This is a genomic window from Brevibacillus porteri, from assembly GCF_003013475.1.
Lineage (GTDB): Bacteria > Bacillota > Bacilli > Brevibacillales > Brevibacillaceae > Brevibacillus > Brevibacillus porteri.
This window is the reverse complement of the sequence record NZ_PXZO01000017.1, coordinates 1-115,343: the sequence shown is the minus strand read 5'-3', so window position 1 is coordinate 115,343 and position 115,343 is coordinate 1. Positions and strand designations below refer to the sequence as shown.

The 115,343-nt window shown below is 47.7% G+C and carries 104 protein-coding genes, 2 tRNA genes, 1 pseudogene and 1 riboswitch (1 of these 108 running past the window's edge); of the genes and pseudogenes, 80 read left to right on the top strand and 27 right to left on the bottom strand.

The window, feature by feature from the left end; all coding sequences use genetic code 11:
• Both C7R92_RS10145 and C7R92_RS10140 read left to right on the top strand, forming a co-directional pair.
• A pseudogene (locus C7R92_RS10145) lies at positions 1-185 on the top strand (MFS transporter) (it extends 956 nt beyond the left edge of the window).
• A 118-nt stretch (positions 186-303) separates the two neighbouring features.
• Positions 304-2,442 carry an ATP-dependent Clp protease ATP-binding subunit gene (locus tag C7R92_RS10140; RefSeq protein WP_106834157.1) on the top strand — a complete coding sequence of 713 codons (2,139 nt, stop codon included), beginning with the start codon at positions 304-306 and terminating at the stop codon, positions 2,440-2,442.
• A 46-nt stretch (positions 2,443-2,488) separates the two neighbouring features.
• Here C7R92_RS10140 and C7R92_RS10135 read toward each other — a convergent pair whose 3' ends face one another.
• Positions 2,489-3,112, bottom strand: a complete 624-nt coding sequence (locus C7R92_RS10135; RefSeq protein WP_069847995.1) for a YqaA family protein — start codon at positions 3,110-3,112, stop codon at positions 2,489-2,491.
• A gap of 436 nt (positions 3,113-3,548) precedes the next feature.
• Positions 3,549-4,898: an aminotransferase-like domain-containing protein gene (locus tag C7R92_RS10130; RefSeq protein ID WP_106834271.1), complete on the bottom strand. Its 1,350-nt coding sequence runs from the start codon at positions 4,896-4,898 to the stop codon at positions 3,549-3,551.
• A gap of 138 nt (positions 4,899-5,036) precedes the next feature.
• Between C7R92_RS10130 and C7R92_RS10125 the strand changes: the two genes are divergently transcribed.
• From C7R92_RS10125 to C7R92_RS10030, 19 genes are all read left to right on the top strand, one after another.
• Entirely contained in the window at positions 5,037-5,987 is a 951-nt protein-coding gene (locus C7R92_RS10125; protein ID WP_106834156.1) for a DMT family transporter, read from the top strand.
• A gap of 189 nt (positions 5,988-6,176) precedes the next feature.
• Positions 6,177-7,163 (top strand): ABC transporter ATP-binding protein, encoded by a 987-nt coding sequence (locus C7R92_RS10120; protein ID WP_106834155.1) that lies wholly within the window; start codon positions 6,177-6,179, stop codon positions 7,161-7,163.
• 44 nt (positions 7,164-7,207) lie between these two features.
• Positions 7,208-8,011 carry an ABC transporter permease gene (locus C7R92_RS10115; RefSeq protein WP_052168366.1) on the top strand — a complete coding sequence of 268 codons (804 nt, stop codon included), beginning with the start codon at positions 7,208-7,210 and terminating at the stop codon, positions 8,009-8,011.
• The gene (locus C7R92_RS10110) at positions 8,008-8,805 is read left to right on the top strand and encodes an ABC transporter permease (RefSeq protein ID WP_017252039.1); all 798 of its coding nucleotides are present in this window, start codon (positions 8,008-8,010) and stop codon (positions 8,803-8,805) included. The genes C7R92_RS10115 and C7R92_RS10110 overlap by 4 nt, the downstream gene beginning before the upstream one ends.
• A 61-nt stretch (positions 8,806-8,866) precedes the next feature.
• Complete coding sequence (locus tag C7R92_RS10105) at positions 8,867-9,922, top strand: ABC transporter substrate-binding protein (protein WP_069847987.1); 1,056 nt, start codon at positions 8,867-8,869, stop codon at positions 9,920-9,922.
• A gap of 151 nt (positions 9,923-10,073) precedes the next feature.
• On the top strand, positions 10,074-11,549 hold the full coding sequence (locus tag C7R92_RS10100) for a spore germination protein (protein WP_106834154.1): 1,476 nt from the start codon (positions 10,074-10,076) through the stop codon (positions 11,547-11,549).
• A gap of 17 nt (positions 11,550-11,566) precedes the next feature.
• Positions 11,567-12,670, top strand: coding sequence for a GerAB/ArcD/ProY family transporter (locus tag C7R92_RS10095; protein ID WP_069847983.1), 1,104 nt, complete (start codon positions 11,567-11,569; stop codon positions 12,668-12,670).
• Entirely contained in the window at positions 12,667-13,770 is a 1,104-nt protein-coding gene (locus C7R92_RS10090) for a Ger(x)C family spore germination protein (RefSeq protein ID WP_106834153.1), read from the top strand. Before C7R92_RS10095 ends, C7R92_RS10090 begins: the two co-directional genes overlap by 4 nt.
• A 65-nt stretch (positions 13,771-13,835) precedes the next feature.
• The gene (locus C7R92_RS10085; RefSeq protein WP_106834152.1) at positions 13,836-14,669 is read left to right on the top strand and encodes an alpha/beta fold hydrolase; all 834 of its coding nucleotides are present in this window, start codon (positions 13,836-13,838) and stop codon (positions 14,667-14,669) included.
• Positions 14,670-14,820: 151 nt separating this feature from the next.
• Positions 14,821-16,107, top strand: coding sequence for a copper resistance CopC/CopD family protein (locus C7R92_RS10080; RefSeq protein WP_106834151.1), 1,287 nt, complete (start codon positions 14,821-14,823; stop codon positions 16,105-16,107).
• A 15-nt stretch (positions 16,108-16,122) separates the two neighbouring features.
• Complete coding sequence (locus tag C7R92_RS10075; protein WP_069847975.1) at positions 16,123-16,746, top strand: YcnI family copper-binding membrane protein; 624 nt, start codon at positions 16,123-16,125, stop codon at positions 16,744-16,746.
• Positions 16,747-17,022: 276 nt separating this feature from the next.
• Positions 17,023-18,264, top strand: a complete 1,242-nt coding sequence (locus tag C7R92_RS10070) for an MFS transporter (RefSeq protein ID WP_167403200.1) — start codon at positions 17,023-17,025, stop codon at positions 18,262-18,264.
• Positions 18,265-18,418: 154 nt separating this feature from the next.
• Complete coding sequence (locus C7R92_RS10065) at positions 18,419-18,643, top strand: WYL domain-containing protein (RefSeq protein WP_244195713.1); 225 nt, start codon at positions 18,419-18,421, stop codon at positions 18,641-18,643.
• Between the two features lie 98 nt (positions 18,644-18,741).
• A complete protein-coding gene (locus tag C7R92_RS10060) occupies positions 18,742-19,002 on the top strand; it encodes a hypothetical protein (RefSeq protein WP_106834149.1) in 261 nt (86 codons plus the stop codon).
• A gap of 243 nt (positions 19,003-19,245) precedes the next feature.
• A complete protein-coding gene (rsgA, locus tag C7R92_RS10055) occupies positions 19,246-20,331 on the top strand; it encodes a ribosome small subunit-dependent GTPase A (protein WP_017252029.1) in 1,086 nt (361 codons plus the stop codon).
• 138 nt (positions 20,332-20,469) lie between these two features.
• A riboswitch (purine riboswitch) is annotated at positions 20,470-20,571 on the top strand.
• A gap of 226 nt (positions 20,572-20,797) precedes the next feature.
• Entirely contained in the window at positions 20,798-21,388 is a 591-nt protein-coding gene (locus C7R92_RS10050; protein ID WP_017252028.1) for a xanthine phosphoribosyltransferase, read from the top strand.
• 32 nt (positions 21,389-21,420) lie between these two features.
• A complete protein-coding gene (locus C7R92_RS10045) occupies positions 21,421-22,731 on the top strand; it encodes a nucleobase:cation symporter-2 family protein (RefSeq protein ID WP_106834148.1) in 1,311 nt (436 codons plus the stop codon).
• 596 nt (positions 22,732-23,327) lie between these two features.
• Complete coding sequence (locus C7R92_RS10040; protein ID WP_106834147.1) at positions 23,328-24,464, top strand: VanZ family protein; 1,137 nt, start codon at positions 23,328-23,330, stop codon at positions 24,462-24,464.
• A gap of 334 nt (positions 24,465-24,798) precedes the next feature.
• On the top strand, positions 24,799-25,902 hold the full coding sequence (locus C7R92_RS10030; RefSeq protein ID WP_106834145.1) for a chymotrypsin family serine protease: 1,104 nt from the start codon (positions 24,799-24,801) through the stop codon (positions 25,900-25,902).
• 5 nt (positions 25,903-25,907) lie between these two features.
• Here the strand turns inward: C7R92_RS10030 and C7R92_RS10025 are convergent, their stop codons facing one another.
• The 3 genes from C7R92_RS10025 to C7R92_RS10015 form a co-directional block, all read right to left on the bottom strand.
• Positions 25,908-27,629: a protoglobin domain-containing protein gene (locus C7R92_RS10025; protein WP_069847960.1), complete on the bottom strand. Its 1,722-nt coding sequence runs from the start codon at positions 27,627-27,629 to the stop codon at positions 25,908-25,910.
• Positions 27,630-27,784: 155 nt separating this feature from the next.
• Positions 27,785-28,210 carry a metallothiol transferase FosB gene (fosB, locus tag C7R92_RS10020; RefSeq protein ID WP_069847958.1) on the bottom strand — a complete coding sequence of 142 codons (426 nt, stop codon included), beginning with the start codon at positions 28,208-28,210 and terminating at the stop codon, positions 27,785-27,787.
• 100 nt (positions 28,211-28,310) lie between these two features.
• Entirely contained in the window at positions 28,311-28,535 is a 225-nt protein-coding gene (locus C7R92_RS10015) for a hypothetical protein (protein WP_007722024.1), read from the bottom strand.
• 135 nt (positions 28,536-28,670) lie between these two features.
• Between C7R92_RS10015 and C7R92_RS10010 the strand changes: the two genes are divergently transcribed.
• The 8 genes from C7R92_RS10010 to C7R92_RS09975 all read left to right on the top strand — a co-directional run bounded on the left by C7R92_RS10010 (position 28,671) and on the right by C7R92_RS09975 (position 35,588).
• Positions 28,671-29,177: a hypothetical protein gene (locus C7R92_RS10010; protein WP_106834144.1), complete on the top strand. Its 507-nt coding sequence runs from the start codon at positions 28,671-28,673 to the stop codon at positions 29,175-29,177.
• A gap of 116 nt (positions 29,178-29,293) precedes the next feature.
• A tRNA-Pro gene (locus tag C7R92_RS10005) sits at positions 29,294-29,370 on the top strand.
• A gap of 17 nt (positions 29,371-29,387) precedes the next feature.
• Positions 29,388-29,470 (top strand) — tRNA-Leu (locus C7R92_RS10000).
• 165 nt (positions 29,471-29,635) lie between these two features.
• Entirely contained in the window at positions 29,636-30,751 is a 1,116-nt protein-coding gene (locus C7R92_RS09995) for a response regulator (RefSeq protein WP_106834143.1), read from the top strand.
• A 141-nt stretch (positions 30,752-30,892) separates the two neighbouring features.
• A complete protein-coding gene (locus C7R92_RS09990) occupies positions 30,893-31,183 on the top strand; it encodes a 23S rRNA (pseudouridine(1915)-N(3))-methyltransferase RlmH (RefSeq protein ID WP_106834142.1) in 291 nt (96 codons plus the stop codon).
• Positions 31,184-31,309: 126 nt separating this feature from the next.
• Positions 31,310-31,798, top strand: a complete 489-nt coding sequence (locus tag C7R92_RS09985) for a GNAT family N-acetyltransferase (RefSeq protein WP_106834141.1) — start codon at positions 31,310-31,312, stop codon at positions 31,796-31,798.
• Between the two features lie 143 nt (positions 31,799-31,941).
• Complete coding sequence (locus C7R92_RS09980; RefSeq protein ID WP_328138398.1) at positions 31,942-35,037, top strand: hybrid sensor histidine kinase/response regulator; 3,096 nt, start codon at positions 31,942-31,944, stop codon at positions 35,035-35,037.
• Between the two features lie 26 nt (positions 35,038-35,063).
• Complete coding sequence (locus tag C7R92_RS09975) at positions 35,064-35,588, top strand: type 1 glutamine amidotransferase domain-containing protein (protein WP_017250689.1); 525 nt, start codon at positions 35,064-35,066, stop codon at positions 35,586-35,588.
• A gap of 69 nt (positions 35,589-35,657) precedes the next feature.
• Here C7R92_RS09975 and C7R92_RS32300 read toward each other — a convergent pair whose 3' ends face one another.
• From C7R92_RS32300 to C7R92_RS09960, 4 genes are read right to left on the bottom strand one after another with little or no spacing between them, the layout of a single operon-like run.
• Entirely contained in the window at positions 35,658-35,810 is a 153-nt protein-coding gene (locus tag C7R92_RS32300; RefSeq protein WP_167403199.1) for a hypothetical protein, read from the bottom strand.
• Between the two features lie 4 nt (positions 35,811-35,814).
• A complete protein-coding gene (locus C7R92_RS09970) occupies positions 35,815-37,047 on the bottom strand; it encodes a Ger(x)C family spore germination protein (protein WP_106834139.1) in 1,233 nt (410 codons plus the stop codon).
• Positions 37,040-38,146 (bottom strand): GerAB/ArcD/ProY family transporter, encoded by a 1,107-nt coding sequence (locus tag C7R92_RS09965; RefSeq protein ID WP_106834138.1) that lies wholly within the window; start codon positions 38,144-38,146, stop codon positions 37,040-37,042. Before C7R92_RS09965 ends, C7R92_RS09970 begins: the two co-directional genes overlap by 8 nt.
• On the bottom strand, positions 38,147-39,721 hold the full coding sequence (locus C7R92_RS09960; RefSeq protein WP_106834137.1) for a spore germination protein: 1,575 nt from the start codon (positions 39,719-39,721) through the stop codon (positions 38,147-38,149).
• Positions 39,722-39,931: 210 nt separating this feature from the next.
• Between C7R92_RS09960 and C7R92_RS09955 the strand changes: the two genes are divergently transcribed.
• Together C7R92_RS09955 and C7R92_RS09950 are read left to right on the top strand one after the other, a co-directional pair.
• Positions 39,932-41,602: a dynamin family protein gene (locus C7R92_RS09955; protein WP_106834136.1), complete on the top strand. Its 1,671-nt coding sequence runs from the start codon at positions 39,932-39,934 to the stop codon at positions 41,600-41,602.
• Positions 41,599-43,566, top strand: a complete 1,968-nt coding sequence (locus tag C7R92_RS09950) for a dynamin family protein (protein WP_106834135.1) — start codon at positions 41,599-41,601, stop codon at positions 43,564-43,566. The genes C7R92_RS09955 and C7R92_RS09950 overlap by 4 nt, the downstream gene beginning before the upstream one ends.
• A 109-nt stretch (positions 43,567-43,675) precedes the next feature.
• Here C7R92_RS09950 and C7R92_RS09945 read toward each other — a convergent pair whose 3' ends face one another.
• A complete protein-coding gene (locus C7R92_RS09945) occupies positions 43,676-44,539 on the bottom strand; it encodes a hypothetical protein (protein WP_106834134.1) in 864 nt (287 codons plus the stop codon).
• A gap of 89 nt (positions 44,540-44,628) precedes the next feature.
• On the bottom strand, positions 44,629-45,693 hold the full coding sequence (locus C7R92_RS09940; protein ID WP_106834133.1) for a hypothetical protein: 1,065 nt from the start codon (positions 45,691-45,693) through the stop codon (positions 44,629-44,631).
• Between the two features lie 198 nt (positions 45,694-45,891).
• On the opposite strand from C7R92_RS09940, the gene C7R92_RS32005 reads away from it, so the two are divergent.
• Positions 45,892-46,029 (top strand): hypothetical protein, encoded by a 138-nt coding sequence (locus C7R92_RS32005; RefSeq protein ID WP_158265743.1) that lies wholly within the window; start codon positions 45,892-45,894, stop codon positions 46,027-46,029.
• Positions 46,030-46,093: 64 nt separating this feature from the next.
• Here C7R92_RS32005 and C7R92_RS09935 read toward each other — a convergent pair whose 3' ends face one another.
• Complete coding sequence (locus C7R92_RS09935; protein ID WP_106834132.1) at positions 46,094-46,663, bottom strand: GNAT family N-acetyltransferase; 570 nt, start codon at positions 46,661-46,663, stop codon at positions 46,094-46,096.
• A 114-nt stretch (positions 46,664-46,777) separates the two neighbouring features.
• Between C7R92_RS09935 and pdxR (C7R92_RS09930) the strand changes: the two genes are divergently transcribed.
• Positions 46,778-48,199, top strand: coding sequence for a MocR-like pyridoxine biosynthesis transcription factor PdxR (gene pdxR, locus C7R92_RS09930; protein WP_069847935.1), 1,422 nt, complete (start codon positions 46,778-46,780; stop codon positions 48,197-48,199).
• 257 nt (positions 48,200-48,456) lie between these two features.
• Here pdxR (C7R92_RS09930) and putP read toward each other — a convergent pair whose 3' ends face one another.
• The gene (gene putP, locus C7R92_RS09920) at positions 48,457-49,920 is read right to left on the bottom strand and encodes a sodium/proline symporter PutP (protein ID WP_170831593.1); all 1,464 of its coding nucleotides are present in this window, start codon (positions 49,918-49,920) and stop codon (positions 48,457-48,459) included.
• Positions 49,921-50,106: 186 nt separating this feature from the next.
• Positions 50,107-50,586 (bottom strand): outer membrane protein assembly factor BamD, encoded by a 480-nt coding sequence (locus C7R92_RS09915; protein ID WP_017250677.1) that lies wholly within the window; start codon positions 50,584-50,586, stop codon positions 50,107-50,109.
• A gap of 124 nt (positions 50,587-50,710) precedes the next feature.
• Between C7R92_RS09915 and C7R92_RS09910 the strand changes: the two genes are divergently transcribed.
• Positions 50,711-50,917: a cold-shock protein gene (locus C7R92_RS09910; RefSeq protein ID WP_069847928.1), complete on the top strand. Its 207-nt coding sequence runs from the start codon at positions 50,711-50,713 to the stop codon at positions 50,915-50,917.
• Between the two features lie 116 nt (positions 50,918-51,033).
• On the opposite strand, the gene C7R92_RS09905 is transcribed toward C7R92_RS09910, so the two are convergent.
• A complete protein-coding gene (locus tag C7R92_RS09905) occupies positions 51,034-51,234 on the bottom strand; it encodes a hypothetical protein (protein WP_007728714.1) in 201 nt (66 codons plus the stop codon).
• Positions 51,235-51,351: 117 nt separating this feature from the next.
• The gene (gene pdxR, locus C7R92_RS09900) at positions 51,352-52,791 is read right to left on the bottom strand and encodes a MocR-like pyridoxine biosynthesis transcription factor PdxR (RefSeq protein WP_106834129.1); all 1,440 of its coding nucleotides are present in this window, start codon (positions 52,789-52,791) and stop codon (positions 51,352-51,354) included.
• A 107-nt stretch (positions 52,792-52,898) separates the two neighbouring features.
• Between pdxR (C7R92_RS09900) and C7R92_RS09895 the strand changes: the two genes are divergently transcribed.
• The 7 genes from C7R92_RS09895 to cimA all read left to right on the top strand — a co-directional run bounded on the left by C7R92_RS09895 (position 52,899) and on the right by cimA (position 60,480).
• A complete protein-coding gene (locus tag C7R92_RS09895) occupies positions 52,899-53,693 on the top strand; it encodes a thymidylate synthase (protein ID WP_106834128.1) in 795 nt (264 codons plus the stop codon).
• Positions 53,690-54,166, top strand: a complete 477-nt coding sequence (locus tag C7R92_RS09890) for a dihydrofolate reductase (protein ID WP_106834127.1) — start codon at positions 53,690-53,692, stop codon at positions 54,164-54,166. Before C7R92_RS09895 ends, C7R92_RS09890 begins: the two co-directional genes overlap by 4 nt.
• Before the next feature lie 153 nt (positions 54,167-54,319).
• Positions 54,320-55,318, top strand: a complete 999-nt coding sequence (locus C7R92_RS09885) for a histidinol phosphate phosphatase domain-containing protein (RefSeq protein WP_106834126.1) — start codon at positions 54,320-54,322, stop codon at positions 55,316-55,318.
• Positions 55,319-55,393: 75 nt separating this feature from the next.
• On the top strand, positions 55,394-56,581 hold the full coding sequence (locus C7R92_RS09880) for a M20 metallopeptidase family protein (protein WP_069847918.1): 1,188 nt from the start codon (positions 55,394-55,396) through the stop codon (positions 56,579-56,581).
• A gap of 123 nt (positions 56,582-56,704) precedes the next feature.
• Positions 56,705-57,811 carry a YheC/YheD family endospore coat-associated protein gene (locus C7R92_RS09875; RefSeq protein ID WP_106834125.1) on the top strand — a complete coding sequence of 369 codons (1,107 nt, stop codon included), beginning with the start codon at positions 56,705-56,707 and terminating at the stop codon, positions 57,809-57,811.
• A gap of 88 nt (positions 57,812-57,899) precedes the next feature.
• On the top strand, positions 57,900-58,739 hold the full coding sequence (locus C7R92_RS09870) for an alpha/beta hydrolase (RefSeq protein WP_106834124.1): 840 nt from the start codon (positions 57,900-57,902) through the stop codon (positions 58,737-58,739).
• 118 nt (positions 58,740-58,857) lie between these two features.
• Entirely contained in the window at positions 58,858-60,480 is a 1,623-nt protein-coding gene (gene cimA, locus C7R92_RS09865; protein ID WP_106834123.1) for a citramalate synthase, read from the top strand.
• Positions 60,481-60,820: 340 nt separating this feature from the next.
• Here cimA and C7R92_RS09855 read toward each other — a convergent pair whose 3' ends face one another.
• Positions 60,821-61,684: a helix-turn-helix transcriptional regulator gene (locus tag C7R92_RS09855; protein WP_106834121.1), complete on the bottom strand. Its 864-nt coding sequence runs from the start codon at positions 61,682-61,684 to the stop codon at positions 60,821-60,823.
• Positions 61,685-61,819: 135 nt separating this feature from the next.
• Here C7R92_RS09855 and fabF point away from each other — a divergent pair, with 135 nt between their 5' ends.
• The 3 genes from fabF (at position 61,820) to C7R92_RS09840 (ending at position 64,774) form a co-directional block, all read left to right on the top strand.
• The gene (gene fabF, locus C7R92_RS09850) at positions 61,820-63,052 is read left to right on the top strand and encodes a beta-ketoacyl-ACP synthase II (protein ID WP_069847909.1); all 1,233 of its coding nucleotides are present in this window, start codon (positions 61,820-61,822) and stop codon (positions 63,050-63,052) included.
• A gap of 125 nt (positions 63,053-63,177) precedes the next feature.
• Entirely contained in the window at positions 63,178-63,726 is a 549-nt protein-coding gene (locus C7R92_RS09845; RefSeq protein ID WP_069847907.1) for a sigma-70 family RNA polymerase sigma factor, read from the top strand.
• Positions 63,701-64,774, top strand: a complete 1,074-nt coding sequence (locus tag C7R92_RS09840; protein ID WP_106834120.1) for a DUF4179 domain-containing protein — start codon at positions 63,701-63,703, stop codon at positions 64,772-64,774. Before C7R92_RS09845 ends, C7R92_RS09840 begins: the two co-directional genes overlap by 26 nt.
• 65 nt (positions 64,775-64,839) lie before the next feature.
• On the opposite strand, the gene C7R92_RS09835 is transcribed toward C7R92_RS09840, so the two are convergent.
• Positions 64,840-65,070 (bottom strand): DUF1128 domain-containing protein, encoded by a 231-nt coding sequence (locus tag C7R92_RS09835; protein WP_007722824.1) that lies wholly within the window; start codon positions 65,068-65,070, stop codon positions 64,840-64,842.
• Between the two features lie 31 nt (positions 65,071-65,101).
• A complete protein-coding gene (locus C7R92_RS09830) occupies positions 65,102-67,594 on the bottom strand; it encodes a U32 family peptidase (protein WP_106834119.1) in 2,493 nt (830 codons plus the stop codon).
• Positions 67,595-67,776: 182 nt separating this feature from the next.
• Here C7R92_RS09830 and C7R92_RS09825 point away from each other — a divergent pair, with 182 nt between their 5' ends.
• From C7R92_RS09825 to C7R92_RS09820, 3 genes are read left to right on the top strand one after another with little or no spacing between them, the layout of a single operon-like run.
• Positions 67,777-69,105 carry an ATP-binding protein gene (locus C7R92_RS09825; RefSeq protein ID WP_106834118.1) on the top strand — a complete coding sequence of 443 codons (1,329 nt, stop codon included), beginning with the start codon at positions 67,777-67,779 and terminating at the stop codon, positions 69,103-69,105.
• Positions 69,065-69,238 (top strand): hypothetical protein, encoded by a 174-nt coding sequence (locus C7R92_RS32295; RefSeq protein WP_017250660.1) that lies wholly within the window; start codon positions 69,065-69,067, stop codon positions 69,236-69,238. The genes C7R92_RS09825 and C7R92_RS32295 overlap by 41 nt, the downstream gene beginning before the upstream one ends.
• 3 nt (positions 69,239-69,241) lie before the next feature.
• Complete coding sequence (locus tag C7R92_RS09820) at positions 69,242-70,918, top strand: peptide ABC transporter substrate-binding protein (RefSeq protein ID WP_106834117.1); 1,677 nt, start codon at positions 69,242-69,244, stop codon at positions 70,916-70,918.
• Between the two features lie 39 nt (positions 70,919-70,957).
• On the opposite strand, the gene C7R92_RS09815 is transcribed toward C7R92_RS09820, so the two are convergent.
• Positions 70,958-71,551, bottom strand: a complete 594-nt coding sequence (locus C7R92_RS09815; RefSeq protein ID WP_106834116.1) for a TetR/AcrR family transcriptional regulator — start codon at positions 71,549-71,551, stop codon at positions 70,958-70,960.
• Positions 71,552-71,751: 200 nt separating this feature from the next.
• Here C7R92_RS09815 and C7R92_RS09810 point away from each other — a divergent pair, with 200 nt between their 5' ends.
• From C7R92_RS09810 to C7R92_RS09740, 13 genes are all read left to right on the top strand, one after another.
• The gene (locus C7R92_RS09810; protein WP_007722846.1) at positions 71,752-72,225 is read left to right on the top strand and encodes an N-acetyltransferase; all 474 of its coding nucleotides are present in this window, start codon (positions 71,752-71,754) and stop codon (positions 72,223-72,225) included.
• A 121-nt stretch (positions 72,226-72,346) separates the two neighbouring features.
• The gene (locus C7R92_RS09805) at positions 72,347-74,428 is read left to right on the top strand and encodes a methyl-accepting chemotaxis protein (RefSeq protein ID WP_106834115.1); all 2,082 of its coding nucleotides are present in this window, start codon (positions 72,347-72,349) and stop codon (positions 74,426-74,428) included.
• Between the two features lie 133 nt (positions 74,429-74,561).
• Entirely contained in the window at positions 74,562-75,293 is a 732-nt protein-coding gene (locus C7R92_RS09800) for a GTP pyrophosphokinase (RefSeq protein WP_106834114.1), read from the top strand.
• The gene (pepV, locus tag C7R92_RS09795) at positions 75,280-76,716 is read left to right on the top strand and encodes a dipeptidase PepV (protein ID WP_106834113.1); all 1,437 of its coding nucleotides are present in this window, start codon (positions 75,280-75,282) and stop codon (positions 76,714-76,716) included. The genes C7R92_RS09800 and pepV overlap by 14 nt, the downstream gene beginning before the upstream one ends.
• Before the next feature lie 150 nt (positions 76,717-76,866).
• A complete protein-coding gene (locus C7R92_RS09790) occupies positions 76,867-77,469 on the top strand; it encodes a TetR/AcrR family transcriptional regulator (protein ID WP_017250654.1) in 603 nt (200 codons plus the stop codon).
• Positions 77,470-77,543: 74 nt separating this feature from the next.
• Positions 77,544-78,845 carry an MFS transporter gene (locus tag C7R92_RS09785; protein ID WP_106834112.1) on the top strand — a complete coding sequence of 434 codons (1,302 nt, stop codon included), beginning with the start codon at positions 77,544-77,546 and terminating at the stop codon, positions 78,843-78,845.
• A gap of 141 nt (positions 78,846-78,986) precedes the next feature.
• Complete coding sequence (locus C7R92_RS09780) at positions 78,987-80,063, top strand: M42 family metallopeptidase (RefSeq protein ID WP_106834111.1); 1,077 nt, start codon at positions 78,987-78,989, stop codon at positions 80,061-80,063.
• A gap of 283 nt (positions 80,064-80,346) precedes the next feature.
• Positions 80,347-81,837, top strand: a complete 1,491-nt coding sequence (locus tag C7R92_RS09775; protein ID WP_069847892.1) for a DEAD/DEAH box helicase — start codon at positions 80,347-80,349, stop codon at positions 81,835-81,837.
• 461 nt (positions 81,838-82,298) lie between these two features.
• Entirely contained in the window at positions 82,299-82,640 is a 342-nt protein-coding gene (locus tag C7R92_RS09760) for an SDR family NAD(P)-dependent oxidoreductase (RefSeq protein WP_106834108.1), read from the top strand.
• A gap of 182 nt (positions 82,641-82,822) precedes the next feature.
• A complete protein-coding gene (locus C7R92_RS09755; protein ID WP_106834107.1) occupies positions 82,823-83,992 on the top strand; it encodes a hypothetical protein in 1,170 nt (389 codons plus the stop codon).
• A gap of 232 nt (positions 83,993-84,224) precedes the next feature.
• Entirely contained in the window at positions 84,225-84,659 is a 435-nt protein-coding gene (locus C7R92_RS09750; protein ID WP_106834106.1) for an Lrp/AsnC family transcriptional regulator, read from the top strand.
• Positions 84,660-84,664: 5 nt separating this feature from the next.
• Complete coding sequence (locus C7R92_RS09745) at positions 84,665-85,303, top strand: LysE family translocator (protein ID WP_106834105.1); 639 nt, start codon at positions 84,665-84,667, stop codon at positions 85,301-85,303.
• A 153-nt stretch (positions 85,304-85,456) separates the two neighbouring features.
• Positions 85,457-85,702: a hypothetical protein gene (locus C7R92_RS09740; RefSeq protein WP_017250648.1), complete on the top strand. Its 246-nt coding sequence runs from the start codon at positions 85,457-85,459 to the stop codon at positions 85,700-85,702.
• Positions 85,703-85,779: 77 nt separating this feature from the next.
• Here the strand turns inward: C7R92_RS09740 and C7R92_RS09735 are convergent, their stop codons facing one another.
• Positions 85,780-87,192: an RsmF rRNA methyltransferase first C-terminal domain-containing protein gene (locus C7R92_RS09735; protein ID WP_106834104.1), complete on the bottom strand. Its 1,413-nt coding sequence runs from the start codon at positions 87,190-87,192 to the stop codon at positions 85,780-85,782.
• Positions 87,193-87,276: 84 nt separating this feature from the next.
• Here C7R92_RS09735 and C7R92_RS09730 point away from each other — a divergent pair, with 84 nt between their 5' ends.
• Both C7R92_RS09730 and C7R92_RS33115 read left to right on the top strand, forming a co-directional pair.
• A complete protein-coding gene (locus tag C7R92_RS09730) occupies positions 87,277-88,032 on the top strand; it encodes a hypothetical protein (RefSeq protein WP_069847878.1) in 756 nt (251 codons plus the stop codon).
• A gap of 24 nt (positions 88,033-88,056) precedes the next feature.
• Positions 88,057-89,001: a methyl-accepting chemotaxis protein gene (locus C7R92_RS33115; RefSeq protein WP_106834103.1), complete on the top strand. Its 945-nt coding sequence runs from the start codon at positions 88,057-88,059 to the stop codon at positions 88,999-89,001.
• Positions 89,002-89,222: 221 nt separating this feature from the next.
• Here the strand turns inward: C7R92_RS33115 and C7R92_RS09720 are convergent, their stop codons facing one another.
• Positions 89,223-90,896 (bottom strand): M14 family metallopeptidase, encoded by a 1,674-nt coding sequence (locus C7R92_RS09720; protein WP_106834102.1) that lies wholly within the window; start codon positions 90,894-90,896, stop codon positions 89,223-89,225.
• A gap of 133 nt (positions 90,897-91,029) precedes the next feature.
• On the opposite strand from C7R92_RS09720, the gene C7R92_RS09715 reads away from it, so the two are divergent.
• The 6 genes from C7R92_RS09715 to C7R92_RS09690 all read left to right on the top strand — a co-directional run bounded on the left by C7R92_RS09715 (position 91,030) and on the right by C7R92_RS09690 (position 97,924).
• On the top strand, positions 91,030-92,448 hold the full coding sequence (locus C7R92_RS09715; RefSeq protein WP_017250643.1) for a hypothetical protein: 1,419 nt from the start codon (positions 91,030-91,032) through the stop codon (positions 92,446-92,448).
• Between the two features lie 156 nt (positions 92,449-92,604).
• The gene (locus C7R92_RS09710) at positions 92,605-93,264 is read left to right on the top strand and encodes a response regulator transcription factor (RefSeq protein WP_106834101.1); all 660 of its coding nucleotides are present in this window, start codon (positions 92,605-92,607) and stop codon (positions 93,262-93,264) included.
• A gap of 1 nt (position 93,265) precedes the next feature.
• Positions 93,266-94,708, top strand: coding sequence for a sensor histidine kinase (locus C7R92_RS09705; protein WP_106834100.1), 1,443 nt, complete (start codon positions 93,266-93,268; stop codon positions 94,706-94,708).
• Positions 94,709-94,723: 15 nt separating this feature from the next.
• The gene (locus C7R92_RS09700; RefSeq protein WP_106834099.1) at positions 94,724-95,260 is read left to right on the top strand and encodes a hypothetical protein; all 537 of its coding nucleotides are present in this window, start codon (positions 94,724-94,726) and stop codon (positions 95,258-95,260) included.
• A gap of 28 nt (positions 95,261-95,288) precedes the next feature.
• Positions 95,289-96,479, top strand: coding sequence for a hypothetical protein (locus C7R92_RS09695; RefSeq protein ID WP_106834098.1), 1,191 nt, complete (start codon positions 95,289-95,291; stop codon positions 96,477-96,479).
• Positions 96,480-96,649: 170 nt separating this feature from the next.
• Positions 96,650-97,924 carry a hypothetical protein gene (locus C7R92_RS09690; RefSeq protein ID WP_106834097.1) on the top strand — a complete coding sequence of 425 codons (1,275 nt, stop codon included), beginning with the start codon at positions 96,650-96,652 and terminating at the stop codon, positions 97,922-97,924.
• 60 nt (positions 97,925-97,984) lie between these two features.
• On the opposite strand, the gene C7R92_RS09685 is transcribed toward C7R92_RS09690, so the two are convergent.
• Together C7R92_RS09685 and C7R92_RS09680 are read right to left on the bottom strand one after the other, a co-directional pair.
• Positions 97,985-98,665 carry a class I SAM-dependent methyltransferase gene (locus C7R92_RS09685; protein WP_208636197.1) on the bottom strand — a complete coding sequence of 227 codons (681 nt, stop codon included), beginning with the start codon at positions 98,663-98,665 and terminating at the stop codon, positions 97,985-97,987.
• An 89-nt stretch (positions 98,666-98,754) separates the two neighbouring features.
• Positions 98,755-99,171, bottom strand: coding sequence for an RrF2 family transcriptional regulator (locus C7R92_RS09680; protein WP_069847860.1), 417 nt, complete (start codon positions 99,169-99,171; stop codon positions 98,755-98,757).
• A 290-nt stretch (positions 99,172-99,461) separates the two neighbouring features.
• Between C7R92_RS09680 and trxA the strand changes: the two genes are divergently transcribed.
• The 6 genes from trxA to C7R92_RS09650 all read left to right on the top strand — a co-directional run bounded on the left by trxA (position 99,462) and on the right by C7R92_RS09650 (position 105,384).
• Positions 99,462-99,779: a thioredoxin gene (gene trxA, locus C7R92_RS09675; protein ID WP_069847856.1), complete on the top strand. Its 318-nt coding sequence runs from the start codon at positions 99,462-99,464 to the stop codon at positions 99,777-99,779.
• A gap of 225 nt (positions 99,780-100,004) precedes the next feature.
• Entirely contained in the window at positions 100,005-101,096 is a 1,092-nt protein-coding gene (gene hppD, locus C7R92_RS09670; RefSeq protein ID WP_017250633.1) for a 4-hydroxyphenylpyruvate dioxygenase, read from the top strand.
• A 170-nt stretch (positions 101,097-101,266) separates the two neighbouring features.
• Positions 101,267-101,869, top strand: coding sequence for an RNA polymerase sigma factor (locus C7R92_RS09665; protein ID WP_106834095.1), 603 nt, complete (start codon positions 101,267-101,269; stop codon positions 101,867-101,869).
• Between the two features lie 42 nt (positions 101,870-101,911).
• Entirely contained in the window at positions 101,912-102,739 is an 828-nt protein-coding gene (locus C7R92_RS09660; protein WP_106834094.1) for a GNAT family N-acetyltransferase, read from the top strand.
• Between the two features lie 160 nt (positions 102,740-102,899).
• Positions 102,900-104,627 carry a sensor histidine kinase gene (locus tag C7R92_RS09655; protein ID WP_106834093.1) on the top strand — a complete coding sequence of 576 codons (1,728 nt, stop codon included), beginning with the start codon at positions 102,900-102,902 and terminating at the stop codon, positions 104,625-104,627.
• Positions 104,602-105,384 (top strand): LytR/AlgR family response regulator transcription factor, encoded by a 783-nt coding sequence (locus C7R92_RS09650; protein ID WP_069847848.1) that lies wholly within the window; start codon positions 104,602-104,604, stop codon positions 105,382-105,384. Before C7R92_RS09655 ends, C7R92_RS09650 begins: the two co-directional genes overlap by 26 nt.
• A gap of 63 nt (positions 105,385-105,447) precedes the next feature.
• Here C7R92_RS09650 and C7R92_RS09645 read toward each other — a convergent pair whose 3' ends face one another.
• Positions 105,448-105,933: an LPXTG cell wall anchor domain-containing protein gene (locus tag C7R92_RS09645; protein ID WP_069847846.1), complete on the bottom strand. Its 486-nt coding sequence runs from the start codon at positions 105,931-105,933 to the stop codon at positions 105,448-105,450.
• A gap of 257 nt (positions 105,934-106,190) precedes the next feature.
• Between C7R92_RS09645 and C7R92_RS09640 the strand changes: the two genes are divergently transcribed.
• The 4 genes from C7R92_RS09640 to C7R92_RS09625 all read left to right on the top strand — a co-directional run bounded on the left by C7R92_RS09640 (position 106,191) and on the right by C7R92_RS09625 (position 110,833).
• Complete coding sequence (locus C7R92_RS09640) at positions 106,191-108,281, top strand: carbon starvation CstA family protein (protein ID WP_106834092.1); 2,091 nt, start codon at positions 106,191-106,193, stop codon at positions 108,279-108,281.
• A complete protein-coding gene (locus C7R92_RS09635; protein WP_017250626.1) occupies positions 108,278-108,490 on the top strand; it encodes a CstA-like transporter-associated (seleno)protein in 213 nt (70 codons plus the stop codon). Before C7R92_RS09640 ends, C7R92_RS09635 begins: the two co-directional genes overlap by 4 nt.
• Before the next feature lie 268 nt (positions 108,491-108,758).
• Complete coding sequence (locus C7R92_RS09630) at positions 108,759-109,583, top strand: inositol monophosphatase family protein (RefSeq protein WP_106834091.1); 825 nt, start codon at positions 108,759-108,761, stop codon at positions 109,581-109,583.
• A 167-nt stretch (positions 109,584-109,750) separates the two neighbouring features.
• A complete protein-coding gene (locus C7R92_RS09625; protein ID WP_106834090.1) occupies positions 109,751-110,833 on the top strand; it encodes a glycoside hydrolase family 15 protein in 1,083 nt (360 codons plus the stop codon).
• A gap of 102 nt (positions 110,834-110,935) precedes the next feature.
• On the opposite strand, the gene C7R92_RS09620 is transcribed toward C7R92_RS09625, so the two are convergent.
• Positions 110,936-111,838, bottom strand: coding sequence for a DMT family transporter (locus C7R92_RS09620; protein WP_106834089.1), 903 nt, complete (start codon positions 111,836-111,838; stop codon positions 110,936-110,938).
• Positions 111,839-112,002: 164 nt separating this feature from the next.
• On the opposite strand from C7R92_RS09620, the gene C7R92_RS09615 reads away from it, so the two are divergent.
• Entirely contained in the window at positions 112,003-113,448 is a 1,446-nt protein-coding gene (locus tag C7R92_RS09615) for an aminotransferase-like domain-containing protein (protein ID WP_106834088.1), read from the top strand.
• Positions 113,449-113,496: 48 nt separating this feature from the next.
• Here C7R92_RS09615 and C7R92_RS09610 read toward each other — a convergent pair whose 3' ends face one another.
• Positions 113,497-114,378, bottom strand: a complete 882-nt coding sequence (locus C7R92_RS09610) for a LysR family transcriptional regulator (RefSeq protein WP_106834087.1) — start codon at positions 114,376-114,378, stop codon at positions 113,497-113,499.
• Positions 114,379-114,503: 125 nt separating this feature from the next.
• On the opposite strand from C7R92_RS09610, the gene C7R92_RS09605 reads away from it, so the two are divergent.
• On the top strand, positions 114,504-115,286 hold the full coding sequence (locus C7R92_RS09605; protein ID WP_069847832.1) for a SagB/ThcOx family dehydrogenase: 783 nt from the start codon (positions 114,504-114,506) through the stop codon (positions 115,284-115,286).
• Positions 115,287-115,343: the final 57 nt, after the last annotated feature.

Below are 115,343 nucleotides of genomic sequence, written 5' to 3'. Positions count from 1 at the left end.
GTGGGACAATGGTAAACACTATGCATACTTCCTTTATTACATTGGGTGTTGCCATTGGTTCTTCCTTAGGCGGGATCGGGATCAGCAGTGGCTATGGGCTTGTTTCACCATTGTGGATAGGCGCTTGTTTAGCTGTTATTGGGTTACTTTCAATTGTTCCCTATCTGCAAAAGGGCAAAGTGTAAAAAACCAAACAATCCCTCTTGAAAGTCAAAAAAGGTCAAACTATAATAAAGTCAACGAAGGTCAGGAAAGGTCAAAGATCTTCTGAATTCCAAAACAACGCTTTTGGGGGGATTGAATATGCATTGTGAAATCTGCAAACAACGAGAAGCAACTGTGACTGTTCATATACGCGTGCAAAATCAGCAACAAAAATACGATCTGTGCAAAGACTGCCAGACAAAGCTGACCAACAAAATGGGAGTGGGTATGGGCTTTAGTCCTTTCTCCTCCTTCTCTGGACTGGATGAGTTCCTGCAAGGCTTTGCCCAAGGCCCGATGAATCCGGGCAAATCTTCCAGCCAACCGCAGCCACAAGCACCAGAGCGTGGTGGAGGCATCCTCGATGACCTGGGGCGTAATCTAAACGATGCGGCACGTGCCGGACTGATTGACCCTGTGATTGGACGAGAACAGGAAATTGAGCGTGTTATTGAGATTTTGAACCGACGCAATAAGAACAATCCGGTTCTGATCGGGGAGCCAGGGGTCGGGAAGACGGCGATTGCGGAAGGCCTCGCCCTGCGTATTACGGAAGGGCAAGTACCGACCAAGCTGAAAAACAAGCAGGTGTACATTTTAGATGTCGCCTCTCTGGTTGCAGGGACGGGAATTCGCGGACAGTTTGAGGAAAAAGTGAAGCAAGTGATTGCCGAGCTGCAAAAGCGCAAAAACGTTATCCTGTTTGTGGATGAGATTCATCTACTGGTGGGAGCAGGCTCTGCGGAAGGATCAATGGATGCAGGGAACATCCTGAAGCCTGCACTGGCTCGCGGTGAGTTGCAACTGATTGGGGCAACTACGTTAAAAGAGTATCGTGTGATTGAAAAAGACGCTGCTCTGGAGCGCCGCCTGCAGCCAGTCATGGTAAAGGAGCCAACCGTAGAACAAGCCATTGAGATTTTACAAGGATTGCGTCCGAAATACGAAGCATTCCACCAAGTCGCTTACTCGGATGATGTCATCCGTGCCAGCGTGGAATACGCCCATCGTTACATTCAGGATCGATTCTTGCCTGACAAGGCGATTGATCTCATGGATGAAGTGGGCTCACGTTTGAATCTGAGGTCCTCCGCGGTTGATACGGCAGAATTGCATGAGCGGCTGGCGCAGATCAATCAGGAGAAAAAGGAAGCGACGGAGCAAGAAGCATATGAACGAGCTGCCCGTCTGCGAGACGAGGAGGCAAGCATTTTAGAGAAGCTGGATCAGATTGAGGGCAAGGAACAACGCGTCCAGGTTGACGTCTCGGACATCCAAGCCTTGATCGAGCAAAAGACTGGGATTCCTGTTACGAAGCTGCAAAGTGATGAGCAGATGAAAATGAAAAACCTAGCGGCTCATTTGGAAGCAAAAGTCATTGGTCAATCCGAGGCGGTCACACAAGTCGCGAAGGCGATTCGACGCAGTCGTGCAGGTCTGAAACCGAAAAACAGACCGATTGCTTCCTTCCTGTTCGTCGGTCCGACTGGCGTAGGGAAAACAGAATTGTCCAAAGCATTGGCAGAGGAGCTGTTTGGTACCCGTGATTCCATGATCCGCCTCGATATGAGCGAGTACATGGAGAAGCACTCGGTATCCAAACTGATCGGTTCTCCTCCTGGCTACGTCGGTCATGAAGAAGCAGGTCAGTTGACTGAACGCGTTCGCCGCAACCCGTACAGCATTATTTTGCTGGATGAGATCGAAAAAGCACACCCGGACGTGATGCACATGTTCCTGCAAATTCTGGAGGACGGTCGTCTAACAGACAGTCAGGGCCGTACGGTGAATTTTAAGGAGACGGTCATCATTGCGACGAGCAATGCCGGCGTGAGCGAGCGCAAAATCTCCGTTGGCTTTGGAGCAAAAGCGCCCGAGCCCGCCACCGTGCTGGATTCTCTGGGGGCGTACTTCAAGCCAGAGTTCCTAAACCGCTTCGACTCGATCATTTCCTTTGCTCATCTGGAAAAACAGGATTTGGTCAAAATCGTCGATCTGCTGCTGCAAGATGTTATGGGCAATCTGTCTGAGCAAGGAATGGAGATCAGCGTGACAGATGCCGCAAAAGAAAAGCTGGCTGAGCTGGGCTACAACCCTTCCTTCGGGGCACGTCCATTGCGCCGCGTAATTCAGCAATATGTCGAGGATGGCATTGCGGATCTGGTGATGGAAGAAGACAAAGTGACAGCGATGCTGATTGATGTAGAAGAGGAAGGCATTCGTGTCAAAAAAGCATAACAGGCGTAAAAAAAGAAACCCCAATGTGTGAATTGGGGTTTCTTTGCTATTTATTCAGGACTTTCTCATTGATGCCATTGCTGACGCCAGCGTTTTCCATTTTCAGCTGGCGGCGCTTGGTGACAATTTTCTTCACCCATAATCCGACCAAGATGAGCGGCACCATGATGAGGAATATATATATAGAAACGTTATGGACCATATTTTCCGCCATTTTACCGTAAAAATAAAACAAAAATCCGACTGCGTAAAATTTGACTGCCCGTCCAATTGCCGCATACCCAAGCAATTTCCACAACGGGAATTTCAAGCAACCTGACATGATTGTAAATACTTTAAACGGAATCGGTGTAAATGAACCGATGAAGATCGCGACTTCGCCCTTCTTTTGAAACATCGCTGTGGCAGAATCAATCCATTCCTTCTTGAGGATTTTGTACAGAACGGATTTGCCTAGGACTTTACCGATAAAATAACCAACGGGTGTCCCTAAGAGACAAGCGATATAGCCTACCGTTGCAATCCACAATGCCTGCGAAGGATCAACGAGGCTGAGTGGCACTTGAAGAAAGAAGGCAGGAACGGGAAAGATGACTGCGTCTGCAAAAGAATGGATGAACATTCCCAAATAGCCGTATTCCATTAAGAAATCTAAAATGTTTTGAAACATCTATTTCTCCTTTGTCATTCTATCGTTAACTGCCAGTCATCAACTTTGGAGGCCTTTTTGCGCTTTGTCGGAATATTCAGCAGCACGCCGAGTAAGTCCAACAAAATACATGTATCTAGATGCGATTCTACTTCAAACTGGCCGACTATGGAACGAATTTTTTTGAATTGGGATTCACTTACTATACAACGATATACCGCATTTGATGCATTTTAAAACAATTTTCTCTGCATATTTTCTTTTATAAAGCCGCCATCATTCTGCTAAAACCATATTCCTGTATTTGTAATACGTTGTAGATCGTTAATTGGTTACGTACCAATCATTTCACATCCGCCTGTGCTACGGATCAACTCAACAGCTCTATTATGGAGATTTTTTGGTTGTCCAAAAACGCACCCTCGTCGGATTTTATCTGCGACTTAAGGCGGAGAGGTTAACGGTGCATGCGGCGTAACACATCCATCAACACCTCAATCCCTTGCTCAATCACTGCTTCCTTGGCATAGGACACATTCAGCTTCAAAATATTTTCTTGCGGAAAGCCCACCAAGTAATTTTTGTCAGTAGCATCCACAAGAATGGAGTACTTTTTTAGCTGGTTGATAACAGCAGGGACCGGGATGGAATCGTTCAAAACAATGTGCGTATGAATCCCCGGATACGCAAAGGGCTGAAAGGTGAACAGATGCTCTTCATTCGTCGCAAAATGGTTCAAAGACGCCATCAGCAGGTTGGATCGCCGTTGATAGGAACTGCGAATTTTTTGCTTGTGACGCTCGAACATTCCGCTTTTTAGGTAAATTTCCAACGCAGCTTGAGATAGCATGGAGCTGTCGATATCCATGAGTCGCTTGTGCTGGTTAAAGGAATCTTTTAGCGCGTCAGGTATAACGGCCACACCCAAACGCAACCCAGGAAAAATAATTTTGGAATAGCTTTTTAAATAAATGGTGCGAGAAAAGCGATCATAGGTAAAGAGGGGATCAGCTTTGCTGTCATGCTCAAGATCTGCCATGTAATCGTCTTCTACGATATAGACGTCGTACTGTTGGGCAAGCTCCACAATGCGCTGTTTATCCTTTCGACTGTACGTCGTACCGAGCGGACTATGGTAGCGAGGCATCGTATAGAAAAACTTGATCTCTCCCGTTCGGAAAATAGACTCCAGCTCTTCTAAGTCGATTCCTTGGGCAGTGCGCTTGATCCCGACGACAGGATGCTTGCGTACTTGCAAACTTTCAATGAAAAGATGGTAACTGGGCTGCTCAATCAGAATCGTTTCCTTGCCATTTTGAAAAGGAAGAATGCACAGCAAGGATAGCGCTTGTTGGACACCGGAGGTAATGAAAATATTACCCGGGTCCGTAAAAACCTGATGGTTCCCAAGCAGCTTGGCGATGACGGCAATGAGCGATGGCAAGCCTTGTGTGGTTCCATATATGAAAAGATCGTTTTTATAGGTTTCAATCGCTTTATTGATGCAGTGTTGAAAGTCAACATAAGGAAAGAGGTCAGGATCGGGAGCAGAGGTCGCAAAATCGATCACCGACGTATCTGCAGGTTGGATCTTTCTTTGTTTTTTCACGACGTAGTAGCCGCTTCGGTCGACCGAGTAGATGAGGTGACGCTTTTCGAGCTCATCCAAAGTGCGGATTACAGTGCTCTTGCTGCATTGGTAACGAGAGGCGAGCTCCCGAATGGAGGGAAGCCGGTCTCCGTCTCGATAGGAGAGGCTTTCAATCAACGTTTCGAGTTCATTTTGTAGCTGCAAATATTTGTGCATCCAAAAAAACATTCCCTTACCGCTGGATTTGTATCGGTACAGTTACTCCTTTTTTGCATTGTAGCACGATTGATCCCCCATTACTATTAACCTAAGACGGCCGTCTGTAAAAAGTCCCCAGTAGGAGAGATACATACGATGAAAGACCAACAAAAAGCGATTCTTGCGGCATTACTGAATGCAGGGATTACCGGCTTGTCGTTTTTATTTCTGAAAATGGCACTCGCTGTAACCAGCCCGGTTGATACTTTGGCGCACCGTTTTACCGTGGCATTTATCGCTGCATCTATACCGATCGTGTTTGGGTGGATCAAGCTGTCCATCAAACCAAAAGACATGCTCACGATTATACCGCTCGCCATGCTGTATCCCATTCTGTTCTTTACCCTTCAGGCGTTTGGACTGGTGTATACCACTTCGTCTGAAGCGGGGATTATTCAAGCAACCGTTCCGATTTTTACTATGATCCTGGCGGCATTCTTTTTGGGAGAGTCTTCTACGTGGCTGCAAAAGCTATCCACGCTTTTATCCGTAGGAGGTGTCGTGTACATTTTTGCAATGAAGGGGCTCGGTGTCAGCTCAGGCTCAGGGAGCAGTATCGGTACCATTCTCATCCTGTTATCCGCGTTTTCTTTGGCGGGGTATAGTGTTCTGGCGAGGAAAATGACTAAGTCCTTTCATTATATAGACATGACGTATATGGTGGCGTTACTCGGATTTTTGTTTTTTAACGGCTGGTCAGTCATTCGCCATAGTGCAGAGGGGACTTTGTCGACGTATTTTGCCCCTTTCGCCAGCTCATCGTTTATCATCTCCATTGTATTTTTGGGGATATTGTCCTCGCTCATGACGTCTTTTATGACCAACTTTGCCTTGTCCAAGATGGAAGCATCCAAACTCAGCGTGTTTAACAATTTGTCTACGTTGGTTACCATCGTGGCAGGCGTCATCTTTTTGCAGGAACAACTGGCATACTACCATCTTATTGGCGCGGTGATGATTGTTATCGGGGTGATTGGGACGAATTTCCTAGGGGCAAAAGCGAAGAACCGGAATCGCACGCTTCAACCAAAATCCACTTCTGTGTGAGAAAATAAAATGGATAAGCAACAGAGCGAATGTTTATTCATTGGCTCTGTTTGTTTTTGTGGAGGAATCTCTCATCCTTACTGGTCGCAAAAAAATCATTCCAGACTTGGTGAAACTGTTTACAAATCGTATCATACACGATATAGTTACCTAGATTGTGAGTATAATGACATATGGTGAGATGACGGAATGAAAAAAATTATACATCTGGATTCGATTGAAAAGAGATTTGCAGATACTGTCGTCGTCCCCTCTTTTTCTCTCTCCATTGAAGAAGGGGAGTTTTTGACGTTACTCGGCCCCAGTGGCTGTGGGAAAACGACACTGCTTCGAATGATTGCTGGCTTTGAACAGCCAACGACTGGGGAAATTTTCCTGGACGAAAAACCACTCAGCCATGTGCCGCCGTATCAGCGCGATATGAACATGGTGTTCCAGCAATATGCTTTGTTTCCACACATGACAGTGGAGCAGAACATCCTGTTTGGTTTGAAAATGAAAAAAGTAAACGCAGCTGAACAACAAAAGCGTTTGGAGGAAGTACTTCAGTACGTCCAACTGACAGAATTGCGGAAGCGCACGCCAAAGCAGCTGTCTGGGGGACAACAGCAACGCGTAGCAATCGCACGGGCGATTATTAACAACCCACGCGTTCTGCTTCTGGACGAGCCTCTAGGTGCTTTGGACTACCAATTGCGAAAAAGCTTGCAGCTTGAACTGAAAAACTTGCAGAAAAACTTGGGAATAACGTTCATTTACGTCACCCATGACCAAGAAGAAGCGATGGCGATGTCCGATCGAATCGCGGTTATGAACAAGGGACGAATTGAACAGATTGCTTCTCCAGCAGAGATTTACAACTCCCCGCAAACCTTGTTTGTGGCTACCTTTATTGGGGAAAACAACATTTTCCGGGAAAACGGAACGAATGCAGCCATACGTCCAGAAAAGATCAAGTTGTACCCGATTGACTCCGACAAGGATAAGCACAAGAAGCTGGGCACCATTGCTGACGCGGTGTTCCTCGGCAATTTGCGCAAGGTATTTATCCGCCTCGAGGGGCAGGATATGACCGTAATGGCACACCAGTACGCAGGTGACGGTCTGGACTGGCAGGTGGGAGAGCAAGTGGCCATTGGCTGGGCACAGACGGACGAGGTGATTCTTCCTTGTTAAACAAGAAGCCGGTAAAACTGCTCGCGCTTCCCGCCCTTTTGTGGATGGGTGCGCTTTTCGTCCTGCCTATGCTTATGATCGCCGTACTGTCTTTCCTCAAAAGAGGCACGTACGGGCAAGTTGTCTATGAATTTACGTTGAACAATTACATCCGTATTTTCGATCCGCTGTATGGTCAAATTTTTTGGGATACGCTGGTCGTAGCGGTTTTAACAACGGTATTTTCGATTTTGTGCGGTTATCCGTTAGCGTATTACATTTCACGACTGGAAAAATCGACTCAGCAAATATGGCTTTTGCTCGTGATGATTCCGTTTTGGATCAACTTCTTGGTCCGTTCCTATGCGTGGGTAATCATCCTGCGTTCGCAAGGCGTAATCAATACATTCCTGCAATCGCTGGGCATTATTTCGGAGCCGTTGCCGCTTCTGTACAATTCGGGTTCTGTCCTGCTCGGGATGGTGTACACACTCATGCCATTCATGGTCCTGCCGATTTATGTGTCACTGGAGCAGATGGATCGTCGTAAGCTGGAAGCAGCGTATGATTTGGGCGCAACACCTTGGAAAGCTTTTTGGCACGTGACCCTGCCGATGACCAAGACAGGTGTCGTCACTGGATCGATCCTCGTATTTGTTTCTTCCATCGGGATGTTCGTCGTTCCGGATGTCATGGGAGGAGCGAAATCGGCTCTGATCGGAAACGTCATTCAAAATCAATTTTTGTCCGCGCGTGACTGGCCGTTTGGTTCTGCCTTGTCCATCGTGCTGATGCTATTGTCCATGCTGTTGATTCTTCTTTATTTCCGCGCTACCAAAGCGAGCGAGACAAAGGAGGGATCAGCATGAAAACATTACGTCGAAACGCACTATCTGGATACTCGTGGCTGATGCTGGTCTTTTTGTATCTGCCAATCTTGATCCTTGTCCTTTATTCGTTCAATGATTCACGGATCAATGCTACGTGGACTGGTTTTACGTGGAAATGGTACGTTTCTTTGTTTGAAAACAGACAGGTCATGCAAGCGCTGATGAACAGTATGACGATCGGGGTTATCAGCAGCGTCATCGCAACGGTTTTGGGTACGGCTGCCGCTCTGGCGGTCAAGCATTATTCGATTCGTTGGAGCAACATCTTCAACGGGCTGATGTACTTGCCGATCGTCATCCCTGAGATCATGATGGGATTGGCTATGCTCGTGCTGTTTAGCCAGGTACAGATGGAGTTGGGGAAAGTGACCCTGATCCTGGCGCATGTTACGTTTAGCATGCCGTATGTGATGGTCATTATCTCAGGACGTTTGGCTGATATGGGCAAAGAACTGGAAGAAGCGTCTCAAGATTTGGGAGCAACTCCATGGGAGACATTGCGCTATGTGACGCTGCCTCTGATCATGCCAGGGATCATCGCAGGCTTCCTGATGGCGTTTACCCTGTCGCTGGACGATTTCATTATTTCGTTCTTCGTGGCTGGTCCGAATTCGACTACATTGCCACTCTACATTTATGGGTTGGTAAAACGAGGCGTATCACCAGAAGTGAATGCACTCTCGACACTTTTGATCGTGAGTACTGTGCTGTTGGTTGTGGTGGCAGAGATTTTCCGCCGTAAAGACTCGAAAAATAATCAATCTATCTTTTAGATCCATCATGGAGTTTTCATAAAAGCAATCCCATAACTGATTTGGAGGTTGAGAGGAAAAAATGAAACGTTTCAAGTCCTTGATGATCGGCGCTTTGACCGCCGTACTTGCGGTGACTGCTGTAGGCTGCTCATCGTCATCTGAGCAAGAGCAACAAGTATTGAATATTTATAGCTGGGCAGACAACTTCGACCAAGACGTCATCAAAGATTTTGAGCAAAAATTCAACGTCAAGGTTAACTATGATGTATACGGAAGCAACGAAGAAATGCTGGCAAAAGTTCAAGCAGGTGCATCCGGCTACGACCTGATTCAACCTTCCGACTACATGGTAGGCACTATGATTCAGTTGGGCCTCCTGGAAGAGTTGAACAAAGCCAACATCCCGAACATGGGCAATATCGTGTCTACGTTCAAGACACCTCCTTATGACAAAGAAAACAAGTATTCACTCGTATATACATGGGGAATAACCGGGATCGCTTACAACAAGAAATATGTAAAAGAAACCCCGACAAGCTGGAACGATCTGTGGAATGAAGCTTACAAGGGCCGTGTCATCATGCTGAACGACCCGCGTGAGGTTATGGGAATGGCACTGATCAAGAATGGCTTCTCCAATAGCACGACGAACACAAAGGAACTGGAAAAGTCCTTTGCTGATTTGAAAAAGGTAGTACCGAATGTTGTTGCCTTTGATACAGACAACATCAAGCAAAAGATGATTGCTGAGGAAGCATGGATTGGAACGGTTTGGTCTGGTGACGCCGCTTTCATTCACGCACAAAATCCAGATGTTGAGTACGTCATCCCGAAAGAGGGCGCAACGATCTGGGCAGACACGCTGGCAATTCCAAAAGGCGCTAAGAACAAGGAAATGGCTGAGAAGTTCATCAACTACCTGATGGACCCAGAGGTCAGTGTGAAAAACTACGAGTCGATTGGCTACAGCAACCCGAACGAAAAAGCATACCCACTGCACAGTGAAGAATATCGTTCCAATAAGATGGTCTTCCTGGATACAGCAGACATTGCCCGTGCAGAGTGGCTGGTGGATGTAGGGGAAACCTTGCAGCAATACGACCGCTACTGGACTGAAATGAAGAGCGGCAGATAAATAGTGGTGAACGAACCGAGATGGAGTATTTCCGTCTCGGTTTTTTTTGTGTTCATTTTGTCTGGGAGCTTATTCTTTAGCATGAAAGGGGAATAGAGCGAGGGCATTGGAAAAATAATAAGGGGACACCATATATTGGGGTACACATAAGATGACAACTAACTTGATTACTGAATCCGTTAGCGAGACGCGAGAAAGATTATGGGATCACATGCGAAATCCGCGATTGGTGTTTCGTAACCTTTCTTGTGGAACCAATAGCTTGTTGCTAGCCTACCTCCCCTATCTAGTGGATACGGTCATTCTCCAGCAGGTGTTGCTTCCCTATTTCGAAAGATTACCTGACGAGAAGATCGTTCCTGATACGATTTTGGGGAATGTTCCTGTTGCTCATGTGACCCAAACCATGGATTACATACAAATCAGCGACTATCTCGTGAGGGGATGGATTTACCTTCAAATAGAAGGAACGGCGTGCGGGATTCTTCTCTACGTAGCAAGAATACCGAGTCGTTCTTTGAGAGAGGCTCAGGTTGAAACCCAAATTTTCGGTCCCCAGGTTTCTTTTACGGAAGCCTTAGAAACCAATTTAGGGATTCTACAGGGATATCTGTCGACTGATTTGCTTACCAACGTATCCATTACGATTGGGAAACGCAGCATGACGAATGTGGAAGTATGTTACATGGAGGAACTGGCTGCTCCTGAAAATGTGCAAACCGTCATTCAGCGTATAAGCGAGCTAGATGTAGACGGCGTGATTGACAGCGGAAAACTGGTTCAATTAATTGATGACAATACGTTCTCTATTTTTCCGCAGCTAATCCTAACAGAACGACCTGATCATGTAAGTGAAGCCCTGTTGGAAGGAAAGGTTGTTGTGTTTGTGGAGGGGAGCCCGTTTGCTATCGTCGGTCCCAGTTCCTTCGTTGACTTTTTCAAGTCCAATGAAGATCTCTATGTCCGGTGGCAAATGGCTTCCTTCATTCGATTGTTACGTTTCTCGGCCCTTTTTGTCTCTTTGTTTTTTACAGCTACTTATGTGGCTGCACTTACGTTTCACTATGAAATGATTCCATCTGCTCTCCTTGTATCGCTAGTAAAGTCTCGTTCCAAGGTGCCCTTTCCCCCGTTGTTTGAAGCTTTGCTGCTTGAGATGATTATTGAATTCTTACGGGAGGCTGGAGCAAGACTTCCTTTCAAAGTTGGGCAAACGATAGGGATCGTCGGCGGTATCGTAATTGGACAGGCGGCCGTTGCAGCGGGTTTTACCAGTAACATCTTGATCATGATTGTGGCACTCAGTGCATTAGCTTCGTTTACTTTTCCTTCCTACATGATGAGTACGGCAGTACGCATCCTCCGCTTTCCGATTATCCTGTTAGCTGGAATTTGGGGAGGTTTTGGTATTATGCTTGGCGCGTCTTTTCTATTGATACACATCCTACGTCAATCAAGTCTGGGACGTCCGTTTTTTCTACCCTTCTTTCCTTTTCGCTTGCAGGATTTTAAAAACAGTCTGATCCGGTTTCCTTTTGACTCTCTCGGCAAGCGTCCGGTTATGACACGTTCTCCTGACGATACCCGTGTGCCTGATGAAGCAGGGAAAAAAAGACCAGTTCAGTAGTTAGGTGTTGAATGTGAATGTCACTGTCCACTTTTCGTCGGAATAGCCATATGGCTATCAGCGTATCGCTTGCGCTATTCATGGTTCATGGCAATCAGGTTGGAATCGGCATAGCGGGCGTACAACGGTTTATTTATGACAGGGTGCAACAAGACGCTTGGATTGCGGTCATAATAGCAGGCATTATGACCCATATAGCAGCTTGGTTCATGCTAAAAATCCTAGCGAAATTCAAAGACATGGATTTGTACGACATTCATCAAAGGGTGTTTGGAAAATGGCCAGCTCGCGTACTCAATTTCATCTTTATCGTATATATCATGGGTTCTGCCTTGACGATCTTGAGAGGGTACATCGAGATCATTCAGTCATGGATGTTTCCAGAAGTGCCTTCTTGGATATTAAATGCCTCCTTGCTTTGCCTGACCATTTATGGAGTGACGGGTGGCATTCGGGTGTTGGCTGGAATTAGCTTTTTTTCTGTTGGATTGACGCTTTGGCAGCTACTTCTCATGGTTTACCCCATGCAATACGCCGATTTTCATTTATTGCAGCCAGTATTTCATCACGACATTGGACAGTTGATGGACGGGGCGAGGAAGATGTCTTTTTCCACTATCGGATTTGAGATTATTTTGTTCATCTATCCGTTTGTGAAGGAAAAGAAAATACTACCACGGTATGTACATGGTGGGTTGTTTATGACCACCTGCTTGTATGTTGTCGTCATGTTGGTTACACTCTTGTACTTTCAAGGGGAACAGCTTCAGCATCTTATCTGGGCAACGTTCATGATGATGAAAATTGTAGAGTTTCCGTTTTTGGAGCGTTTTGAGTTTGTGTCCATTTCACTGTGGATGCTCGTCATGCTGGATAATTTGCTGATGGACTTGTGGATAGCCATGCGGGGGGTTCACCATATTAGTGGGGTCAAGGAAAGAATGGCACTTTTCGGGATTGTTGGTGTCATGTTTTTTGCTAGCAACTTTTTGGAAACACGCCAGTCGATTAATCTCATCACGGATATTTTCGGTGGAGTAGGCTTCTATATCATTTTTATTTATCCCATCGTGCTTTATGTAGTGATTCGGCTGTTTCGGAAGGGAGCGGTCCGGACATGAGAAGGTTCCGGTTGCTTATTCACTACTTATTAGTGGTCGTGTTATTGAACGGCTGTGGGGAGCAGCACGTATTAGAAAAATTGGGACTGGCGGTTGCAGTGGGGTACGATCTTAGTAAAGACGGAAAGTTGTTAGGTACTACGGTATTTTATCAAATTGACCCGGAGGCACGTGAGTTGGTCACTGTGATTTCTGGCACAGCGCATACAAGCAAAGGACTTACCGTTGCACAGAACAGGGAGTCTTCCAAAAAAATTGTAGGCGGTCAAATTCGCGTCGTGGTCTATCACGATGAGCTAGCGCGTAAAGGGATCCTGTCTCTTGTGGAAAACTTAACGCGTGATGCCTCCATTGGAAGTAATGTTTATTTAACTGTAGCCAAAGGACGAGCTTATGATATTTTGACACATCGCTATCCCGAGAATAGCAACATTGGAATTTACCTCTATCAAGCCATACGACAGAATGTCGAAGGAGAGAATATGATCTCTTCGAAACTTCATGAGTTCATGAAAGATTATTATGCAGTCGGGAAAGATGCTGTGATGCCTTACATCGAAAGAGTAAAGAATGAGTTGCATATTAATAAAATTGCTCTGTTTCGAGATGATCGATTGGTGGCAGAGATTACAACAAGGGAAGGATTTTTCCTCAAGATATTACGTGAACGCTACAATAAGGGAGAATTGGAAATAAACATTTCCCTCGATAAAAAGCGTCTTTTTACTGTCATTGAACATATCTCAAGCAAAAAGCAAATAAAAGTGCTGGATTTGGAGAAACCCAGGTTTTCTGTGAAAGTAAAGATGACAGCGCAGATTCAGGAAATGGCTGAAAAAATTGATTTATCAAAGCCTGAGCAGTTGAAAAAGGTACAAAAAGCAATCGAACTGGCGGTGAAAAAAGAGACGGAACATCTACTGGAAAAGTTAAGAAAACACGATGTAGACCCGGTAGGATTTGGGGAAATCTACAATATAGCCATTCAAAAGAGCGGGAAAAAGAAATTGAGTCAAGAGGAAGTCCGTGAAATCATGAAAAGGGCGAAATATGAAGTGGATGTCGAGATCAAGATTTTACGTACAGGCGTCATTGGGTAATCGAAACAAAAATAAATAGACACGCAACAATCCGGGATGAGATAGTGAGGGAGAGGTGAGAAAAAATGGAAAACAAGCAGGCTATACAAACAGGCTTTCTCGAAGCCAATCGGGCACGTATTTACTATGAAGTAGTCGGAGAGGGCGAACCGCTCTTATTGATCCACGGCTTCAATCTGGATACAAGGCTATGGGATGCCCAGCTGCAAGCTTTTGCACAGACGTATAAGGTCGTTCGCTTTGATATCCGCGGGTTCGGTAAAACACTGGCGACTGACGTTCCTTTTACCTTGTACGACGACGTGAAAGCGGTTCTGTTAGGGCTTGGTATCGAAAAAGCACATGTGGCTGGGCTTTCATTTGGGGGAATGGTCGCGCAGGAGTTCGCCCTTGCTTATCCGCAGATGGTGAGTAGCTTGATTCTAGTCGCATCCGGCCTGTTTGGTCACCCAAGAAGTGAACAAAGGTTGCACGATGTGGAACGATTCAATCAAGTATGTCAGCGTGGCACGACAGAGGAAGCGTTGGAAATGACGACGCAAATGTGGTTTGACGGTCCTGGTCAGCCGGTAAATGAGCAAACTGTGGAAGCACGTAACCGCTTTAAAGAAATCAACAGACACGCCTTTTCGCTGCCAGAGTTTGGCGTTGGATTGGAAACGTTATCCCCCTCACCAATCGAGCGTTTGGAAGAAATCAAAGCCCCGACACTCGTTATTGCAGGAGCGCGGGATTATCCCGATTTTTTACAGATCGCCGATGTATTGACTGAACGGATTACAGGCGCACAAAAAGTCATCCTGCCTGACTCAGCCCATATCCCACCGATGGATCAACCAGAGGTATTCAATAAACTCGTCCTGGAATTTCTCGCACAAAGCATGGTAAGATCTTCCTAATACCGTTTGAAAAGGCATGGAACGGAGAGATTTTCCGCTCATGCCTTTTTTGTTTTCAACACTTTGCCACATCAGATAGCCCGATGGAGCCATATAGATTCTCGTACTATTTTGATAGGATTAAGGACGAAATAAGGAAGCAGGTGACAGGGTGACATACAACATCAGACATTATGCGGTTTTGGTTTTACTCGCCTTCTTACTTGTACTGACAACGGGTATGACAACTGCTTACGCCCATGCTGGCTTAATGGGCAGCTCCCCACAAGATGGTGAGGTACTGAAGGCGAATCCAGGAAAAATATCTGCGTTGTTTACCGAAACATTGGAGCCTGATCTTGTTAACGTGCGTTTATTTGACTGGAATGGCAAGGAAATAAAAGTGGAGCGGCCGACATTGCAGCCGGGTGATGCCTCGCAGTTAAATGCGAATCTGCCGAGCGATTTGGCTGAAGGGACGTATTCGGTTATCGTGTCTGTCGTTTCCGAGGATGGACATCCAATTGAAGAGAAGCTCACGTTTTCCATCGGACAAAAAAGTGCGGTCGTGGTTCCGCCAAGTGAGCAAAAAGCAGATTCAAGCTACTTGATCATGTACCGCTATTTAGCGCAAGGGATTATTCTCGTAGGTGGCGGCTTGTATCTGGTAGCGTGGGCAGCACAGCGTCATGGCTTGCCTTCGCTTACCCAGCTCATCGGGATTGGCAGACAAATCGGATGGAGTTTGGCGATAATCGGACTTATATTTTTGTGGTTCTTGTATGACGAAGCGTTAACCGCTGTATCACTTACGCAAGCACTGTGGCAGATGGACGGGAACTTGATCAGTCAGTCTCCGTTTGCGATCATGCTGCTGGTGTCCTTTGCATTACTGCTCTTGATGGCGATCCCCAATATGGTGTCTGGCTGGTATGTGGGAATCTGGATTCTCGCGATCAGCGCACAAGCTTTTGGTGGTCATGCATGGGGCATTGCTCCTGTCTGGCTGTCCATTTTGCTGAGACTGTTGCATGTTTTGACGGTCGCCGTGTGGATGGGGGCACTTGTCTACTTGCTCCTTACAGTCAAAGTGGCGGAAAGAGGACAGGAGTCGTTCAAGAGGTTCTTTTTGCAGACAGTTGCTGTGGCGGCGGTGCTTGCCGTCGTGACGGGTGTTGTCATGCTCATCGTGCAGACGGATGTCATGAGTATTTTCCAGAGTACAACGGCATGGAGCTATCTGTTATATGGAAAAATAGCAAGTGTCTGCCTCATGCTTCTTCTAGCCTTTAGGCAAACAAGACGTTGGCGGACGAAAAATACCTTGCAGCCCGCTTACTTGCGTTGGGAAATAATATTCGGGATTATCGCTGTTCTGGCTGGACTTTGGATGAGCCAGATCAACTACCCGACTGCGACGACAAATAATCAGGCCGTGATTCAAAATGATACAAACTAGGGAGGATTTCATACGATGAAAATGACAAAATGGATGAGCAGTGTACTGGTAGCAGGTGCAGTTTTGACATTGGCGACAGCAGCACAAGCACATGTGAACGTATATCCGAAAGAGACTACTACAGGCTCCTATGAAAAATACTCAGTGCGTGTCCCAGTAGAAAAAGACGTCAATACGACAAAAGTGAAGCTGGAATTCCCGGCAGGTGTGAAGGTAAATACTGTACAACCGATTCCGGGCTGGACCTACGAGTTCGAAAAAGATAAAGACGGTGTGAACACAGCGCTTGTGTGGACAGCAACAGAAGGCGGAATCAAGGCGCATGAGTTCCAAGAGTTCACGTTTGTAGGGGCAAACCCGAAAGAAGAGGGCCAATTGGCTTGGAAGGCTTATCAGACCTATGCAAATGGCGAGGTTGTGGAATGGACAGGGGACAAGGATTCCAAAACGCCAGCGTCTGTCACTACCATTAAGGCTGGTGTAGGCGAAGCAGGGCATGAGCATGGACAAGAACAAAAGCCGGCAACCGCTCCTGCCGGGGAAGCGGCTGGTGCAGGCAGCAACAATACCTTGCCATTGGTACTTTCTGGTTTGGCGTTGCTGATTTCCATCGTTGGTCTGTTTAGAAAAAAAGCGTAAGTGCTTCATAATCAAGCTGTGCAGTGTGTTCAATCATGCTGCACAGCTTTTTTCCATTGTATGACAATTAAAATCATTCTATAATAGCTGTAATTACTTTCGGAGGTGCATATCACATGTTAAAAACACTATTCAGAGCAAGCAAGTACACAGAAGGAAAAATAGGAACGGCAGCTTGACGCGTACGCATTTTGCACAGTAGAGGATTGTAGAGTAACAATCAGTATGTGAAAACGGAACGCGTCATCTGCCTAAAAAAAGGTGGATACTGCTTCCATGTCTATGAATGCGACAAAAGTATATACGGTCAAAAGCTTTTTGACTTCCCTGGCCAATACGACCATGTTCACGACCTATGCGCTTTACTACATCGTGACACTGGGTTTTAACCCGTTTGAATTGCTTTTGATCGGGACGGTATTGGAGTTATCCGTGTTGGTGTTTGAAGGGATAACAGGAGTCGTTGCGGATACGTACAGTCGCCGTCGCTCCGTCATTATCGGGATGTTTTTGCTGGGAATCGGATTTGCGATGCAGGGGATCGTTCCCACGCTTGATGCTTGGGTACCGTTTATTTCTGTCTTCGGCTTGATGCTGTTTTCGCAAGTCGTCAGTGGTCTCGGGTATACGTTTATCAGTGGAGCGGATACTGCATGGATTGTGGATGAGGTCGGAGAAGAGAAGATCGGTACGATTTTCATGAAGGCCAAGCGCTACTCTTTGTTTGGGAATCTGCTCGGGATTGCACTGAGTGTGGCATTGGCAACAATCGCTCCCAACTTGCCTTACCTCATAGGTGGCCTCATGTATCTGGGGCTTGGTGTCTTTCTGATTCTGTTCATGAAGGAGACCGGTTTTATTCCTCGTGAGCGTGAGCGAGGTGCTTCCCACGTGAAGGAAATGATTCAGACGTGGACTTCGGGTGCCAAAGTGATTCGCAGCCAGCCGATTCTGATGTTGATCTTGTTCGTGACGCTATTTACGGGTGCAGCTTCTGAAGGGTATGACCGTTTGTGGGAAGCGCATTTGATCGCAGAAATTGGCTTTCCAGAGCTGGCTGCTATTTCGATGCCAATGTGGTTCGGGATCATTGCCGCACTCGCAAGCTTACTCGGCCTCATCGTCGTAGGCGTTGTGGAAAAAAGGCTGGATGTGAACAAGGAGCGGGTTGTCCTTGTGGGCATGTTCACGTTGACGGGTCTCAAAATTGCAGCGATGATTGCTTTTGCTTTTTCCCCTAGCTTTAGCTGGGCGTTAGTAGCATTGCTGTTGATCGGTGTGATCCAATCATTAAGCAGTCCGCTGTATGATACGTGGCTGAATCTGAACATTGAGAGCAGTGTGCGAGCGACGGTTTTGTCGATGATGGGTCAGTCCAATGCCTTGGGACAAACGGCAGGTGGTCCGGCTGTCGGATGGATCGGGACCCGGTTTTCGATTCGCGCTTCGCTGGTTGCGGCGGCCATCTTGTTGGCACCGATTCTGATTGTGTTCGGACGTGCGCTTAGAAGGCGCTGAGTTGTAACAAGCATAAGGCATGTGTCCATTTTGAGGGCGCATGCCTTTTTTGTTGAGGGAATAGTTGAGTGTTGAAAACAAACTTGCGAACGAATGTTCTCTTTTGGTATGATGATCTCAACAACTAGAAGACACATTTTGTGGTGGTGGCAGCATGATGATTTTGGAGTTGAGAAGGTACGCGGCCCGGCAGCAAGCAGTGGAGATCATCTATTTGAAGAAGAATGGAGAGGCTAGCAGGCGTACGATCCGTATTGTGCATATTGATGAGAGCAACGGGAGCTTGAAAGCATACTGTTATAGGAGGAAGGCGTTTCGCGTGTTTGTGTTGGATAACATTTTTGCGATCGCACCTGTGTCTGGTCATTTTGCCGGATGAAAAGGAATCATCCTCCACGCCCCCAGCCTGTTCCAGCCGTACTATGTTATACTAAATAGGTAAACAACTTCAAAAAAGAGGAAGGGCGGGGACAAATCATGGAGTTCTTCATTGTCATCGTCATCATGTTTTTGATCGTAGTATTTGTCTTGGCGTCCAAAGCTGCAAAAGGCGGAAGTGGGCGCTCTCATTCCTCTTCAGACAGTGGGGGCGGAGCCTTCTATGTCGACAGCAATCACAATCACCATCATCGAAATCACGACTCAGGCGATCGTTGGGATAGCTATGACAGCGATAGCGGAAGTGGTGGAGACAGTGGTGGTGGCGGAGATAGCGGAGGCGGCGGCGGGGGAGATTGACGCTGTTGCATTTTGTTTCATTATGGTACAATAATTGGGAAATATGATTCCAAACCTGAATGGTAGGTTTGCTAAAGGAGAGATGTTTTATGGTAGTCATCAAATTTGTTCAGAGTGTCGTAGTCGGGGTCACAGGAATCCTCCTTTCAAGCGAACAGTAATATCGTTCACCAAATGAGGATTCGACTGTGACTGGTTCTGGCTGATAGCCATATATTTAACCAATTGCAGGGGGAATCCGCAGTGAATCAACTAACCAATCAACAAGTATTGCAATCTATGGGCTGGAATGAGTATTTTGCTAATCATTTTGCCCCTTATGCCGAGCAAGGCTACAGTGTGGGACGTATCACACTCGAACATAAACGTATTTATCGTCTGTGGAGTGAGCATGGTGAACTCTTGGGCGAAGTAACGGGTAAGCTTCGTTATGAAGCCATTGGACGAGAAGATTTTCCGGCTGTCGGGGACTGGGTAGTGATCAGTGCCCGTCCTGAGGAAAAGAAAGCTTCCATCCACGGACTTCTTCCACGTAAGAGCAAGTTTTCCCGCAAAGTAGCTGGGGATACAGTGGAAGAGCAGATTGTGGCTGCAAACGTCGATACCGTTTTCCTTGTGAATTCCTTAAATAATGATTTAAATCTGCGCAGGATAGAACGCTATCTCATTCTTGCGTGGGAAAGTGGAGCCAATCCGGTGATTGTGCTGTCCAAAGCAGATTTGTGTGACGATTTGGATGCATGTTTGGCAGAGATAGAATCAGTCGCAATCGGTGTGCCTGTTCACGTAGTCAGTGCTGAGCAGGGAGAAGGACTGGATCAGCTCGACCCTTATCTGGGCGAGGGCCAGACGATTGCCTTGATGGGCTCCTCTGGTGTTGGCAAATCCACGTTGATCAATAAATTGAGCGGAGCGGAAATGCAAAAAGTCAGTGGCGTGCGTGAAGGTGATGACCGTGGCCGCCATACGACGACCCATCGCGAACTGTTCCGATTGCCGAGTGGTGCTCTGATGATCGATACACCGGGCATGAGGGAGCTGCAGCTCTGGGAGGCAGATGAAGGCTTCCGCGGTGCCTTTGACGATATCGAGTCCATTGCGGAAACATGCCGTTTCAATGATTGTAAGCATATGCGAGAGCCTGGCTGTGCTGTTCAAGCTGCCATCCAATCTGGATCATTGGAAAAAGCACGCTTTGACAGTTACCTGAAGCTTCAACGCGAATTGGCACATCTGGCACGCAAAGAAGACGCAAGGCTTGCAGCCGCTGAAAGGGATAAATGGAAAAAGATCAACGTTCAAATGCGGGAGAAAAAACCGAAGCGATAAACACGAGAGCCCTTGAGAAATCAGGGCTCTTTCCTTTATTCGGATAAGTAAGCGCTTCCTTTTGTTTTCAAAAATTAACGCTTGCTCATAACGCGAGAGTTATGATAGATTTGGTCAATACTCGTTATTACACTTCGAAATAAATAGATATAGGTAGCTCGTATAATTTTGGGAATAAGGCCCATCCGTTTCTACCAGGTGACCGTAAATCACCTGACTACGAGTGAAAGTGCGTCTAGGGTTCCGTTTCTTTCCTATTCGAATAATAGGGTTGGAAGATAGCTGGTCCGAGCGACGCAGGCACGATTGATGTGTCACACCTAAGGGATAAAAGCCCAGAGGGACAGTTTCACTTGGCGCTGGTTTGTTACGTAGCCCGCTTGTGACACTGTCCGCTCTGGGCTTTCTATATTTCAGCAGGCCACATGTGAAAATGGCCGGAACCATACCCGAGGAGGAAGAATTGATGAAAGAATTACAAGAGCGCATCGTACAGGACGGCAAGGTACTGTCGGCATCCGTTTTGAAGGTGGATGCGTTTTTGAACCACCAGGTAGATCCACAATTGACGATGAAGATCGGACAGCGCTTTGCCGAGCTGTTCGCTGGTGAAAAAATCACAAAAGTCGTGACGATTGAGGCAAGTGGCATCCATTTTGCAATGGCGACTTCCTTTGCGTTGGGTGTTCCCTTTATCTACGCGAAAAAGAAAAAAGCTGTCACGTTGACAGAGGAAGTATACTCTGCTCCTGTTCATTCTTTTACCCGCCAGGAAACGTATCAAATCAGTGTTTCCCGTCAGTATTTGTCTAAAGAAGACCGCGTATTGATTGTCGATGACTTCTTGGCTACGGGAGCTGCTCTGGTGGGACTTACGAATATTATCAAAGATGCCGGTGCTCATCTCGTCGGGGTTGGCGCTGTTATCGAAAAAAGCTTCCAGGAAGGCCGTGGTCTCTTGGAGCAAGCTGGCGTACGAATCGAATCATTGGCACGTATTGAATCGATGTCACCAGAAGGCATTCACTTTATTGAAGAAGAGCCTGCACGCGTATAATCAAAAAATGAATAGGAGGTAAGGGTTCACTCATGCTAGCCAAACATAAAATTGTTACTTTGGGCTTACAGCACATTCTCGCCATGTATGCAGGAGCCGTCGTCGTACCGTTGATTATCGGTGGTGCTCTGAATCTGACTCCTACGCAAATCGCTTATTTGATTGCTGCCGACCTTTTCACATGCGGAATCGCGACGCTCTTGCAAGTCCTTGGCACGCGTTATACAGGGATTCGCCTTCCCGTTGTGCTCGGATGTACGTTTACAGCAGTAGGACCGATTATCGCGATTGCTTCTACGAGTAATCTAGCGACCGCTTACGGCGCCATCATCATATCGGGTATATTCGTTGTCTTGGCAGCTCCACTGTTTGGCAAGCTGCTGCGCTTTTTCCCAACCGTGGTACAAGGTTCAGTCGTTACGATCATTGGACTGTCGCTTATTCCCGTTGCGATGAACAACGCCGCTGGCGGACAAGGCATGCCGGACTTTGGACAACCGCACAATTTGCTTTTGGCTTTAGGAACGTTGGTTATCATTTTGCTTATTAATCGTTTCTTTACCGGATTTATTCGTGCGATTTCCGTATTGCTCGGGTTGATTGTCGGTACGGCTGTAGCTTACATGATGGGGATGGTCAGCTTCGCGAGTGTAGCGGAAGCCTCTTGGTTTAGTGTGGTTGAACCGTTTTACTTCGGTACACCACAGTTCAGTGTTGTCGCCATTGTTACCATGATTCTCGTCAACATCATCAGCATGGCTGAGTCCACAGGCGTTTACTTTGCACTCGGTAAAGTGACCGATACAAAAGTAACAGATCAAGATGTAGTCAAAGGATTGCGTGGGGAAGGGGTCGCAATTGTGCTGGGCGGCATTTTCAACGCATTCCCTTACACGGCTTTTTCGCAAAACGTCGGTCTGGTTTCCCTGACTGGCATTAAATCGCGCGATGTGATGATTGGTGCCGGTGCAATCCTGGTTGTTCTCGGACTACTGCCGAAGCTGGCTGCTTTGACAACGGTCATTCCTAACGCGGTATTGGGTGGAGCGATGATCGCTATGTTCGGGATGGTTGTTGCATCTGGTATTAATATTCTCTCGCAGGTTGACCTGAACAAAAACGAAAATCTGCTGATCGCTGCTTGCAGTATCGCTGTTGGACTAGGCTCTGCTGCAGTTCCGGCGATGTTTGATCAACTGCCTACGTTGGCAAAAATGATGCTGCAAAATGGTATCGTGACAGGTTCTTTGACTGCCGTCATCTTGAACATCTTGCTCGTTCATACGAATAAAAAAGCATCTCAGACTGCTCCGGCAAATGTAACTGTTTCGGAAGCGTCTTAACCTTATCAAACAATGAACCGCCATTTCCTGGTTAGACAGGGAGTGGCGGTTTTTCCTTTTATCGTGGCTGCGGTGGAGAGAAGAATATTTCCAGTCTAGGCTCCAGGCTCCGTCCTGCTGGGGGCCAAGACTGCCCGCTCCGAAGGGAGGACTCCACAAGTCGCTACGTCTGGAAATATTCTTCTCTGGCGTAACTGATCAGATTCTTCAATCTTTTCAGGCCTTTAAAACCCGTTTAACACGGAAAGCTCGTAGAGGAAACAGGAGAAAAAAGCGAAGATCTTTGGGACACCTGGTATTATCCCCTCATGGTAGACAGTAAAAAAAGAGAAACAAGCTTTTAGCGTCCACCTCTGAGACGCCTCCTGAATGGACCACTTTGGACGCGGGTTTCGCTTTTTTTCATGGAGCCGGGCAGTCAATCTCACAGGGGTGGCCCAAGAAGCTGAGCGTTTTCTCCTGTTTCCTCCCCAGCACTACAGTAACAACTTAGGATTCCTCATGTGAATAATTTAGTGGGAAATGGAAGAAAGATAGAAGGAAACGGATGATGAAAATTGCTGCTGTTACCCAGCTATTCAAAAAGGAGTTCTTGCATGTCTCCGTACGTTTTTCCCATTCAATATGCTTTTCTTGTTTTTTTGTTAGGGTGCTATGTCTTATTTGTTCCCTGGCTTATTTACACCTATAGAAAAGATGGGTTTTTCAGTTGGTGGCGGTTCATTTTAAGCTCTTCCTTTCTGTTTTATTTGCTATGCGCTTTGTTTTTGGTGTTGCTTCCTTTGCCAGCTACAAGGGACACTTGCGCCATGCAAGCAGAGAATACCGTTTATTATTCGTTGATACCGTTTACCTTTGTCCGTGATATTCTCAAGGAAACTTCGTTTGTATGGTCACAGCCATCCAGCTATATTCAGCTCGTGAAAAAGCAAGCATTCTTGCAAGCCGCTTTTAATTTTTTGCTATTACTCCCTTTCGGCGTCTACCTTCGCTACTTTTTCCAGAAGCGGGAATATTGGAAACGGGCTTTGGGGCTCGGTTTTGCGTTGTCACTGTTCTTTGAAGTCACACAATTAACAGGGATCTATGGAATTTATCTTTGTCCGTATCGACTGTTCGATGTCGATGATCTCATACTCAACAGCAGCGGTGCTTTATTTGGTTGTTTCGTTGCACCGATTATACTGGCCTTGTTTCCGTCTACTAAGAGTATAGAAGCGAAAAGAGCCAGTGTGATGGAGAGTGATATCGTCCTCCCAGTACCGCAGTTGCTGGCGTTGTTGATCGACTGTATCGTAGTCCGGTTTATGTCCGGTCTATTTGACGTTTTACTTCCGTTTGGCTGGCTGACAGAGCTGATCAGTACCTCACTCGGTATAGTGCTTGGCTTCTATTTCATTCCGCTATTATGGAATGGAAAGACGATTGGAACAGCGATTTTGCGGTTCAGACTGGTGAACGAAGATTCCGGAAAGCCCTCCGCAACATCTTTATTCAAGCGATTTCTCGCCCTGTATTTCACATGGTTTATCATGTATACCTCGAATGCAATCAGTCAAATAGAAAGATGGATGGAGTCGGCTTTTTATCCATTCCTCATCCTTTTCACCTTTGGCGTCATCGTAGTAATTACGCTTGTACTTCTCATTCATGGTCTGCTCGTTTTGTTTTCCCGAGGCAGTCGCCGTTTTTATTTTGACTATGCATCCGGTCTTAGAACCAGTCGAAAATAGTGCTCGCTAGATTTTGGTTGATACGTCTGGAAAAATTCTTCTCTGGCGTAGCTTCTCGTTTATTTTCAATCTTTTAAAGCCCCTGAAAAAACCACCAGCTCGTCAGGAAACAGGAGAAATAAGCGAAGATCTTTGGGACACAGCCGTGCAGTCAATCCCCCAAGCAGGTGGTCCAAGAAGCTGGAGCGTTTTCTCCTGTTTCCTCCCACCACGACAGCTCGAACAACAGGTTCTAAAAAAGGCTTCCCCGCAATGACAAGCGTCCAACAGTGCTGGCCAAGTTTTACATACGATGACATGTAAAACAAACTACCTCCAGAAAGGAAGGGGTGCCATGGCAACCTTTCAGGAAGCGCTCCTGGCCAAGAAGCATTTGGTCAAAAGGTGGAAGCGAATGCCGGGCGTAATTGGCATCGGGATTGGCTATGCAAACGGAAATAACAAAAAAGGCGGCGCCTGCATTGTGATGTATACCGTAAATGCGAGTGCCGCCGTGAAGAAGGTATGCCCAAGTTGCGTCCGTGTCAAAAGTCAGGTGGCGACAGCCCATGTATCCGTTCCTGTTCGAACTGTCACCTCTGGACGGTGCCATTGTCATCCTGCTGTACGTCCCTCTGCAACGAATTATCGCAGCAGAATCAGACCTGTGATCGCTGGATACAGCATCGGCTATCCAGGGGCGTCCGGAACGGCTGGGTTAATCGTTGCGCGAGGAGGCCAACGGTTTGTGTTGAGCAACAATCACGTCCTGAATCGGAACAATACGAGTGGCTATACCGAGACCATCCAGCCTGGTGGAGCAGACGGAGGTCGTTCAGGAAGAGATCGAATCGGACGCTTGTATCGCTATGTTCGTCTTCGGAGAAATGCAATGAATCGAATGGATGCAGCGATTAGTATCCCTACTTCCAATCGACTCCTTGCCCCTCGGTATGCAACAGTAGGCAGAGTACCAGGTGTTATACGTTCGTATGGCATCGGGCGCAGATTGAAAAAAGTGGGCCGTTCATCAGGGCTGGCATGGGGAACGGTTGAATCGATCCACACCGATGTTGATGTCAGTTACGGAAACTACGGAGGGCTGGGGACCATCCGTTTTCAGAATCAGACGGTCATCAGAAGTACGGTTCCCATCTCCTTACCTGGAGATTCTGGCTCTGTTTGGCTGACTGCGGGCAATTACGCTGCAGCCGTGAATTTTGCTGGTTCAGCCAATGGCAGGCTCTCGATTTCGTATCCGGTTGTCTGGGCATTGCAAGCGTTGGGCGTCGGGGTAGCAAGATCAGCAGGGAGAACTGGCAGGTCAGTTGCCAAAGCCAAAAGAGTCAGGAGAAACAACGCTGGTACGAGACCACTGTCTGCCACTGAGTTAAACAGTGTCCAAACAAAAAAAGCTGCCTCCCAAAGGCAGCTGAGCAAGAAAAAGACGAATAGATAATAGCATTAGGGAACTTCTTTGGCTAACTGATCCAGTATGTGGAGAATGTGTTGTGAGATATCTTCTAGCGTATCAAACGCAGCTTCTGCTTCCTCTAGTTTTCCTTGCTTGACGAAGTAGTAAATCCGCCGAACAGTTTCGTGGAACTGTCGATGAGGCACATCTAATTGCTTGAAAGAGGGCAAGGTGCTCACGGATGGATTGTTCAGGGCTTCGTCATACCAAATCCCCAAGCGGCATTGATGATGGTCGACGAGTTCTTTTTCATCAATGTGGTGGTATCCAAGCATGAAGTTGTACAGCCACCATCTCCATAAGAGATGGTCGGTTTTGACAATGCGCAAGTAATGCTTAGTCTTTAAGTGGCTCATTTGCGTGATGCTCAGCTTGTGCAGGCTGTTAATGCCAGCGCCAACATCATAGACGTTTTTACCTGCATTCGAGACGTGCGAAGAGACCTGCTCCATATTCGTCAGGACTTGAGATATGCGCATCGAAATATCATCTGTCGCAGCAGACTGCTCTTGTGCCAATGCTGCAATGTGTCCGGTGGAATGCCCGACAGTCTCAATATTTTGCACAATATCTCCTAATATCCCAATCGCATCACGTGTCTGATTCGCTTTATCGTTAAAATGGTCGCTCATGAGAGTGGCCGTTTCTTTTACCTGGACAGCTTCATTCTGGACATTGTTGATTGTGGCCGTAATGCTTTGAACGGATTGCTTGGTTTGTTCGGCGAGCTTTCGCACTTCATCTGCCACGATAGCAAAGCCGCGCCCGTGTTCGTTGGCTCGCGCTGCCTCAATCGACGCATTCAATGCAAGAAGATTGGTTTGATCGGCAATATTGCGTATGACTTGGACGACCTGGGAAACTTCTGCAATAGACGTCATTAACTGCGAAATTTTTGTTTGCATCTCTTGGAATTCATCTGCCATGGAAAGAAAGCTAGTCAATGACTCTTGGATAATATCTTTGCCAATCGTCGCTTGCTCGATTGTAGTGGAAGCACTCTCTGCAACGGAGACCGCTGATTGAGCCACTTTTTGCACAGATTCGCTTAGTTGTTCGGCAGCAGATCCCACATTGCCAGCTTCCTCAGTCGTATCCTCAAGCGTGTCCAGCACATGCTTGAATTTATCGATCTGAATCACTAACTCCAGAACTTCGCCCAGTCGATCAATAACTTTGTAATCATTATCCTCCTGATACGATTGGAGGACGATTTGCGAATCAAGCGTGATGATCTTCATGAATGCCAACAGGACGGAAGATAGTTCTTGGGGACGTTTCGAATAAGTGTTGACGATTGCGGGAATCAAAAATTCATAGACCCGCAAGTAAGAGCCCGTATACCATTCTGGCGCAAGTCCAATTTTGCTGTGGACCTCTCCGATTTTCTTACGCCCGGCTACATAGGCGTCGTCTAGCTTGGCATGTGGAAGCGATTGCAAATAGTGACGAAAGGATACAGCCAATCGATCAACCGTCGTATGCGTTTCGATGATTTGCATAAGATGGGGGTATTGGCGAAGCATGTGGTAATGACGCTCTGTAATGGCCTCTAGGTGTTGGGTTAGGAGTGGTTCAATTTGTTTCAACTGATCAAGGTCTGTCTGATTCATTTGCAAAAAATGAACTTTTCCCTGTAGCTGATCGGGCATTTGGACATCGCTTTTTTGAATTGAGGCGGTAACGGTTTGAGCGCCACGCTTACCAAACATAAAATCCCTCCATAATTTTTACAAAAAACGGGCCTATTCATCAAAAGAATAGGCCGTAAGTGCTTTTTAAATTATAGCATTCACGAATGGAGTTGAATCTTTGGAACTATTGTGATTTTGTGAAAAGTATATTAAGAAATGGGCAGCGTCATCCATTATTCAAAAAAGGTCATGTGATGCTTTTCGTCCCGGTAATAAGCGAGGCGGTCCTGGAGAGCGCCTGTATGTAATTCGAACTTATGCCCATCAGGGTCGGTGAAATAAATGGAGCGCTTATCCCGCTCCGAACGATCCCGTCCATGCAAAATGGTAACGCCGTGCTTTTCTAAATGAGCGTACCACTCATCAAATGACTCTTCTGAGATCGTGAAGGCCATGTGTGTATAGGAGTGAGCGATTTCATTGCGTGGGATGTCTGGTTCCTCATTCAGCGCCAACCAGTAGCCATTCAGGTCAAAGTAAGCCAGCTTGCGCCCTCGTACAAGTGGTTTGGCATGCAGGACATCCCGGTAAAAACAAAAAGATTTCTCCAGATCTGAGACAGAGAAAAGCAAATGATTCAATCCTTGAAGTTGCGGCAATACGTCCCCCACCTTTTTTAGCAATAATCTTGCAACTATTGCTATTGTATGGGGAAAACAGGCAAACCACCAGTCTATCCCGGGTCTGCCTGCCATTTGTTTAGGATTGACTTTGTTGAGCTTGCGCTTGGGTTTGCAGCGTGGATTGGACTTGGGATACCATCGTTTGCGCTTGGGCAATTTCCTGAGACGCTTGCTTCAAGGCTTCTTCGGCGAGCTGTGGATTGGCTGCAGATTGCTCGATCGCTTGCGTAATCATATTTTTTGCCAGCGTGGTGGCTACCTCTGCTTTTTTAAGCGAGTCGGTGTTAATTTGGCTAGGCATGATATACCTCCTGCGGGTTTTGATGATGGGAACACCGTATTAATTTGCCCCGCACGCAACGGTTTATGTATGATAGATACGCGTCCAACCGTTTCCCTCCCGTGCTGCATAGTCTGACAGGGGGAGGGACGTCAGATGAAAAAGCAATGGGTGCAAGTCATTCGATTGGCAGAGCAAGCTTTCTTTACGATTATTTTTTCAGCGCATAAGCGGGTGGGGGATCGCGGAATCATTTTGCCCAAGAGGTTTCATTCCAAGTTAAAAATTCGCCGTTTCCTGCAAAAATTCATGACCCCTTGTCTGGCAAATCGAGTGATCGGCAATCTTGATTTGCGGCGAATAAACGGACAACTCGCGATCCCTGTAGGTGATACGATCGGGGCACCACCGATTGTTAAATCAAAGGTCCTGTCTTCGGGCAGCAGGTGTGCGACGCTTGTGGTCTGGTTTGCCTTTGATTCAAGTGATCGATTTTTCCGTGTGTACCAGTTGAAAAAGCTTCCGAATGGGCGCTGGATCGTTGTAGGGCGTCATCCGCTGGACTATCCGTTTAACCTTCCGCAGGATTTCCTGAAACGACAAATACCATGTGGGAAAATCTGTACACCATGGAGAGAGAAGTTAAAAACTAGGAAAAAATGACTATCTTCCAAAAAAATCCGGTATTGATATTGGTTCAATTTGCCTGTATAGTATGTAAGTGTTGCAATACTTATCGGAAATTGTCGAATGAGAGAAGTTCCGATATGGCTGGAAATCGGGAAGTAGCTCAGCTTGGTAGAGTACTTGGCTTGGGACCAAGGGGTCGCAGGTTCGAATCCTGTCTTCCCGACCATGTTTTGTTTTGAATAGGCCGGTATGGCGGAATTGGCAGACGCGCGCGACTCAAAATCGTGAGGGAAACCGTGGGGGTTCAAGTCCCTCTACCGGCACCAGCAATCTATACATATGGTTTTCGTTATAAGGTGGGGAACAGTGAGTAGGCCTGTTTCTCACTTTTTTTTTGTTCTTACAATCATTGTCCATTATACCGACAATAGATAGGGAAGATTGCATGGAAGCAGCAGGACAAACAAAGCCTGCCAAAGGAGAGGACGACAGTGATTACGGTAATGATAGTGGAAGATGAGAAACCCATCCTTGATCTCATGAAGCATGTAATCGGGCAAAACGATCACTATACGATCGTTGGAGCATTCACACATCCACTAGAGGCTCTCGCTTGTCTGCCCGATCTCTGCCCTGATGTGGCGTTCTTAGATGTAGAAATGCCAAAAATGAATGGACTTGAGCTTGGAGCAAAAATTAATGAGCTGTCTGAACATACAAAGATTGTGTTTACGACCGCCTACAAAAAATATGCCCTGGATGCTTTTAAGGTGTATGCATTTGATTACATATTAAAACCGGTTACACCAGCAGCTATTGAACGGGTCACTGATCGTTTGGTCAAACAGTTTCAAATCACACCACCGATCAAACAGTCAGAAAATAGTATGTCTATCCAATGTTTTGGCGGTTTGGATGTTCGCAATTCCGCTGGCGAAGTCGTTCGCTGGCCGACACGTAAGAGCGAGGAACTTTTTGCTTACTTTCTCTGCCATCCCAAGCAAGATATTAACAAGTGGCATTTGACAGATCTGTTGTGGTCAGAGATGGATGAGGACAGAGCAACGCATAATTTGCACAACACCATGTACAGATTGAAGAAGATCATGAAAGAGCAAGAATTGGGCATCGACATTCAAAAAACTAACGAGGGCTACATGTTTCACCCGATGGATCAAAACTATGATGTATGGGCATTTCAGCAATATGATTTTTCCTTTTCGCAAAAGTCGCAAAGTACAAGTGCAGCCGAAGCATTATGCGCCATGTACAAGGGACCGCTTTTGGACAGAAAGGATTATTTATGGAAAGCGCCTCTGGAGGAAGCGTACCGGAAAAAGTATACGACACTGGTAAGCAAACTCGTGGAGTTAGACTTAGCGTCACAAGAATGGCAGAGGGGCCTGCGAAAGCTAGAAGATTATTTGTTGATCTATCCCCTGCATGAAGAAATGAATACAGCATTGATGGACATTTACGCACGGTGCGATCAAAAACAAAATATTATCCAGCACTATGCCAAGTTCGAAAAGGCATATCGGCTGGAGTTGGAAATGGACCCGCCTCGACAGATCAGGAATTGGGTAGAGAGGGTGATTGGTGAGTAAGACAGGAAGAGATCATTCTTCCTGTCTTTTTTATTCGATGATCCATGTGAGAAGTTTGGGACAAGCAATTGCTATGATCTAACGAAAAGGAAGTGGGCGAATACATGCAATTCACTATTTTGTTTGTGGGGAAAATCAATAATGATTGTTTGCTGGGGGTGGAGGAATACAGTAGACGCCTTGCTGTTTATTGCAGTGCCGTGGACCCCCATGAAGCTATCTGTGCAAATTGAAAATTTGTCTGGTACAGGGAGAGATGAAATTCTCTTTGTCATTGGTGGTGCTTTTGGATTATCCGAGGAGGTCTTGGAAAGGGCAAACGAGCGACTGTCACTGCCCAAGAAAGAATATCCATACCAGTTAGCGCGAATTGTGGTAATGGAGCGATTGTACAGGGCGTTTCGAATGAGCTTGGGAGAGCCGCTTTGGTAGGAAGAACAGGTCTTTGTGAGAATTTTGGGAGAGCCGCTTGATAGAATGTAAATACAGACGAATCGAGCACCCTTAGAGCAAAAAGCAAGGCAATCACTGCTTAACGGGGGAGATGAGTTTATCGTCATGTCACTGAAAGAATGGTTGCATGTTGTAGCGGCTACTTCAGAGGATCAGTCTTTCCAGTATCAGGTTTATGCTAGCACGAGAGTGGATGAAATCGATAGTTGGGGTTGGGGGGAAGCGCAGCAGGAGGCATTTCTTCGAATGCAGTTCGCAATGCAGCAGCAAGCGTATCAGTTTCAGTTCCCAAAAGCCCATTACCAACTGATTGTCGCAGACACAAAACGTGTAGGTCATTTGCTGATTGATAGGACGGAGCATGAGTTGCATCTCGTGGATATTGCTTTACTGCCCGAATACCGTAACAAGGGGATTGGCACGTTTGTCATGAAGAAGCTACAGGACGAGGCTGCACAGCAGGGTAAGCCATTGAAGCTTCAGGTGATGAAATTGGATGTGGCCAGTCATCTTCTCTATGAAAGGCTGGGGTTTGCATGTACAGGTGAGTACGGTATGCACATCGAGATGGAATGGAGTAAACGAGGTTCGTGAACAAAACGATAGGAGGAGTCTCGTAATCGCGGGAGTCCTCTTTTTTCTTTGAAAAAACATTGTGAGTTTTTTGTGAGGAATAAATGGTAGTCTTAGGCTAGATGATGGTACATATTCGAGTTCTTCTGGAAGGGGATACATTTTTGGAGCGAAGAAAATTCCTGATGCCTGCCGGGATTGGATTGGTTTTTTTACTTTCGATAGCGGTATTCGTCGGGATCTACATACAAACCTTTCCTAGTCGTGACATGCCAGTCGCGAAACGGGGTGTGCTGGATTTGTCGAACTGGAATTTTCAAAGCAAGGGCTTGGTTAATTTAGATGGGGAATGGAAGATATATCCAGGAAAAATGCTTTCACCAGAAGATTTTAGTCAAGGGCGGCCCGCAGACGTCTCTTATCTGGTCGTACCTGGAACGTGGAAGGGAGAAAGCCTCATCGACAGTATCGACCGTAAAGGCTTCGCTACCTATCGATTACAAGTAAAGCTTCCGGAAGATAAGCAAATCTATGGGCTGAAAACAAAAAGCATTCGCATGTCGCATCGGCTATACATCAATGGAAAACAAGAAGGCGAGAGCGGGCACCCTGCCGTAGAAAGCGAAGCCCATCAGCCTGGGAATACCCCGTATACCGTGTTTTTTTCTCCGGATGACAAACACATGGAGATTGTCATTCAAGTGGCGAATTACATGTTTTTCACAGGAGGGATTGCGAGCTCGATTCAACTGGGCTTGGACAAGGATATTGCCATTTTAAACAGTACCTTGCTCGGAACGGATATTGCTTTTGTCGTAACACTGGGGATCATGGCGGCGTACCATCTCAGTTTTTATTTTCTCCGTATGAGGGAGAGAACCTATTTGTTTAGTGGTAGCTATATGGCTGCTCTTGGTATCTATCACTTGGTTTTTGGCGAGAAGGTATTGCTGCAGCATATGCCTTCCATTCCATTTGCCATTGCTTACAAGGCACAGGATGCGTCGTTATTCGTCAGTTCGATTTTGCTAGCCCTGTTTTTCTGTTCGATTGATAAAAGGGTTCTATCTCGAACCTGGCTGATCAGGCTGACTGCTCCCATTTTTCTCTATACCCTAATGATTCTCGTTTTGCCCTATTCGTTTTATACGAACCTGAAAGGCCCGCTATTGATTTATGTACAAATCTTTCATTTCTTTATTATGGGCAGGCTGATCTATTTATCCAGCAAGAGTCAGAGAGAGTCGTCCGACCGTAAAGAAATGTTACTTTTCATCGGGGCCAGCATATCTATGTCGGTTAGTTTAATAGACGGGCTATTATACGCAGAGAACCTCGTGCCAACCGATCTTGCAGGAAAAATTGGCATCTTGTATTTCATTACCTTTATAAACATTCTTTTGGCGGTACGATTCACTAATGCCTTTGAAAAGACGGAAACTCTCTCGCATCAACTGAAGATATCCAATCAGATCAAAGACGAGTTTCTCACACAAACCTCGCATGAGATGAAGACACCGCTGCACGGGATTATCAATATTACGTCCCATTTGTTAGAGGATGAACAAAATACGCTGTCGTCCAACCAAATGCAAAATCTTTGGCTCGTCAAGGATACATCGATCAAGCTGTCCATGCTGGTTGGTGATTTGCTTGATGTAACTCGACTGAAGCATGGTGAGCTACGCCTCCATTTCACGATTGTGGATATCAAGGTCATCACGCAAATTGTCTTTGACGTACTGCAGTTCGAATTGTTGGGCAAAGATGTTCGGCTGAACAATCAGGTTCCAGCGAACATCTGGGTGCACGCAGATGAGAATCGGCTTCGTCAAATCATGTACAACCTGGTACACAATGCAATCAAGCATACAAATGTAGGTCAGATCAAGGTAACGGCAGATGTGGTGGAGGGGCGTGTACGTATTTCTGTTCAGGATACGGGTACAGGGATTTCACCCGATAAGCATGAAGGCATTTTTGATTATTTTGAGCAGGTGGATCAATTATTGCCACAGGATGGATACACAGGCATGGGTGTGGGCTTGTACATCAACCGCAAGCTGGTTGAGCTCATGGGAGGAGAAATTTGGGTAGAGAATTCAGAGCTTGGCAAAGGCACATGCATGACATTTACGCTGCCGACGGTGCATCAGGCAATGGCTACGCAGGAGGTTGCAGCAACTGTGCAGGAGAAACCGCGTGAGGTCAGTGAAAAGATTCCTCTGGACATTCTTGATCAGCACCAATATACCATCATGATTGTCGATGACGAGGCCTCCAACATCCATACGTTACTGAACATCTTGTCGAGGCATCGCTATAATGTCATTTCGGCCTTTTCGGCAAAAGAAGCCATGAAGAAAATCAAGGAGCATCCACAACCTGATCTCGTCATTCTGGATGTGATGATGCCAGGAGTATCGGGGATTGAGCTGTGCCAGCTGTTGCGAACACAGTATTCGATTCTTGACCTGCCGATCTTGTTTGCATCTGTCAGAGATACGCCTCAAGACATTGCACTCGGCTATCGAGCAGGGGCGAACGACTATGTGACCAAACCGTTTGATGCGGAGACACTTATTGCCCGTGTGCAGACACTGATCTCGATGAAGACCTCCATTCAGGAGGCAATTCGCAATGAACATGCGTTTCATCAGGCTCAAATCAAGCCACACTTTCTCTACAACGCTTTAAGCAGTGTCATTTCTTTCTGTTATACCGATGGAGAAAAGGCAGCGTATCTCATCACCATGCTCAGCCAATATTTGCGCTATATTTTGGATATGGATCGTACGACGCTGTTCGTTCCGTTATTTCGGGAAATGGAGCTCATCCATGCTTATGTAGAGATTGAAAAGGCTCGTTTTGGGGAAGGTTTCGATTTTGTGTGTCACGTACATGATGGAATTCTTGACAAAGAGATTCCTTCCTTAAGCATCCAACCGTTCGTAGAGAATGCGATCCGACATGGATTGTTCGAAAAGGATGAAAAAGGTCACGTGACGCTTACAATTGTGGATGGAGGTCATTACATCAAGGTCATGATTGAAGACGATGGAGTCGGTATTGCAGATGATCTCCTGTATCAAATGTCAAAAGGTGAGAATCAAAAAGGAAGCATCGGCATCCAAAACATCCGCAGACGATTGGATACCATTCCTGGTGCTACGTTGAGTATCACCTCTGAAATGGGAAAAGGGACCAAAGTCGTCATGTATATTCCTACTCCTGAGGGGATGCATGCTACAATAGCGTAGTATAGAAGGAAAAGGAGGCGAGAACGTTGAGACTTGCAGGAAAACAAGTGGTTTGCTTCGTCGAAAGTGAATTTGAGGATCTCGAGCTCTGGTATCCAGTGATGAGACTGCGAGAGGAAGGCGCTACCGTCCATTTCGTCGGCCCCAAGGCGAATCACGTCTACATAGGGAAATACGGTGTACCGTGTGAGGCTGACAAAGCGATGGCAGAGGTCAATCCTGCCGACTATGCAGGTGTACTCGTTCCAGGAGGGTGGGCACCTGACAAGTTGCGCCGCTATCCGGAAGTGCTGTCGTTTGTGGTTGCGATGCACGAGGCGAAAAAACCGATTGGGCATATTTGCCATGCGGGTTGGGTGCTTGCTTCCGCAAAAATTTTGCGTGGGGTAACCACGACATCGACGCCAGGCATTAAAGATGATATGGAGAATGCAGGCGCGATTTGGGTAGATGAAGAGGTCGTGGTAGACGGTCACATTGTGGGTTCCCGTAGACCACCTGATTTGCCTGCGTATGCCAAAGCGTTTGCTGATTTGCTGGCACAACAATAGGAAAAGAAGGAATAAAGGGCTTGCTCGAAATACTGAGTAAGCCCCTTTTCGACGTTGATAGAGGTTTTGTTACGAATTGGAGTCATTGCGTTTCTTCCACGGCGGATCGCCCAGCTCGTGAATCTTGTTATTGATTTTAAAAAAAAGATAGGGAATCAAAAACGCCAAGACCGTCCCTGTGAAGGTCAAATACGGAGGGACTACGCCTAAAAATTTGAACATGGGATCACCTGTTGTTTTGGCGTTCGATACGGTTGATCGCACCGATATTGCGTAAATAGACTTTTGTTTGAATGGTTATCTCACTTTTTTCATACAGACGCTGCCCTGTTTCCCAGTCCTGCCGAATCTTTTTCCATAGCGAGAAATGATGCTGCTTCAGATAGCTGCCAAGCTTGATGACATCCACTTTCATCTGCTTATGGACCTTCCTGATGGTGTCATTACTCATTCGTTCAATTTCTTCGGCAAACACTTTTTCAAGCTTCTCCATTGCCGTGTTATTTAAGGAATCCATTATGGCGTAAGACTCGGCCAATGTGCCTTCACATTCGATTTCTATTGTGAATTTCATGTGCTGCCGATCGCGTAAATCTGCTTTAATGCTATGCTTGATTCCTTGGATGTTCATCGAGACAAGGTTGTTTTTAAACTTGCCTTTTACCATCCCTCCGCTAACTTTTCCCGTGAGAAAATTCAGTCCCTCCGTCTCTTCTTCCCCGAGAAAACCTATCATCTGATTGTCATGGGTAAAAACAGCGGCGCCTGCTAATTTTACCTCCTGCTCTTCAGGTCTCACGCGCGGAACCACAAAACTGTACGGACTGAGAAGCTCCTCGTGGACATCGCCCAATCGGACCTCTGGAAGCATGCGGGAATTTTTATTGACGTTTTCTCCAATCGAGTTGACGTAAATAGCGGGCAGCTTCTCTGTTTTCGGTTTGACTTCCAGTACTTCTTTGGCAGGACCATTTGAGATAAATACCTTGCTGCTTCGTATGGAATCTGGATCACGCAGATAGAAATCCAGTGCTCTGGCAAGACCGTTTTTCGTACGGGCGACGTCTTCGGAGACGATCAGGATTTTCATATGCTGATAAAATGGAGTTCTGCTGGTCCGAGTAGCCAATTCGCGGGAAATCTCGAAAAGAGAATCTCCCTCGGATATGAGGTTGTGGTAAGCCTCATTGGCTGTGTTTTGACCACCACCGCTTCCTTGGCCGCCGGAGATCAATCCACCGGGGACGACGAATTGATGTGTGACGAGAAAGCGTTCTTTGACTTGAGGCTTGTCTGGAGCTTCTTGTTTGGCTTGCTGCTCAGCTTCTTTTGTACGAGGTTTATCAATCGCTACACCTACCACAAATCCTCGTTCCTCAATTTGAACCTGATCCCAGCATCCAGCTAGCAGTGTGGAAAGAAGCAAGCAGATGCTACAGAAAATGAGTCGTCTATTCATTGCTTTTGACACCTCGCAAAATGGCGATTATGAGCAGCAATATGGGACATAAATAGACGACAGCGATCCCGAAATAGGTGACACTGTCAGCGAACGTAAAGAAGTCGACCAGGTTTTGTGGAAGCATCGCGACAAAATAAATGACGGGAGAGAGGATCAGGACCCACACGGTTTTGTGCACATTAAAAAACATGGACGACAAGTTCAGCACCGTAATATCGAGCCACATTGCACAAGTGTTGAAGATCGTCATGATCCAGATGGTAAAGAAAATGGATTCCACCCGTTCAAAAAAACCCCCAGGGATTTCTACCTCTTTGGCCAGCTCAATGGTTGGATAGGTTAAATTCGTTGCAACGTCAGCAGAGAATACACCAATGACGAACATGTAGATGGTCATGTAGAGCAGAAAAGGGATCGAAAGACCTAACGTAACAGCCCGTGTACCTTCTTGGGGATTTTTCATCAGCATGGTATAGAAAAGAATGATTTCAAAGCCGGAATAAGACAGCCCGACATCTTTGGAACCTGCCAAGAGAGAGCGCCAGTCCGAAGAGAAGAAGGGACGTATATTTTCGATCTCAAATAACTGAGTCGTAAAAAGCAAGACAATGAACATGACGACAAGAACCACAGGCAAAAACAGCAGGTTGAGCCGCAGCATGGCAATACGTGATCCAACGACGGAATATTGAACAATCAAGAGAAAGGAGAGCGTGATCATTTCCACCGGGGTATTGTAGAACAGGTATTGCTTGGCGATGTTTCCGATTGCCCTGATTTCAAACGACACAAATAGCATCGTGTAAATACAGACGAGAAAGGTCAAGATGTAGGCGATCGGTTTGCTCGCAATGATGGAGCTGTATTCAAAGAAGGTTTTTCTCGGAAACCGAGCCGCCAGCTTGGCAAGCAGCCAGCCAATCAGGCACGCACAAAGACCGCTGATCACGACGGAAATCCATCCATCGAAGGCTCCGGTTGCCTTGGCTAAGGAGCGGGGAAAAGTCAGGATGCCGACGCCGATTGTGACTGAGGCAATGTTAATCCCCATATGATTTTTGCTGATCATTTTCTCCGCCAAGGTTTGTGCACTCACTTACGACCCTCCTGTATTCATTCGGTTTTCATCTTTTGTGTGAAGGGCATCTGGTCGGGTTTTCAAAAAGGTAACAGGTGCGCGCAAAATCATATCCTTCCAATCCTTCGGCATATGTGGAGCAAGAGGCGCCAAATAAGGGTACCCGATGCTGGTCAGATTGGATAAATGAATCATGATGGCAATCAAGCTTAACACCACGCCATAAATACCAAAAATGGCTGCCATAAGCATGGCGAAAAAACGAATCATTCGAAAGGCGATGGCAAGGTGATAGGAAGGGATGGCAAAAGAAGCGATGGCAGTGAGGGCGACGACGATGACCATGACAGGACTGACGATGCCCGCAGAAACCGCTGCGTCACCGATGACGAGACCGCCGACGATGCCGATGGTCTGGCCGATCGGTTTCGGTAAGCGTAATCCGGCTTCCTGCAACAGCTCCATCGTCGTCACCATCATGATCGCTTCTACGAAGGCCGGAAACGGAACCCCATCACGTGTGGCTGCAATCGAGAAGGCGAGATCAGACGGGATCAAGCCAGGGTGAAAGGTGACGAGAGCGATATAGAAAGCGGGCGAATAGACGGCCAGAAAAGCTGCCAAATACCGCAACAGCCTAGCTAATGAACCGACAATCCAACGCTCGTAGTAATCCTCTGGTGAATGCAGGAGCAAGCCAATCGTCACAGGCAAAATGAGCACCATGGGAGTGCTGTCCACCAATATCGCAATGCGGCCTTGAAACAATGCTCCACTGACTTTGTCGGGACGCTCCGTATTATGAATCTGCGGAAAAGGCGACAGAAAATCATCTTCAATCCATTGCTCAATAAAACCAGACTCTTCTATCTCGTCAACATCAATCGTAGAAATTCGCCGTCTCACTTCATCCAGTAGTTCTGGATCAACGATGTTTTCAATGTAGGCGATGATCACATCTGTTCGGCTGCGTCTGCCTATGATGGACCCTTCAAAGCGCAAGTTCGGGTCTTTGATACGTCTGCGTATATGAACAGTGTTGTCCCGGATACTCTCCGTAAAGCCGTCCCGCGGACCTCGAACCAAGCCTTCGGAGACCGGCTCCTCAATGGCGCGAGTTTTCCATCCCTTGCTGTCGACAATAATGACTTCGGTCGATCCATCCACAAAAATGGCTGTATCCCCGGAAAGAATGCCTTCGAGTATTTTTGTCAAATCCGTTGCTTTCGATATTTCAACGACAGAAAGGACTTCTTCATAAAGCATCCCGACAATCTCATCTGGTTCAGTCGGTACTACTTTGGAAGCAGTCGAGATCATCAATTGGATTTGTCCGAGGACTTGCGTATCCAGCATGTCGCAGTTCGCCAATCCATCAATGGCAATAACGGCACAGGAATGTTTGGTGTTGCCGATCGTAAAGGAACGAATTAATAAATCATGTGGGCTGCCCAGCACGGTCTTGAACGTCTCCATGTTTTGCTGCAAACTGGTCGATAGCGTAAGCGTAGGATCATTTCGCTGCTGCAAACGCTGTGCGATAAGAGAGGGAGTTTTCTTTTGGCGACGCTGGGACAAAAATCTGCGCATCATTTGAAGTTCCTCCCGTTCAGAATACGAATATCATGTTAGTGCGATTTTTTCCAGATGAGAGGAAAATTATGCGGAAGAATAGGCGAATGCTAAATCTTTCATAGTTTTAAATTGAACTCATCTGTGACCTATGTTACATTCGGCATGGTAGAATAGAGTGTAGTAAATAAGGAAGTTCATGAACAGGAATTAGTAGAGAGAGTAGGAAAGATGGAGAAGGGTGGAATAGAAGTGCTTGACAGTCAAGTATTGATCCGGGAAACGGACTTTTCCCGACTGGCACATACATGGGAAGAACTCGCGGAAGTCATGAAATCGCAGGGAGACGAAACTACGCCTCACAAGCTCATTCAACTGGCTGCGAAAACAAAGCGCGCTGAGCTGAATATTGCGTTTTGCGGACATTTTTCCGCTGGAAAATCAACGATGATTAACACGCTTCTGGGTGTCAATTTGCTACCGTCCAATCCGATTCCGACCAGTGCGAATGTTGTTAAGATTCGCGGCGGAGAAAAAGCGGCTCGCGTCTTCACCCTGAACAGCGGAGTCCTTACATTTGATCCAGATACGGAGATGGAGAAGCTCAAGCAGTTTGCTGTTGACGGAGATACGGTAGAATCCGTAGAGGTTTCCTATCCGGGAACATTCCTTGACGAATACGCCAGCTTGCTCGATACACCGGGTATTGACTCCACGGATGCGGCACACAAAATCGCTACGGAGTCTGCGCTGCATTTGGCTGACGTCGTCATTTACATGATGGATTATAACCATGTTCAAGCCGAAGAGAACTTCAACTTTACGAAGACGTTGAAGGACCGTGGCAAGCCAGTCTATCTGGTTGTGAACATGATCGATAAACATATTGATTTCGAATTGGATTTTGATAGCTATAAGGAAAGTGTCGAGGAGGCATTTGCGACCTGGAACATCCATCCGGATGGTATTTTTTACACGTCGCTTGCGGAACCAGATCATTCTGAGAACATGTATGAGGAATTCAAGGGCATGCTTGCGCAGTTGATCGCTGATCGTGAAAAGCTGGTTGGCACGAGCGTTCGCAGTGCTGCCGAGCATTTGATCGACGAACATATCCAAGTAGTAAGAACAAGCCAGGCAGATCAACGCCAGCAGTGGGAAGCCCAGCTGGATGGTCTGGAAGTAGAAGGCATCGACAGTCGTAATGCAGCGGCTGTGCAGGTAGCGCTCGAGCAGGAGGAAGCGACAGCAGCGGCTCTAGAACAGCGCGCCGAGGATGCCCGAATGCAGATGGAAAAAGAGCTGAGTGTACTTTTGGACAACGCCCGTTTGACTTATTTCAGCACGAATGAAGCAGCACGAAGCTACTTGGAGAGCCGCAAACCAGGCTTCAAGGTGGGGTTGTTGTTTGCAGGCAAGAAGACAGAGGAAGAACGCGCACGTCGCGAAGAAGCCCTTCTCGTCGAGTTCCGCGAAAAAGTGGCGGGAAATCTCGACTTCCATTTCAAAGAATGGCTCGGCAAGCAGCCGCAAGTGTTTGATTTGCGGAGCGAAGAATATCACGCCAGCGTTCACGCGACCAAGATTGAGATTACGGGCGAGTTCCTGAGCAAGCACATCAAAGAGGGTGCTGCCTCGAGTGAGTACGTTCTGAACTACTGTGCGGATATTTCCAGCGGGATGAAGCTGGAGTACAGACGCGTGGGTCTCTCCTTTATTGCACAAGTGGTTGAGATGATCAAGGAGCAGGTGCGTGTAGAAAGTGCAGCTCAAGGCGAGCGCCTTGGCGTATTGCGTGAAATGGCAGCGCTGCATCAAAAGCTGGCAGGACTGGCAGCGAGAGAAGAAGAAACCAAGGGTCGTCTGTTGGCGATTATGCGTGGAGGAGAACAAGTAGCATGAATCAACTACGAGACAAACTAATTGCGGCAGCAGAGCGTCTGCGGCGTGCAAGTGAAGAAGTCGTTACCGTACCAGGAATGCAAGCACAGGCACAAGCGATGCTGGATCGAGCAGATCGCCTGACAGCCAATCGTTTTACAGTCGCGCTGTTTGGTGCATTCAGTGCAGGGAAATCGTCTTTTGCGAACGCCTTGATGGGCGATCTCGTGCTGCCAGTGTCACCGAACCCGACAACAGCAGCGATCAACAAAATCATGCCGCCTACGGATACACACCCGCATGGCACTGTTCGTGTCGTCATGAAAGAGCGTGAAGCCATTGAGCAGGACGTGATCCGTTCCCTTGCTGTCTTTGGTATGATCGCTACTGATCTCGAAGGGGCACTGGCAGAGCTGGGCAAGATCGACGTCGCCCAAATCCCTCCGACGGCAAAACCGCATTACACCTTTTTGAAAGCTGTTACAAAGGGGTTGCCAGAGATGTCGGCTCATCTGGGCGGCGAGCTGCTGGTTGATATGCAAGCGTTCAAAGGGTTTGTGGCAAAGGAAGAAAAAGCTTGTTTCGCAGAGTACATCGAGCTGTTCTATTCTTGTCCACTAACCGATCAGGGAATTGTTCTGGTAGATACCCCTGGTGCTGACTCCATTAACGCACGTCACACAGGTGTGGCGTTCGAATACATGAAAAACGCGGATGCGGTCCTGTTCGTGACGTATTACAACCACGCCTTTGCACAGGCTGACCGCGAATTTTTGCTGCAAATGGGGCGCGTCAAGGATACGTTTGAAATGGACAAAATGTTCTTTATCGTCAATGCTTGTGACCTCGCAGCGAATGAAGAAGAATTGCAGGGTGTCCTTACCCACGTAGAGAAAAACCTCCTCTCGTGCGGCATTCGTCTCCCACGTATTTATCCAGTGTCCAGCCAGACTGCTCTGTTGGCACGGATGCATGAAAAAGGCAAGCTGGCAGCTTCTGCGGAGAAAGTATACCGCCAGCGCACGAATACGGCTGAAGGCGAGCCGCTGATGCCGGCAGATGAGGCATTCAAGTTCTCGGGAATGGCTTCGTTTGAAGCAGAGTTCCTCCGCTTTACGATTGAAGAGCTGACGCAAATTGCTGTGAATGCTGCAATCGGTGAAATCCGTCGCGCCCACGATACCTTGGCAGAATTCATGCGTATGGCACAATCCGGAGAAGACGAGCGTCAATTGCGCAAAGAAGCAGCAAGCACAGCCAAGACACAGGCTCTATCAGCTGTTGAAGCACTGTCTACCGCTTCGTTCGAGCGTGACTTGGCAAAAGAGCGCGAGGAGCTGCTTTACTACGTTCGCCAGCGCTTGTTCTTCCGATTCAACGAATTGTTCAATCTCGCTTTTAACCCGGCTGTCATCAAGGAAGATGGACGCAACATGAAGCAAGCACTGCAAGGATGCTTGACTGATCTTCTGCGTTCGATCAGCTACGATTTGGCGCAGGAACTGAGAGCGACTACCCTTCGTTTGGAGAAATTCACGAACAAGCAGGGGACATCACTTGTTGCAGCGTGGCAAAAGGATGCACAAGGCTACGCAGCAGGGTTGACCTTGGCACCATATCAGCAGCGACAAGTGGAAACACTGTCCTTTGCTAACGAACTGCCAGTAGCCGAATCTGCATTTGCATCAGCGATTTCCTTGTTCAAGAACACCAAAGACTTTTTCGAGCAGGATGGCAAAGTGAAAATGCGTGAAGAACTGGAAAAGCGCATGCAAGAACCAGTGAGCGGGTATGTAGAAATCGGAAACAAGCAGCTGGATGAGCAGTTTTCTACGCTGTTCCAAGAGCTGGTGGCGCATGAGCGCAATCGCGTCATCGACCAGATCAATGAGTATTTCACAGGTCTGTTTGCAGCTCTTGAGATGAACATTGATCTCGACGAGCTGGCGGCAAAAGTGAGTCGTGTAGCGGCTGAGTTGGAATAACTTGACACGATTATAAAAACGAAAAGGGCAGTCCCTAGAGGGATTGCCCTTTTTGCGGTAGAAGGGGAAGGAGCACATAGCGAATCTGCGTTCAGCCTAGGCCCATCCATCACTCTACCCGCAGCAATATATGCTTGAATCCATCTTCGTCTCGTTCGTGCTGAAAAATAACTGTCCACGTCAATGTTTCATCAAAAATGTACATATCAGAGGTGAATCGCGTGTAGTTTTCTAGCAGATGCTTTGCGTCCATCTTCATTACTTTGTCACGAATCATCTCTTTACCAAACGTGCTGTACCCTTCCCAAAATACGAGGACCTCACTTTTCTGGAGTAAAAATGATACAGCTTCATCTTTGGACATACCCTCTCTGGCGATACCTTGATCATTGTTTTTGAATCTCGCTAAGTCCCAAAGGCAACCTTGGTACTGTGTAACATATCGCTTGTATAAAAATCGGCGAAAGCTACAGCTTTCCGTATCAAAAAAGATGGAAACATAGCGTTCTTTTAACGACTTAGAACGTTCTTTCTCTAAAGATGGAATCGTACGTGTATTCACAACATCAGGACGATATTGAACTGGGCGATAGTAAAATTCTTGTTTATCACCATTTGTTTTCGTCACCTTGGTAGAGAATCCATAGCTCATTTCTTCGAGATAATTTGTCCTAGCAAACATATCTAGTTCGTACTGCAATTGACTCTTGTGAAGCTTGGCAAATTCTCCTGCTGGGATCGTTTTCACAAAGCACCCATCTGGAATGAGTTCAATATGACTCACTCTTTTCCCGATGATCGTGCCATCTGAATCCCACACCTCAAATATTTTTTCTGGCTCAAGTACATGCTCGATCCCAGTGAGCCGAGGATTGTAAAATTGTGCGTAATCATCGTCGTGAGTATCAAAATCCCAATTCTCTGGGACTCCAATGACGATCACCTCGTCGAGTTTACATATTTCCAGCCTCATGGTTCCTCCTGTGGTGTGCACGATTCGATTTTAACATCCAGTATAAGTAAGAGATGACGTAACTGTAAATACAGTTACGTCAAAAAGGATCAGCCCATAGATTTCCAAGGATAGAAATGATGACCATCCATTTGTTCCCAATTATCGTTTCTTTTTATTAGCAGGTGATAGTGAGGGAGATTAGCTGGGCGAGTTCCTCGGCTAGAAACATAATGTGCTTGATGGTGAATATTCTTATAACCAGTTTGCGTTACTACGTCTTCTGCTCGGCTCTTCCTAACACTAAATGTTTCTTCCTCATCTTTTGCCGCCAGTCTAGCTGCTGTAAGGGATAGCGGTGTGGTAACGAGGACTCCACCAGAACTATTCAAGCGTGCTCGAAAGTGTTTAACATTATTTTTTTTAATCTCATCTGCAATTTCACTAGTCATTGTTACACTGTCTGTGATAACTCGGGCATAAGAACGTCCTTCATTCTCTCTAATATTTCTCTCCAAGGCTGCTTGGTTTTCTATATAGTTATCTAAATACTCACTCACAATAATGGCACCTGTAACCAACGCCACAAAGTCTCCAACAGGCAGAGGGCCATCAATAGCTGCCAGAGCTCCTAATGTAACCAATCGAGCTGCTAATTGCCGTTCCGTCATTTTAAGTCCAGCGTTGCCTAGAGCTTTTATTGCAGCACTTTCTGACATAGAACTTCGCAAACTCATACTTTCCTCTGGGAAGCTTTGATGGATTTGATAGTATTCGTAGTATTCTTGTGCAAGCGCATCTATTCTTGCAAAGTCTTCCTGCAAGTCGTTATAGTTAATATCCTCTGATTTTTTTGCTTTCACGTTAGATGTTTGACTAGGCTGATATTTATCAATTATTGATGCAACATCTTCGAAATAGTATACATCCTGTTCATTCATATATTTGTTAATTTCTTTTACCATCGGTATTCTATGTGGTTTTTCTTCGAAATCTTCTTCAGTGATACCAGTAATGAATGCCTCGATGTCACTACGCTGAATTTGTTGCTTTTCTACGATTTCCTCATTTGCATACACACTGTTAGAGTTGGAAAAGAATAACCCAAAAATCAGTAGTAATTTAACCCAAAGTAATTTCTTCATCACATATTTCGTTTGTTCTACTGGTACCAAGTAGTTACAAACTCCTCTCCTCTCAAATAACTTAATCTCTAATACCTTAAGGTAAAAGGAAAATATTGTAAATATTTACAGTTGAAGCTTAGCATAAGGTTGAATATATGTAAATTATTGTTTTTAAATAAATGATAAGGTGATCAATAAATTCATGCCGCCAATCAATGGACGCCTGCGTGGAACTGAGAGTGTCTTTTGAAGGAGCCTGAAACCAACAAGCATGATCCCATCTGTAGACTCGCTGTCTCTGGTCTGTTTGCGGCTCTTGAGATGAACATCGATCTCGACGAGCTGGCAGCAAAAGTAAGTCGTGTGGCGGCTGAGTTGGCGTAATCAAATTTTCTACAAGTAAAAAGGGCAGTCTCTACGTCTTGTTCAGACCAGGGACTGCCCTTTTTCATTTCCGATTCTCCCATTCCTCCCGCAAAATCCCCATCTTAATCGCATCGTAATATTCACCGCGAACAATCCTTGCTTTGCGTACTCGCGCTTCTTCCACCATTCCCATGTGAGCAGCCAGCTTGATCATCCGTTCGTTGCCGGACCACGTACCAATGCCTAAACGGACAGTATCCATGTGGGTGAACAAGTAATCGATCCACATCCGAAAGGCTTCCCGGCCATAACCATTCTGCCAATAGCGGGAGTCATAAATAACGATTCCGATTTCGCACCAGTTCGTCTCCTCAGATACCCAGTAGCGACCGACACTGCCCTTTAGCTCGCCGTCAATCTCAATCATCAGCTCGGTTCTTGGTGCACCTGTCCCAACGAGAGCAAGAGACTCCTGATGGCGTGGGAGGTCGCGATACTCTTCTTTTGTGTACGGATCAAGAGGTTTGTAGGGGCCATTCCAATTGAGATGTTCACGATCCTCTGCTTGGTACTTCCAATAGTAGATGGTATCCAAATCTTCTGCTCGAATATCTCGCAGAACGACCTTTTCTCCTTGCAAATGAATACGCATGACTTGTTCTCCTTTCGTGTGGGTGAATCTGGTACAATCATTGTAAAAGAGAACTGCTCCTATACACAGTGACAGTTTAAAAGAGTTAGATGGGAACAGATTGGAGGGCCGCTGATGGAGTACATGCCGATCATGGATGCACAGAGCAAAGAACCTCTGTATCAACAGCTATACAAGCAATTGAGCAAACGGATTGCATCAGGAGAGATACGGTCCGGAACCAAGATGCCGTCGATCCGTCAGTTGATGAAAGCGAGCGGAGTCGGAAAAAATACGATTGAGGCAGCCTATCAGCAACTGCTCGCAGAAGGCTACATCGTGAGCCGGGAGCGGAGCGGCTTTTTTGCTGCCGAGATCGAGAGATGGTCAGAGCCACTGGATCAGGATGAGGAAATTGCCTTGTATTCGTCCATCTTGAAAAAGAAAAAAGGGGAGCATCTCACCTGTCGCTACAACTTTCATGGCTCTGTCATCGATACGAAGTCCTTTCCTTACGCTGCATGGCGTTCTTGCATGCTGGAAGCGCTGGATATTTATCCGGAGGACTTTTCTTTTTACGGGGATGATCAAGGAGAGTGGGAGCTCCGAGAAGAGCTCAGTACATATTTGCGCAGAGCACGTACGCTCATTTGTCGGCCTGAGCAAATCATCATCGGCACCGGATTACAGCAGGCTCTCAGCTTTTTATGTCTGCTCTTGGCAGATCGGCATCGTGTGGTGGCGATCGAGGAGCCTGGCTATGCAGATGCACGGATCGTCTTTTCCCATCACGGCTATGAGGTCGTGCCCATCCCGCTAGCGGAAGAGGGCCTGTCCATTGAAGCTTTGGAGAAAAGCAAAGCAACGGTCGTGTACACGACGCCTGCCCATCAATTTCCGTATGGGATGGTGATGCCAGTCGGTCAGCGTCAGCAATTGCTGCAATGGGCAAAGAGAAAGAACGGAATCATCATCGAAAATGATTACGATGGCGAATTCCGCTACAATGTACACCCTACGCCATCTTTGCAAGGGATGGATCGGGACGGATGTGTTGTTTATATCGGCAATTTTTCCAAAGCATTTTCTCCAGCACTTCGCTTGGATTATACGGTACTTCCGAGGCAGTTGCTGGGGCGATATTTGGAAGCATTCCAGGCGTATCCTTCTCCGGTTTCCCGCCATTTGCAACGAAGTATGCAGTTGTTCATGCATAAAGGATATTGGGAAAAGCATGTCCGAAAAATGCGCACCGTCTATCACCGCAAGCACGATGCACTGCTTCGGGCGATACAGACCTACATGCCCCGGGAAGTCCGAGTTTTGGGACAGTCAGCAGGGCTGCATATTTTGCTCGAGGTAGATACTTCCCGAACGGAGAAGGAGCTGATCGACCTGGCGCGTGCGGCCGATGTTCGCGTTTATCCGAGCGGCCATAATTGGGCCAATGATCCGACAAATGCACGACCGCGAATCATCGTTGGATTTGGCGGAGTGGAGGAACAAGACATTGCGGTAGGAATCGGTCGTTTGGCAGAAGCTTGGTTTTCATTATGATCTGCGCTTTTGCCGAATCTTCCCGTTCTTATCCTTGTCATCCCCTTCTTTTTCCTCTGATTCTTTCTTTTCGATCTTTTGCTCATGGAATTCAACTGGCGTTTGCCCGAACACGCGATCTAGCGGGGTGTAGTAATGCTCGACTGGTTTCTTTTGAACAAAAAAGCCCCAAATCGTTTCAACAGAAAAAAGCAGCCTATGGCGTGGGACAGGGCAGTTGTCCAGCGCATAGGCTGCTTGGCATTTATCGGCAAGGATTATTTCATGCTTTTTTGGTACTCATCAAACTGAGAGGTTACTTCATTTGAAGGCTTGCTGGTCAAATGGCTGACAACTACGATGGCGAGCAGGCTAATGGCAAAGCCGGGAACCATCTCATAAAGGAAGTCCTTCAGTACATCAAAACGAGTCCAGATGATAACGGTAAGTGCGCCAGCGACCATACCCGCGAGAGCACCCCATTTGTTCATGCGCTTCCAATAGAGGGAGAGCAGAATGACAGGCCCAAACGAAGCGCCGAATCCGGCCCACGCATATCCGACGAGATCGAGGATCGTGTCATTTTTATTCAAGGCGAGTAAAAAGGCGACGACAGATACGAGCAAGACGGACAGGCGGCCAATCGTGACCAGCTCTTTGTCAGTGGCAGAACGCTTGAAAAAGGTTTTGTAAATATCCTCGGTCAAGGAGCTGGACGTGACGAGCAGCTGAGAGGAAATCGTACTCATGATTGCTGCCAAAATCGCCGCCAGCAAAAAGCCGGTAATGAGTGGATGGAACAGGATCGTACCCAGCTGGATGAAGATCGTCTCAGGATCGCTCAACGTCCAGCCTTGCTTGGAGTACAGGGCGATACCGACCAGACCTGTCAGCATGGCGCCAGCGACGGAGAAAATCATCCAGCCCATACCGATGCTGCGTGCTTTTTTGATCTCACTCGTGGACGTGATCGCCATAAAGCGAACGATAATGTGCGGTTGTCCGAAATAGCCGAGTCCCCATGCAAACAAGGAAATGATGCCGATCAGGCTCGTCCCTTTAAAAATATCGAGCAAAGAGGGATCGACAGCGTGGATCTCCGTAAATGTTTCTCCCAATCCGCCTGCGGTAAGAACGGTCACAAGCGGAACGAGAATGAGTGCGATGACCATAATGAGTCCTTGTACAGCGTCCGTCCAGCTTACAGCGAGGAAGCCGCCAAACAATGTGTAAGCAATGGTGACCAATCCGACAATCCATAGTCCGGTTTGATAACTCAGGTGGAAGGTGTTTTCAAACAACACGCCTCCAGAAACGAGACCAGATGAGACGTAAAAAGTAAAAAAGATCATAATAACAAGAGCCGAGACAAGACGAAGCATCCGAGACGCATCTCCGAAACGATTTTCCAAAAAAGCAGGAATCGTAATCGAGTTGTTGGCAACCTCCGTATACGAACGAAGGCGGGGAGCGACGTACAGCCAGTTGGCATAAGCGCCGAGAGTCAGACCGATCGCAATCCATGATGCGCTAAGACCTTGGGCAAACATGGCACCTGGTAAACCCATCATCAACCAGCCACTCATGTCGGATGCACCCGCGCTGAGAGCGGTTACAGTTGGACCCAGCGATCGACCACCAAGCATATAGTCAGTCAGATTGGAGGTACGTTTGTAGGCATAATAGCCGATTAACAGCATACCTGCCATGTACACAATAATAGATGCGAGCAGCATATTCATTGTCATCACCTCGTTGTGTTTAGTATTTATGAATTTTATATGAACATCTTACACGTTATCATGCCCAATTATAAAAATCTATAAGGAAAAACAGAAAATTATGTAGAGCCTCAATAAAAAGTTTTTTAATAACACGAAAAAGCCCGCGAAGATTGATCGCAGGCTTTTCTTGAAATGTTTTCCAAATTACTGTACTTGAACCTGACCGTTTCCGTCGAGTGTTACTTTGAATTCCTTTACGACAGTAGGCTCCGCACCCTGATTGTTCAAATCGTGCTTAAGCACTTTGAAAGTACCATCGGCAGAGAGCGTGCCTGTATATTCAACACCAAACATGTCAGATTTGTAAAAGCTGAAGTTCGCTAGCTCGGTCTTTTGCAATTCTTCCACGAGCAACTGACCATCTCCGCTGAACATGGCATTACGCAATGCCTCAGAGGATTCGTATTTTTGCTGGAGGTATGTTTGTAGTTGTTTGGCGACTTCAGACTCAGCCAGTTGCTTGCCGGCTTCGAGAACTTGTTGTCCCGCTTCGACAGCCTGTTTGCCTGTCTCAATCGCTTGCTGTCCTGTTTCTACTGCTTGCTGGGCGGTTTGGACGCCTTCGGATATTTCGGAGCAGGCAGTGAGCAGCAGCGCGCATGCAACAATCAAAACTTTTTTCATGTGGTTCACTCCTTTCTGGCGTGACGATTCTTACTTTATTTATTTTACCGTATATCCACTGACTTCGCATCCGCATATGATGAGGTAAGCGTAAGAGCTGCATTGATTACAGGGAGGAAACACAATGATTCAAGGGAAAGTAAAATGGTTCAGCAAAGAAAAGGGCTATGGGTTTATTGAGCGCGATGGAGGACCTGATGTATTCGTACACTATTCTGCGATCACGGGGCAAGGTTACCGGAATTTGGAGGAAGGCGAGCAGGTGATTTTTGAGATTGTGAATGGACAGCGGGGGTTACAAGCAGCCAATGTAGCGAGGAAAGTCGTGTAAAAAAGGTATCATCTTCTAAACACACATGACGAAGGACTTCCTTCGATTCAAAAACGCCGTCATACCTGTACAAGGCAGACGGCGTCTTATTTATGTCATGTTGCGATCGGGATTGATCAAAGGTTGTTGTAGAGAAAGACTGACAGTGCAATGACCAGTGCGATCGTAATGATGCCGTAAATGATCAACAAATTGCGGGAGCGTTGTTTAAAGCCTCGTACTTTGGATTCAGATGGGTTAATTCCGATTTTAATCGTAACGACCAGACCTATAAGAACAAGTACAATAATAGCAATAATGAAAGGCAAAATACTCATAACAGCCAGTCCTTTCTGTATGGCACAGTCATCCTGCTGGATATACACGAGGATGCATACGGTAGCCTACTTCGATCATATACCGACCGTACAAAAATGTTGCCATCCACTTGGGGATTATTTTGCCCATCCACTTGCCATGAATGCATCCGCTAAGCGCGAAACTGCCTCAGGGATCTGATCTGTGGTAGCTCTGCCAAAGGTGAAGCGGACATATCCTTGCTCTGCCCCGAAAAGATGTCCCGGAACGAAGACAACTCCCCGTTTGACTGATTCTGTGAGAAGAGTTTCGCCGCTCCATTCCCCTTTGAATTTACACCACAAGTGAATGCCTCCTTCTGAACCGACCATTTCTACTTGGTCACCGAACTTGTCTTGAAGCGAGGAGACAAGCTGATCGTGCCGCAAGGATAGCTCTGTTCGCAGAAGATCGATGTGACTCACAAACTGAGGTGATCCGAGAAAGCGATTCGCGAGCCATTGCGGAAAAATGCTGTGTCCAAAATCAAACTGCTGTTTCGCATCTGCCAGTCTTTCCATGACAGTAGGCGGCCCTACGATCCAGCCGATCCGCAGACCTGAGGCTACGATTTTGGTCAAAGAGCTGATGTAGAGTACTGTTCCGTGTTGATCCAGCGATTTTAAGGTTGGGACGGGCTCTCTTGAAAAACTGGTCAAGCTATATGGATCATCCTCGATGATCGGAATCCCGTTTTCATAGGAGAACGCGAGCAATTCCTGGCGACGCTCTAATGAAAGCAGTGTCCCTGTCGGGTTTTGATAATTCGGATTGAGAAAAACCATTTTGATGCGGTGCTGGCGGTGCAGCTGTGCCAAGTGCTTTGGGTCGATTCCGTCCCGGTCGACAGGCAGTGAGAAGGTACGCAAGCCAGCGGAATGAAAAAGCGGCAAGGAATAACAGTAAGACGGCTCCTCAATTGCTACCGCATCTCCTGGCTTTAACAAGCATTGAACGACGAGGTGAAGAGCCTGCTGCGCTCCTGACGTGATCATGATCGAGGTAGCAGGTGCTGCGATGCTTCGCCATGTTTTCATATGGAGACTCAATGTCTCTCGCAAAGCCCAATTGCCCTGCGGATGCTCATAGCCGAGATGAGTGGGGAAGTCATCGGGGGTCATGAGCTGCTGAAGTGTTTGATTGGGGACGAGATCGGTCGAGAGCTCGCCACTCGCCAAATCAATCAACTCATTTTCCTGTGTTTCACGACGGATTTTGCGAATCAACGGTAAATTCGGGCGAAACGACCCTGACTCCGTCAAATGACGCCAGTTCGGAACGCGTGTCCGTGCGAGTCCCCAAATATCTTGGCTGACAATGGTACCACTTCCTTGAATGCGCTCGATCATACCTGCTGCTTGCAGCTCATCGTATGCCGCGACGACGGTCGAACGGTTGACGTTCAGTTCCTTGGCCAGGGTGCGCTCCGAGGGCAAATAGCTGCCAGGACCGAATTCACCACTGCTGATTCTTTGCTCGATTTGCACTGCTATTTGTTTATATAAGGGCTTTGTAGCCGTAGAAGATATACCATCCATCCCGAATCCCGCTTTCTACATTTATCCATTTATTATATCATGACATTCCGATCTTTCATTTTCGTCTGGGTCAGGTAAAATAGATGAGATGGAAGGAGAGATGGACGATGAAACAATACCTGGATTTGTGCCAGCGCATTTTAGATGAGGGTGTCACAAAAGAGGATCGGACAGGCACCGGAACGACCAGTGTTTTTGGGCATCAGATGCGTTTTGATCTGAGTGAAGGCTTTCCAATGGTCACAACGAAAAAGCTGCATATGAAATCGATCATCCACGAATTGCTCTGGTTTTTATCAGGCGATACCAATGTCCGCTACTTGCAGGAAAACGGCGTGCGGATCTGGAACGAATGGGCCGATGAAAACGGAGATTTGGGCCCGGTATACGGAAGCCAATGGCGTTCCTTTGCGGGACGCGACGGCAAAACAGTGGACCAGATTCAATGGGTCATTGATGAGATTAAACGCAATCCGGACTCTCGCCGCTTGATCGTTAGCGCGTGGAATCCGGCTGAATTGGACAAGATGGCATTGCCGCCTTGTCATCTGTTGTTCCAGTTTTACGTAGCGAATGGCAAGCTATCCTGCCAGCTGTATCAGCGCAGTGGCGATACATTTTTGGGTGTGCCGTTTAATATCGCTTCCTACGCATTGCTGACGCATTTGGTGGCGCATGTCACTGGACTTGAAGTGGGCGATTTTGTTCATACGATCGGTGATGCTCATCTGTATCTCAACCATATCGAGCAGGTCAAGCTCCAGCTCACTCGTGAGCCGAAACCACTGCCGAAGCTCGTACTCAATCCAGAAGTGACTTCGATTTTTGACTTCAAATACGAAGATATTGAAATCGTCGGCTACGAATCCCACCCGCACATCAAAGGCGAGGTGGCCGTATGATCAGCCTGATTGTTGCCTATGCCCGCAATCAAGTCATCGGAAAAGATGGGGACATGCCGTGGCACCTACCTGCAGACTTGAAAAATGTGAAGGAATTAACGACAGGCAAAACGATTATCATGGGACGCAAAACGTTCGAATCGATCGGCAAGCCGCTGCCTAACCGCAGAAATGTCGTCCTGACACGCAGCCAGGACTTTCACCCTGAAGGTGTAGATGTCGTCCATACGAAGGAAGAAGTGCTCGCACTGGGTGATGTCATCATCTTTGGTGGCTCGGAAATTTATCGTCAGTTCCTCGATGTTGTTGATCGGCTGTACATTACGGAGATCGATTTGGAAACGGAGGGCGATACGTTTTTCCCAGCATGGGATCGCGATGCTTACACCTTGGTGGACAAGCGTGAGGGTATCGTGGATGAGAAGAACGTTCATCCGCATGCGTTTTACGTGTATGAACGAAAAAATAGCTGATAATCGAAAATGCCTCGTTGCTGAGGCATTTTTTTGTTCTTTTTTCACCTCTTTTGCTTGGTCGTTCGTCATGTGAATACTCGACATATGTATGGAACCACAAGCATATAAACGATAGAAAATAGCAGGGACGAACCCAAGGAGGTGATCGGGATGAAGGTAGACTTTCACGTCCATCTGGAGGAAGGGCCGTATTCGCTGGACTGGTTGCTCAAGCAAGCGGAATCATTGCGTCCCCTTGTGGAGCATGCCGAAGTGAAGGGGAGCCGAAAATGGGCTAGTATGCTGACCAATGGGTTGGCTGAGCGCCTTCAACAAGGCCCGTATTCACGGGACTGGCTTGAATTGTATCGATTACGTGCCAAACAGGCGGGGATTCAGCAAGTTTGCGTGGTGGAGCACTTATACCGTTTTCTTGAGTATCGGCCGTACTACGAGCAGCATGTGCACATCGGCTCTGATCGCTTGGGGACGGCGCAGCGCAAATGGCTGAGTCAGGTCGCAAATGACTCTCTGGACAGCTTTGTTGTTTTCATGCAAAAAGAGCGGCTTCGTTGGGCGGAGGACGGAATTGACCTGCGTGTCGGGATTGAACTGGATTATTTTTCAGGTGGAGAAGAGACACTGCGTCATGTCATCAATCAATATCCTTGGGATGTGTGCATAGGGGCCGTACATTTTCTGGAAGGCTGGGGCTATTCGATCCAGGATGCACGAGAACGCTTTGGAAGACAGGAACTAATCGGATTGTACAGCCTTTATTTTGATAAGCTGGAGCAGGCGATCGAATCGCAATTATTCGATGTCATTGCCCATATCGATGGCATCAAAGCGTTTGGTGTGCGACCGGATGAAACGGCACTATTGCCGTATTATCAGCGTGTGGCTCGAGCTCTTGGACGCAGGGAGATTGCGACGGAAATCAATACAGGCTACGGTCTGGCGAGTCCGCTCCGAGAATTTTCGCCCAGTTATCGCTTTCTGGAAATTTTGTTCCAGAATGAGGTGCCCATTACCTTGGCGTCTAGCGCTACTGCACCTGATCAAGTCGGTCAGCAGTTGGACGAGGCTCGAGCGCAGTTGAAGCGAGTAGGCTATACGAGCTTTGCGGTTTTTGAGAAGCGAAAACGCTGCATGCTCGCTCTGGATTAGTCAAGCTCCCCATTTGGCCCATGATTCTGCTATGATGAAAGAAGAATGGTGCATCCAGTGGGAGGAATAAAAACCATGGCCTTGCAGGAACAATTAAAAGAGCTGCTCAAAGAGATGGAGCCGCAAATCATTAGCTGGAGGCGTCATCTGCACCAGCATCCCGAGCTTTCCTTTCAAGAAGAGAAGACCCCAGCCCTTATTGCCGAAATATTGAGAGGACTTCATTTTGATGAGGTTCGCACAGGCGTGGGCGGTAGAGGAGTTATCGGCGTTTTGCGCGGAGGTCGCCCGGGAAAGGTCGTCGCGTTGCGTGCGGATTTTGACGCATTGCCGATTCAGGATCAAAAAGAGGTGCCGTATAAATCTACTGTACCTGGCGTCATGCATGCGTGTGGACATGATGCGCACACTTCTCAGCTGTTAGGACTCGCTTCTGTGTTGGCAGCACATCGTGAGCAGTTTGCCGGAGAAATTCGCTTTGTCTTTCAGCATGCGGAAGAGGAAAATCCGGGTGGAGCTACCCAAATGGTTCAGGATGGTGCTGTAGATGGTGTCGATGCGATCTTTGGGGTTCATCTCTGGTCGATGTTCCCTGTGGGCAAGGTGTATATTAGTGCAGGTCCGCTCATGGCGAATACAGACGACTTTTCCATCGAGATCAAAGGAAGAGGAGGACACGGTGCTGTTCCAGAAGAAACCGTCGACTCCATTGTGATCGGTTCACAAATTGTCGGTCATCTCCAAACAATTGCCAGCCGCAACGTCAGCCCATTAGAGAGTGTGGTAGTAACCGTGGGGACGTTCCATGGGGGAGACAGTACGAACATCATCGCAGATAGCTGTCGTTTGACAGGGACTGTCCGCACCTTTTTGCCAGACGTCCGCGATCGTGCGGAGCAGCGCCTGACAGAAATTGCGGAGGGGACAGCTGCCATGATGGGAGGCAGCGCTACGGTTGTCTACGATCGAGGGTATCCAGCCGTCATTAACCATGAAAAAGAAGCAGCGATCGCACAGGAGGCAGCCATTGCTGCATTCGGAGCTGGTCGCGTGGAATCGATGAAGCCGTTGATGGGTGGAGAGGACTTTTCTTACTACTTGGAAAAGGTGCCCGGCGCTTACTTGTTCGTAGGGGCAGGCAATCCGGAAAAACTGGCGACATATCCACATCACCATCCCCGCTTTGATATCGACGAGGACGCCATGCTGATCGCAGGCGAGCTCTTGGGACGAACAGCGTTGCACTATTTGGAAACACATTAACAATAAGAAAACTCATGAAAGATGCGCTTTTGCCTACATAGGACAAAGGCGCTTTTTTTGCTTTCAACCATAAGCTATACGAGGCTAGCTAGAAAATTGAACAAGGGAGGGAGTGGCCTTTCGGTGAGAAAACGGATAGGCGTACTGACCTACCGAGGAGAATCAGGCTTTGTCGAGCCCGGCTTTTTACGAAGGCTGGTTGAGGAAGGGAGAGAAATGGGGGCAGAGGTTTTTTTGTTTAGCCCACAAGATGTCCAGTTTGCAGAAAAGCGGATCAACGGTTTTGTACCAGATGGCACGAAGTGGAGACAAGAGTGTTTTGCCTGGCCCGATATTGTCATCGACCGTTATCGCTACTATCCATTGCCCAAGCATCGTGCCTATTTGCCATTTCGCAAGCAAGACTGGTTTCGTTATGCGAATAACCGCTTCTCGAACAAATATGTCGTTCATCAGATTTTGATACAAGATCCTGAGCTACAGCGCTGGCTTCCTGAAACACTCCCCTACGACAGAAAAACGCTTGATGCGATGCTTGCCGATCATCGTCTAGTTTATCTCAAGCCGACAAACGGCACAGGTGGGAGAAGCATACTGCGTGTGGAGAAACGAGCAGGTCGCTACCTTTTGCATGGCAGGACCAAGAAGCAAGCCAAAAGCTGCGAAAAACTGGCGACGCTCACAGAGGTGTGCGAGCGGCTGGAGCATTGGATGAAGAATGAGAAGAGCGGAAACGAGCAGTTTTTTCTTCAACAGGGGCTACGGTTGTCGCTGGTTCCCAAGCGAACAGTTGATGCTCGCCTTCTCGTGCAAAAGGACGGGAAGGGTCAGTGGTGTTTGACCGGGATGGGCATTCGCGTTGGGCCGATACAATCGTCCACCTCGAATTTGCATGGGGGAGGAACCGCTTTGCCTGCTGTTTCCTTTTTGGTCAAACGATTTGGTCAAGAAATGGCAGAGCGGATTGTGCTGGAATGCAAGGAGCTCGCGAGCAAGACTGTCACACGCATTGAAGAGCATTTCGGCCTGATGATGGAGTTTGGCTTTGATCTGGGGATTGATGTTCACGGGAAGGTGTGGATTATCGAAATCAATCCGAAGCCAGGCAGAGAAATTTTCAAGCAGATGCATCAGCACAAGCGATATAAGATGGCGGTTCGACGGCCGTTGGAGTATGCGTTGTATCTCGTTAATAAAGAGAAGTCTGAGCGACTGAGGGATCTTCCATAGAGGAAGGTTCTTTTTTTGGGTATTTCCGTTTCTTTTCAGAGGGGGACACGGCATAATAATAAAAAAATGCACAAGAGGTGAAACGCACATGCAAAAGCAATCATTTTCCATCGCACTCGACGAGGAGTTGACGCTGCGAGGAGACATTCATACGGAGGAAGCGGCGGGTTCAGCACAGCCGCTACTGCTATTTTGCCATGGCTTTAAAGGCTTCAAGGATTGGGGAAGCTTTCCCTACGTAGCCGATGAGCTCGCCAAGCAAGGCATTACCACGATTCGCTTTAACTTTAGCTGCAATGGCGTAGGGGAGAGCTTGACGGAGTTCGATGAGCTGGAGAAATTCGGGCGCAATACGTATGCGCGTGAACTGGCTGATTTGCAAGCGTTGACGGAACGGATTTTGTCTGGCGAGCTTCCTGTACCCGATTCTGTGGACAAAACGAAGCTGTACGTATTGGGACATAGCAAGGGCGGCGGTGATGCGATTTTATTCGGAGCAAATAACCCGCATGTGGCAGGGATTGTGACCTGGAACGGAATCGCCCATGTCGATTTGTTCGACGAGAAGCTGCGCCAACAAATAGAAGAGACAGGCGTCGGATACATAGCGAATGCCCGAACCGGTCAAGATATGCCAATCACGAGAGTCGTGATCGAGGACGTGGACAGCAATCGCCAACAATACGATATTTTGGAACGTGTTTCTAATATGGAACAACCACTGTGCATCATCACAGGAGAAAAAGATTATGTCCGTCTGGTAGAGGGCGCAAAAAGAATTCATCAGGCTGCCAAAAACAGCGAGCTGCACTGGATAGAAGGCGGAGATCATACATTTAACACGCGTCATCCGTTTGCAGGAACATCGGCTGCGTTGGAAGCTGCGATCAAACAAACCGTCGCATTTGTCCGCACCCCACGGACATAGAAAAAACCTCTATTTTCCTGCGTTTTCTTTCCATTTGGGCTGTGGTATACTGGGTATCGTCTAACGGTTTGAATGATGTGATTATTCAGAAAAATAACAGAACAGGTGGAGAAGAAACATGAATAGCAAGGTGTATCTGTATGATACGACCCTGCGAGATGGTACGCAGGGAGAAGGGATCAGCCTGTCGGTAGAAGACAAGATAAAGATCGCACTGCGGCTGGATCAGTTTGGTATCGATTTTATTGAAGGCGGTTGGCCAGGCAGCAATCCAAAGGACATGGCTTTTTTTGAGCGTATCCGGGAGATTCCGCTGCAGCACGCAAAGGTAACGGCTTTTGGTAGTACCTGTAGACCGAATGTAGCAGCGGCGGATGATGACAATCTGCAAGCGTTGATCTTAAGCGGGGTAGGCGCGGCGGCGATTTTCGGGAAATCATGGGACTTGCACGTGACGGATGCTCTCAAGACGACATTGGAAGAAAACGTGCGCATGGTCGCTGATTCGGTCGCATTTTTAAAAGAAAACGGACTGACGACTCTCTTTTTGGCAGAGCATTTCTTCGATGGGTACAAGGCGAATCCGCGCTACGCATTGCGGGTGCTGGAAGCGGCAGAAGAAGCTGGAGCTGACTGGATTGTTCTCTGTGATACAAATGGTGGGACACTGCCGCATGAAGTCTATGATATTGTCAAAACGACTGTGGGCCATCTACGGACGCCTGTAGGCATCCATCCGCATAATGACAGTGGAGTGGCAGTTGCCAATGCGCTAGCTGCGATTCAAGCGGGCGCACAGCAAGTACAAGGAACCATTAATGGCATCGGTGAGCGCTGTGGGAACGTCAACCTGATCTCCGTGGTTCCGAATTTGCAGCTCAAGCTCGGCTTTCACTGTGTGAGCACTGATCAATTGCAGGAGCTGACACAGCTGTCGCGCTATGTAGCGGAAATTGCCAACATGACGATGCCGAACAACCAACCGTTTGTCGGTTATAGTGCTTTTGCTCACAAGGGTGGTATTCACGTAAGTGCCGTGATGCGCGACCCGAAAACGTACGAGCACATCGAGCCAGAAAACATCGGAAACAAACGTCGCGTACTCGTCTCAGAGCTCGCAGGACAAAGCAATTTGCTCGCCAAAATGGAAGAGCTGGAGATCGATCTGTCGCTGGATCGCGAAAAGGCGAGAGAAATCATTACACACATCAAAGAGCGCGAATTCCAAGGCTATCAATACGAAGGAGCAGAGGCTTCGCTAACACTGATGCTGCTGGAAGCCTCTGGAAAGCTGAAAAACCTGTTCAAGCTGGACTCCTTCAAAATCATGCTGGAAAAGGCAGCCGTCCAATCGATCACGTCGGAGGCGACTGTGAAGCTGCGTGTGAACGGGGAGTCTGTTCATACGGCAGCTGATGGCAATGGTCCGGTGAACGCACTGGACAATGCCATGCGAAAAGCATTGGAAGGCTACTACCCGTGCATTGCAAAAATGCAGCTAGAAGATTACAAGGTGCGTGTCTTGGATGAAAACGGCGCGACTGCCGCAAAAGTACGTGTCCTAATCGAATCCTCGAGCAACGGCGAAAAGTGGAGCACAGTCGGCGTCTCCACCAACGTCATCGAGGCGAGCTGGGAAGCGCTGGCAGACAGTATCCGTTACTTGCTTTGGAAGGAAGGTTGCGAGGAAGTCGGAAGCCTTGCTTCCTCCGGGACGCGCGTAGGGATTGTAAATCATTAATAAAGAGACCAGCCCTGGCATTTGCCGTTGGGCTGGTTTTCCTTTTGCGTGCAAGTTTTAGAAGGCCTCGATCTACGGACAAGGCTAGTGAGAAGAAAAAGCACAGGGCTCGCAGGCCTTGACAACGCCTACCCAGTCGGAACTTCAAAAAGGGGACCACGTTTGTCGAACACTTCTTCCTCGAGAACCTTCCGCCCGTAGGGTGGCTTTGGCTCGACGGTCCCCTTTTTGAAGTGTAGACGGACAGTCAATCCCCCCTGCTGGCGTGTCAGAGTCGAAGAGAACTGTGCTTTTTCTTCTCCTCCACCATGTTGACTCAAACCAGATTTTCTTATTTTTTTTATGGTTGGACAGAAGAACCCGGCCGATCAATCAGCTGCCGCAGCTTTGTCTCCGTTGCAGAATTCGGGTCAGGCGTGTAAATGCTGCACTGCAAATCCGCGCTCCCGGAAACTTGCAGCGAAGTCAGATCAAAGAGCATTTTCCCTGCCTTTGCATGACGGAATTCCAGTAAAACCTCCGGGGCTGAGCTGACGCGGCTTTGCTCCCATAGATCGTGAAAGTCGGGATGAACCTGCCGCATTTCGCTTAAAAACGGCTCATACCACTCGTCCTCCACATACTGACCATAATTCGCGCGAAAAATTGCGAGAAAGCCGCTGACGAAATGCTCCCAGTTAACGGCCAGCCGTCGCAATTCTTTTCGCGTAAACACCAGGCGGATCAAATTTCGCTCTTCATAAGGGATTTGTTCAAAATCGAGAAAGACATGTGCGGCTGCCTCGTTCCAGCCCACAATATGACTGCGTCGATCTGAAATGATGGTTGGACACGAGCGCAACTCTTTTAAGATTCGTTTCAGGGCAGGATTGATCTTCGGCGGTTCATCTTTTGGCAAACCTTGCCCGACTCCCGTGCCTGTCTCTAGTGCCAGCGCATACAAATATTTGCGCTCATCGACGGTGAGCTGCAAGGCTCTCGCTACCGCATCCAGAACAGAAGGCGAGACCTTGATGTCGCGGCCTTGTTCCAGCCATGTATACCAGGTGGAGCTGACCCCCGCAAGCTGAGCAACCTCTTCTCTACGTAGCCCGGGGGTTCTTCTGCGCGTCCCAGGAGCCAGCCCGACCGATTGTGGTAGGATTTTGGCGCGCTGCGCCTTCAAAAAAGTAGACAGTGCTTGCAAACGCGTTTGCTGATTCATGGTACACTCTCCATTTCCTCAACTGGTTAAGTTTGTTAGACTAGTACTCATTATACTAGGATAAACAACAACTTGTAATAGGATAACCCGTGTGACAAGATGATTCCCATAAGGCACTTGAATAGGAGGCTTATCATGGAAAAAGTCGTTGTTACAGGTATGGGAGTGATTTCCCCAATAGGGAATACAGTAAAGCAGTTTTGGAACAGTCTCGTCCAAGGGAAGTCTGGAATCTCGCATATTGACACTTTTGATACAGCACGTAATAAAACGAAAATCGCCGGTTTGGTGCGAGATTTTGATCCGGTAGAGCGGTTTGGGCGCAAAGAGGCGCGACGAATGGATCGCTTTTGCCAGTTTGCCCTTGCTGCTGTAGAAGAAGCGCTAGAGGATGCAGAGCTTCGGCTGGACGAGTTGGACCGCGAGCGAATCGGGGTATATGTAGGTTCTGGCATTGGTGGGGTAGAGACGCTCCTTGAGCAGCATGATGTCCTGCGTGAGCGAGGTCCAGAGCGGATTAGCCCGACGCTAGTTCCCATGCTCATCTCCAACATGGCAGCAGCGATGATCAGCATCAAGTACGGTCTGTACGGGCCGACGATGTCCCCTGTTACTGCTTGCTCGATTGGGAATACGTCCATCGGCGAGGCTTTCCGGCTCATTCGATCGGGCGGGGCGGATATCGTCATCGCAGGGGGTTCTGAGGCCGCAGTGACGGACATATCTCTCGCCAGCTTTAGCAATGCGACGGCATTGTCAACGAGAAATGATGATCCAGCAGGAGCGAGTCGGCCATTTGATTCCAAGCGGGATGGGTTTGTCATGGCAGAGGGTGCTGGAATTGTGATTTTGGAATCAGAATCACACGCCAAGAAACGAAACGCCCGCATGTATGCCGAGGTGATTGGCTACGGGGCAAGCTCTGATGCCTATCATATGGTGGCGACACATCCAGAAGGAATCGGTCCCTATCGCGCGATGAAATGGGCCCTCCAGGAAGCAGGGGTGCAAACGACAGATGTGGATGTCATCAGTGCGCACGCTACCAGCACAGAAATCGGAGATCGCTCCGAGACATTGGCGATCAAAAAGCTGTTTGGCGAGGATGCTTACCGTGTACCGATCACCGCCAACAAATCGATGACTGGTCATATGTTTGGTGCAGCCGGGGGTGCGGAGGCGATCGCCCTGATTAAGAGCTTGCAGGAAGGAATCATTCCCCCGACGATCAATCAGGAGGAGCAAGACCCGGCCTGCGATCTGGACTATGTGCCAAATACAGCCCGCAGAGCTACCCTCACCATCGGCATGTCCAATTCCTTTGGCTTTGGCGGTCATAACGCAGTCATCGTGTTGAAAAAAGTGTAACGGATAGAGTCTGTTTCCGTAGTCTCCGGTAGACTATGAGAGCAGGCTTTTTTCATTTCGGTAAAAAATGTGAAACGTTTTACAGTCCTGATTTCTCTAACTGGGGAGAAAAGGAGGGGAACAGATTGAACAAAACGCTTGGTCTCGTTGCACGCGCCAAGACCGGTGATTCAGAGGCATTCCAAATGCTCATGCACCAGGAAAAAGCCAATCTGTACAAGATGGCTTTCGTGTACACGCGCAACGAAGAGGATGCGCTGGAGGTTTTTCAGGAAACGGTCTATAAGGCTTTGATCTCCATTTCAACCGTAAAGGATGATCAATATTTTACGACATGGCTGACGCGAATTTTGATCAACACGGCGATTGCCTATTTGGCAAAAAAGCGAAAGGTAATTTCGCTGAGTAAAGACATGATCGAAAATATACGAGATACAGAAGGTGTAAGGTTGGAAGAACGAATCGACCTTTTGGAAGCAATGGGAGAGCTCGAAGAAAAGTATGTAACGGTTCTCTTGCTGCGATTTTATAAGGACTATTCTGTAAAGCAAATCGCAGCCTTTCTAGATTGCCCGGAAGGCACCGTGAAAACGAACATACACAGAGGTCTTACTCTATTAAGGAAGAAGCTGAAAGGGGAGTATTTCCATGAGAGAAAAAATTCATGCCTATAAAGAGCAAGTAGATCGCATTCCGGTCCCTACAGAGAAGCTGGACGACATTATCACCAAAACGGTTCGAGAAGTAGCGCCACAAAGAAAACGCCTAAACAAAACGAAGCTGGTGTATAGCACAGGGGCTGCAGTCGTTGCTCTAGGTATCTTGTTTAGCTCAGCGGCTGTCTCGCCCGCGATGGCAAACCTAGTCTCCAAGGTGCCATTGATCGGATCGATATTCGCGACTTACGGTGACAGCGGATTGAAGCAAGCGAGTGAAAAAGGCTTAACGACTGTCATCGGCGAGTCGCAGGACGTGGGTGGCAATGCGATTACCGTCAATGAAGTCTACTATGATGGGACACGCTTTACGATTGGGTACACATTGGAAACGAAGGAGGCAGTCGGAGAGCATTATTTAGGCTCCTCACCAGATTTGACAGTGAACGGGGAAGCGTTTGGATACGCAGGAAGCAGCAAGCAAACACAAATCACACCGACGCTTGCGACCGGAATTGTCGATATCGACGCAATGAATGACTTGCCTCAGGAGTTCAAGCTAGGGTTGAGCTTCCAGGGGGAGGACGGCAAGAAGTGGAGCTTCTCCCTACCAATCAGTGAACGTACAGATACGAAACGCATTCCGATTCATCATCAGCAACAAGCTGGAGGCATTGACCTGACCGTTTCGGATGTCACACTGGGTCCAGCAGGGCTGGTTGTGAGCTTCCAGGCAGTAACCGAGGAAATTGGGTATTTATCGAGCTATTTGGAATTCAAGGTGGTTGATGAAAAAGGGAACGAGCTGGGAGCGTACTCAGGCGGTAGCCAAGGCAAAAAGTCCGACGGCAAAGAGTATCTCACGGGTACAAGACGTTTCGACCCAGTGACAGCAGATGTAAAAGAATTAACGATCACGCCGTATATGTCATTTCCTACGAACGGTGGCGGTGTCGAAATGGATGGCAAAGGGAAAGAAACACTGATCCAATCGGCAATGGAGACGATACAAAAGCATGGAAAGAACATCAAGTTCCACACGTTTACCATTTCCTTGCAAAAATAAAACCACACAAAAAAGCGTCCCTCCACATACTGGAGCGACGCTTCTTTACTTGATCAGGGCAAAAACTAGGATTGCTTTCTCATCGCACCTAGCTCTTCAACGATGGCGGTCATTTCATTGATACCAAACGCCGCTTTTTTCTGCACCATATTGTACAGGTACAGCAAATCCTCGTAATGAACGAGATCGAAATCCTCCGGGCGCATCACCGCCGTATTCGCCATGTTCAGCTTTGCTTTGATGCCCTCGATAATAACGGCCAGGTTTTCTACAGTTGGTTGATTCAGGTCAGCCATACTTTCTCTCTCCTCTCATCAAAGCTGGTATTTATTTCGTCAGTTGCCCACGTGTGACGCCCAACTGGTTGGTTGCCTTCAGGGTACGCCATACGTGTGTACCGCTAACTTCTCCGCGCAATGCCTTGCGATACAGACTGATTACTTCTTTCACGCGCTCTGGCTCTTCTTCCAAAAACTCGATGCGGTAGCTGCCGACATTCAGGGAGCGGAACTCGCTCAAGTACTCAGCACCGGACTGGTCAATCGCGTTATAAACGGTATTGCGGCAACCGGTATCCACACGTATAGGGTGAGAGAAACCGACGCGGTCTTTCAAAGAAATGCGGGAGGTCTCACATGGAGTTCCGCAGTTTGTATGGTCAGTACCTTCACTCATGAATGTGCAGTATACGCAGTGCTCGGTGTGGAACATCGGCATGTGCTGGTGGATAACCAGCTCCATGTTCGCAGCGTCCGAGCGGCTGAGCAGATCGACCATCTGCTGGATGTTCAGATCGTACGATGGCGTAACGCGGTCAAGACCTGTTGCGAGGAACAGCTCAACTGCCTTGTGGTTCGCGACATTCAAGGAGAAATCGCCAATGAGCGGAATGTCGATTTCTTCACGGCGAGACAAGTAGTAATAGAGTGCTCCCGTGTTGCGCACCAAAATAGCGTCTGGCTTGCTTTTCGCGATCAGGGCAAGGACACCGTTTTCATCCGGCATATGAATGCGCATTGTAGCAATCCCGATCTTTTTCCCGTACTTATGGGCCAGCTTGACACCCTCTGGATATTGCTTGACGAATTCAAAGTCAGCGTAGAGGAAGTCCACATCTGTTTGCGCAGCTGCTTCCAATTGCTCAAGCGAGCGGCACAGAGCTGTCAGGAGTGGTTTTTCCACTGGTTTGCTCGTTGGTACGTCCGCGTATACATTGATATCGTGATGGTGGTAAATCGGCGGCTTGGAACGCAGGAACACGAGCTGCTCGACTGCGTCACGGCGCATCCGGTTCAACTCACTGACAGGTACGATGAGATCCCCTTCGAGATCGACAGTCAGATCGTGAGCTTCCAGGTGGAAAATAGTTCCGCCAAGACGGCTGAGTTGATCGTGCAGCAATTCCTTCGTCAGAGGACGCTTCAAAGCAGTCTCCAACAGTACCTCAGAAGGAACACTGACAGCGTGATTCTCCTGTTTATCCACCCAAGTGACGCTGAGCTTTTCACCCAGCTTGCCGCTTACGTGAACGGACAGCGGGAAGGTGCGATAAGGCTTTTCCGTCTCAAACGTTTTGCGCAGGCGACGATCCAGCTCAGGATCGCTTGTCTTCCATACGCGATCACCGACGTGAAGACGTTTCAGATTTACGTCATTGCGTCCCATGACGATTTCGTACATGCCTTTGGAAACTTCGCCTTCTACTTTTTTACTGCGGCTCAAAATATCGTAGATGCGACCGCCTTCTTCTTTTTGCGTGGGGTCACCCGCGTCGAACACGATTCCGTCTCCGCGTTTGACAGGAGCAGTGATGTCCACCAGTACGCCTGTAGGAAGCAGTTTTTTCACGGTTCCCAAAAACACACCGCGGCTTTTCGGGAACGATCCATCTACGAGCTGCTTGTTGTTTGTCCCGGTCAAAAATCCGTGTGTAAACCCGCGAGAGAAGCTTTGTTGCAGCTCGCGTACTTCTACCTCGGATGGTCCTGTATCTTGTCCGGCAAAATAACGCTCGATGGCAGCGTTGTATTTACTCACGACGTTTGCAACGTATTCAGGTGTTTTTAGACGACCTTCAATTTTAAAGGAAGTCACGCCAGCTTCGATCAATTCAGGAACCAAATCGATGGCAGCCAAGTCCTTCGGGGACAGCACATAAGCGATATTTCCCATATCCTTTTGCACACCATCTACCATCAGGTCATACGGCAAGCGACAGGCTTGGGCACACTCTCCGCGGTTTGCCGAGCGTCCACCCCACATTTCCGAGGTCAGGCATTGTCCGGAATAAGAAACGCACAAGGCGCCGTGGACGAATACTTCCATCGGCAGCTTTGCTTTTTCCCCGATTTTTTTGATCTCTTTTAATGAATTTTCACGACCAAGTACGACGCGTTCCATATCAAACGGCTTCGTGAACTCCACCGCTTCCGGCGAAGTAATCGTCATTTGCGTAGAGCCGTGAATCGGGAAGTCTGGAGAAATCTCGCGGATCATCTTTACAAGACCGAGGTCTTGTACGATCACAGCATCTACTCCAGCGTGAATACAGGCGTCTATCAACTCGCGTGCATCTTCTAGTTCATTTTCAAAAACGAGAATATTAAAGGTAAGGAAGCCCTTTACCCCGTACATGTGCAAATAAGCCATAATCTCAGGCAGTTCAGCCATTTGGAAGTTCTCAGCACGAGCACGCGCGTTGAACTTTTCTACCCCAAAAAAGATGGCATTGGCTCCGTTGGCCACGGCTGCCTTCAAACAGTCCCAGTTACCAGCAGGTGCCAACAGCTCGATATCTTCACGCTTTATACCATTTCGCATTTGTATGTCATTACCTCCAAGGTCTTCAAACAAGCTCTTCTTCATCATAGGGAAATGTGCTGGTCACCGCAACAAAAACATCCTTTCTGCCAGATGTTGAAAATGTGCCTTCCAGAAAGATACCTAGAGATGGTATTCTGTAAGAAAAATCGAAATATTCCAAGAGCCAGGGGAACCGATATATGTTAATCATCAAAGACATTTTGCTGCAGTTACTGTTCGTTATCGTCCCTGTTTTGCTGTATAGAAATGTTTGGCTGGGGCGATCAACCTCGAACAAGATGAGCGTCAAGTCATCAATGGTTATCGTTTGTAGCTCGATCAGCGTCATTTTTGCCATGAGCTTTCCAGTACAACTCAGTAATGGTATGGCGTACGATTTACGCTCGATACCAATCATTATTACCATTTTATACGCTGGGTATATCCCGGGCATTTTGACGATTTTGGTGATGTTTGTCGTAAGGATCGTTCTGGGTGGCGATGGCGTTCTCATAACGATTCTTGGAACGATGGTCTACGCGATCATACCGTTTTTGTTGGTCAATCGTTGGTATGGCTACTCTTTGCGAAAAAAACTAGCGGTCGTTCTCTTAATCGGATGTTTGAAGCAGCTATCCATCATCGGTGGCGGGATGGTTGTTTTGATCTGGAGAGGGTTCCCGTTGTCCATCATTAACGATTATCTGGAGCCGCTAGTGGAAATCGGCTACCTCGCTTTGATCATACTAGGTGGAGCCGTTTATTTCATCGAGTTTATTCGAGAATCTCATATTATCCGTAAGCAGGTCGAACGTTCAGAAAAGCTGAACCTGATCAGCGAGCTGGCAGCCAGTGTCGCCCATGAAGTGCGCAATCCACTCACAGTGGTACGAGGCTTTGTCCAATTGCTGCGTGAGGAGTCGAATCCGAAAAACATTGAATACATCCGATTGGTCTTAAATGAACTCGATCGGGCTGAATTTATTATTTCCGACTATTTGAATCTGGCCAAGCCTCATTCTGAGACGCTGGAGCGACTGGAGATTTCGCATACCGTGAAAGAAGTGACGGCCATCATGTCCTCTTACAGCGTCATGAACCGAGTGGAAATCGCCTGTGAGACCGAACCGGGCCTATTCGTTGAGAGCAACGCCGTTAAGCTCAAGCAAGCATTGATGAATCTGATGAAAAACGGTATCGAATCGATGGGGCAAGGTGGCGTACTGCACGTCACCGTACAAGCAGCCGGGAACTATCATGTGATTTCCATTAAGGATGAGGGAGAGGGGATGACGCCGGAGCAGATTGAACAGATTGGGCTTCCTTTTTATTCGACAAAGGAAAAAGGGACAGGTCTCGGATTAATGGTAACTTGCCGGATCATCGAGGTGATGCAAGGGACGATCCACTTTCAGAGTGAACGAGGACACGGAACGCAGGTGACAATTGAACTGCCTGCTGTGTATACGACCGAAAAAGGAGGCGAACATGGACAAAGATCAAGAGGTGTGGGAGCGACTCTTTCATGAGTTGGCTGTAATCAGAAGCGAATTAAAAGCGTTCAAGCTCGAAACACGTGCAGAGCTCTATCAAATCAAAAGCGAGCTGAAAGAATGGCAGCAGAGAGAAGAACAGCGAAGGCTCCCGAGCGAAGGGGAATAAACCATGCGACGTTCCATAAACCGATGGTGGCAACAAACAGGAAAAGCTGTTTTCGCAGCAGGCTTGGCTTTAGCTCTAGCTGCATGCGGACAACCACAGGAAGCAGCAAAGCCTGCCACACAACCAACGACAGAAGCTACGCCAGCTATTGCATCTGTGCAACCCGAACAAATACTCAGACTGAATAACTTTACAGAACCGCTTTCTCTTCATCCCGGACTCATTTCGGATGTTTGGTCATCCAATGTTATTTTTCAGACGTTTGAGGGGCTGACTCGCATCGACGACAAGGGCGTTCCACAGCCCGCCATGGCGGAGGAAATCAAGGCATCAGACGATTTGTTGACGTACACCTTCACGATTCGCGACAATGCGAAGTGGTCGAACGGCGATCCCGTAACCGCGCATGATTTTGAGAACGCCTGGAAATGGGCACTCGATTCCAAAAACGGTTCAGAGTATGCCTATCAGCTGTTTTATGTAAAAAATGCAGAGGCGGCCTTTGCTGGCAAAGCGAAGCCCGAAGAGATCGGGGTCAAGGCAACAGATGACAAGACACTTGTCGTCCAACTGGAAAATCCGACGCCGTTTTTCTTGGAGCTCACGGCTTTTTACAGCTACTTCCCGCTGAATACCAACGTGGTGAAAGACAAACCGGACTGGGCGAAGGAAGCAGGACCAGCCTACACCTCGAATGGACCGTTCAAACTCGATACGTGGGAGCATAAAACCAAGCTGACGCTTACGAAAAATGAGCATTACTGGGACGCAGACGCTGTTAAGCTGACCAAAATCGAAATGAATATGATCAATGACGCAAATACAGAGCTGTCGATGCTGGAGGGCGGTGATCTCGATTGGGCAGGTGCTCCAACTGGCAATCTACCACTCGACGCGATGCCGACTCTGAAGGATAAAGGATTGCTGGTGATCACGCCAAAAGCCGGGACGTATTGGTATGAATTCAACACAGAGCAAAAGCCTTTCCACAACAAAAAAATTCGCCAAGCCTTTTCCTACGCGATTAACCGGAAAGACATCGTGGAGAACATCACGCAAGGAGGGGAATTGGTTGCAACAGCCGTAGTGCCGCCTACGATGTTTGCTGAGAACGAGCAAGGCTTGTTTCCAGACAACGACATAGAAAAAGCCAAGCAGCTGTTGGCGGAAGGCATGAAGGAAGAAGGGTACGCTAGTGTCGACCAGCTCCCGCCGATTACACTGTCCTATAATACAGAGGAAGCACAGACCAAAATAGCGCAAGCCGTACAGGACATGTGGCAAAAAAACTTGGGTGTGCATGTCAAACTGGAGAATCAGGAATGGAATGTCTACTATGAAAACGTGAAAAATGGGAAGTACCAAGTAGCGCGGATGGGGTGGACAGGGGATTTCAACGATCCGATCAACTTCCTAGAAATATTCCGAACGAAGGAAGGCAACAACCATACTCGTTGGGAGAATCGTCAATATGCCGATCTATTGGCGGCTTCTGCCAAGGAGAAGGATGCTGCCAAACGAAAAGCGATCTTGCAAGAGGCTGAGAAAATCTTGGTGGACGAAATGCCAGTCATTCCGTTTTATTTCAAGTCTACGGTGTATGCGCAGAACCCCAAGTTGAAAGGCGTAGTCATTTCAGGTTTGGGATATGCACAGTACAAATGGGCGTATTTCGAATAAATCATACAGTAGTCACATTCGAAGGGCTGGTCAGTCGGATTATTCCACGACCAGCCCTTCGAATACGATAGAGACCTTCTCTTCCATGATTTCTTCGAGTGCCCAGGCGCCTTCGCTGCGTACCCAGTCATATAGAGCGTTATAGTAAATGTTTTCCAACATGTTCGCAGCTACAAGAGGGTTGAATTTGCTTTTCAATTGATTCTTTTCTTGCGCTTCTTCAATCAGGTCAGCGAAAAGTTGACGCAATTCAAAGTACATGTTCTTTTCGTTCTCAAGCACTTTCCGATGTTTCATCGAGGATTCTACGACGACTTTAATGAAATCGAAATTGGTGATGGTGACTTCATTCATGATCTTGTAGATCCGCAGCACCTTCGACTTGCAGTCACTACCATAATCCCACTCTTCTCGACGCTCCTCGATTTCATGCAGACGTTCATATCCCCAGTTAGCGAGAATGGCTTCCTTTGAAGTGAAATGCAGAAAGATCGTACCGCGTGCAACATCCGCTTCTTCGGAAATCATGTCGATTGTGGTTGCTTCAAAGCCGTGCGTTTTGAAAAGCTTGATGGCAGCATTGAAGATTTTTTCGCGTGTTTCGCGTTTTTTCCGTTCCCGTCTCGTCGTCAAGTATGTAGCACCTCCTTATGAACTCGTACGCTTGATTATAACACAACCGTTACCTAACAAAAGAATAGTTCATGCAATTGAGCATAAATTAGGTGAAAAAAGGATAGACTTCTGCGCAGGTCGAATGTATATTTATATACTATAATGAATAAATATTAAATCAAACCAGGCTCGAAATGCATGGGGTGGAGGAGAGTAAAATGGGTGTTGCAAAGGCACTGGCAGTACGTCAGGCTACGATGAAAGACGTGGATGCCATGTTGGAGATTGTTAATGAATATGCACAACAAGGCTTGATGCTACCACGTACGAAGCTGTCTTTCTTAGAAAACTTGCAATCCTTTATTGTCGCTCATGATGGAGATTCGGTCGTAGGTGTCGCAGGCCTACATATTTTGTGGGAGGATCTGGCTGAGATCCGCTCCTTGGCTATCTCGGAAAAAGCGAAGGGGATGGGCGTAGGGAAACATCTGGTTCTTCATTTGGTTGAGCAATGCCGCCTTCTGGGAATTAAGCGTGTACTGGCGCTGACCTATCAACAAGTGTTTTTTGAAAAGTGCGGGTTTTGGGTGGTTGCAAAGGAAACACTGCCGCAAAAAGCTTGGAAGGATTGTATTAATTGCTCCAAGCTGCCGATGTGCGACGAAATTGCTATGATTTTCGAAACAGCCTGATACTTTGGTCTAGCCTTCCTTTTTCCTTTTCTGGTACTATATTCATATTAATAGTAGAAATATAAATAATATTCTATAAGTATACCAGAAAATGAGATTGGAAAAAATGGGGGGCTTTTCCATGAAGTTGGGCGCTCGTATACTGCTCGTACTACTACTGGCAGGAAGTGTACCGCTGACGGCAGCGGGAGTGTTTGCTTATCAGGAATCCAAGCAGGAATTGTTGAACGGAAGCGCCGCTACACTGGAAGCGCTGCGTCACAGCAACAAGGAACAGGTGGAAAATTACTTTCGTGAGCGAGCCAGGAACGTGGATACGCTGGCTGCCTCGGGAACAGTAATGTCTGCCCTTTCTTCGTTTGAGGACGTGTGGCGGCAAGGACGAGAATCGCCTACCTATGAAGAAGTGCAAGCGAGATATACCAACGAATTGAAAATGGAGGTCGCTCGCTACGGCTTCGTAAATGCTTTTCTGTTGAATGCACAAGGGGACATCGTGTACGAGACAAAGCCGCAGGCCGATTTTGGTACCAATCTCCTGACAGGCCCACACGCTGACTCTGTACTTGGCCAGACTGTGCAGCAAGTCAAGAAAACCCAAAGCGCAGAAATGTCAGATCTAGGCATTTACGAGCCATCTGGAGGAGCGCCAGGGGTATACATGGCAGCGCCGATCTACGAGCGAGGCTACATCATCGGGCAAATAGCAGTCGAAGTATCCATGGATTATATTTCTAGAATATTCAATCAACGAGAGGGGCTTGGGGAAACCGGGAAGATTTACTTGGTGGGTGGTCCGGACAAGCTCATGCGCTCACAACTGGGCAGTGAGCCAAATACGTTGTTACAGCAAAAAGTAGATACGCCCATCGTTGATCAAGTCTTGCTCACCCAACAATCCGAAGGAACGGTCGAAAGCATGGATTACTTAGGACAGCAAGTGCTCGTGTCCTATGATCAGGTCAAAGTGGGGAAGAAGACGTGGGCGATTTTGGCAGAGATGAATATGACTGAAATACTGGAGGGCCCAACCCGCATTCGGGATGCCATGATTGCCTTTAATGGTGCCGTCCTCTTGCTAATCGTCATCATCTCGCTATTTACAGCAAATTGGCTTCGTCGTTCGTTTCGCGGCATGCTTGCCGTGGCAGAGCGGATCGGACATGGGGATTTTTCGCGTGAGATTCCTGACAAGCTATTAAAACGAAAAGATGAATTGGGGGAGCTTGCAGGGTCTCTCGTTACGATGCAAAAGCAACTGCGCAAAATTTTGTTTCAGATTCAGCAGGCAGCCGCTTCCGTTTCCGGTGCGGTGCGAAATATCCAGGGAAACACCAGTGAGATTGCCGCGTCCAGTCAGCAAATTGTTCTCGTCGTCGATCAAGTGGCTGCATCTGCTGACAGTCAGGTAGAAAAAATGGGACAAACCTTGAATCTAGCTGTTGATTTGACGAAAGATGTGGCGGTCGTAACGGAAAATGTAGAACGGGTGACTGTATCTGCGGAAGAAATGAAGCAGCATGCACACGCTGGCAGACGCGCGATCGCAGATGTGATGGACAGCATGGACGAAATCAATCGTTCGGTAGAAGCTGCAACGGATGTCATTCATGTATTGGAAGGGCGATCGAAGGACATTTCGAGAATTATCTCCGTCATTACAGAAATTGCCCGACAGACCAATCTGCTAGCTTTGAATGCTGCGATCGAAGCAGCCAGAGCAGGAGAGCATGGCAAGGGATTTGCCGTCGTCGCTGGGGAAGTGCGTAAGCTGGCAGAAGATACCAACAGCGCTGCCCAGCAGATCGTAGGCATGATTGGAGACGTACAAAAGGATACGAGAGAAGCAGTCGCCAGGATGGTCGAGGGTGCCCAAACGACCGCCCGCGGCATAAAAACAGCACACCAATCGCAAGAGATGTTCCAGCACATCGAGGAAAACATCCTCGGGGTGTCGCAAGAAATTAATGGTGTCAGTGAAGCATTCAAGCGTATGGCGCCAGATGCCCAGCAGGTAGCCGTTGTCGCTGGTGAAGTATCGTCCGCATCGATGCAAGCAGCTGCCGGTGTCCAAAGCATCTCGGCTGCGGTAGAGGAGCAGAGTGCAGCGATGGAGCTTATCGCAGATGCTGCGAATCAGCTGGCCATTCTAGCAGAAGAGCTGAGAAGCTCACTTGCAACCTTTGTTTCGCGCGAAAATTAAGAAAAGAGGGACGGAGCAAAAGCCAGTGACAACTGCCTTTTCTCCCGTCTCTTTTTGTATTTTGGAAGGATATCTCACACAAAATGTTGAATGATAAGGACGATGGAGAGTTTCAAGCCGGAGGGACGTAAGCGTGCACAAACTAGATTGGGAACTATATCTGCTACCGTTCGAACAAGCTGTAGAAGAAATCAAAGTCAAAATTAAAAATATCCGTAACGAGCTGCGCAAACGCAAGGAGCATTCACCGATTGAGTTTGCGGTGGGCAGGGTCAAATCGATCCCGAGTATTTACAACAAGGCAAACCGCTTGCAGTTTCCGATTGATGAGAATATCTGCTGGGAAATTCGCGATATCGCAGGCATCCGCGTCATTTGCCAGTTTATTGATGATATACCTGCAGTCGTTGAGATGATACGCAACCGCGGAGACATGCGTGTGTATTTGGAGAAGGATTATGTCTCTACCCCAAAAGAAAGCGGCTATCGCGGCTATCACCTTGCCGTGGAGTATCCGATCATGATGGCGGGTGGGCAAGTGACCATTCCGGTAGAAATTCAGATTCGCACATTGGGAATGAATTTTTGGGCGACGATTGAGCACTCGCTGAATTATAAATACGAGGGAATTATCCCATCCGATATACGGCAAAGATTGTTCGAGGCTGCCAAGGCGTCCTACAAGCTTGATAGCGAAATGAACAACATCCGGGAAGAAATTAAAGACGCCCAAGCAGAATTTACGAAAAAAGAAGTGCCGATGGAGTCATTGTTATCGTTGGTGGAGCTGGATCTCGACGTCGATGCGGCAATGGACGAAGGAAGTATGAATGAGAGGACTGGAGAAGAGAATGACAAGCGTTAATTGGCTGGAAGAAACAAAGAAACGCAAGGACGAACTGATTGCGACGACACAACAATTTTTGCAGATTAAAAGTGTATTAGACCCCGAGTCAGCACGGGAAGATGCCCCTTTTGGAGAAGGGATTCGGCAAGCGCTTGACTTTGCTCTAGGCGTGTGTGAAAAAGCAGGCATGACAACCAAAGACGTCCGCGGATATGCAGGGCACGCTGAATTCGGACAAGGTGAGGAATTGATCGGCATTCTGAGCCATGTCGATGTCGTACCGGAAGGCGATGGCTGGAGTACGCCTCCGTATGCAGCCGAGATCGTGGATGGACGCATGGTGGCCCGTGGTGCGATTGACGACAAGGGACCGACGATGGCGGCCATTTTCGCAGCGAAGATCGTGATGGAGTTGGGATTGCCGCTGTCGAAGCGCGTGCGCTTTATTTTCGGTACGGATGAAGAATCGAGCTGGCAGTGTGTGAACACGTATTTTGAAACGGAAGAAATGCCGACGATGGGCTTTACACCAGATGCAGACTTCCCGCTGATCTATGCGGAAAAAGGCTTGACCGATCTGTCATTACGGCAGACGCTTGCATCCTTCCAAAGTCTTGGAATACCTGCTGCGGATAATGTGGCGGCAAAGCTCGTTTCCTTACAGGCTGGCTTGCGGATGAACATGGTTCCAGACAAGGCTGTAGCAACGCTTGCGCCAATCGGCTTGAATAGTGAGGCGATTGCACAAAGTTATCGCCAGCACTTGGAAGCGACTGGCTTGAAAGGAAAAGTGGAGGAGCAGGACGGTCTCGTAGTGCTGCACATGGAGGGCGTTTCGGTTCACGGAATGGACCCGAGCAAAGGTGTCAACGCGGGTACTGAGCTCATTCACTTTTTGCGCACCTTGTCCTTGGATGAACGCGGAGCAGTATTTGTAAGCTTGGCTGATCGTTATTTGCACAAGCAGCATTACGGTGAAGCGCTCGGCATCGCGCATGATGATGAAGAAATGGGTGCGCTCACACTGAACACAGGTGTGATCGAGTATGACGAAAAGCAGGATGCGCTTTTCCGTCTGAATATCCGTTACCCACATTCTGTTGCCTTCGAAAAATGGTCGGCTGTTCTTGCTGAACGATTCAGTGAAGGGGCATATACGCTCGAAGTGGCTGAGCATCTGACACCGCACCGCGTCGACCCGAATCACCCTTTGGTGACGACACTGCAACGCGTGTATACGGAACAAACAGGCGAGGAAGCAGGCATCATTGCAATTGGCGGCGCTACCTACGGCCGATCGCTGGATGTTGGGGTAGCATTCGGACCGCTTTTCCCAGGTCGTCCTGACAGTGCCCACCAGCGAGATGAATATATTTTCGTGGATGATCTGATCAAAGCGACAGCGATTTACGCGCAAGCGATCTATGAATTAGCGAAGTAGGAATAGCAAGCGGCTGGACACAAGTGCCAGCCGTTTTTATTTTTTGCTGAATCAGGAGAGACAAAACTCTTTGCAAATGCTGGAAGTCAGTACTATAATGCAAGTAACGATTGATCGACTAATCATTCATTAGCAAGGAGCCTGTACAGCATGCCACTTTCAGAAGAACAAGTGCTAAAAATGAAGCAAAAGCGGGAAACGATTCTTCAGCAGGCCGTTCTCTTGTTTGCCGAGCGCGGCTATGATGATACCACCATTGCAAAAGTCGCGAAGGCATCTGGAGTGAGCTTTGGCAGTGTTTTCACGTACTTTGAAAACAAGGATCAGCTCTTTCATGCCGCCGTCACGGAGCCATTACAAGAGCATTCGGTCAAACTGCTTGACTTTGATCCCCAAGCATCTGAGCCATTACTGGAATTAGAGAGAATGGTGACCAATCACATCAAGCTTTTCGCCGCGTTCGATTCGTACTTGCGTCTGGTCGTCCAAGTAGTTGGCTACTACAATCGTTTTGCCCATTCATTTGCTGAGTTAGATGCGTTTCACAACACATTTCGTACGAAAATTGCCGAGCTCTTGATCAATGGACAAGAGAAAGGACTCTTGCATGTCCAAGATCCCAAATACGTGGCGACAGCGTACATGAGTCTGTTAATTGGTCTGCGTGTGAATTTGACCGATGAGCCACAAAGCAACATGTGGGAAAAATTCGTTCCGTTTGCCATGCAGCTTTTTGGACCGAAGAATCGCTAGCATTCTCCATCGGTCTTTTTTTTGGAATATAAATGATTGATTAATCAATCGTTACGAAAAGAGGAATGGTCACGATGAGTTTTTGGAAGTTCGACAGCAACATCCAGATCAGACTGATGTTACAATTTTTGACGACGATGGCGAGCATGACTGTGACTCCGTACTTGATTGTTTTTTTCTCCAAGCAATTGGGGACGGTTGTAACGGGCTTCATGTTTTTAGGCGTGATGGCAGCGAGTGTCGCAGGCTCTTTTGCAGGGGGATATGTGGCAGACAGGATCGGGCGAAAAAAAGTCATCGTTGTGTGTGAGGCGGTCATCTTTCTCAGTTTTCTTGGTGTAGCCTTTGTCAACTCGCCCTGGATTCAGCTGCCTTATGTGACATTTATTTTGTTTCTGTTCAATAACTTTTGTTTGGGGGCGTCAGGTCCTGCATACCAAGCACTCATCATTGATGTGAGTCAGCCGGAAAACAGGCGAGCGATTTTTACGGCTTCTTATTGGTTGAATAATCTGTCGGTAGCCATAGGAGGGTTGGTAGGGGCTTTTTTGTTCCACAAGCATTACTTTGCCCTATTTCTCGGTGTGGCTGTAAGCATCGCGATTTCGCTCGCCATTACGATCCTGTTTATCAAGGAAACGTATGTGCCAGAAAAACGTGCACGCTCAGCGTCTGGCAAACAAAGACAAAAAGATTCGAGTTTTATGGCAGATGTCATGGGAGCTTATAAAGAAGTGCTCAAGCATCGGATTTTTCTACTGTTTACCATAGCGAATCTGCTCATTATAGCTGTAGAGGAGCAATTGACCAATGTCATAGGCCTTCGTTTAGTGCAAGATATCCCGGAGCCTGAGCAGTTATTTTCGTTTCTTGCCATTCAGGTAGATGGGATGAACTTGTTAGGCCTATTAAAAACAGAAAACACGTTGCTGGTTGTTTGCATGACCGTTTTGGTGTCCTACGTGATGAAGAGCATGAGAGATAGGGCTGTGCTCTTATCAGGCTTGGTCCTGTACTTTTGCGGGTATGCCTGGATTAGCTTCAGCAGCTCTCCTGCTGTCTTGCTCATTGCCATGTTCTTCGCGACGTTGGGTGAAGTGATGCACATTCCAGTAAAACAAGCGTTACTCGCCAATATGGTGCCGGATCATGCGCGGAGCACGTATATGGCTGTACATTCTCTGTTTAGCATCGTGGGGGTCAGCAGTGCAGGTGTGTTTATTCTTGTCAGTACGTGGGTTCCCACTATTGCGATCACCGGAATTTTTGTAGGGATGGGACTGATTTGTCTCGTGCTATTTCATCGGATCACGAAAAAGGTCGGGCAAGAACAAGAAAATGCTACGAAGGCCACCCAATCAAATGCGACAGCATGAAGAAGTACTCGAGCGCATTCGGGACACTGGTTGGGGAAACAATATCAAATAGGGTGCAGGCAATTTGGAAATGAAAGGATTTTGTAAGCGATTTCTCGAAATCATAAAGGGAATACGTCAGTATCGAAAAGGAGATAAAGGATGGACGATCTCACGAAATTGATCAAGGATTTGACGGAAACGGACGGAGTACCTGGGCACGAGCGCGAAGTCAGGGTGAAGATGGAAGAATACTTACAGCCTCTCAGCGACGAGTTGGTAAAGGATCGACTGGGTGGAGTACTCGGGAAGAAGACGGGTGCAGAAAACGGTCCGAAAATTTTGCTCGCGGGACATTTGGATGAAGTGGGCTTCATGGTGACGCATATCACGCCAAAAGGGTACTTGCGTTTTATCCAGCTCGGTGGATGGTGGACGCACAATATCCTCTCACAGCGCGTGAAGGTCAAGACACGCAAAGGTGAGCATCTCGGGCTCATTGGTTCGAAGGCACCACACGCTCTGGAAAAAGAAGAGCGGGAAAAAGTCATGAAGCTCAAGGATTTGTACATTGACATCGGGGCAAAAGATGAAGCAGATGCGAAGGAAATGGGTGTTCGCCCTGGTGATTGGATTGTTCCTGACAGTGATTTTACGACGATGCGCGACGGAGAGCTGTGGGTCGCAAAGGCGCTCGATAATCGAGCGGGGTGTGCGCTGGCAATCGAGGTGCTGAAACGTTTGCAGTCGGAAGAGCATCCAAATGTGCTATACGCCGGTGCAACCGTTCAAGAAGAAGTTGGGACGCGCGGTGCTGGCACAGTAGCGACGCTGGTTGAACCGGATATTGCTTTTGCTGTCGATGTTGGACTCGCATATGACACGCCTGGAAATGAATCCTATCCGATGACCTGCAACGTGGGGGACGGTCCGCTCGTTATGTTATTTGATGCCACGATGATTCCGCATACCGGATTGCGCGATCTCGTATTCGACACAGCAGAGGAGCTCGGCATCAATATCCAGGTGGATGCCCTCGCAGGAGGCGGAACAGACGCAGCGAAATTCCATACAAGCGGCATTGGCTGCCCGTCGATTGTCGTCGGCTTTGCGACACGGTATATTCACAGCCATAATGCGATTATGGCAAAAAGTGATTTCGAGCAGGCTGCCCAGCTGCTGACAGCTGTCATCAAGAAGCTCGATAAGGAAACGGTTCAACAACTGCTCGATAGATGAGGTAGGCGAAACCCTCTCCATGCATGTATCATTGCGATGGAGAGGGTGTTTTTGTGATGATGGAGAGGTTATGAAATCACGAGCCTCGGAGAAAAATACCCGGGAGTTGAACGGTTTAGTTGTTTTTTCGAGAGTACTCCTTTAGTATAGGTAGGATAGGATTTCGCAAGGGCAACAACCTGCCTAGGATGAATTTGATTGATGAGAGCCGGTTTTATCGCATCCACTGTCCATGCAGTCATGGTGTGGCGAATCGGTTCGCTTGTGAAAGGAAGTGGAAGTTATGGCAAAATCGTTTGCGTCTTTTGGTTTTCGTCCGGAGCTGATGCAAGGGATTCAAGACCTGTATTATAAAGAACCGACACAAATTCAAGAGGAAGCTATTCCTCTCATTATGGAAGGCAAAGATCTAATCGGACAAGCTCAGACAGGTACGGGAAAAACAGCTGCATTCATGCTGCCGATCCTCAACGCTTTGGAAGAGGGAAAACGCGACATTCAAGCGCTCATTCTCACCCCGACACGTGAGCTTTCCATTCAGATTGCCAAAGAAGTAGAAAAGCTGGGTAAGCACCTGAATGTAAACGTGCTGTCTCTGCATGGTGGAACGGATATCGACAAGCAACTTAGCAAACTGAAAGAAACCGTACATGTTGTAGTCGGAACACCAGGGCGCGTGCTGGATCATATGAAGCGCGGATCGCTCCATTTCGGACGCATCTCCACATTGGTGCTGGATGAAGCAGATAAAATGATGGAAATGGGCTTCTTGGAAGATGTGGAGCAAGTGATCGTGCACACGCCTTCCCAGCGTCAGGTGCTGTTGTTCTCTGCTACGATGCCTGATTTGGTGAAAAGACTGGCGCACCGCTTCATGAAGCAGCCACCGCATATCAAGATTGAGGGCAAGCAGAAGACTGTTGAGCGCATTGAACAATTTTACTATGTAGTGAACCAAAGCGATAAGACGGACGCTCTCGTGGATGTGCTGGAGCAAGAGCAGCCGTTCTTGACCATCGTGTTTGCCAATACGCAAGTACGTGTACAGCAGCTTACAGCTCGATTGCAGGAAAATGGCCTCGCTGCGAAAGCACTGTACGGTGATTTGTCCCAAAACAAGCGGGAACAACTGATGAAGCAATTCCGTGAGATTCGTTTCCAATACTTGATCGCGACAGATATCGCGGCTCGTGGACTCGACGTAGAAGGCGTAACACATGTCATCAACTACGATTTGCCGAATGACGTGGATAGCTACATTCACCGCGTTGGACGTACGGGTCGTGCGGGACAAAAAGGTAAAGCCATCTCCCTCATTTCTCCTCGTCAGAAGAACTTGATGGGGCGTTTTGCCAAAGCCACGAAGGCATCGATCGAGGAAAGAATTTTGCAGGAAGGTCGCCATCTGGATGCGGGTCGCCGTCAACGTGCGGAAGAACGGGAAGCTCATTTCATTGAGCTGCGTGCACAACAGGCGAAAGAGCAACAGAAGGAAAAAGACAAAGAGTTCTCTCCTGTACGTGAAGCCTTGAAGAAAAAGACGAAGGTAAAACCAGGCTACAAAAGGAAAATGGCGCGTGAGCTGGGTGAATTGCAGACGCAGTATGAGAAAAATCGCAAGAAGGCAGAAGCGATTGCAGCGCGTAAAGCAGGTAAATCTGCGAAGCCAGCCGATGCCAAGAAAGCGGGAAAAGGTGGAGCCGCTCGCTCTGCTAAGGGTGGAAGACCGTTTAGTCAATCCTCATCCGCTGGGAAAACGCGTGGAAATAAGTAAAGATGGTAAGAGAAACTGTCCAGATTCGAAAAGGGTCTGGGCAGTTTTTTTTGATTTGGATCGAATGAAGCTCCCTTTCTCCTATTTCTTTCGATCAACTTATGGAACGATATATCCCATGCTTAATCGGATGGAGAAGGAGGGATTGATAACCAAGGAAATTGTACCTCAGGACGAGAATATTTTAACGCCTATTTACAAGGGCCCCTAGAGCGGGATAGTACAAAATCAGATTTTTTGATGAGGCTTTACTTTGGCGAATTTGTCGGGTATGACAAAGTGATTGCCTGGTTAAAGCAAGCGCAGGAGGAAGCGCAAAAGAATTTAAATGAGTTATACGAGAAGCATTCGCTTTATAAAGATGAAATACATCCGGCACAGATCATATGCATCCAGATTGGGATAAATGAATATAGCGCTAAACTTGAAACGATAGCCCAGGGATTGTTAAATATGGAACAATGGAGATTCTTGAAGCAGCTACCGCTGAGCAAATTAGAAGACAATTTGAAGTGAATGTTTTTGGTTTGATAAACATGACGAAAGCGATCGTGCCACATTTTAGATCGAATAAAGAAGGCTTGCTGATTAATATTTCTTCTATGGGAGGGAAAATTACCTTTCCTACAATGTCACTTTATCATTCGACTAAATTTGCGGTTGAAGGCTTTTCAGAAGCTTTATCTTATGAATTAGCATCACAAAACATCAAAGTAAAGTTGATCGAACCAGGAGCTATTCATACAGACTTTGGCGGAAATGGAAAAAGACCCAGCATATGCCTCGTCTCCAGTGAGCGATGAACATAAATGGATTACGTAAACACTGTCGGAGGACAGAACTTGCGTACATATCCGATATGGGACACGACCTCTCAGAAGTAAAAATGGGGCTAACAACGATGGTAAGTTGAAATATGTTCATGCACTGTGGTAGTTTATTGTGTATTGTTTGTAAAAAAACTTTTTTAAAGTAAGGATGAATTATGAAAAAAAGAAATAAAATTGCTCTCGTTTCTCTTTTGGCAATCGTAGGTGTAGTTTTGTTTTTCATCGTGATGAACCAAACCGTTCAAACTGAATATGAATCGCTAAATGAAACAGACAAACAGATGTTAACCGAGTTGTCGACGATTTATCAACATTTTGAGCAATCACCGGATCAGCTTTGGAACGAGGAGTATGATTTTCGAACTTTACCGCTCTTGCTTGTGCACACGAATAAAGATAGAGGGTTTTTCCGAAAAGAAGCCTTTGCAGTAAATGTGAAGCAATTCGAAAACAGTATGTTTGCTACAGAAATCAAAGTACCGGAGTCATTCGGTTTGCCTAAGGTGTATCGGGTCAGCCGTTTTGATCCGTCCACGATTTCTGCGTGGATGCCCTTTAACTTTGCGACTCTTGAGATGGATGGCACCGAAGCCATGTATTTTAAGTATCATCCTAAAATGTTTAGCGATCCGGAGCTGTATTTTGATTTTGCTTCCTTTTTGCTCCATGAATCGTTTCACATCTTCAAGCAAAAAAATTGGACCTATGACGCTGATGGGGCCGAATTTATTGATAACTACCCCGTTACAGAAGAAAATTATGCCTTGATGGGACTCGAATTCAAGCTGCTGGATCAGGCAGTGGCTGTGAATGATACCGAAACCATCAAACAGCACTTGCGTGATTGGGCGATCGTGCGCAGCTATCGTTATCAGAAATGGCCACAACTGGTGGGGGAAACCAAGACAGAGGCGATTGAGGGATCAGCCCGCTACATCGAGTATCGTTACAGCGAGCTTACAGGTGGAAAGCTGACCGTTCTTGCGACAAAAGAGGAGCCTTTTCACGTTACGTTTATGCATGTATTTGACGTGATTGCCAATGGTCAATTGTCCCCGCGTTATTTGGTAAGAAGTATTCGGTATGAGACTGGTTCTGCCCTTGAGCTGTTGATGGACAAAGCAGCTATTCCTTGGAAAGCAGCGATTGAGGATCACCCGCAGAAACCGGGCCAAACACCCTATGAAATAGTGAAAGCCTATTTCAACATACAGGACAGTGCTAGCGTGGAAAAAGAAATAGAGAGAATCAAGAGCAAGTATGGATATGAAGGTCTTCTGGAGCAAGGGGCAAAGATTGCGAACTTGAATAAAGAAGAGCAGTAAGGCTGCTAAAAAGGCTTATTCCCACTTCGATCAGGAGGAGGAATAAGCTTTTTTCGTACCTGAAATCGAAGGATGACCTAAATCTGTTAGGAATACGCTCTGAGATTACATGTCGTACAGAGAAAAATGAAGAAATACGGATAAATAGTTAAAAGTATAAGGTTCTTGCACCGAATGCCTTTCTCTTTGAAAGAAGTTGTTATAATGAATAGAAAACAAGGAGGGAGATCAAATGGATCGGATTGATGAACAAATCCTCCGTTTATTGCGGGGAAATGCCCGAATCACCAGCTCAGACATCAGTAAGCAGGTTCATTTGTCCGTGCCTGCGGTCTCCGAGCGAATACGCAAGCTGGAGGATACAGGACTCATCAAGCAATTCACGGTGAAGCTGGATCGGGAACAGCTAGGGCTTCACCTGATTGCATTTGTGATGGTGGAAATCGAAAAAACGGAGCATATCGCTGGCTTCCGTGAAACGGTCTTGCAGGCAGACTCTGTGCTGGAATGCCATCATATTGCGGGAGCTTACGATTATGTATTGAAGGTTGCCGTAAAAGGGACAGCCGATCTGGAACGATTCATCTCTGAAACATTGAAGCAAGTAGAAGGTGTAAGCAAGACGAATACGATGATCGTCCTGTCTTCCATGAAAGAGGAGATGTGAACCTGATGGCAATCTGGAACGGTCTATTATTTGGGATGATGCTCCAGCTATCCGTTGGTCCGGTTTGTCTGGGAGTATTGCATCGCTCGATGACTCGGCGATTTCGGGATGCACTCATGATGGTACTGGGGGTTGCACTCGTAGATGCGGTTTATATGGTGGGGGCGGTCGGGGGACTGTCGCTGCTGTTACAAATCCATTGGGTCAAACAGATGGTTTTGATTATGGGAGCTCTGATTTTGACTTGGTTTGGGATTCAAACCTTGCGTGCCATAAAAGGCAGAGGCGTACATGAACAAGCTCCAGTCCAGCATGCTCCATCGGGTCGAAACAGCTTTTGGCACGGCGTGCTTCTGACGCTCGCGAATCCACTGACCATTCTGTTTTGGGCGGGAGTTTTTGGCTCACTATTGGCATCTGGCACTTTTGTTCATTCAACAGAGTTGTTCTTGTTTGCTACAGGCTGTCTGTTATCGACCTTATTGTTCTTGGGGCTGGTAGCTTTGTTGGCCACGTATTTGGCTCGATTTTTTCGCCCAGGTTGGCTCAACGTTTTTCATGGACTCAGTGGTGTCTTTTTCATTGGGTTTGCGATTGTCCTTTACGCAAAAAGCTGCCTGATGCCTCCATACTGGCCTTTTTAAAGGAGTTCGGAATGACTGCATCGAATTTTAAATAGAATACAGGAATTGCGATCGAAAATAGTGTTTTCCTCCCATGTGATTTGGGTAATAGATAGGAAGATAGAACCCTTTCTTGTGAAAGTACCATAGTACAGGGTGTGAGGAGAACCAGTGATGACGACGGATACGTGCTTGAAATGCGGCAGTCCGATGGGCCGGGGAGAGTACACTTGCCAGGTTTGCGGAGAAAACGAAATACAAGACTACCAGATGATTCGCAATTACGTGAGAAGTTATCCGAATTCAAATGCGATGCAAATAGCCAATGCAACAGGGATATCTGTTTCAAAAATATTGCGTTATATAAGAAATGGCTCGTTGACGGTAGTAGACAATCCGCCCCGCAGAGGGCGATCATAAGAAAAAGAGAAAAGCGCACAAGCAGTCACGAATGCATTTCGTGTAGACTTGTGCGCTTTTTTATTTTTGATGCAAATTTACAACCAGCGTAGACCCTTTGGATAATGATTTTTGAGTTGCCCTTCAGATTGCTTGCCCCAACCGATGGGGAATCCATCTACAGTAACCAGCGTCCAGCCGCTTTCACCATCACGCGTGAGAGCTTCCCCTTTTAAGTACCGCAACATCTCAGGATCGTCTGCGTCATACGGAGCGACACGGACTGCCTCCGCAGGAGAGAGGGAGAGTGCCAAGGCGTGTGCAGGTTCAAATCTGTTCTTTTTTACAGTTCCTAGGTGCAGACCGACGCGCGCGACCTTGAGCTTGTCCCAGTCGAGCTCGGGAGCAGGTGAGTAGTAGAGCTGTTCGCCGAACAAAAGAAAAGCGGATTCATCATCGAATGGTTTGGAGAGCGCCGGGAGTGCTTCATCCGCGAACGTACGCCAAGCTGCCATGGCTTCTTTACGACCTGCCGGAGCCGATTTTGCCGCACGCTTTTCTTTACGCTTCCCGGCAGGTTCATGAACTTCAGCGTTATCACTCTTTTGCAGCTTGGCGAGGTAATGACCTTCTCCCTGTAAACGATGCGGCCACAGTCTCGCTGTCTGGGTGAGTTGCTCGTTATACGGCGATGCCCACTCTGGTTGGCCAGCAGAAAAGCAATCTACATGTGGCAGCGAGACGATCTCAAATTCCGGATGACGTCCCAGGAAGTTAACGAGTGACTGCTCATTTTCCAACGGAGCGAATGTGCAGGTGGAGTAGACCAACGTCCCGCCTGGCTTCAGCATCGCAGCGGCCGCTTCAAGAATATCGCCTTGCATGAGATGGCACTCGGTTACTTTTGCAGGGCTCCAGTCTTCGATTGCTTCGGGTAGCTTGCGGAACATTCCTTCGCCAGAGCATGGAGCGTCTACTAAAATTCGGTCAAAAAACTGGGGGAATCGCTCCTGTAAGCGTTCAGGCGTTTCGTTGGTCACGACGGCATTGGTCACGCCGCAGCGCTCCAGATTTTCTGACAAGGCTTTTGCACGAACAGGATGGATTTCGTTTGCCACAAGCATTCCTTGTCCACGCAAAAACGCTGCAAGCTGCGTCGATTTCCCTCCTGGTGCTGCACACAGGTCGAGGATGCGCTCACCAGGTTGTGCACCGAGTGCTTCGGCAGCGGACATCGCGCTTGGCTCTTGCAAATAGTACATGCCAGCGGAGTGAAAAGGATGCTTGCCGGGACGATCTGGCTCTTTGTAGCGAAAACCGTTTTCGCACCAAGGGACTGCTTCCAGAGCAAACGGCGAGATTTTCAAAAAATCGTCAGGACCCACCTTCAACGGATTGACCCGCAAGCCGTGTGCCACTGGCTGATCATACGAGGAAACGAATGCCTCATAATCGTGTCCGAGCAAGGTTTGCATGCGCTCGGTAAATGATGTTGGTAAATTTTTTGTCATAACAGCCTCCGTGTCAGATTTTGGCCCCATGTGAAAGGAAAAGATAGAATCATGGCGAATCATAGAGAATGAGGTGAGAGCATTATGGAAGGATCCCGTGCAAAACGCTACCGCTCCCGGCGGAGAAATGACTCGGAAGTAAGCCGGTTTTGGATCATGGGGTTGCTGTTCTCACTGCTGGTGCTCGCTTTTGAATTCTTTATCGAAATACCCGCCGATGCAGATTGGCTGATCGATATGGAGATGGCTTTGTTTTCTGCCAGCTTTACGTTACTTGCCTTTTATCTGCTCGGACTTACCTTTGCCTTTTCACGCCACCAAAAGGCAGGGAAGATCAATCACCAAATCATCATCTATGTATGGTTGGGTGCGATCTTGTTTCACTTGTTCCTGCTCATCAGCAATTTGTCCAATCAGCATGTGTACAAAGCAGGGATCATTCTATTTTTAGGACCATTGTTTTTAACTGTCTACCATTTTATCACGTACTTGGGAGCTTTGCGCGAGGAGCGTGAGGAACAGGAGGCAGCTACGACAGCTACGCTCGAGCGTACGGCCTACCAGATGATTCTGGAGGGTGGACGTGTATACAGTGAGCTGAGTCGCCTGAAAACAGAATATCCAGAAGTGGAGCAAATGCTTCGTGCCAACGATTTTCACGATAAACTGGAGCGCTATGCTTTGGAAATGCAGCAGTATTTGCAGGCGAAGCATTTTGAGCGTAAAGACGTGGAGCTCTTGGAGGGTCACTATTATTTCTTGGAAAACTTGCTGAGCTTGGCGAAACAACATCCGGGAATAATCGAGTCCCGCGTATATAGCCGCCGAGGTGACAATTGATGGGTACAAAGGAGAGGGAAGCGGATGTTTTGGAAAAAAGACAAAGGCCTAGCAGTAAAAGAGACAGCAGCGACGACAGTGGCAACTCCCACAACCACAATGGCAGGACAGCAAGACGCTTGGAATCATGAGCTTCGCGGTATTTACGAACAGATGGGTGCGATCCTCACTTCGAACCAAGCGATGAACGCAGAATCCGATCAAATGGTGCGATTGGTGACGAGGATGAAGCGTGTCGTAGATAATATCCAGGGTATTAACGAGCGGGATGATGAATCTGCGAGTCAGTTGTCGGTTCGAGGAGAGCGCCTGACAGACATCTGTAAACAATCGGTAGCGCGTGCAGATGAAGGCAAGAAGGCCATGACCGATGTTGTAGAAGTCATGAGCCTGCTCGACAAAGAATCGGTCCATACGTCCAAATCCATGAGCCGCTTGGGAGAGCGCTCTTCGGAAATTACGAGCATCGTCAAGGTAATCAGCGATATTGCCAATCAGACCAACCTTCTCGCTTTGAATGCTGCGATAGAAGCAGCACGTGCGGGTGAACAGGGCCGAGGCTTTGCAGTAGTAGCGGATGAAGTACGGAAGCTAGCCGAGATGACCGCGAACTCGACCAAGACGATTGCAGAATTGATCGGCAAGATTCAGGAAGAAACAAAAGAAGCGTTGTCCAACAGTGAAAAAAGCAGCAGTGCGATCAAAAATGGGCTTTCTATCAGCAAGGATGCTGCGGAGAAGACGGATCAGATCGTGAACGCTTTCCAGGTACTGAACGGCGAAGTGTCAGGTGTGATGGAAATCATCGCGCACCAAAAGCGATTTGCTGACGATGTGTCCCAACAAGTAAGTGATGCGAAGGGCTTGCTGGACGAGCTGAATGAAGGCTTGACCAAGCACGTGAGGGACGCCAACGCAGTAGAGCAAATGCTCGCGTCCAGCGTAAAGGATGTCAAAAAGGTATTGTGATCATAAGGAAAAAGAATCAGGAGTCCGTATCCAAGCGATGCGGACTTTTTGGTATTTGTTCACTTTGTTTCACTTCCGTTTTCACCGACAATGGTCGAAGTGAGCGACAATACGCAAAAGCTGGCAGGGCTTGCCCAAGAAGTGTTTGAAATAAAGTAAGCCCATACATGTAACAAAAATCCCCTCTCAGGAGTCTAACTTTAGAGAGGGGATTTTTTCCTTTAGTTTTTTGGTATGGTGGGTAGCGATTGCTCCAGCATATAGCGATATACCGGGACTTCATCGCCCTTTTCAACGGGCAAGAAGTTAAACGTCACGTAGCTGTCTACTGATTCCGGTTCCAAGGCCAAAGCAATGAAGTTGGCGTTTGGCTGGGCCATGCTGAACACGTAGCTACCCGCAGGAAAGGTTTTCGTTGTTTCTGTTACATTTGCAGTCACTTGGTTGGTGAAATGCCCATTCTCGTATATCGGATTCACCTTGTTTTCCAAAATGGTGTAGCTTTCTACCGCTATGGTCGTTTCTTTTGATAGCTTGCTTACCGAAACACCGAGCAGTTCCAGCTTGGCTGCAACGTCATGGTAGCCAGGAGGCATAAGATAAGCAGTGGGGCGCTCGCGTTCGAGTACGGGATAGGCATCCGTGGAGCTTACCCAGTCGATGGGGGTAGACACTTTTTTTGCCGTGGCTAGATCGACCACTTCGAGAGATTGACCCGGTACTCGCTTATTCTCACTCAGGATGACGAGTTTGTCGTTGTCGTTTGCTTTTTTGCCTTTTTCCGTGATTTCTGCGCGTGCCTGCGTCACGGAGGACTTGATTGCTTTGGCGTTGGCCGCTGTTGATTGGATGACAGCAGCGTGAGTCATGGCCTGACTGTATACACGGCGCTCAAAATCGGCGCGTCCAATGCCGATGCCGCGTGTTTCCACCAAAAACGTCAACGTGTTTTTCAAGCCCAAGGCATTGCGGCCGATTCTCGTCTCTGTGCTGCCTTCTGTTGCGGTCACTTTTCCGTCCTTGCCTTTTGCCAGCGTATAGTATGCGTGATGAGAAAGTTGCTCCTTATCGAGTGCTTTTTGAACGTCAGCCAAGAGCAGGTTGTCTGACATTTTACGAAGGTTGGCGGGGATATTCAAGTTTTTCGCGGAAGAGATCAGAACGTCGTAGGAAGAGATCGCGCCTTTTTCCCCTACATCGCGAAGCTGGTTGGAAGAGACGCCGTATTCATGGGCGTCAAGCACCACATCAGGTTGATAGGTATTGATCGCCTGGTGAACCGATTGCACCTCTGGATATTCTACCTTCATGTAGTCACGGTTGGCATCCAGCTCTGTCGCGATGTAGCGTTTAAACTGGTAGGAGCCGTCCGGGTTGATGCGAGGAACAATCGCGACGTTTACTTGATTCAGGAGGTCGGGGCCAAGCTTTCCTTCTGCCAGCCATTTGGCGATCACGAGAGCAGATTCACCAGAGGCGGGTTCATTTCCGTGGATTTGTGCCTGTAGCCAGATGAGTGGTTTCTCCTTGTTTTGTTTGAGCTTGCTGTGGTCTTTGCTGAATAGCAGCAGGGGGATGTCGCGACCTTCCAATGATGTACCGATGGATAGCAGCTTGATTTCCTTGTTGCCTGTAGCTAACTTGCTTATGTAAGCCATCATTTCTTCCTGGGATGTAAAAGCTTCTTTTCCTTCTTGGAAGCCGGGTGTCCCAAACTGGAAAGTGGGCTTGGGGAACAAGCTCTCAATCTGTGCAGGCTGTACATAGGTTGGCCCTATTCCGTAATAAGGAATGTGGGGTTGTGGTTCAGCTTGGGTGGCATGGATGATTGAGGGGCTGGTGAACAGAGATATTACGAGTGCTGTAGAAACAACGTAGCGTACTTTCTTGTCCATAAATTCCCTCCTGAGAAATAAAATAAGACACCTATGATTAATTTATCAGATTATTATAAAAATAATAATCGCTACGAAATATTCATTTTAAAGTAGGACTTTCGGTTCTCCTTTAATAAGATAGGGGGATGACATGGTCAGAAAAATCAGCAGAATGCTCCTTTTGATGACGGCCATCGCCGTAAGTAGTTTCTTTCCGAGCCATATTTCTGCAAACGAATGGAAAAAACCAACAGAATCGGAGAATGTTAACCACCTGAATGGCGCGATTCACCAAAAACAAGAATTTCGATTCCCAGATGGTGTCACGTATTGGGCCCATAAAATGACAGGTCAGCGCAATATGATGCCCTACGTTTTCACCATTCCGATTCAGGGTAACAGTCAGAACATGATGTTCCGCTATCGAGCCTATGATGAGTCGAAGAAACCGTATTGGAAGGTCGTCACGCTTGATCAAGTCCAGACTCTTCCGCTTGCCTCTGGTTTTGTAGAGACAGAGGGCAGGTATATTTGGTTAGGCAAGCCCATTACCTACGTGGATAAAGGCAGAGCCACGATTGAAGAAAAGCCTGCATTGGCGCTACCAGTTGAAGTAAAGCAGACGTCTTCTGGTGTCGAGCTTGTGATCAAGCTGCCGATGAAAGCTGGCTTTATCAGCGAAATGTGGGCGCTCGATTCGAGAGATCCACTCGTTCCTTGGGGAGAACAATCGATTGACAGCGTCTGGCTTAACTTAGACGTTACGGAAAAGGCAAAATGGCTGTACGATGGGTATTACTATCAAAGCCCTTCCACGTACGAGCCGACTTCGGAGTCCTCCTTTTGGCGAATTCCTGAAAATTATGTCCTTCGCTCCTTTTTATATACAGGTGGAAGCAAGGCTGCCCGGGATATGGGCTATGTAATGTTGAAAGCGAGCCTGAAGCAGCAGGAGCCTCAGGGATACTGGAAGACACAGCCGCGCTCCTTGTGGTTAAGCGGTGATTACGGGATACCAGAGGGCTTTTACGATACGAGATTCAACACAGGAGCGGCTGATCTGATGCTGCGGGGCTGTGATCAGTACCAAGAAACAGACTTTTGCCAATCGGCGAAAAAATATGCTTCTTACTTTCACAATCACGCAGCCACGAACCGTTTTGTCGTCGCTGGTGTACAGCAAGGGTGGCTGGTTTCTGACTACGCAACAGCAACGAATCCAATGATTCAGACACACGTTTCTTTGAATCATCAGTTGGCCGAAATCAATTTTCTCTACAAAAGCTACCTGCAATTCGGGGACCAGACGGACAGAGACTTAGCAGACATCATGCTCTACGGTGTCGTAAACCTCGGATCGCAGTGGATTCTCGGAAATGGCGATTTGCATTACGCTTATTTTCCGGACGGGACATTCGGCAGACCAGACTATCCGTTCTTGACCTACAATGACTTGGTCGAAACCCAACGTCTGTACCGTCAACTGCATGGAATGGATGAGATGACGCTTGCCATGTTGATTGACAGTAAATTGATGTGGATGCAACTGAATAATATTCAGTACCGTTAAGTAAAAAGGCGGTAGTCTATATTGAATGTGACCCGTACGATCACTTTATAAAATAGTGATCGTACGGGTCTTTTTGTTTACGTGTGGACCTGTATTTTTACATTTTGTTGACAAGAAAACACCGGGAATGTGTAATGATGGTGGAGGTGTAAGTAAATGGCATATTCTATCCTAATCGCTGAAGATGATCCGTCCATATCCGAACTAATCAAAATGACATTAGGCGCCTCGGGCTATGACTGTAAAGTTTCATCCGACGGTAGCACAGCGTTGAACGAACTCGAAGAAAAGGAGTATCACTTGGCGCTCCTTGACATCATGCTGCCTGGAGTTGACGGGTTCACACTGTTGGAATCCTTTAAGAAAAAGAATATCCCGGTCATTTTTGTTACAGCCAAGACAAGTGTTATGGACAAAGTACAAGGTTTGCGTCTTGGTGCTGATGATTATATTACAAAACCTTTTGATTTGTTGGAGTTGTTGGCACGAGTGGAAGTCGCTCTGAGAAGAAGTCATCAGGTTGTATTGGAAACATTGACCGTAGGCGATGTGACAGTGGATTACCATAGCCGCAAAGTGTACAAAAATAATCAGCTCGTCACGTTAACCCCGAAGGAATATGAGTTGCTTGAGTTTTTGGTGCATAATCCGAATATTGCTTTTTCTCGTGAAAGTTTACTGAATCAGGTCTGGGGTTATGACTTTTATGGCAGCACCCGAACAATTGATACACATATCTTGAATCTGCGAACAAAATTAGGTTTGTCCGATCATATTCATACTGTGCACAAAATTGGTTATCGAATGGAGTTGTAAGATGCGTGAGAGGATGAAGAAAACACCTCTGTGGATGCGAATCTATCTCATGGTGTTCGGATTGGTGACGGTGGTCATCGTCTTTGTTTCCTACCGGATCATCGAGGTTTCCATTGAGTACAATCTTCAAAGGGAAATCAGCAGTTCTCTTGAGAACCATAGCATGATCGGGAACTCACTGAAAATGTATGAAAGTACAATTGATAATTACTATCCGACGTTGCTGAAAGACATTTTGACGAAATCTTTTCAAAATTATGGGCAGTATTTTACTGATCAGAGAAGTCATCTTGCCATAACGGGTGAATCTGGCGAGAAGCATTTTAGCAGTATATTGAATGAAGAAGAGAAGGTAATGAGTCTTGTCCCACCCAAAGATGGGAGAAGAAGCTATGTGATTCGAAACATAGATGCGCGCACCGTACTGTTTGTTTCGAGCTGGATGAAAATAGATGACCAACTGCTTCGATTGGATTACGCCCATGACATAACGAGCCTGATCAATGATCAGAAGTCACTCTCCTTACAGATCTCTTTTTGGGTATTGGTTGGCTTGACGGTCTTTGCGGTAGGCCTGTATCTCCTGATCAGACAAGCCTTGCGTCCACTCGGCCTGTTAAGCATACAGGCTCAAGGGATTGCAAAAGGAAGCTATCAGCATCGCATAACGGTTCAGCATGCCGATGAGATTGGCCGGCTCGCGGTTGACTTCAATTATATGGCGGAGGCGATCCAATCCAACATGGAGCTTCTGCAGAGGGGTGTAACGGAAAGAGAGGCGTTTATCGCAAGTCTGGCCCATGAATTTAAAACGCCGCTTACATCCATCATGGGCTATGCCAGCTTGCTTCAGAATTATCACCTGGAAGAAAAAGACGTCGAGCAGGCTCTGCGTTTCATTCACTCGGAGAGCAAGCGGCTTGACGGAATGTCAAAAAAGCTGTTGGAGCTTTTCCGCCTTGGAAATGGGGAGCCACCGAACAAACAGCAAATTGATGTTTCTTCCCTCATGCAGCAGTTGAAAATCATTTCCCAGTTTACGTTGGACAGAAGGGGGCAAACGCTGGACATAGCGTATTCTGTCGCTACCGTTACTGTTGATCCGGAGCTTTTTTTGGTGTTGTTAAGCAATTTGGTGGAAAATGCCTCCAAAGCGTCTGAAAACGATACAGTCATACGACTTGCTGTTTATACAGAAGACTCTTTTGTTGTTTTTTGCGTGGAAGACCATGGCTGTGGGGTGCCGGAAGAGCATTTGGCGAATGTGTTTCAACCATTTTTTATGCTGGATAGTTCGAGGGATCGAAAAAAGAACGGACACGGTTTAGGGCTGTCTCTGTGCAAAGCGATTGCCACGGCACACCATGGAAGTATTGATATGAAAAGCCGATTAAACGGGGGAACATCGGTTTACACAAGGGTTCCCGTACAAACTTCGACGTGACGGTGGAGGCATCTATTGCGAAATTTCAAGAAAATAAAGATAAAGTCCCATGGCTTCATGCTTAGTCTTGTTGTTATCGGCATACTAGGTGTGGCTGCCTTCTTTTCTCCGGCTGCTTTCGGTCCAGCTGTTCTGGACAGCAAAAAGGATGTCATTATGACGGAAGCTTCTCCACCAGCAAACCCGGAAAACAAAGAAATCGCTTGGAACCAAAGCCATGAGCAGAAAAAAAACTCCTTTGATCGTCCGTTGACCAAGGAACAGGCGGCTCCCTTTATTCAGATGGCAAGAGAAGCGTTCGAAGCGCAAGGCATGGCCCCCCCTGAGACCGGTTATTGGATCAGCAGTACCGTGACGGAAGGCAGAAATCATGTGGATATCATCTGGTATCCCAATGGCGTTGTTTTTGGCCAACATAGCAAAATCAAGGAAAAGGTTTACTACGCACTTTTTTACAACGCCGATGTGGAAAAAAGCGTAGGGAAAATGGTTGAACTTGAAGTTATTTGGAATTACGGTGAATCCCATTGGTATGGCGAAAACGCAGAATAAGAAGCAGGGACTGTGAGGAGAAAAAATCGTGAAAAAAGGGACACAAACAAAAATAAAGCTGGGAGTATGGCTAAGTATTGGAGTGATTGGCACGTTAGCCCTCGCTTTGAGCTACTCCCCGACGACGTTTGGCTTGGCTGAAATCAATAAAAGCAAAGATGTCATTAAGACGGAAACAACAGCGTCAAACCCTTTTCAACCGAAAGAGGATGAAGAGCAGCAGGAAAAGAAGAAAACCGATAATCCGAAACCCACCAAAGAAAGTTCAGTGAGTTTAAGTCTTAATGACTTTAGTAAAGAACAGAGAGAGCCCTTCGTCAAGTTGGCAACTGATGCATTTATCGCCAATCATATCGACCTACCTGATAGTAATTACGAGCTTGATATTTTCGGTGACATAAGCGAGGAAACAACGACCGCTGAGATATGGTGGCATCCAAAAGTAAAGGCAGGAGCCGAACCACCTTACAAAGGACTTCTGGAAAGCTATTTTGTCAATTTGACCGATGTGGATTTTGAAAAAGGGACGGGCACAATTAAAAAGATCGAGATTTGTATACGCAGGGACATCGCATCGTTCAAACCAAATACGATGTTCGCCCCATATATTGACCAAGCAAAAAAAGTTTGGAAAGACAAGAATATGAAAATTCCGGAAAGCGGCTACGATCTGGCGGGATGCTTGCTCATAAAACCCATCACGGAGAAAGAGACGATAGCGCTTGTCGATCTTTACTGGTACCCAATATATACGAGAAGCAATAATGTTTATCAAGCTGTTCATGACAAGCTTTATTACGTGCAATTTTCAGATGTTGATTTAAAAAAAGGAACAGGTACAGTTGAGAACGTAGAAACAGACGAAGAAGAAACGAGAATCGTGCAAGAAAAAGCACCAGAGCCGATTATCAGGCGTGTAAAACTGACACCATCACAGGTAGCCTCTTATATCCAGATGGCAAAAGACGCTTTTCAAGCGAAGCAGGTAAAACTTCCTGAAAGTGGCTATTGGATTAGCAGCACGATTTCGTACTACGATGATCAACCGAAACGACCACCAGAGGTGGATATACGCTGGTATCCCGACGGTGTTGCTGAAGGGACTGATCATGCTTTTATAAAGGATAGGGTTTATATTGCTTCGTTTGATGACGTTGATTTGGACAAAGGAATAGGTGAATTAATGCACCTTGAAGTTAGGAGAAACGATCCTTCGTAACAAGCTCCTCCTAGCATGTGGACGAAGAACATGGAGAGTCGCGTATAGCGGCTCTTTTGTTTTGACAAAACCATGACAACCTACCGATTAAACCATGACATTCAGCAGCTATTCTATGGATGACGAGTACAAACACTCGATCCAACGCAAAAAACCTTGGAGGTAGTACGATGAAAAAGTCCAAAACGAAAAAACCTGCTGCATGGTTGAATCTTTCTGTGATGAGCGCATTGACAGTGACGGCCATGTTCTCACCAGTAGCTGCCAGCGCCGCACTCAACGATACGAAGGATAACGTTGCAGCCGAGGCAGCAGACGAGGAATTCGATCTCTTGAAACTGACAGATCAACAGGCGGCTCCGTTTCTTGCAAAAGCAAAAGAAGCATTTCAAGCGAAAAACATTTCTCTCCCGGAAAGTGGTTACAAGGCTCGGAATTATGGCAGCAAAAAGAGCAATACCTTGACTGTTATATGGCGATCTGAAAACAACGTGAAGGACAAGGCGTATGTCGCCGAATTCGAGGGTATCGATGCAGAGAAAGGAACAGGGACTCTCAAAACGGTAAAGGTTATTAATCGTCCAGGTTCCTTCGAAGAGGAGCTGACAGAAAAACAGGCTGCTCCGTTTATTGAACAAGCAAAAGAGGCTTTGCAAGCAAAAAATATAACTCTGCCAGCGAGCGGGTACAAGATGTCAAGCAGCAGCCGTACTTATGACGATGTGCTGGAAAGCGTTCAAATTACCTGGCGTCCTGATGCGGGGCAAAAGGAAGGAAAGTATTACTCCGTGCGATTTGCAGATGTCGATCTGGAGAAAGGAACGGGGAAAATCGATGATGTATATGTAGACATTTATGATGAACTCATCGCTTTGGAAGAGGAGGATGAAAAGGATAAACAGGAGGCTAGGGAACAAGAAAAGGACCTCTTGAAATTGACAGATAAGCAGGCAGCTCCGTTTCTTGCAAAAGCAAAAGAGGCTTTGCAAGTAGAGAAGATTGAACTTCCAAAAAGTGGATATAAGGTGACGCATTCCGGGAGCAAGAAAGACAAGACCTTACAGGTTCTATGGAGTGCTGAAGAACAATCGAAAGGGTATGTTGTCCATTTTGTTGATGTCGATGTCGAGAAAGGCACAGCGACAGTAAAAAGTGCAAAAGTGATCAATGAGCTTGGCGTCGTTATGAGAGATCTTCCACAAGAACAAGCTGCCCCTTTCATTGAAAAAGCAAAAGAGGCTATGAAAGCGAAAAATTTTACCCCATCTGAAAGTGCATACGAAATTTCCGCTACGGGTGTGACAGTTGACGATGTATTGCAATTCATTGACGTATACTGGTATCCAAATGGAAATCCGTCGGCGAAATATAAGGTGAACTTTACCGACGTCAATTTGGAGAAAGGAACAGGCACAGTCGAAGATGTCATTGAATATAAGCGCTAATGATCTGTAAAGGGAGCTTCACTAAAATGATCAAGTAGGAGTCGCGTATGCGGCTCTTTTTTATTTCTGCAAAGCAAACAAGGTCAAAAAGCTGACAGCCTCCCGCAGCTCTACGCTTAAGCGACCTGCGATATCTGGCGTAATTCCTTCTTTGTATACTGGTTCTTCACCCAACAGTGTGAAGCCATTTTCGCTCGCCAACTGCTTGGCTTCCCAAGGCATCATCGTATTTTGGATGGTTGCCTCTTCATAGAGTCTGCGATAGCTATGAGCGCGTGGGCCCGCTGTAGGACCGAGGATACCCAAGACGAGAATTCCTCCGGGAGCGAGCACGCGGTGAAGCTCCTTGAGTGCCTGGAGCGGAGACGGCGTGAATTCCACTACGTTAATCGAGAGCACACCGGAGAATGAATCATTGGCAAAAGGAAGCTCACTGATGTCTCCTGACTGAAAATGAACAGAGCCTGGGAAGGAAATGACCCGGTCATGAGCGAGACGAATCATTTCCCCGGCAATGTCGATGCCCTCCACCTGATAGCCATGCTCTGCAAGCTTGCAACTGGCATAGCCGTCACCACAGCCTGCATCGAGAACAGGTCCCGATCCGACAGGTACATGTTTCATAAAAAAGGGGAGGATGGTGCTGCGGCTACCTTTTTCCCACATGTGCTCACTTCGTTTTCGCCAGTCTTCTGCAAATTGATCCCATTGCTTGGCGGATTGCTCCGTCCATTGGCTCATCATTGTTCACGCCTTTCTCATTGAATGAACGATACCATTATGAAGAAAAACTCCGGTCGAGGCGGCCGGAGCTTTTCAGGGAAGTTGTTTTACGTCAAACGCTCATGAGGTTGTTTGGGGATATGTGCGACCAAGTCAGCAATTTTTTTACTCTTCAGCGTCTGCATCATTTGCTGCTCAGCGTCTGCCACAACCTGTTGAATCAGACAGGCACTATCATGATGGAAGCTGCATTCAAACAAGGAGGTTGTCCCTTCAATGGCTTGGATAACATCCAAAAACGATATATCATCCTGGTTGCGTTTGAGCTTGTATCCGCCATTTGCGCCAGAGACCGAATGGATCAACCCAGCCTTAACCAGTTTCGTCAGCATTTTAGATAGGTACGTTTGTGAAACGCCTAGCTTCTCTGCCAAAAGCTGGACACTAACGGGTTTATCAGGCGTTTCTGCCACCAGATAGAGCATCGCATGGAGGGCATAGTCTGTTGCCTGTGAATACTTCATAAGACACCTCAATCATGGACTTAATACATCCATCATAAAGTGAATCGGAAGCATGAGCAAGGGGAAGAGTGATTCGTGCTATCATCTGCACTTTCGATGCCCATTTTAGGAAGGTGCAACTTGACACAAAAAATCTTTGAAGGATATTATAGATACGATAAGTCTGTGAATGAGTTATTTGAAATGATCCAAGTACAGCGAGTTATTTTTTTGTCTCTATTGAGGATATTACAGGTCTGTAATGGTCGTTTCGAAAAACTGTTCAACATAAAAAGGGGAGGAAAGTACAAATGAGCATTTGCCACACGACAGACACTACCTTTCAACATGATGTAAAAAGCGAAGGCTATACACTCGTCAATTTTTGGGCACCTTGGTGCGGGCCATGCCGCTTTTTTGGGCCGATACTCGAATCGTTTGATGGGGAGCATAGCAGCGAAGTGAGAGTCCTAAAGGTCAATGTCGATGAACAAACGGAGATCGCCAATCAGTATGGCATAATGAGTTTGCCAACGACCATCTTGCTCAAAAACGGGGAATTGATCGACAAAGTCGTAGGAGCGGCCCCTCTAGCGGAACTGAAACGATTTGTTTTCAAACATAGGTAATAGGAAAACGCAGCGAAAGCCATCGGTCAACTTGATCGGTGGCTTTTTGGTATCCAGTTGTTACTCGCATGCGTACTTTAATAAATGAAAGCGTTTGAGCGTTTTCGCGTTGTTCCGTGCTCTTGCACGAGGAAGCGCTTCCAATGTACTCTCAAGATAACGACAAAATAATCCCAATTAACAAAATAATGTCAATAATTGAAAAAGAAAGCGGAGGGGTAGGCAATGAGCAATACCGATTTTTTCCCGATTCAGGACTGGGACTACCTAGAGTTTTATACAGGGAATGCCAAGCAAGCGATGCACTATTTCACAAATGCGTTTGGATTTGAAGCAGTAGCCTATGCAGGCTTGGAGACAGGTTCTCGGGAAAAGGTTTCCTACGTCTTGAAGCAGAAGCATATGACGTTCGTGATCAGTGGAGCGCTTACGCCTGACAGCCCGATCGCGGAATTTGTGAAAAAGCATGGGGACGGAGTCAAAGACGTTGCCCTGCGTGTAGAGGATTGTGAGCAGGCTTACCGGGAGGCCGTTTCTCGCGGAGCCATTCCGATCATGGAACCGACTGAGTATACCGATGAATTCGGGACAGTCAAAAAAGCGATTATCGGTACGTACGGCGAAAACATTCACTCCTTTATCGAACGAAAAAATTACAACGGACCATTCTTCCCAGGCTTTAAAGCTTACCAATCACAAGTCAAAGGTGAGGGTACAGGTATCATCGGCATCGATCACATCGTTGGTAACGTTGAGGTCATGGATGAGTGGGTGGAATATTACCAAAAGGTCATGGGCTTTACAGCCGTACAAAATTTCAGTGAGGACGACATCTCAACGGAGTATTCTGCACTCATGTCCAAAGTGATGCAAAGTGGAACGGGACGTATCAAGTTCCCGATCAATGAGCCAGCAGAAGGACGCCGCAAGTCGCAGATTCAGGAGTTTTTGGAGTTCTACAAAGGGCCAGGCGTACAGCATATTGCCATCCTGACCAACGATATCATCGACACTGTATCAAAGCTGCGTGATAACGGTGTAGATTTCCTCATGGTGCCAGATGCGTACTACGAAGATTTGAAAGAGCGTGTAGGGGAAATTGATGAAGATATCGAGGCGCTGAGAAAGCTGGGTGTCTTGGTCGATAGAGACGACGAAGGCTATCTCTTGCAGCTGTTCAGCAAGCCGATTGTAGACCGCCCGACGTTGTTCATCGAGATTATCCAGCGCAAAGGAGCACGCGGCTTCGGGAATGGCAACTTCAAGGCACTGTTCGAGGCGCTGGAGCGCGAACAGGAGCGCAGAGGTAACCTGTAATTTATTGATGTAACGAGTATGACAAGACCATCTCAAGCTAAAAAAGCTGAAGGGATGGTCTTTTTCTATTTGCGGAGCAGAAAAAATAAAATCTCATGAACCATATGACCGCCTCTATCATCTATACTAATAGGAACCAAATATTGGAGATAAAAGGAGGTTTATGCAATGTGAGCGTCAAGATGGAAGTTCAGCAAGACATTCAGCTAGCGCAGGACGGTAGCGTAGAAGCTTTTGCCAGAGTCATTCAATTGTACGAGCGTACCTTGTATGGTGTGGCACGAACCTATGTCGGGCGGGATGAGGATTGTGCCGATGTGGTGCAGGATACGGTGATGAAAGCATTCAGAGCCATCCGAACGCTGCGAGAGCCTGCTTATTTTAAAACATGGGTGATCCAAATTCTCATAAACGAATGCAGACAATGGCAGCGAAAAAAGAAACGAAGTCCAACCGTAGAGCTGTCTCCGCTACAAATAGAGAGAAAATCGGTACAGGCTCCCTACGAAGCTATTGAACTAACAGAGGCAGTATGGAAGCTGGAGCATGAGCTGCGCATCGTTGTTTGGCTTCACTATTACGAGGATTTGCCGATCAAGCAAGTCGCCTTGCGAGTAGGTGTCCCAGAAGGCACAGTGAAATCCCGGCTGCACCGGGCTCGTGTGCTGCTTGCAGAAGAGCTGGAATCCTCCCAGGAAAGGAACGTGGACGATGACCCGACTTTCGTGCGGAAGCTGAGTCTGGATGACTTCGCTCCGCTATCAGCCGCATAAGTACACAGATGACCAAAAGAGAGAGAAAGGGCCGAAATTGCGATGATTCGTCGATTGGAACCAAAGGAATATGCAAAAATCAAGACGTTGCTATCACCTGATAACGTAAACAACTTGACCATCCATGCGATTATCAATGGGACAAATCGAGGAGCGATTTACGTAGATGATGTGGAGCAGCCCCGGACAGCATTGGTCGATCAAACCGGCGTGATCAGTATCTTCGTAGGGGATGCTGCCAATGAAGCGTTCACAGTGGACCTGGGTACCTTTATTGAGGGAGAATTGCGCAGATATACGACTGAATCGTGCGGGGGCACTCATTTTCTGGCAGTTGTGCCTGATGAAGCGTGGGAGGAGGCAGTAACCAAAGCGATCTCGCATCGAGAGATAGAAACGGATTGGGAGTATTACTACCAGTTCAATCCCGAGCAATTCCAAGCGCGAAAGATCAGCTACCGCCCTCTGCCTGAAGGATACACTTTGAAAAGAATCAATGCAGGTGTCATTGAAAACGACCCTGACAACATCTTGATAGAGGTTGTAGAAGAATTCTATCATTCGGTGGATGATTTTTTGCAGTGGGGTGTAGGATTCTGCGTATGTAAAGGAAATAGGATTGTGAGTGCTTGCCTGTCTTGCTGTGTCCATGAGCGTGACCATGAAATTAGCGTGGAAACGTACGAGGAAGCCGACATGAACAAAGGCTTTGCTACGCTTGCTTGCGCGGCGTACATGGAGCATTGCATGGAACATGGACTGACACCGCACTGGACCACTCTGGAAACCAACGAGGAATCGGTACGTCTGGGGACAAAGCTAGGGTTTGCGCCTAAGGAAAAGTGTAAAATACTGGAGTTCGAATATTAAAACGATACGCGTATCTATGGGTTGTCGAAATCACTTCGGCAACCTTTTTTGCTAGGAAAGAAGGAGAATCTAAAGGGAAATACGATGTGAAAAGTGAATATTTTGATTAGTGATAGAAACGAACAGGAATCATCGGGCAGCGATTGAGAGGGATCAACCAATGAATATGGCATTAATGGTTCCATTGACGGAGCGGACGGCTGTTTTGATCGTGGTGGCCTTGCTGTTTACACGTGTACGTGCATTCCGCAGCATATTGAACCAGCAAGCGACGTGGCGAGAAAAAGCACTAATGGTCGTCATTTTTTCCGCTATTTCCATACTGGGTACATACAATGGCATCTGGTATCAGGATGCGATTGCGAATTCACGTGTGATCGGGACCGTTGTGGCAGGCTTGCTGGCTGGTCCTTGGGTAGGGCTAATGACGGGGCTGATTGCCGGGATACATCGCTATTCTTTGGGGGGCTTTACGGACTTGGCATGTGCCATCTCGACGATAAGCGAGGGCTTGTTTGCGGGATTAATCTATCAGTTCCGCCGTAACCGCAGCAAAAAAATCGGGTGGACGACAGCACTCGTTGTTGGTTTCTTGGCGGAGTGGCTGCAAATGGGAATTGTTTTGCTCGTCGCACGTCCTTACGCTGACGCTTTGGCATTGGTGCAGGCTATTAGTGTACCGATGTCTGTCGTCAACTCAGTCGGGATTGCTATTTTGATCATTATTATTGATTTAGCCAAAAAGGAAGAAGATCGGATTGGCGCGCTCCAAGCCCAGCGAACGCTGCAAGTAGCGGACAAAACGCTGTCTTACTTGCGCCAAGGACTGACGTACGACTCAGCTCAAAAGGTAGCGGAGGAAATATTGCGCACGACGCGTGTAGCAGCGGTTGCGATTACCGATACGCGCTCTGTGCTTGCGCATGTTGGCGCAGGCTCGTCCCATCACGTAGTGGGAGAAGGCATAACGACCAAGGCGACCCGTGAAGTTTTATCGACCAAAGAAGTGAAGATTGCGCAGACGAAGGAAGAGATTGGGTGCAGGGAGACGAATTGTTCCTTGCGCTATGCGATCCTTGTCCCCCTGATGCGAAGACGTGAAGTGGCGGGTGTACTCAAGCTGTATCAGGATCGCTCACGCAAATTGTCAGCAGTGGACTTGGAACTCGTACGCGGATTAGGGAACCTGATATCGAGTCAGCTCGAACTGGCTGAGCTGGAAAAGCAGTCCCGCCTGTTGGCAGATGCAGAAATCAGAGCCTTGCATGCGCAGATCAATCCGCATTTCTTGTTCAATGCGCTCAATACGATCGTTTCATTTATTCGCTTCCGTCCCGAACAGGCGCGCGAACTGTTGATTCATTTGGGGGAGTACTTCCGGCGAAATTTGCATGACTCTGGCGGATATGTCAGTCTGGCGCGTGAGCTGGAGCATATCGAAGCGTATCTGGCCATCGAACGTGCGAGGTTCGGAGACAAGCTCCATGTAGAGTACGACATCGAGGATGGTGTAGAGCGGTTTACCGTACCAGGACTGATTTTGCAGCCCCTGGTAGAAAATGCGGTCAAGCACGGGCTGTTGCCCAAGCGTGAAGGGGGAACCGTAGTGATTCGTGCACGGCGCAAAGAAAAGCAAATCGTCGAACTGACAGTGGCAGATAATGGAGTCGGAATGGAAGTGGACCCATTCAAGCCAGCCCTAGCTGAGAAGAGTGCAGGGCGGCAATTATCTGGGATCGGTCTTGCCAATGTAAAAAGCCGTCTCCAGTCGATCTACGGAGAACCGTATGGAATCGTGATCGAGAGCAAAAGCGGAAGCGGCACAACATGCACCATACAATTACCGATAGGGGTGAACGTCAGTGCTCAAAGTGTTCATCGTCGATGATGAGACGCCAGCCAGAGAAGAACTGCGGTATTTGCTGGAGCAGTTCTCGGAAGTGTCCGTAGTAGGAGAGGCGGGCAGCGGGGAAGAGGCGTTGGAAGCGGTTCTTCAGACTGAGCCGGATGCGGTTTTTTTGGACATCCATTTGCAGGACAGGGATGGCGTCGATGTGGGGCAGGAGCTTCTGGAATCCATGGTCAATCCACCTGTCATCATCTTTGCAAGTGCGTATGAATTTCATGCGGTTCGAGCATTTGAGGCGGAAGCCGTTGATTATATTGTCAAGCCGTTCAGCGAAATGCGTCTGGAAAAGACGATGAATCGGGTACGAAAAATGAGGCGGAAAAGTGAGCCTGCATTGGACGCGTCACCACTGCTGGAGGAAAGGCTACAGTCTCTTCTGCAAAATGTGCTGGTCGATACTCAGCCGCGTCGAGTCCCGGTGGAAAAAAACGGAAAGATCATGCTGATTGATCCAAATGAAATCGTCTATGCCACCTTGGAAGGAAGGTATGCGAGCATTTATACAGCTGGTGAGCAATATGCGACCACGTTTACGCTGCAGGAGCTGGAGAACAGGCTGTCACGCCAGCAGTTTTTTCGGACGCATCGCGCTTTTATTGTCAATTTATCCAAAACGGCAGAGCTCGTTCCTTGGTTCAAAGGCTCGATTCATCTAGTCATGGAAGATCATCGCAAAACAGAAGTGCCTGTTAGCCGCAATGTCGTGAAGGAATTGAAGAAACGACTGGGGTTTTAAAGGAAACAGACCAATCCTGCGTCCCGTTTGGGAGGGGAGGATTGGTCTGTTTTTTTCGACTGCTTACATGGGATAGTGATCGTTTTTCTTACGCGTCACCATAATTCCGCCCAATACGATCAGGAGCAAGCCAAGGATGCCGCCTACTTGGGTGGACGCCAGATTCGCGATCAAAAACACGATGGCAATGACGGTGAGGATACCAATTGGGATCAAGAGAGCGGGTTTGCGATTGCCGAATATGTACAGCTCGGTAAGCCCAACGGCAGGACCAATGAGGAAAAAGGGCCACGTTGTGCTCATATCACCGCCCAAAAATAGCTGACTGAAAAAGAAGAGCGGAGCGTAGACGAGCAAGATCCCGCCAGGAACGAGTAATCCAGCTCGATTTGGCTGCGGATTCATAAAGAAGAAAATATGAAACCCGATTGCTGGAATGAGAAGAAAGACTGGCCATAGCAAATCTATCGCGAGCGGAATGTTCAGGTAGGTTGCCAGAACAAAAATCGCTCCGATTCCGATAATGATGTAACCCCCGATTCGTCGCATGTGCGTATTCTCCTTTTTGATTTCCATACCAATTTATGTATAACTTTAACATATTGTGGAGGAGTTTGGATCAGACTCGGGGCGGAGACTTTCTACGTCCCAAAATTGAACACGCTTACACTCAAACGAGGATGGTGCAGCTTGTGCTTGTTTTTGTACGGTTCAGCCATTTTTTATGTTGGGATCTCGTCCGATGTGATACGTTTTTTTAAGGTTTTATTGCCTGAATATTACATAAATAGAAAGGGGCGACTCGAATGAAAAAATGGCTTCTTTCCCTCCTGATCTGGGGCGGGATAGCCGCATTGGGTGCTGTCGGATTCGGAATGATAGCGCTCTGGCAAGGGGAATCTGTCAACTCGTTCTGGTTATTGACGGCTGCGTTCTGCACTTATGCTGTAGCTTATCGTTTTTACAGCAAATTCATTGCTCGTAAAATCATGTCCCTCGACGACAATCGCGCCACTCCGGCGGAAGTGAACAACGATGGCAAAGACTTTGTGCCAACGAACAAATGGGTGTTGTTCGGGCACCATTTTGCTGCGATTGCAGGTGCAGGCCCGCTTGTAGGTCCTACGCTGGCTGCGCAAATGGGATATTTGCCGGGAACGATCTGGATTATCGTCGGGGTTGTGATCGGTGGAGCGGTGCAGGACTTCATTATTTTGTTCGGATCGATGCGTCGCAACGGTAAATCTCTTGGTCAAATTGCCAAGGAAGAGATCGGTCCAGTAGGCGGAGCACTCGCGCTGATTGGTATCATTGCCATTATGATTATCCTGATTGCTGTTTTGGCGATGGTTGTTGTGAACGCTCTTGCTGAATCGCCGTGGGCTACCTTCACGATATTCATGACGCTACCCATTGCTATATTGATGGGATTGTATATGCGGTATATACGACCTGGGCAGGTATTAGAGGGCTCGATCATCGGGCTGGCGTTGCTGTTCTTTTCCCTGTGGCTCGGTCAAATCGTTGCTGCATCGCCAACATGGGGACCAGCCTTCACTTTTTCCAAGGTACAGCTTGCTTGGATGATTATTGTGTACGGCTTCATTGCCTCCGTTTTGCCTGTGTGGCTGCTCTTGGCACCGCGCGATTATCTCAGCTCATTCTTGAAGGTAGGGACGATTGCGGTATTGGCGGTGGGAATCGTGCTGACACTGCCGCCGTTGCAAATGCCTGCACTGACGAAGTTCATTGATGGAACTGGCCCTGTTTTCGCAGGAAATCTGTTCCCCTTCTTGTTTATTACCATCGCGTGCGGAGCCGTATCGGGATTCCATTCTCTCGTATCATCCGGAACGACGCCGAAGATGATCGCGAAGGAATCGCATGCGCCACTGATTGGTTACGGTGGAATGTTGATGGAGTCTGGCGTTGCGGTTATGGCGATGATTGCAGCGTGCGTGCTGACTCCTGGTGTCTATTTTGCGATCAACTCACCGGCCGCAGCAATTGGCGTGGATGCAGTCCAGGTTGCGACGACGATAACGGGCTGGGGCTATACCGTAACCCCTGACCAATTAACAACGCTTGCCAACGACATTCAGGAAAAGACGATCCTTTCCCGGACGGGAGGAGCGCCGTCACTGGCAATCGGGATGGCGACGATTTTCTCGGGTGTATTGGGTGGCAAGGCATTAATGGCATTCTGGTATCACTTTGCGATCTTGTTTGAGGCAGTCTTTATTTTGACGACGATCGATGCGGGAACGCGTGTCGGACGATTTATGGTACAAGACATGCTCGGAAACGTCATTCCGAAAATGAAGGAAGTCAACTGGCTGCCGGGTAATCTGATTGGTTCTGGGATCATTACCATCGGATGGGGATACTTCCTGCTCCAAGGTGTCATGGACCCGTTGGGAGGCATTTACACCCTGTGGCCGCTCTTTGGTATCGCCAACCAGATGCTCGCCGCGATTGCGTTTACGGTGGGAACGACGATTATTTTCAAAATGGGCAAAGCCGCCTACTCATGGATCACACTCGTACCGATGGCTTGGCTGACGACGGCTACGTTGACAGCGGGCTGGCAAAAGCTGTTCCATCCTGATCCAAAAATCGGGTTCCTCTCGCATGCAGAAGCATTCCAAAAGGCACTGGATGCTGGTGCGCTTCCAAAAGGGGTAAAAACGGTGGAAGCTGCACAAAAAATGATCTTCAACGACCAGATCGATGCTGTGGTATGTGCGATCTTCATGGTCATTACGATTGGGATCATTCTCGACGGAGCGCGGGTATGGATCAATATTCTCCGTGGCAAACACTATCCGTTGCAGGAGTCGCCGTACATCAAGTCCAAAGGAAATGTATTTGACGGGAAAGGGCATCACGTAGCATGAGGCGCAAGCTAAGAGCCATGCGAAAGGCAATGCGCAAAGTGAGCTCTGCTATTAAAACGATTTTCGGAATGCCCGACTATGATCGCTATCTCGCTCATTGGTACGAGACGCATGGGGCACCGGGTATCTTTCCGATGACAGAGCGTGAGTACTACATGTACGCATTGACTGAACGCTTTGAAAAAGGCGGCGTAACGCGCTGCTGCTAAAGTAGTCATGTAAAAAAGGGTGTCTCCACAGTCAGATAATGACGAGGGAGAGACCCTTTTTCAATCATCCGGGTGTTTTCAGGCGCATTCCTCATGGCTAACGTGTGGTGTAACAGCAGGTAAAGTATGGTACACTAAATAATATAGCATGGCCGTTTTTTAGCACGAGCTGTCTCATCATTTTTAAATAAAACGTCGAAGCCTCTCTTTCTAGGTGAAAGGGGCGTGCTTTGCGAAAAAATAAGTCAAGTTTTAGGTGGCGATACGTGTGCAAGCATCAACACTGGCGGCTCTCAAGGAGCTCGCTTTGCAATGCGCCCGTTCAGCGGGTGAGCTGAGTATGAAGCGAATGAAGGAGCCTTTTACCGTCGAGTATAAAACATCAGCCTCCGATCTTGTTACAGCCGTAGATAAAGAAGTGGAGAATCACGTCATTCAGATGATTCTTGCACGCTTCCCTGATCACGGCATTCTTGGAGAAGAGAGTGCACATGCGGAGGATTACAAGCAGTATGACACGCTTTGGGTCATCGACCCGATTGATGGCACGACCAATTTTGTTCATCAGCAAATCAATTTTTCCGTTTCCATTGCCGTTTACCATAAAGGAGAGGGAATGATCGGAGCGGTTTACGATCCTTCCAGAGACGAGTTATTTTATGCGGTAAAAGGGGAAGGGGCTTTTCTCAATGATCGTCCCTTGCAGGTGAATCGAGCAGTAAGCCTGGAACAAGCTTTGTTATGCACGAGTGTATTTTGGAACAAGCGTGCTGAGCAGATCGGCATCGACTTGATCGTGAAAAAGCTTGCTGGGAAGGTTCGCGGAATGCGCCTGCTAGGAAGCGCCGCTCTGGAGATGGCGTATGTGGCTGCGGGTAGACTGGATGGCTACGTCAGTATGCAGCTCAATGCGTGGGATTTCGGGGCAGCTCGCATTATTGTAGAGGAAGCGGGTGGCCGGGTGACGACCATGATGGGGACACCACTGCCGTACGACCAAAAAAGCAGCGTGATGGCTTGCAACCCGACTTTTTATGAGGAGCTGCAGCATTACTTGAAATCCGAACAGACGGATGTACCTTCACAAAATTAAATGTCACAAGAACCCGCTGGATATACGCATCCAGTGGGTTTTCTTTTGCTATGCATATTGGGTTTTCGTTTGGACGTCGGTTGCATATGCTATAAAAGCATAGCCGGAAGACGAGCAGCGACTGTATTTGTTACGAAGTCGGCTTGTCCGAATAAGGGGGGATAACCATGACCCTGATTGAGGAAAGTGTAAAGTTGATCCTTCAGCATCAAGCGAGTACGGGGGCGTATCTCGCTTCACCCGCATTTATTCACTATCAGTATGCGTGGCTCCGCGATGGAACATTTACGGCCTACGCGATGAACCGTACCGGCAACCATGAGAGCGCCCGCAAGTTTTACCAATGGTGCGATGATGTGATCCGAAAGCATGAGGCAAAGGCAAGAGCAGCCATTTCGGCAGTAAAAAAAGGATTAGACAAAAATAATGCGGGGAACGACCGCTTTTTGCATACGCGCTATACAGCGGACGGAGAAGAAGTAGCAGGCGAATGGGGCAGCTTTCAGCTCGATGGCTACGGGACATGGCTGTGGGGGCTGGCTGAGCATGTGCGGATGAGTGGGGAGCATGACTTGATTCACGAGCTGAAGCCATCTATTGAACTGACGATTGACTATGTAGTGGCGTGCTGGCAGCTCCCTAACTTTGATTGCTGGGAAGAGGGAGGAGACCGAATCCACCCAGTGACGCTAGGAGCTATTTATGCAGGGATCAAGGCGATGGAGTCTTATTTGTCCGACCGAGCTTTCGAACTCGCTCAGCAAGGAGAGACCATTCGCCAATTCATACGCGAACATGGCACAGCCAACAGGCGATTGATAAAGTCCGTTGGGGATCATTCGGTGGATGCGAGTCTTCTCTGGCTGGCCCTGCCGTATGGGATCGTCGACGTGGATGATCCGCTCATGATCCGAACCGTGCAGGCCATAGAAGAGGAGCTGCGCGCAGGATATGGCGTGCATCGCTACCCGACCGATACGTATTATGGCGGGGGGCAGTGGCTGCTGTTATCTGCGTGGTTGGGCTGGTATTACGTGAAAACGGGCAGGAGTGAAGAAGCGGAAAAGATAGCAGCGTGGATTGTTTCCCAGCGGCAAGCAAGCGGACTGCCTGAACAAGTGCAGGAGCATTTGCTTTCTCCGGCTCATTATGAGATGTGGGTGGAGAGGGCAGGCCATCCTGCTGTGCCGCTCCTTTGGTCGCATGCGATGTTTCTCGTGTTGGCGGCAGAGCTCGGCATGCAGTACTAGCCAGGAAGAGAGTCTTCCTGGCTTTTCTTATTACTGACATCGATTGACACCATTTGTTGCATCGATGCGCCAATAGCGACAAGCATGGAAATACTTGCGTTTCTAAAAGGCTTGGTGCTTGACAGTCCTTCTGGATAACCGAGGCTTCATCGTTGCGAGCAGGACACCGATAAGCGTCACAACGCCACCAGCCATCGTCACAAGCGTAGGATCTTCACCCAGCCACACCCAAGCAATCAGTAAAGCGAGCACTGGCGTCATGTAAAGGGAGGTAGTAGCCTCCGCGGTGCCAACGACAGAAGTCACATAGGCGAGGGACAAATAAGCAACAACGCTAGGGAAAATGCCCAAATACACAACACTGAGTGTCATATCCCAAGGCGCTTGGGCTATCGCTATGCCAAGCCCGGGCAAAAAGAAGAGCATACATAAGGTACCTGCCCATAAGGTGTAGGTGGTAAACGCGAAAACGCCATATTTTTCTATGAATGGCTTCTGAAACGCAAAGTAAATGCTTTCGCTAATGGCTGCCAATAATATCAAGAATATTCCGTCTGTTATTTGGAGGGTCTCCCCTGTGCCAATCGTGCAGATGGCGACTCCGAGAAAACTGATCAGTGCACCTAACCAGCCTCTCGCACCGAAATGCTCCCGGAAAAATAGGAGAGCGAGGAGAGCGGAAAAGATTGGTGTCGTCGTGACCAAAAGGCTGGCTACCCCTGCACCTACAGTCATCTCCCCGTAGTTGAGCGCTGTATGGTAAACGGCGAAACCCAAGCCCCCAAGCATAAGGATACCTGGGACATCCTTTAACTCCGGCAGACGGATGCGGAAAAAGAGTACGAGTATCCCGAGAAAAAGAGAGCCGATAAGAAAGCGAAGCAGCGAGAGATGCTCCGGCGAGTAGGCTTGCAGCCCAACGCGAATACCGGCAAAGGCCGAGGCCCATAACAAAATGCTGATGGCATGTGCAGCGAAAATACGACTTCTGATATGATGCAACAAGATAACTTCCCTCCTTTGAATGAAAAACCAACCAGCTATTCACTGCTTCTTCTTTCTTTTCCATGGTAATCAAGAAGTGGTAAAATATCTGCAACCACTCGGCTAACAAAAAAACCAACCACTTTTACCTAGAAAGATGAGGAAGACGAAGGGGATCGATCAGGTTGCACAGAGAGAAACGGTTGCCGAAATATCGGAAAATTATTGATTTTATTAAAGGAAAAATTACGACAGGAGAATGGCCGATTGGCAGCAAAATCCCCAGCCAACGCGAATTGGCACAATCGTTCGAAGTCAATCGGAGCACGGTCATTGCGGCATTGGAGGAGTTGACCGCAGACGGGTTGATCGAGGGAAAGCTGGGGATGGGCACTGTCGTCGTCAATAACACCTGGACGCTGTTAGCTACGACACCACCTCCGGATTGGAGTGAGTACGTCAGGTCTGGATTGCACAAGCCAAGCATGACGGCGGTTCAAGAAATCAATAAGCGTGAATTCCAGACAGACCTGATGCAACTGAGCAAAGGAGAGCTCTCCCCAGATATGTTTCCAGTCGATGTGATGAAGCAAGTCATGGAGCGGGTGACGAGGAACCTAAGCGGATTTGGATATGAAGAGCCGAGAGGGTACCTCCCCCTGCGTCAAGCGGTCAGTGATTATGTCGGACGACAAGGAATTACAGCTTCGCCGTCTTCTGTCTTAATCGTGTCTGGTGCATTGCAGGCGCTCCAATTAATTTCGGTAGGGTTATTGCATCGAGGTTCAACCGTGTTTTTGGAACAGCCTTCGTATCTCAATTCCTTGTATGTGTTCCAGTCGGCGGGGATGGAGCTTGCGGGATTGCCGATGGATCGTCAGGGGATGATTGTACAGGCGATCTATGCGAGGCGAAAACAGGAGCATGGGGCGATTCTGTACACCAATCCTTGTTTTCATAATCCAACAGGCATCCTGATGACAGAAAAACGCCGGTTGGAGCTGCTGCGAGTATGTGAAGAAGAGCGACTGCCGGTTATCGAGGATGACATTTACCGCGAACTGTGGACGAAAGAGCCTCCACCGCTGCCGCTCAAGGCAAGAGATAAACACGGACATGTCCTGTACATCGGGAGCCTGTCCAAGACACTGACCCCCGGCTTGCGGATTGGATGGGTAGTGGGGCCTGAGCCAGTTATCGAACGCCTGGCAGATATCAAGATGCAGACGGATTACGGAGCCAGCTCGCTTTCGCAGCGAGTGGCGGAGGAGTGGCTTGCGAGTGGTTGGTATGAGAAGCATATGCAGCAGGTGAGAGAGCAGCTCGTCCAGAGACAAGAGGCTGCTATCCAGGCACTCAAGAAGCACATGACGGATCTCGCGACATGGGATGTCCCTTTGGGAGGATTTTTCATCTGGCTGAAAATGAATGGAAAGCTCTCGATGATGGAGCTATTTACAGCAGCTATGCGTCAGGGGATATTGCTGAATCCAGGAAACATTTACGGAGTGACGCAAGAAGGATATGTGCGGCTGTCGTATGGATATGCGCCGATCGCCGATTTGGAGACAGGAATTGAGCGACTGAGTCAAATCATCCGTCACTTGTTAAAAAAACACGAAAGAGCTTGAAGGTACAAAGGCCTCTCCATCATATGTGGCGAAGCCTTTTTGTGTACCTTAATGGGTCTGGCGCGTAAGTTCCATGCCTTTTACATATTGCTGGCTGTGAACGGCGAACTCTGCCGTGAGTGGGGAGATCGACTGCCAGTTTCGCACCGCGAGCACCACTTCCCTTGTAATCGGGGGCGACAGAGGGATCGCGACGACTTTGGGGATGACAGGTGGCATGTACAGCTCAGGCATGATGGTGACGCCGATATACTCCTGCACCATGGTCAAAATCGTATACACCTCACGTACTTCAAACGTAACCGTTGGGCTGATGTGATTCTCTTGCAGCATTTTTCGGATGCAGCCATCCTTTGGCATGATAAAACAACGCTCCGCAATTTCGGAAAAACGAAGGGTCTGACTGTCTTTCAGTGGATGGGTATCTGGTAAAATGACCATCATTTCGTCTTGCAAGAGCGGCAACGTTTGCATTTCCTTATCAGGCATTACGGTAAAGGCAATGTCGACAACCGAGCTGTGAAGCCAGTTGCTAATTTCATCACTATCGCCTTCCAAAAGCAGGATGTCCACGGCCGGAAACCGCTTGCGAAAGCTGCCCAAAAGTCCGGGCAAGAAGCGGGAGGCGACGCTGGGGATCGAGGCAATACGCAGGGTACCGGACGAAATCCCGCGGGCTACGTTTGCTTCCTCCGTCATGCAGGATGTGATGTTCAAAATGTCGCGAGCGTGCGCAAGCATTCGCTCTCCGATACTCGTCGGAGTGATCCCGCTGCGACTTCGCTGAAAAAGACTGACGCCGAGCTCTTTTTCCAGGGACTGAATCATTTGCGAGACGGCGGATTGCGTAAAGCCGATTTCTTCTGCTGCCCGCGTGAAGCTTCCAGCTTTTGCTGCGGCGACAAACACTTGCAGTTGGGTAAGCGTCATGTCTCCTCGTTCCTTTTCATTAGTTTTTTCTTATGAAAAATATTATAAATCATTGTTTTACTAATGGAAAAGAGCTTCGTATAGTAAAAGGCATCACCAGTAAGAAAATACGAGGAGGAACATAGATGCATCCCGAATGGCAGCGAATTGCAAATGAATTTATCGAGGCGACCTCTTACCGAGTGGGCGAGCTGGAAAAAGGCTGGGCCTCTCGTTACGATTTTTCCAAAAGACCTGCGACGTATTTGCGTTATGAAGAGGTATTTGCCCGCATTGATTTGGGCAAGCCACAGTTTCCAGCGTCCGTCGATTTGTGGGAGGTCCTCGCTAATCGAAGATCCAAGCGTAATTTCTTGAAGCAGTCTATGACGCTTAACGAATTGAATCTCCTGCTGTGGGGTACACAGGGCATCACAGATGATATGGGAGACTATCAATTACGCACGACGCCGTCTGCCGGTGCCCTGTATCCGATTGAGACGTATCTGATGATTAACAACGTGGAGGGACTGGAGAAAGGCCTGTATCATCTGGATGTACAGAATTGGTGCTTGGAAGGACTGAAGAGAGAAGACACGTCAGAGATCGCCTATATGTTCACGGAAGAACAAGAGGTAACGAGACGGGCTGCTGTCAATTTCGTTTGGACAGCGATGGTGGATCGCACGAAAGACAAATACAAAGAGCGTGCGTACCGCTATATTTGGTGGGATTCCGGGCACGTGTCGCAGAACCTGCATTTGGTAGCAAACGGACTGGGGCTTGGGGTAACGACAATTGGTCACTGGATGGATCATGACATGAACGAATATTTAGGCATCGATGGCAAGTCCCATTTGTCTATTTTGATGGCATCCGTGGGCAAAATCGCAGGTGGGCATTGGCTGACGGATCGTCGACCGGAATAAGCAGCAAAAAAGGATGGGCATAAGTAGCCGCATCCTTTTTTTTCAGTGCGCCCAGCA

Coding starts and splice junctions, on each gene's coding strand:
- C7R92_RS09740 (WP_017250648.1), top strand. CDS start 85,457: ATGACGACGGATACGTGCTTGAAATGCGGCAGTCCGATGGGCCGGGGA.
- C7R92_RS09775 (WP_069847892.1), top strand. CDS start 80,347: ATGGCAAAATCGTTTGCGTCTTTTGGTTTTCGTCCGGAGCTGATGCAA.
- C7R92_RS10095 (WP_069847983.1), top strand. CDS start 11,567: ATGTCACTGTCCACTTTTCGTCGGAATAGCCATATGGCTATCAGCGTA.
- C7R92_RS09720 (WP_106834102.1), bottom strand. CDS start 90,896: ATGGACAAGAAAGTACGCTACGTTGTTTCTACAGCACTCGTAATATCT.
- C7R92_RS09835 (WP_007722824.1), bottom strand. CDS start 65,070: ATGGCTGACCTGAATCAACCAACTGTAGAAAACCTGGCCGTTATTATC.
- C7R92_RS10100 (WP_106834154.1), top strand. CDS start 10,074: ATGACAACTAACTTGATTACTGAATCCGTTAGCGAGACGCGAGAAAGA.
- C7R92_RS09960 (WP_106834137.1), bottom strand. CDS start 39,721: ATGATGCGCAGATTTTTGTCCCAGCGTCGCCAAAAGAAAACTCCCTCT.
- C7R92_RS09805 (WP_106834115.1), top strand. CDS start 72,347: ATGAAGTTGGGCGCTCGTATACTGCTCGTACTACTACTGGCAGGAAGT.
- C7R92_RS32295 (WP_017250660.1), top strand. CDS start 69,065: ATGGACAAAGATCAAGAGGTGTGGGAGCGACTCTTTCATGAGTTGGCT.
- C7R92_RS09870 (WP_106834124.1), top strand. CDS start 57,900: ATGCAAAAGCAATCATTTTCCATCGCACTCGACGAGGAGTTGACGCTG.
- C7R92_RS09785 (WP_106834112.1), top strand. CDS start 77,544: ATGAGTTTTTGGAAGTTCGACAGCAACATCCAGATCAGACTGATGTTA.
- C7R92_RS09705 (WP_106834100.1), top strand. CDS start 93,266: ATGCGTGAGAGGATGAAGAAAACACCTCTGTGGATGCGAATCTATCTC.
- C7R92_RS10130 (WP_106834271.1), bottom strand. CDS start 4,898: ATGCACAAATATTTGCAGCTACAAAATGAACTCGAAACGTTGATTGAA.
- C7R92_RS09810 (WP_007722846.1), top strand. CDS start 71,752: ATGGGTGTTGCAAAGGCACTGGCAGTACGTCAGGCTACGATGAAAGAC.
- C7R92_RS09905 (WP_007728714.1), bottom strand. CDS start 51,234: ATGAGTATTTTGCCTTTCATTATTGCTATTATTGTACTTGTTCTTATA.
- C7R92_RS09715 (WP_017250643.1), top strand. CDS start 91,030: ATGGTCAGAAAAATCAGCAGAATGCTCCTTTTGATGACGGCCATCGCC.
- C7R92_RS10110 (WP_017252039.1), top strand. CDS start 8,008: ATGAAAACATTACGTCGAAACGCACTATCTGGATACTCGTGGCTGATG.
- C7R92_RS09680 (WP_069847860.1), bottom strand. CDS start 99,171: ATGAAGTATTCACAGGCAACAGACTATGCCCTCCATGCGATGCTCTAT.
- C7R92_RS09605 (WP_069847832.1), top strand. CDS start 114,504: ATGCATCCCGAATGGCAGCGAATTGCAAATGAATTTATCGAGGCGACC.
- C7R92_RS33115 (WP_106834103.1), top strand. CDS start 88,057: ATGTTTTGGAAAAAAGACAAAGGCCTAGCAGTAAAAGAGACAGCAGCG.
- C7R92_RS09955 (WP_106834136.1), top strand. CDS start 39,932: ATGGAGAAGGGTGGAATAGAAGTGCTTGACAGTCAAGTATTGATCCGG.
- C7R92_RS09910 (WP_069847928.1), top strand. CDS start 50,711: ATGATTCAAGGGAAAGTAAAATGGTTCAGCAAAGAAAAGGGCTATGGG.
- C7R92_RS10070 (WP_167403200.1), top strand. CDS start 17,023: ATGTCTATGAATGCGACAAAAGTATATACGGTCAAAAGCTTTTTGACT.
- C7R92_RS09685 (WP_208636197.1), bottom strand. CDS start 98,665: ATGAGCCAATGGACGGAGCAATCCGCCAAGCAATGGGATCAATTTGCA.
- C7R92_RS10120 (WP_106834155.1), top strand. CDS start 6,177: ATGAAAAAAATTATACATCTGGATTCGATTGAAAAGAGATTTGCAGAT.
- C7R92_RS10010 (WP_106834144.1), top strand. CDS start 28,671: ATGAAAAAGCAATGGGTGCAAGTCATTCGATTGGCAGAGCAAGCTTTC.
- C7R92_RS09990 (WP_106834142.1), top strand. CDS start 30,893: ATGATTGTTTGCTGGGGGTGGAGGAATACAGTAGACGCCTTGCTGTTT.
- hppD (WP_017250633.1), top strand. CDS start 100,005: ATGAGCAATACCGATTTTTTCCCGATTCAGGACTGGGACTACCTAGAG.
- C7R92_RS09745 (WP_106834105.1), top strand. CDS start 84,665: ATGGCAATCTGGAACGGTCTATTATTTGGGATGATGCTCCAGCTATCC.
- C7R92_RS10090 (WP_106834153.1), top strand. CDS start 12,667: ATGAGAAGGTTCCGGTTGCTTATTCACTACTTATTAGTGGTCGTGTTA.
- fabF (WP_069847909.1), top strand. CDS start 61,820: ATGGAAAAAGTCGTTGTTACAGGTATGGGAGTGATTTCCCCAATAGGG.
- C7R92_RS09935 (WP_106834132.1), bottom strand. CDS start 46,663: ATGCGTATTCATTTGCAAGGAGAAAAGGTCGTTCTGCGAGATATTCGA.
- C7R92_RS09970 (WP_106834139.1), bottom strand. CDS start 37,047: ATGAATAGACGACTCATTTTCTGTAGCATCTGCTTGCTTCTTTCCACA.
- C7R92_RS09880 (WP_069847918.1), top strand. CDS start 55,394: ATGGCCTTGCAGGAACAATTAAAAGAGCTGCTCAAAGAGATGGAGCCG.
- C7R92_RS09660 (WP_106834094.1), top strand. CDS start 101,912: ATGATTCGTCGATTGGAACCAAAGGAATATGCAAAAATCAAGACGTTG.
- pdxR (WP_069847935.1), top strand. CDS start 46,778: ATGGAGTACATGCCGATCATGGATGCACAGAGCAAAGAACCTCTGTAT.
- C7R92_RS09635 (WP_017250626.1), top strand. CDS start 108,278: ATGAGGCGCAAGCTAAGAGCCATGCGAAAGGCAATGCGCAAAGTGAGC.
- C7R92_RS09985 (WP_106834141.1), top strand. CDS start 31,310: ATGTCACTGAAAGAATGGTTGCATGTTGTAGCGGCTACTTCAGAGGAT.
- C7R92_RS10125 (WP_106834156.1), top strand. CDS start 5,037: ATGAAAGACCAACAAAAAGCGATTCTTGCGGCATTACTGAATGCAGGG.
- C7R92_RS09645 (WP_069847846.1), bottom strand. CDS start 105,933: ATGCGACGAATCGGGGGTTACATCATTATCGGAATCGGAGCGATTTTT.
- C7R92_RS09950 (WP_106834135.1), top strand. CDS start 41,599: ATGAATCAACTACGAGACAAACTAATTGCGGCAGCAGAGCGTCTGCGG.
- C7R92_RS10135 (WP_069847995.1), bottom strand. CDS start 3,112: ATGTTTCAAAACATTTTAGATTTCTTAATGGAATACGGCTATTTGGGA.
- C7R92_RS09945 (WP_106834134.1), bottom strand. CDS start 44,539: ATGAGGCTGGAAATATGTAAACTCGACGAGGTGATCGTCATTGGAGTC.
- C7R92_RS10045 (WP_106834148.1), top strand. CDS start 21,421: ATGCTAGCCAAACATAAAATTGTTACTTTGGGCTTACAGCACATTCTC.
- C7R92_RS09640 (WP_106834092.1), top strand. CDS start 106,191: ATGAAAAAATGGCTTCTTTCCCTCCTGATCTGGGGCGGGATAGCCGCA.
- C7R92_RS09760 (WP_106834108.1), top strand. CDS start 82,299: ATGGAGATTCTTGAAGCAGCTACCGCTGAGCAAATTAGAAGACAATTT.
- C7R92_RS10085 (WP_106834152.1), top strand. CDS start 13,836: ATGGAAAACAAGCAGGCTATACAAACAGGCTTTCTCGAAGCCAATCGG.
- C7R92_RS09710 (WP_106834101.1), top strand. CDS start 92,605: ATGGCATATTCTATCCTAATCGCTGAAGATGATCCGTCCATATCCGAA.
- cimA (WP_106834123.1), top strand. CDS start 58,858: ATGAATAGCAAGGTGTATCTGTATGATACGACCCTGCGAGATGGTACG.
- C7R92_RS09840 (WP_106834120.1), top strand. CDS start 63,701: ATGAGAGAAAAAATTCATGCCTATAAAGAGCAAGTAGATCGCATTCCG.
- C7R92_RS09895 (WP_106834128.1), top strand. CDS start 52,899: ATGAAACAATACCTGGATTTGTGCCAGCGCATTTTAGATGAGGGTGTC.
- C7R92_RS09735 (WP_106834104.1), bottom strand. CDS start 87,192: ATGACAAAAAATTTACCAACATCATTTACCGAGCGCATGCAAACCTTG.
- C7R92_RS10050 (WP_017252028.1), top strand. CDS start 20,798: ATGAAAGAATTACAAGAGCGCATCGTACAGGACGGCAAGGTACTGTCG.
- trxA (WP_069847856.1), top strand. CDS start 99,462: ATGAGCATTTGCCACACGACAGACACTACCTTTCAACATGATGTAAAA.
- C7R92_RS10015 (WP_007722024.1), bottom strand. CDS start 28,535: ATGCCTAGCCAAATTAACACCGACTCGCTTAAAAAAGCAGAGGTAGCC.
- C7R92_RS09915 (WP_017250677.1), bottom strand. CDS start 50,586: ATGAAAAAAGTTTTGATTGTTGCATGCGCGCTGCTGCTCACTGCCTGC.
- C7R92_RS09690 (WP_106834097.1), top strand. CDS start 96,650: ATGAAAAAGTCCAAAACGAAAAAACCTGCTGCATGGTTGAATCTTTCT.
- C7R92_RS09790 (WP_017250654.1), top strand. CDS start 76,867: ATGCCACTTTCAGAAGAACAAGTGCTAAAAATGAAGCAAAAGCGGGAA.
- pdxR (WP_106834129.1), bottom strand. CDS start 52,791: ATGGATGGTATATCTTCTACGGCTACAAAGCCCTTATATAAACAAATA.
- C7R92_RS10140 (WP_106834157.1), top strand. CDS start 304: ATGCATTGTGAAATCTGCAAACAACGAGAAGCAACTGTGACTGTTCAT.
- C7R92_RS10040 (WP_106834147.1), top strand. CDS start 23,328: ATGTCTCCGTACGTTTTTCCCATTCAATATGCTTTTCTTGTTTTTTTG.
- C7R92_RS10060 (WP_106834149.1), top strand. CDS start 18,742: ATGGAGTTCTTCATTGTCATCGTCATCATGTTTTTGATCGTAGTATTT.
- C7R92_RS09655 (WP_106834093.1), top strand. CDS start 102,900: ATGAATATGGCATTAATGGTTCCATTGACGGAGCGGACGGCTGTTTTG.
- C7R92_RS09855 (WP_106834121.1), bottom strand. CDS start 61,684: ATGAATCAGCAAACGCGTTTGCAAGCACTGTCTACTTTTTTGAAGGCG.
- C7R92_RS09825 (WP_106834118.1), top strand. CDS start 67,777: ATGTTAATCATCAAAGACATTTTGCTGCAGTTACTGTTCGTTATCGTC.
- C7R92_RS09830 (WP_106834119.1), bottom strand. CDS start 67,594: ATGCGAAATGGTATAAAGCGTGAAGATATCGAGCTGTTGGCACCTGCT.
- C7R92_RS32300 (WP_167403199.1), bottom strand. CDS start 35,810: ATGTTCAAATTTTTAGGCGTAGTCCCTCCGTATTTGACCTTCACAGGG.
- pepV (WP_106834113.1), top strand. CDS start 75,280: ATGACAAGCGTTAATTGGCTGGAAGAAACAAAGAAACGCAAGGACGAA.
- C7R92_RS10105 (WP_069847987.1), top strand. CDS start 8,867: ATGAAACGTTTCAAGTCCTTGATGATCGGCGCTTTGACCGCCGTACTT.
- C7R92_RS10030 (WP_106834145.1), top strand. CDS start 24,799: ATGGCAACCTTTCAGGAAGCGCTCCTGGCCAAGAAGCATTTGGTCAAA.
- putP (WP_170831593.1), bottom strand. CDS start 49,920: ATGAATATGCTGCTCGCATCTATTATTGTGTACATGGCAGGTATGCTG.
- C7R92_RS09890 (WP_106834127.1), top strand. CDS start 53,690: ATGATCAGCCTGATTGTTGCCTATGCCCGCAATCAAGTCATCGGAAAA.
- C7R92_RS09730 (WP_069847878.1), top strand. CDS start 87,277: ATGGAAGGATCCCGTGCAAAACGCTACCGCTCCCGGCGGAGAAATGAC.
- C7R92_RS10075 (WP_069847975.1), top strand. CDS start 16,123: ATGAAAATGACAAAATGGATGAGCAGTGTACTGGTAGCAGGTGCAGTT.
- C7R92_RS09625 (WP_106834090.1), top strand. CDS start 109,751: ATGACCCTGATTGAGGAAAGTGTAAAGTTGATCCTTCAGCATCAAGCG.
- C7R92_RS09755 (WP_106834107.1), top strand. CDS start 82,823: ATGAAAAAAAGAAATAAAATTGCTCTCGTTTCTCTTTTGGCAATCGTA.
- C7R92_RS10115 (WP_052168366.1), top strand. CDS start 7,208: ATGGGTGCGCTTTTCGTCCTGCCTATGCTTATGATCGCCGTACTGTCT.
- C7R92_RS09820 (WP_106834117.1), top strand. CDS start 69,242: ATGCGACGTTCCATAAACCGATGGTGGCAACAAACAGGAAAAGCTGTT.
- C7R92_RS09750 (WP_106834106.1), top strand. CDS start 84,225: ATGGATCGGATTGATGAACAAATCCTCCGTTTATTGCGGGGAAATGCC.
- C7R92_RS09780 (WP_106834111.1), top strand. CDS start 78,987: ATGGACGATCTCACGAAATTGATCAAGGATTTGACGGAAACGGACGGA.
- C7R92_RS10065 (WP_244195713.1), top strand. CDS start 18,419: ATGATGATTTTGGAGTTGAGAAGGTACGCGGCCCGGCAGCAAGCAGTG.
- C7R92_RS09885 (WP_106834126.1), top strand. CDS start 54,320: ATGAAGGTAGACTTTCACGTCCATCTGGAGGAAGGGCCGTATTCGCTG.
- C7R92_RS09610 (WP_106834087.1), bottom strand. CDS start 114,378: ATGACGCTTACCCAACTGCAAGTGTTTGTCGCCGCAGCAAAAGCTGGA.
- C7R92_RS10025 (WP_069847960.1), bottom strand. CDS start 27,629: ATGTTTGGTAAGCGTGGCGCTCAAACCGTTACCGCCTCAATTCAAAAA.